Raw genomic sequence first — 115,343 nt, 5'->3', positions numbered from 1 at the left:
GGTAGAAACACCAAGGGTTCCGAGGGCGGAACTATTGTCGATCTCGGTCAACGTAGCGGTATCGGAATCGATACGAAAAGTTGCAACAGAGTTTGTGACCGCGTCGCCGGAAATCAGGAATAGTTCCGAGCCTGCCCGCAAAGTTTGCATGGTATCGGCTTCGCCGGTGATCAGGCCCGCAAGACTGAGAGACCCGTCGGAGTTCACGTAATATGTCCCGATATTGCCTGTGTCCTCATGCGCCACAGCAACGACATCCAAAGACCCGAACGACACCTGTACAATGGCCGAGATGTCCCCGCCGCCGTTAAGAGTGCCTGTTTCCTTCAAACTGCCGATCGTTCCGTCTGCATTCACGTCATAACCTACCAGCCCCATGGCAGTGTTTACGTCGAGCACAAGCTGTTCTGTTCCTGCCAGCGTTACTGGCGTGCCGCTGCGCCCCACCAGGAAGGTGATCGTCCCGCTGTAGTATTCAGTGTCAATCAACTGCGGTAACGCGCCATCGACCAGTCTCCAAACCGCGACACCGCCGCCCTGACCGGTCACAGTGTAGAGATACGTATTCCCGTTAAGCGTTTTTAAAGCCGTATCGCCGATACCTGAATCGAGCGCCGTGCTCCCCGTTGCCACTACACTTTCGAACTGAAGCATCACAGCCATCACCTCCTACGCCACCCCTGGCAATGACAACAAGATGACCAGATGCACAGACCGAAACCAGAGCGGAATTGTGGTGAAAACGAGAAGTTCGGTTTCAGTTTAATTCAATTTTTCGGGTCCGTTCGCATCGGCAACCAATGGGAGAAACAGATGAGCAAATCGTCAAAAAGCGCATCCAACCCCTTTGGCGCGATCGCGGACATTACATGTGAGGGCAAGATGACCAAAGCACCTGAGTCCAACAATCGTCTGGAAGCTGATCCATCGGACGCGAACCGCAAGTCTCAAGTTCATAAATGGATCAATGGAAAGCTTGGTCGCTGGGCGGGACGAGGGGCGGCCGGTGGTCTTATGTCTACATTGATGGCGTTGCCTGCGTTGTCGCAGGCAACTGTAGAAGAACTTTATGCATTCCAATTTGCAGAGACAATTCCAGGTGTGCGGTCCGTCAAACTGCTGAAAAACGGGGATGTCCTTCTTAAAATGTCTGACGGCCGCACAATGATCGTCGAGGCAGAAAACGTACAGATTTTGGACAGTGGAGCAATCATGATCGCTGAGGCGGCGGTTGCTGAAATCGCGCAGTTCAGCGCGGCAGAAGCCGGTGCAGCAGTTGGTGGCTTCAGTGGCGCCGGGGCTGCACTTGGCGGGCTGGGTCTGGCCGGTGCAGCCGCCGCTGCAGGTGGTGGAGGTGGCGGTGAGAATACTCCTGAACCAGTCGTAGCCCAACCCGAACCGAGCTACCCAAGCCTCAATCTGGCGGGGCTTCAAGCCACGGCATTGAACAGCGCCGGGACCAATTCTGCGGCACCCGAAGGAACTACGATCGTTGAGGTCTCTGTAGGCTCGCTTGTCAAAACCGTAACGCCCAACGCTGACGGCAGTTGGAGCCTTTCTCTTACTGCTGCCGAAGCAAGTGGACTGCCTCAGGGCGTGTCAACTGTAACGGTTAGACATCTGGACGGTTCAGGCACGGAACTGTCAACTCAATCCATTCAGTTCGATATTGATACAATTCCACCAACCCTATCGATTACCGGGTTTTCCGACGGGGCTGTTTTGAATTCGATTGAGCAAGCAACGGATTTGACAGTCACCGGGACAACGGATGCTGAAGACGGGCAAACCGTAACTATCTCGCTGAATGGACAAAGCTATTCGGGTACGGTTTCCGGCGGGCAATGGAACGTCATTGTTCCGGCAGCAGATCTGTCGACCCTGCCTGATGGCGCGACAATTACCGTCACCGCGGATGTAACTGATGCCGCGGGAAACTCTGCCTCACAAGACAGCGCAACCATTAATACTGATTTTACTTTACCAACCGTTTCTCTGGATCCGGTGGCTGGCGGCTCGATTGAACTGATCGACGTGGCCGGCGACCTGGCTTTGACCGGCTCCACAACGGCTGAAGATGGCCAAACTATCATCGTCACGTTTGATGGGCAGGTGTACACAGGCACTGCTTCAAGTGGAAGCTGGAGTGTTGCGATCCCCAATTCCGATCTGGGTAATCTTTCCACTGGGGTGCCGGCCTCAATTGTCGTTGCCGTGGAGGACGTGTCGGGCAATCCGGCCATGCCGATCCTTGTATCGGTTCCCGTGGACTTGACCGGTCCTTCAGTATCGATATCACCACTTCCTGTCGGTTCTGTTCTGAACGCAACCGAAGCCGGATCCGATCTGATCATCAAAGGGCTGACGGCCAACGTTGAGGATGGTCAACAGGTCACCGTAAACCTAGATGGCCAGACATACACCGGAACAGTAACCGGTGGGACATGGAACGTGACCGTCCCCACCGGAGATCTGGCATCCCTGGCGGATGGTGGCAATTTCTCTGTTACCGCCGACGTTAACGATGCCAGTGGCCTGGCGGCATCGCAGGCCGACGTAACACTTTCCAAGGATGTGACCGCACCAACGCTCAGCATCGACAGCTTCTCGGACGGAGCAGTCATGAACGCAGCCGAGCGAGCAACAGATCTGACCATTTCGGGCTCTACAACTGCCGAAGACGGGCAAACCGTGACCGTCAATTTGAACGGGCAATCTTATGTCGGAACAGTCTCCGGCGGCAGTTGGAGTACTATTGTACCAGCTATTGATCTGACGAATCTTTCCGATGCAGCGACTGTGATCGTCGCAGCGGATGTCTCAGACGCCGCCGGAAACCCGGCTTCTCAGGCGAGCAGCAGCTTTTCCACCGATTTCACTCCACCCAACTTGGGGATTACAAGCATATCGGACGGGACCGTTATGAATGCATCTGAACAAGGCACGGACCTGACTGTGTCGGGAACTTCAGATGCACTGGACGGAACAGTCGTGGCGGTCGAGATTGTGCGCTCAGATGGCACTACGGACGTCACTGGAACAGCAACAGTGTCCGGCGGTATCTGGACTTATGTTACAGCTGCGGCCGATCTATCCGGCCTGCAAGACGCCGAGACTTATGACATCAATGCGTCAATCTCTGACGCAGCTGGAAATAGCAATCAAACGACAACAAGCTTTGCCACTGATTTTTCGGCACCTTTGATTGCTATCGATACATTGCCGGTCGGATCCGTTCTGGACGTGACAGAGCAAGGTACGGATCTTGCAATCTCAGGCACGACAACCGGCGAAAATGGACAAACCGTCTCGGTAACGTTTGGCGGACAAACCTACACCGGAGTTGTATCGAATGGTGTTTGGGCGGCTACCGTGCCCACCAGTGATCTTACAGCTCTTTCTGATGGAACGAACTATCCCATTTCCGCAACCGTTGACGATCTTGCTGGCAACGCTTCTGCGGTCGCGAGCAGCTCGATCAATACTGATTTTCGCCCAATTCTGACATTGAACGATATCGGAGTGAACAACGCTGTCGCTCTTGGCGACGCTCAAACGTCCGGCATTACTCTGAACGGTTCATCCGCTGGGCTATCAAACGGACAGTCGGTGGATGTCATGCTAAACGGCAGCTCGGTCGGAGCCGCAACAGTATCGGCAGACGGGTCTTGGTCATTGACTGTCGCTGCATCCGATTTTTCGGCAACTTCCGCGGGTGACGACCTTATGTTTTCAGCGCAAGCGACGGTACCAGGTGGACCAGATCCCTTGCCGATCTCCGGTCAGGCCGTTGCCCACGAACCTGCCGCTTACGTGATATCAGAGGTCGGGCGCACGGGATCTACAATCACGTTCGCTATCCACGCCGACGCAGACAGAGATATATCGGCCGGCCTGGCCATGACGGCAGAGCTCGCATTTGACTCTTCAGTTGTCACATTCGACGCCGGATCAGTTTCGGAAAACAACGCCTTCGACTTATTTCTGGCCAGCCCAGGCAATGGCGACACGATGAATTTCGGCGGAGCCGCGACCACCTTTTCTGATCTATCTCAGCCACTTGTTGCGTTCACGATGACGATCCAGGACTTTGATCAACCAATCGAGCTGACAATCCGAACATCGGATGGTGGGCCTACGACTGTTGAAATCGGTACCGTTGGTGATGACACACTCGTCGCTGCGAACACGGATACCATCACGCGCGGCGGTGGTGGCGATGATACCATTGACGTTTCCGCAGCAGGGCGGGACATCGTAATCTTTGAGGCAGATTCCACCAGCAACGGTACAGATACTGTGACCGGCTTTACAATCGGCCCCGCAGCAGACGTTACGGATGCACTGATGTTCAATGGGTTGGGCGTCAATACACTTCGCGGAGATGGCACGGGCTTTGAATTACTCTCTGTTGGAGATTCCTTGGGTGCAAATACCGGCTTTGTTGGTCTCGATACGGTTCTCACCGACCTCAACGCCAGCACGATCGAAGCCGCCGTAGAGAGTTTTGCCGGAACCCTAGCTGGGGATGAGCTTTACGTGATGGCGACCGACGGAACGAACAGCGTTTTGGTCAAGGTAGACTTCTTGGCAAATGACGATGCCAGCATCGAAACCGTGGCCATTTTCCAAGACTTGAACGATCTGAGTGGCCTAAACACAGATAATATCCTGCACACCGACCCAACTGGCGCAACGGCTTAATCCAGCCCAGCGCACAAGCAGACGATTATCAACATCATGAGGCAGTTATGGCACAGAATGGCTTAACTCCGGTCACTCGTGTACGGCATGGGCATCGGTTCTGGAGGCGGTTTACGTCGTTTGATTTCGCACGGGGCATGACAGAATGCCCCGTGGTAGAAGCCGAAATTCTTCATGCGGCGTCGAGCCTTCCGATCACTTTCCGGAAATCTGAACACGGGTACTACCCAGTGGCTGTTTTGTCCATGCAACAGGACCAGCCGACACCACTTGTATCAGAACACGGCAGATGGCTGGCAACTTATGTACCGTCCGCATTGCGTTGCGCTCCGTTCCAAACCCAACTGATTGGACCTCAGAATGATAGTGATACCGAGCTGCTTGTCGACGAAACCTCAGGCCTGATCACAGACGACCCTGAAGACGAAGTGTTCTTTGATAAAACAGGCAAACTGGCACCTGAGTTGAAAAAAGTTTGGGCGTTCTTTCGCACCTTGAACAAGTCCGTGGGAAACACAACTCTTCTATGTCGTGTTCTTGCCGACATGGGACTGTTTCATCCGCTTGCTTCTTACCAGGGTGTTGAATTTCCTTGCGGACATTTTGGCGTCGACCAGAACGCTTTGCGAAAAATTCCCTCAGCGCACATGTCTCTGCTCGCCTCGAACAAAGGCCTACGATTGATACACGCCCATCAGATTTCATTGACCCATTGTGTGTGGCTGACGCAAGCTCAAATCCGCGCCCATCAAGTAACTGGTGGTTCTCCAACTCCTACGACTTCTGGCGTTTCGGGGTTTCTGGACGCATTGGTTACAGCGCAACAGAAAGAAAATACCATGGACCATTGCTGGCAGGAGGGTCACCATGCGCTCCTGTAAAGCAATAGTGTGTTGGGGCGCACTTGCACTGCTTGCTATACTGATGTCCGCTTGCACGCCCTCTCCTGATTTATCCTCTGTGGCTGTTTCCTTTGCACCCGGGACCGCCGGGGCCGGGGCAACAAAGCCATCGACAAAACTCAGTCAAAGCACCTTCGGACGACGGGTGCGCATGGCGATAGAGACGAGCCCAACTCTGGCGCAAAGTGATACCAGGATGGATATCGCATCGGCCAATCGAGACGCAGCTGAAGGCGCGTTCCTTCCGCAGATATCGTTGGGCATCAATGCTCGGTCTGAACGGGTTGAGTCAGATATTGCAGATGTTTCACCCTATCTGAGGGTCTCACAATTGGTCTACGACGGTGGGGCCGCTTCAGGTGATTTGACGGCTGCACAGGCACGCGTGCTGGAAAGCATGGGTAATCAACTTCAGACGGCATCGGCCACTGCGTTGGCTGCCATTGAGACCTATGTACTTGTCCTTGATCAACGTAAGATACTGGGCATTGCCGCCCACAATGTCTCGGTTCATGAAGAACTGGTGCGTCAGATTTCAGACCGCACAGCGGGTGGGGCTGGTTCGAATGCAGATGTTCTAACCGCTCAGTCACGAATGGCTGATGCGCGCACAAGGCTGGCTGATGCCCGAGCACGAACTGATCGGGCTGAAGCGCGGTTTCGTGAAGTGTTTGGGACTATGCCTGGCTCTTTGACTCCTCCTGTGCCCGCTCCGCCACTGGAAAGAAGTGACGCCCAAATTGTAATGAGTAGTCCTCAGGTCCGCAGGGCTGACGCAAGCTTGTTGGCGGCCAAAGCCGAATGGTCAGCGGCTCAAGCGCGACGCAAACCGGACATTCGGGTTGCTGCATTTGCTAACCAGGACGACAGCCGAGACGCAAATTTCGGCGTGGATCTTTCAGTTAACTACGAATTGGACAGCACAGGTCAACGCCGTGCCGCTATCGCGGCTGCGGATGCACAAGTTAGAGACGCCGAGTTTGCACGAGAGCAACTCGTTCGCGAGATCACACGCGAACTGGGCTTTATTCGATCTGATCAAAAAGCCGGAGCTGAACGGCTGCGTGCGGCCCGGGTTGCTGTTGGCGCCAATGCCGACAGTGTTGCTGCCTCCCGCGCGCAATTCTCTATTGGGCGTCGCAGCCTGATCGAAATACTGGACGCTCAGCGTGACTACGTGAATGCGCAAGAACGCTTAATCCTGGCTGAGCAAAGTTTCTTTCTGACCAATTACGCAGCCCTGAGCCTCACCGGCGACATTCTTGACCTTCTCGGGATATCGCTTGGGGAATGGAATAATGGGAAATGAACATGTCGAAAACAACTCAAGAACAACCGCTTTTGACATGCTTCGAAGCTTGCCTGATGAACATTGCTTCTACACTTGAGCGGCCTTTGACACTGGCAACAATACATGCGGCGCAAACCGGTTTAGACGGAGACCTGACTATTCGGGATGTAGTCGCCGTGGCGCAAAATGCAGGGTTGCAGGCGGGATATGGCGAGCGACGCATTGGGGAGTTGGACGAAAACCTGGCGCCGGCATTGCTACTGATGACCGGGAACAGGGCTGTCGTTTACCACGGTCGAGCGCGAAACGGTGCCATGTTGGTATTTGACCCGGACATTGGAGAAGGGATTGGAGAAGTTTCGGAAAAACAGTTGACCGACACTTACACAGGTTACGCAATCCTGTTCCGACGAAACCACAAAGACGAAGTATCCGCTGGTAACACACCCTACCCCGGTCATTGGTTTCGCGCGGCATTATCTGCCAACCGATGGACCTACGCCCAAGTCGCACTCGCAGCGGCTCTGGCAAACCTTCTGGGCTTGACGACGTCAGTTTTCATCATGGTTGTCTATGATCGTGTTTTGCCAAATGAGGCAACCGAGTCGCTGATCGCCCTGACGGCAGGTGTGGCTTTGGCGCTCTTGTTTGACTTCGCGCTTAAATTGCTGCGGGCAGGGTTTATCGACAAGGCAGGGCAAAAAGCCGACTTACTAATGGGTCGGCGTATTTTCGACCATCTGTTGAATATCCAAATGAAATCGCGTTCGGGTTCCACCGGCGCCATGACCAGCACCATTCGTGAGTTTGAAACCCTGCGCGAGTTCTTTACATCCGCGACGCTTGTTGCTGTCGTCGATCTGCCTTTCATCGGGTTGTTCATATTTGTGATTTACCTAGTCGGCGGACAACTGGCATTGGTGCCTGCTCTGGCCGTTCCTGTGGTTCTGCTGACAGGTTTAGCGGTACAGCCGATCCTGTCTCGCATGGCGGAAAAAAGCCTGTCTGACGGGCAATCCAAACAATCAGTACTCGTTGAAGCTGTTTCAGGCCTCGAAACAATAAAAACGACGGCTGCTGGCCGACAAATGCGTTCTCGGTGGGAACAAGCGATAGAACGGCAATCCTCTCATGGTGCTCAAAGCCGGGCTGTCACGCAATTCGCACTGAACCTGACCGGGTTTACGCAGCAAGCAGCTCAGGTACTTATCGTTTTTTATGGTGTTTTTCTGATCACAGATGGCCAAGCCAGCATGGGCGCATTGGTTGCTTCTGTGATGCTGACCGGACGGGCCTTGGCCCCTTTGGGCCAGTTGGCTCAGACGTTGACAAGACTCAACCAAGCCCGAAGCGCTTATCGAAACCTCAACATGTTGATGATGGCGGAAAGCGAGCGTCCGGAAGGCCGGTCATGGGTGAACCGGTCTGATTTCAAAGGAACGCTTGCCTTCAACAACGTATACTTTTCTTACCCCGAACAGAGTGAGGATACCCTGCAAGGCGTCTCCTTCATCATCAACCCCGGTGAAAAGGTTGCGATTCTGGGTCAAATCGGTTGCGGAAAGAGCACCATCGCGCGTTTGCTCTTGGGCTTGTACACGCCACGCGTCGGATCTGTAACATTCGACGGTCTGGATATACGCCAGATCGACCCTGGCGATCTGCGTCGTAACATCGGATCAGTCCTACAGGATGTATGGCTCTTTTCCGGATCTGTACGCGACAATATTGCTAGCGGAGCTATTCGGCCGCGAGATCAGGATATTGTTGAAGCAGGCCGCATCGCTGGTGTCGAGGATTTTGTGGCCAACCATCCGGGAGGTTATGATCTTCAGCTTGCGGAACGCGGCGAAGGTCTTTCCGGTGGGCAAAGGCAAGCCATTGCTCTGGCCAGGGCGCTTATCGGCCACCCACCGGTTTTTCTGCTCGATGAACCGACAAGCGCGATGGATGTCAAAACGGAAGCCCAGGTGATCCAGCGGCTAAAAAACGCAGCCTCGGATTCCACTATGGTTATCGTAACGCACAGAACCAGCTTGCTGGATCTCGTTGACAGAGTCATCATTCTTGAACACGGAAAAGTCGCGGCAGATGGCCCCAAAAGCCTGCTGACACAACATGTGCGTCGGTCGGGGAGGCATCTCAATGTCGCAGCATCCTGATTTGGCCGCGTTGGCACGTGAAATGCAGGGGGGCGCTCCCATTCGGGGCTCGTTACTCTTGCTCGTCATTCTGTCTTGCCTGATTGCTGCCGTGCTGTGGGCTTATCTGACGGAGCTGGACAATGTCACGCGCGTGGACGGCCGGATCGTCCCATCCGGTGACCTGCAGCTGATCGACGCCACCGAGCCCGGCGTGCTGCAGTCACTGCATGTTCGCGAAGGCCAGCTGGTCGACAAAGGGGCATTGTTGATGGAGCTCGACACTACTCAGATCGACAGCCAGCTCAGTCAGGAACAGCAGCGCGCATATGGCCTGATGACCCGCGCTCAACGTCTCAGGGCCGAAATAGACGGGGCTCAGCTGGAGTTCGATATGCAGCTGATCAAGGGCGCGCCAAGTGTCGTGCAATCTGAAACGGCGCTGTATCAGGGGCGGCAGGCCGAATTAGAGGTTGAGATCGCCATATTGGAACGTCAACGACAACAAAAACAGCGAGAACTTGAAGAAGGCCTAGTGGATCAGGTAACGGCCGAAGAAACGCTTAAAGTCCTTGCCGAGGAACGGGCGATCATGGCGCCGTTGGTTGAGCGTCAAATGGAGCCTGCAACAACATTGCTTGCATTGCGGAGGAGTGAAGCTGAATGGCGTGGCCGCAAAGTACGCGCGGAAACTACTACCAACAGGTTGCAGACAGGTCTGGGCGAAATCGATGATCGGATTCGGGCGGTTCGAAGCCGGTTTCGCAGCGCCGCACTGACCGATCTGGCGCTTGCCACCGCCGAGCTGGCGGCTCTGCAACCGGCCCTGCCCGCTTTGCGCGACCGGGCCTCAAGGGCGCAGGTTCGGTCTCCGGTTCGGGGGATCGTCAACCGCATTCATCGCTCAACCATTGGTGGCCTCGCTCGCAGTGGAGAGGACCTTGTTGAAATTGTACCCTTGGACGACACGTTGTTGGTCGAAGCCTATGTAAAGCCTGAGGACATTGCTTTTTTGCGCGCCGGGCAGCCAGTGAAAGTAAAGATCACAGCTTATGATTTTGCGCGATATGGGGCGTTGGATGGTGAAATCATCCGCATAGGTGCAGACACGATCACACGATCAGAGCGCAATGATGAAGAAGTCTTTGTGGTAGAAATTCGTACCAACAATACCATGCTCGATGGGAACGGTATTGCCGTCGAAATCATACCTGGCATGATCGCGGAAGTGGATATTCTTTCAGGTCGGAAATCTGTATTGGATTACATTCTGAAACCCGTTGTGAAGATCAAGGATCAGGCGCTGCGCGAATAGGCAAACGGACAATTCGCGTTAGGTGAGCGATTTCAGAAAAGGTCCAAACTATGTCAGCAGCTTCGGTGATTATTGTTCGAAGGAGCTTAACATGAGCCTGAAACAACGTACTTGACCAAGAATTGGACACTCTGGTCAGTGACTACTTCCAATCAACATCCCCCAAAAAAATGTACCCTGCCCCATAGATCGTCTTGATCAGCCGCGGGTTCTTGGGATCTTCTCCAAGTTTGGTGCGCAGCCTCGAAATTCGAACATCCATGGCTCGGTCAAAACTGTCACCTGCCGCTCCACCCAGAGATTCCTGCATTTGCCCCCTGCTGATCAGACGCTTGGGGCTTTCAAGAAACAGACGCAGGACTTCTCCTTCAGCATGGCTGAAAGGAGTTTCGGAACCTGATCCGTCCTCAAGAACATAACGGTCAAAATGCGCGGTCCAGCCATTGAACTCAGCCTTGTCCGAGTGTGGAGTCTGATTGCGCGGCGTCCTTAACCTGGCCCTGATCCGTGCAACGACTTCTGCGGGATCGAACGGTTTTGTAATATAATCGTCGGCGCCAAGTTCCAGTCCTGTAACACGATCCTGAACCTGCACCCGCCCAGATATAATGATCACCGCCGCGCCTTGCTCCAGAGCGAGGCGATGAACCAACGCCAACCCATCTGTATCTGGCAAAGACAAATCGACGAGACAGACATCCGGCGTCACTCGATTAAGCGCAGCTTCAAATTCCCGCGCCCGCGAAAAACTCTGTGTTCGAAAACCGGCATCTTCCAAAGCGTCCGTCAGAATACGTCGAATTTCGGGCTCGTCATCCAGTATCGTTACCAGCGGTTGCGTCATCAGGCGGCCTCGGTTTGGATCAGGGCTGACAATTGAGCCTGCGAAAAGGGTTTACGCAACACCGGCGCCAGCGCAAGAGCACGCTGATACAACGGATCTGAATTAGGGAGTGATGTCATAAGGATACATGACAATCCCGGCTTCACCTTTCGCAAAATGTCCAGACCGGTACCACTTCCTTCCAGACGGATATCGGACAGGACAAGCGAAATGTCTTCAACGCTTTTTATCAAAGCCTGCGCTTCATCGACAGAATTCGCTTCAATGACGGCAAAGCCCAACTCGACCAGCATATCCCGAAACTGACCGCGCAGGTCTTCGCTGTCCTCGACCAAAAGCACCAGGCCATTCTGCACGGGCGGGGCCGGGCGATAAGGCAACCGCAGAACAACCGACGCGCCAGACGGCGTATTTCTGAGATGCAGATCACCACCGGCGAGTTTCACCGTGTCATATACCATGGGCAGGCCCAGGCCGGATCCGTCACTTCCCTTAGTGGTAAAAAACGGATTCAGCGCCTTTTCCAGCGCCTCAGGCGTAAAGCCTGGCCCGGTGTCAGACACGGTGACTTCAACCCATATTTCACCGATAGTGTGTGCGCTGATGGTAATCTGACCCGAACTTCCACAGGCATCCCGCGCATTCAAAACCAGGTTCAGCAACGCGTCCTGTACCATTCCCGGATCCAGCATCAAGGCCCGGTCCGGAAGAGTGTTAACCACAGACAATCCCATCCCACGCGGCAAGGAAGGCGAGGCCAGTATCCTCAGGTCTTCCAACAATGCACGCATGTCCGTGGCCTGAGGGTGCGGCGTACGACTCCCGGTCATGTCGGCGATCCGGTTCAGCAACTGCCCACCCCGGCGTGCGGTCTGCTGGGTTGCCGCAACAAGTTCGTGCGCCTCATCCGTCAGGTTCATTTTGTCCAGTCTGGACTGCATCCCGAGGATGATCGTTAGCAAGTTGGAAAAGTCATGCGCCAATCCACTGGTCATCTGGGCGGCCATCGCCCGACGACGGGTTTGCTGCAAGACAACGCGTGCCTGCGTTTCTTCGGTGATGTCAACTGACATCACATACACGCCCCCTACCCCATCCGGCGTGAATGAAACGCGGACGCGGCGGGAATCCTGATCCTCGTTGAATTCAAAAACCGATGTCTCGCCGTCATATGCTTTTGCCAGCTGCGTTTCGACGCGCTGAAACGCAGCTGCGCCAAGCGCTTCAGAGATGTGAAGCCCAAGAATTTCGGACGGACGCCCCGGCATTACCTTGCTCAAACGCCGGTTGGAATAGTCATAGCGCCCAGCGCTGTCCAAATGCGCGATATGAGCCGGCATCATTTCGGTCATCATTCGCGTGCGGGCTTCAATCTCGGTCAACTCGCGCTTGGCCTCTTCCAATGCCGTAATCGAAGCTGCAAGCTTACGGTTGGTTGCAGACAACTCTTCAGCGTGGCTCAGCAACTGTTCTGACAATTCCTCCGATCTCGCCCTCAGCAGATTTTCCGCGCGCCGGGTCCCGGTAATGTCGGTGTAGACCGCAACCCATCCGCCCTGCGGCAGCGGAGCCCCTTCTATCGAGATAACCTGCCCATTGGGTCGCACGCGCTCCATATAATGAGGCTCAAATGCCAAGGCCTGCTCCACGCGCAGGTTGACCATCTCTTCCACGCTTTCTTCATCACCGTATTCGCCTCGGCTGGCGAGAAAAGTGATTGTGTCACGAAACAGGGCTCCACGTTCGACCAGTTCATCCGGCAGATCGAACATTTCCTTAAAGCGGCGATTGCTCAGCACAAGTTGAAGTTTACTGTCATAAATCGAAAGCGCCTGACCGATGAGGTTCAGCCCGGCAGTCGTCATCGCCTTTATGCGTTGTTCGGTAATGTCCAAGATCGTCCTCTCCACAGCCCATGCGTACCATCAGAACTTATGCACGGGTAGTGAAATTGAGATGCGGCGCGACGCGACGCGCGTTTGGATCGATGCGTCCAATATTGAGGCCGAAAGCAACGAATGCGGGATGAGAACTTAATACCTGGAACGGGACTTTACGCCTTCAGAAGTGATCGAGTGTAGCGACAAGGTGTGATCCATATTCCGCATCCGATGACGCAGCATCTGTCTGCTCAACCGAACAAGATCAGCCGCAAATTCGGGTTTGTCAGCGACATTCTCGAATTCTCCCTGGCCTTGATGATCAAACAGGATCGGCGGGAGGTCAGCTGCAAATTCGACCAGGGTGAATCGCTCATCCCGCAAAATCCCCAAGCACGAGTCACTGTTTCCTGTCCCCAATCTCTGCTGCCAGAGGGTCGGGCTTTCGGGTTCAGAGAAATCCAGTTCGCTGAAGGAATAGCCGCGCCAGTCATCGGGAAGATCACCACGCAACAATGGCAGCAAAGACCGACCATCCATAGCGTTTGGCGCAGCCTGACCAATCCAATCAAGGATCGTCGGCGTTACATCGACGGACTCGGTGGGAACGGTCACCCTTTCACCGGCTCTGGCCTCATTCCCCGGCAAGCGGATCATCAACGGTGTGTGATAGGCCGCATCGTAAACCGTCATTTTTCCCCAGCTGTGCCGATCCCCCAACATTTCGCCATGATCAGCAGTGATCACCAGCATAGTATCGTCGTATTGCCCACTGTCCTTGAGGTATTGAACAACGCGACCAATGTGATGATCGACCTCGGTCGCCAATCCCAGATAGACGGCGCGTAACGTGCGAACGTTTTCATCCGTCGGCTCGACCTCATCAAAGCCGTGAACGAATTCTTTTGCGGTATAGACATCCAGCTTAGGCCCGAAAAACGGATGCAGTTCTTTTTCAGCGGCTTCGCTCGGCAAGCGTTGCGGCAAAGGAATATCAGCCGGATCATACATGTCGTTGTAAGGGGCGGGTGCGACCAAAGGTGGATGCGGGCGGATGTAAGTCAGATGGGCGAACCAGCCCTGACCGCAATGGGGTGCGATCCCGTCCAGAAACGCATCGGTCAGAAAGGCAGTGTCGCTGTCTTCCGCCCGATATAAGGCCGGGTCATTCAGCCTGGGTGCCTGACCATCCGAAGAGACGGGTTTATAAACATCCCAATATGTATCGAATTCATACCCTTTTTTCATCAAGTGCGATTGCCAAGGGTAGGATTCTTCCAGGCGCATTTCGACAACTTCAAGGAACCCGGTCATCGATTGCTCATAAGATTTAAGCATGGGATCGTTGGGATCGTGAATGCGGGGGTCAGCAGAGGTATCTGTGTATCCAAACAGCATTGGCGCATAGCCGGCCTTGCGCATTTCTGTGGCAATGTTCGGGATATCATGACGTAGCGGAGTACCATTTCGCACAGAACGATGGTTCATTGCGTATTGGCCGGTCAAAATAGATGCGCGGGACGGGCCACAGGGGTTGGTGACCGAGAAATGGCGCGTGAACGTCACAGACTCATCCATGAAAGCCCGCAGGTTCGGAAGACTAATGTGCTCAGCCAGAGCACCGCTCAGGCAATCGGCCCGCAATTGGTCGATTATGATGAACAGGACGTTCTTGGCGTGATGCATACCGACTTCTCCGATTCAGCGCCTTGGGTTCCGCGGCGGAATGTGTCCCGCTTCCGATCTGCGCGCAACTAATTAGTCGAATGCATAAACGTTTAATTTACAAACCTGTTTCGAAACGCGAAAAACAACTCTCATTCCAAATCATAAGCAATCGGATGCAGGACCCAGCGTGACGCCAAGGCCATCCTGCAATGCAAAAACCGGACCAGACAGCACAAAGTCATTGCAGGCATTGAATGTTTTACTTCACATGGCACCATGACGCAGCCAACGATAACTTCAGAGCGCGACGCCAGCGGCGCCCAAGTGCGCATTTCTGGTGAGTTGCTGACACAATCCTTGCAAACCGTGGAAAGTGATTTTGCTGCAGTTCAACCTTCCGGGGACAATGTCATTTTTGATCTGTCCGGCGTTGAAGCACTGGATACCAGCGGCGCCTGGCTGATTGCTGATCTTGGCCGAAGGTTCACTTCAAACGGCGCAGCGCTGGAATTTCAAGGCGTGAAACCCGCGCATGCAACCCTGATTGATACTGTTACCCGTAACATCCCGGACAAACCCGGAAAGCTTGAAAAACTTGGCGGTTTTCTGGGCTGGGTCGCTCGTGTAGGTCAAGGTACGTTCGGAGCCTGGAAAGATACTCTTTCAATCCTCGAGTTTCTGGGCCTTACGTTGCACCGCTTGTTTCGGACCCTGATCATGCCCTGGCGTCTGCGCAAGGCGGCGTTGGTCACGCATATGGAGGAAACGGGGGTCAAAGCCCTTCCCATTGTGGCTCTCATGGGCTTTCTGATTGGCGTCGTGTTGGCCTTTCAGGGCGCGACTCAGCTGAAACAGTTCGGGGCCGAAATCTTTGTGGTCGAGCTGATCTCGATTTCGATTTTGCGAGAGCTGGGGATATTGCTGACGGCCATCATTGTTGCTGGCCGCTCGGGCTCGGCATTCACGGCCTCCATCGGTTCGATGAAAGTTCAGGAAGAAATCGACGCAATGCGGACACTGGGCCTTGACCCGATCGAGGTCCTGGTCATTCCACGGGTTCTGGCGTTGTTGATCATGTTGCCAATTCTTGGTTTTGTCGCAGATATGGCAGGCCTGTTTGGTGGAGCCTTGATGAGCTGGATCGACCTCGGTGTCAGCCCGGGCATGTTTGTCACCCGCTTGAAAGAAAACACCGACGTCTGGCAACTTGCAGTAGGTTTAATCAAGGCACCATTCTTCGCATTGGTCATAGGTGTTATCGCCTGCTGGCAAGCTATGCAGGTCAAAGGCTCTGCCCAGAGTGTCGGGCAGCGAACAACGGCATCGGTCGTGCAATCCATTTTCATGGTGATCGCAATTGACGCACTGTTTTCGATTTTCTTTTCAGAGATCGGAATCTGACATGAACGGTGATATGCAACAGACAACAGCATCCACCCAAACGCAGAGTGACGCTGTGATTCGTGTTCGCGGTCTCAGAAACCAGTTCGGAACACAGGTGGTTCATGACGATCTGAACCTTGATGTCTGGCGCGGCGAGGTTTTGGGTATCGTTGGTGGGTCCGGCACCGGCAAATCCGTCTTACTGCGTACAATTGTAGGACTGAACAAACCTGCAGCGGGAAGTATCGAAGTTTTGGGCGTCGATGTGCTGAACGGTCCCGAAGAAGATCGCCGCAGGATTGAACGGCACTGGGGCGTGGCCTTTCAGGACGGGGCGCTGTTTTCATCGCTGACCGTGTTGCAAAACGTGATGGCCCCGCTGCGAGAGCACACGGGCCTCAGCGAAAAACTGATGGAATCGCTGGGCGCATTAAAGATCAGCCTCGTGGGCTTGCCTCAACTGAGCTGCGGCAAGTTTCCATCGGAACTGTCGGGCGGTATGCGCAAGCGCGCTGCGCTGGCCCGGGCTCTGGCGCTCGATCCCGAGATTGTATTTCTGGACGAACCGACCGCCGGGTTGGACCCGATCGGTGCGGCTGCTTATGATGAGCTGATCGGCGAATTGCAGCAGGCGCTTGGGTTGACGGTCTTCATGGTCACCCATGATCTGGACAGCCTGTACGCCATCTGTGACCGAATTGCAGTGCTTGCAGAAAAACGCGTGCTGGTTGAAGGTCCGATTGAGGATATGACCAAGGTGGATCATCCTTGGGTGCAGGAATATTTCACTGGCCCCCGAGCCCGCGCGGCACAACAGAAGGGTCAGGACAGGTAAAGGCGATGGAAACCAGAGCAAATTACATCCTGATCGGCGCGTTTACCCTTGCGGGTATTCTGGGCGTATTTGGCTTCTTCCTGTGGTTGGCCAAATTCGAAGTGTCCCGCCAATACGCTTACTATGACGTGTTATTCGATAATGTCTCGGGCCTGTCGGCGGCAGGTGGAGTGAATTTCAACGGCCTGCCCGTCGGGCAAGTGATATCACTCAATCTGGACAACAAAGACCAGTCTAAGGTTCGGGTGAGGATTGAAGTGGATGCCGATATTCCGATTACCGAAGAAACGATCGCACAACTTCAATCGCTGGGTGTAACCGGCGTAGGCTATGTCGAACTTACGGGTGGGTCTCCGACAGCCAATCGATTGCCACAAGACAGCGTGATCAAAAGCAAGCGCAGCACCATCCAGTCTTTGTTTGAAGGCGCGCCAAAAGTGTTGGACGAGGCCGTTACACTTCTGGAAAGTCTGAACAAGGTCGTTGATGACAAGAACCGGGAAGCCGTAAGCAGCATTCTGGACAATCTTGCCTCCGCCACGGGTCGGCTGGACAAGACTTTGACAAGCTTCGAGTCCGTCGCCAGCGACATTGGCAGTGCAGCCCAGGACATAGGTGCGTTTTCAAAACGTCTGGACCCTTTGATCGAAACGGCAGAAACGACCCTCAAGACCGGTACAGATACACTCAATTCAGTTAAATCCGCGTCCGAGTCAGCCAAGACCGCGCTGGACGAAGCAAAAACGACGATCCAGACAGCAGATCGTATCCTGCAACAAGACATTCAACCTTTCATCGAACGCGGGTCGCAACTGGCAGAACGCCTGACACTTTTGTCGGATGACGGCAGCGTCACACTGGGTATCGTGAACGAAACCGTGCTGAACGCCAATACAACGCTAGGTTCGATAACATCTGCGATGGAGTCGGCCAAAGGGGCACTGTCTTCGGCAGAAACGGCCTTTGAATCAGCCAATCGCGTCATGGAAGAAGATGTAGCGCCTGTTGCGGAAGATATCCGAAAGGCAGCCAATCAGGTAACTGAAACAGTCTCGAGCATCACCGAAAAAATCGACCAGATCTCGGACGATGTTCTAAGTGCATCAAACTCTGCGTCCGAGCTGCTGGGAACAATTGACAGCATCGTGCAGAACAATCGCCGACAGGTGTCGGACTTCCTGCGCGTGGGCCTGCCCCAATTCGTTCGTTTCATCGAAGAATCCCAGCGTCTCGTGATCAGCCTCGACCGTCTGGTGGACAAGGTCGAACGTGATCCTGCACGCTTCCTTCTGGGCACCCAAGCATCGGAGTTCCGTCAATGATCAAGCCTGCATTTGCAATACTGATGGTTGCATTGATCGGCGGATGCGCCGGTCTGGGCACACTAAAGCAAGCGGCAAAACCCAACGATCTGTATCTGCTGACGCCAAAGAGCACATTCTCGTCTGCACTGCCCCGAATACAGAAACAGATCGTTGTCGAGGAACCATCTGCGACCGCCGCAGTGAACACGGATCAGATCGCCGTTCAGCCGACCCCGTTGCAGGTTCAGTATTTGCCGCGCGCCCGCTGGGTGGATCGCGCGCCTTTGATCGTTCAGACGCTGTTGGTCGAAAGCTATGAGAATTCTGGCAAAGTTGCTGCAGTCGGTCGGTCAACGGTTGGCCTGCGCGCCGATTATGTGATCGCACCGGACCTGCGCGAGTTTCAGGGCATTGTTGTCGCGGACCCCGAGAACGGAAACAAGGTCCGTATCGAAGTACGCATGAACATCAAGGTCATCGACGAATACGAAGACAAGATTATTGCCTCAAGCTCGTTCCAGGAAAACGTTGTGGCGAAGAGTGAGCAGACATCCGATCTTGTCGAAGCGTTTGATTTAGCCTTGGGACGCGCCATGCGCGATGCTGTTGAATGGAGTATTCGCAAGATCAACACGCATGTAGCCAGCAATCCGAGATCCAACCCCAGTTAAATGTAGCCTCATGTCACAGCGGCGGGAGTGCACGACGGCACACGCATTCCTTTCGTCAGCCAAGCATGTTGCATTCTGGACAATGTCTCAGAAGTGGGCCGCCGAAGCTCGATTCCAATCCGCTGCGAATTCCTCCGGGGTGTCATCCACCAGCAACGCACCATCCTCCAGATAGGTATAAAGCTCACCATAGGTACGTTCATGCTCGTCCGCAGTGCGGCGCAAAATGTCACGTGGATGCAGTTCGGAAACCTTTTCCTTGCCCATCGCACCCAAAAGTTCGCGGAAGCTTTCGAGCGTTGCGTCGTGATAGCGGTGAACGCGCTGGCGCTTTTGCGGGACGTTCACGGCGCGTCCACGAACTGGATCTTGGGTAGCCACCCCGGACGGGCAGCGATTTGTGTTGCAGTGCAAGGCCTGAATACAGCCGACCGCAAACATCATTGCGCGCGCCGCGTTGCACATATCTGCACCAAGCGCAAACTTCTCGACCATGTCGTATCCGGTCGCCACTTTGCCCGCACAGATTATCCGGATCTTGTCACGCAGCCCAACGCCCCGCAGACAGTTATTTGCAAAAATCAACGCCTCGTTCACGGGCATACCCAAACGGTTTGTAAACTCGACAGGGGCGGCACCTGTACCGCCTTCTGATCCGTCAATGGTGATGAAATCCGGCAATATTCCTGTTTCGAGCATCGCCTTGCAGATTGCCATAAACTCGGACGGATAACCAATACACAGCTTGAAACCGACGGGTTTACCGCCAGACATTTCACGTAGATGTTGAACGAAATGCATCAGACCTGTGGGCCCCTCAAAGGCACTATGAGTGGGGGGTGAGATCACATCCTGATGCTCGGGCACGCCGCGAATTTCAGCGATCTCGGCATCGACTTTGGCAGCGGGCAGAACGCCGCCATGAGCGGGCTTCGCACCCTGTGACAGCTTGATCTCAATCGCCTTCACCACATCCTTTGTCGCCTTTTCGGCAAACTTATCCTTGTCAAACCCACCTTCAGGGGTGCGGCATCCGAAATAGCCTGTCCCGATTTGCCAGATGATATCACCGCCTTCGGCCAGATGGTGCGGAGACAAGCCACCTTCTCCAGTGTTGTGGGCGAACGCCCCATCCTTGGCTCCGCCATTTAGCGCGCGGATGGCGTTTGCACTAAGCGCGCCGAAGCTCATGGCCGACACATTGAGGCGCGAGGCATTGTAGGGTTGTTCGCATTGTGGACCACCCAACGTCACGCGATCTTCGCTTTTGTCTACGTGTTTGGGCGCCAATGAGTGATTTGCACGGTGATAACCAACCTCGGTTATGTCGTATTGCGTCCCGAAGGCCTGCGTGTCCACCTGACCTTTCGCACGGGAATAAACCAGCCCGCGTATGATCCGGTTGTAAGGTCGGCCACTTTCATTGGTTTCCACGAAGTACTGCCGAATTTCCGGGCTGACAAATTCCAGCATGTACCGAAAATGTCCCAAAACCGGATAGTTGTTCAGCACATTGTGCTTTGAAGTCAGAATGTCATAGAGACCGATGACTGCGTAAGGCACCAAAACGACCAAAAGCCAATGCAGAGGGGGCCAAAAGAACCCCAAAAGCAAGACGAGTGGCAGGCAAACGCAGCTTAGAAAATAGTAAACCCTGCGTACAATCATGTTCCGGTCTCCTCATGTTTCTGCCCGGCTGATTTGCCTTGCCAATTGCGCCCAACGTGAAACAGATTGAATTTTGATTGCAAGCTTTTGAGAGAATTAATCCACTCAGGGACGAAAACGTGAAACCGTGTTACGGTCGCTCGCCGGTTGAACCGGGCACCGCCAGTGAGTATGCCACGCATACCAGAAAACGATAGGCCCACTCTTGGTAAAGACGCATTCCCAACCCCGGCGCGACCGAAAGAGCCTTATGTTTCTTGCCGTCTTTGTGGGCGGAGCTCTTGGGTCATTGTTGCGAGAAGCGTTATCGCTTGAAATTCCCGGTGTCGCCTTCCTCACCTCAACCTTCGGCATCAACGTGGCGGCCTGTTTTGTGCTCGGGTGGTTGTATTCAGTGCGTCACAAGGTGCACGCTCATGTGCTGCATCTGGGCGCAGTTGGGTTTTGTGGCGGGCTGTCGACCTTTTCGTCTTTTGTGGCTGATCTGGAACGTTTTGCCGAAAGCGATCTGTGGATCATCCCTCTTGCTGTCGGGTTGGAAATCACCTTTGGCCTTGGCGCGGCGCTGGTCGGAGAGAAGGTAGGGCACTTTTTTCATTCTGAAAGGTCATCGTCATGAATGACCTTTACCTTCATGCGATGTTCGGACTGGGTGGAGGTCTGGGGGCTGTTTTGCGGCACTGGCTGGCGTTGACAATCCGACATGACCTACCCTTATCAACCCTGATCGTGAACGTGTTGGGCAGCCTGCTACTTGGGCTCTGGATTGGATACCTAGGTGGTCCTGTAGACATACCCGAGGACCAAAGACGACTGGTGTTTGGTTTCTGCGGCGGGTTTACCACTTTCTCCAGCTTTGCCTATCAATCCCTTGAACTTCGACGCGAGCGCACTCTGGTTCTGGCGGCTGGCAATATCCTGATCAGCTTGGCCCTATGCTGGTTTGCTTTGTGGTTTGGTCTGACCCTGATGCGCTAGTGCACGTGGGCAGCAGTATGTGATCCGGGCTTCGGGGCGTGACAAAAGAAAAGCAATGGAATTGTTGCCAAGGCCAACAAACCCAGATTGTTGAAAACGGTCAGATAGGAAATCATCTCTGCTTGCCTCATGATTTCCTGCCCCAGAATTGCTGCACCCTCGGCGCTATCGGGCGCAAGGCCGAGTGGGCTCAGATATTCCTGCGCCGCGGGATTATATGGCGTTACATTTTGGCTGAGCACCGCCGTATTGGTCTGCAAGCCACGCACAACCCATGTACCAACCAGCGAGATTCCAACCGACGAACCCAGTTGCCGCGTCACGTTGAACAGGCCGGAGGCTTCGTCCTGCCGATCTTTGCTGATACTTTCGAACGCCAATATCGACATGGGCACAAACACCAGACCCATTCCCAGACCACTGATCGCGCCCGGCCACGCCAGCTCCCAAAAACCGGCGTTGAGATTGATGGCACCCATCATGAAATTCCCGATCGCTGTCAGCAACAGGCCGATACCCGCCAACAGACGCGGATCAAAGCGGTTGACCAGTACCGCACCGGTCAGGACCATGGACAATCCTGCGGTCAGACCACGCGGAATGAACAGATGGCCCGAGGCAATAACAGGAAAGTCCAAAAGGCTTTGGACTAGAGTCGGCAAAATCGCGATGCCGCCGAACAGAGAAACAGCAAAACCCGCAATGATCAGGTTGCAAAGGGCAAAGTTTCGATCGCCGAACAGGCGCAGGTCCACGACTGAGTTTCGAGAGGTCAGTGCGTGAAAGACAAACCCTAGTGCCCCCAGAACCGACGCGATCACAGACACCTGGATGGCGCGGGACGAAAGCCAATCCATGGTTTCGCCCTGATCCAGAACAAATTGCAGGCACCCGATCCCAAGAGCCAACAAAGCAAGACCTTTCCAATCGATCCGTACATCCTCGGTTTTGTCGTCCGGCAATTCTCCGGCCAGCAATAACAACGCCAGGGCAGCCACGGGAAGATTGACAAAGAAGACCATCCGCCAGGAAAAATACTCGGTCAGGATTGCGCCAACCGTTGGCCCCAGAACCGGAGCCACCACCACGCCCAAGCCAAAAATTGCCATTGCTTGCCCGCGTTTTTCCCGGGGGAAGGCATCAAACAGAATGGATTGCGATAATGGGATCAAAAAGGCCCCGAACATTCCCTGAGCCAGCCGAAAGGCAACGATTACTTCAAGGCTCCAGGACAGGCCGCACATCACAGACATGATGGTAAAACCTGTCACCGCAGTCAGGATTAACCGTCGGCGACCAACGCGCCGGGCGACAAACCCTGTCAACGGCATGATGACTACGGCCGAGACGATATAGCTGGTCAAAATCCATGTCGCCTGATCGGTCGTCGCGCCAAATGCGGCCTGAATATGCGGCAAAGCTACATTGACGATTGTACTGTCCAAGACTTCCAATATGGCGCTAAGAACCACGGCGATCACGATCACCGGATTCACATGGCTGGTCGCCGCAGAAGTCATCTGCCATCCGCCGGGCCTGTTGTATCCACCACCACTTTGCTGCTGCCTCCGACACGTAAGGGTGCATCGGTCGGATCAAGCTCGATCCTTACGGGAAATCGCCGGGTGACCTTGACCCAGTTCCCGCTGGCATTTTCCGATGGCAGTAAAGAAAACGTGTCTCCCGACCCTCGCCCGATCGAGGCCACCTTGCCGGTCAGAGTTGATCCCGGCAACATATCGACCAGAACAGTAACGGGTTGACCTGGGCGAATGCGCGCCAAAGCTGTTTCTTTGAAATTGGCGTCCACCCACCAATCAGACGACTCGACAATCGAGAACTGTGGGGCGTTAGCTGACATTGATGATCCAGGGCGAAGGGTCAGATTGGCAATCCATCCGTCCGCCGCAGCATAGATCTTGGTCCAGGCAAGGTTGGTTTTCGCAATTTCTAGCTGCGCCTTTGATGACAGGATATCGTCCTGTTTCGCCTCCAGCCCGCTTTGCAGTGCCAGCAGGCCGGATTGACTGGTCGTCAACCTCGCAGAAGCTTGCGCATACTCGGATGTCGTCTGATCCAGCGACACTTGTGCGACATCGCCTGCTGCAAACAATGCCTTGGCACGCTCGAGGTTTTTGTTCGCGGTATTATAAGCGGATTGTGCGCTTTCTACTGACGCTTCAGCTGCAGTAATCTGTGTGGAATACGACTTGGCCTGTTGAACGGCACTGTCCAAATTGGCATTGGCCTCGTCCACAGAGGCCTTGAATTGCCTATCATCAATTGTGAAAAGCAGGTCACCGTTTTTCACGGGCTGGTTTTCCATCACATGCACATCAGCCACCTGACCTGTTACCTGGGCCGCCACATAAATGATGTTCGCACCCACATATGCATCCTGAGTGGATGGATACCGCTCCTCATGTCGCCAGAACAGAACAAGCCCGACCGCTATAGCTGCAAGCATCATGGCCACCGCAGCGGTTTTGAGAGGTTTCATTCCCGCATTCCTTTCTGCCTGTAGCACCCGCACGTCACATCACGTGCATGTGCATTCGCATTGCCAAATTGCCCAACACCCAGATTGTGCCAAGGATCATGATCAACAGAACCATGGTGGAGAAAAGAACCAGATGCAGATCTTCGCGGCTGCTGCGTCGACGATCAATATGCAGAAAGTAAACGAGCTGCAAAACAAGCTGCGCCAGCCCAAGCAACCCGATTGTCAGGTAAACACCGGGCGTTTCGATCCCGAACAGATAAGCCACAGCAAACGTCGTCAGAGTCAGCAAAAGCGAACCACCGTATCCGATCACATAGCGGCGACGCTCGCGACGGTGCATTTCAGAGCGCTTATCCATAGGTCAGACCTCCGAAATAGACGATGGTGATGATCCCGATCCAGATCAGGTCGAGAAAATGCCAAAACAGTGCCAGCCGCACCACGCGTGAGATCACAACATCCGTCATCCCCTTCACGCGCAGTTGGATACCCAGAACGATCAACCACAGGCATCCGGCTGCGACGTGCAAACCATGCAGCGGGACCAGCCCAAAGAATGCCGACAAGAATCCACTGCGTTGCGGGATGCCGCCTTTTTCCGCCATCGCCATGAAGTCACGCACTTCAAGCACCAGAAAGCTGATCCCCAGTACAAGAGTGACGCCAAACCACAAGACAATGCGGCCGCGCGGCAGATTGTATTTCAGCGCCAGCATGGCAAGGCCGACCGTCAGGCTGCTGGTCAGAAGGATAAGTGTCTGTGCAAAGATGCTTTTCAGATCAAACAGCTCGTGCGGGCCAGGCCCCCCCGCTTGTGCATCGATCATCGTGATATAGATCGCGAACATCAGGCCGAAATAGACCAGATCGCTCATCAAAAAGACCCAGAAGCCGAATGTGACAACTTCGGCGGCCTTGTCCGCACTGGCGTGGCGTTCCCCCAGATTGATTCCGGGGTAACTGTGGGTCGGCGCGCGCTTCATGTGAACGCCTCCAAGTCAGGGCGGGCGAGGCCGCGATTTTCCGGTGACGTTTCGAAATCGCGATCCACAGCCGTTTCGCTGTGAACCAGTGCCAGCCAGGCTTCGTGATCCTTACGCACTTCCTCCGCCGGTATGGTAAGCTCAGTGCTGTCGTCGAAGGTCCAGACAATCACCGCCAGGATCATCAGAACGGTCATCACTGCAGCCAGCCACCAGATCCACCAGACAAGCGCGAACATCCAGACACCGCTCAATACACATAGGGCAAAGCCGATGCCGGTATTGCGCGGCAATTCAATATCTTCATAAGCGTCAGGCGTTGGATAGGCCGCCCCCTTTTCCTTTGCTTCTGCAAATTCATCCCGATCTGTAACCTGCGGGATAATCGCAAAGTTATAGGGCGGCGGCGGCGACGGGATCGACCATTCCAATGTACGCCCATCCCATGGATCCCCTACTGGAACGCGGCTTTGATCGCGGTCACGGATGCTAACCCACAGTTGGATCAGAACCGAGAACAAGGCGCAGGTAATCACCAGCGCTCCGATGATGGCCACTATCATGAACGGACGGAAGGATGGGTCATCATAGCTGAAGGAACGGCGCGGCATCCCCATGAGCCCGACGAAATAGAGTGGCATGAAGGTCAGCAGAAACCCTCCGGTCCAGAGGCATACAGAAACACGGCCCCAGAACTCGCTCAGGCGGAAGCCGAAAGCCTTGGGGAACCAATAGTTATAAGCCGCCAACAACCCAAAGAGCACGCCTGGCAACAGAACGTTGTGAAAATGTGCCACTAGAAAAAGCGTGTTGTGAACCTGATAATCCACGGTCGGATTGGCCAGGATCACACCGCTAAGCCCGCCGATCACAAACAGCATCAAGAAAGACAATCCATAGAGCATCGGCACCGAGAACCGGATGCGCCCCCGCCACAGGGTCGCCATCCAGTCATAGACCTTCACACCGGTCGGGATGGCAATCAACATCGTCGCGATGCCAAACACAGCGTTGATCAGTGCGCTCTGACCCATGGTGAAGAAGTGGTGCAGCCAGACCGTAAACGACAATACCGCAATCGACATCGTGGCTATGACAAGCGAGTTGTAACCGTAAAGACGTTTGGCCGAAAAGGTTGCGAACACCTCGGAATAGATACCGTAGGCAGGCAGAACCAACAGATAAACCTCGGGGTGACCGAACAGCCAGAACAGATTGGCATAATTCATCATGTTGCCGCCAAGGTCGTTGGTGAAGAAGTGGAAATCCAGATAGCGATCGGCTGCCAGCATAAGTGCAGCAACGCCTAACGGCGGCATGGCAAAGACGATCAGGATCGAACTGCAGATGATCGTCCAGCAATACATGGGCAGCCGCATGAACGTCATGCCCGGCGCACGCAACTTGTAAATTGTCACAGCGAAATTGATGCCGGTGAGCGTGGTTCCAATGCCTGAAACAACGATGGCCCAGATCCAGTAATCCGGCCCAACGCCCGGATTGAACGCGGCACCGGTATAAGGCGGATAGGCCGTCCAACCACCGGTCGAAAACCGCCCCACCACCAGCGACACCATCAGCATCATGCCAGCGGACACGGTCAGGCCCAGGCTGATCTGGTTCAGCCGGGGAAAGGCCACATCCCGTGCCCCGATCATCAGGGGCACAACATAGTTTGCGATACCAAAGACAAAGGGCACCGCCACGAAGAATATCATGATCGTGCCATGGGTGCTGAACAGCTCGGCGAAGTGTTCCGCCTCAAGGAAGCCATCGCCCGGTCCGGCGGCCTGCTGCGCACGCATCACAACGCCTTCCAACACGCCGCGCGCCAGCATCACGATCGCAAAGACGACATACATGATGCCGATCTTTTTGTGATCGACACTCGTCAACCAATCGCGCCATAACGGCGTCCACAAGCGGAACCAACTCAGCAAGCCGACCACGACAACAACGCCTACTATGACGACAGCAGCCGCGGTGTTGGCAACGATCTCATTTGCATTGGGGTTCTGGATCAGCCCTGTAATCGGCAATGCATCCAAATTGAGGCGACCGAAAAACCCTGTAGCGGAAGTCGTCATTTCTGCGCCTCCTGCCCGAAGGATGCCGTTCCCGGCTGTTGATCAACAGGCAGTGCTTCGCCGCCGTGATAGCGGTGCAGAATATCGCGAAAAAAATCTTCTTCCATCGTGAAGTACAGCGCATCATCCGGCATCTTCGCTGTGCCCAGCGCGGCTTGAACCTCATCCCTGTCTGTCCGCATAGCGAGGGTCTGATAGGTTGCCGGGTCCAGTTGAATGCCATTTTCACGCACTTTGTCGACCCATGCGTCGAATTCATCATTGTGCATGGCAACGGTACGGAACTTCTGTTTGGTAAATCCCCGCCCGTTGTATTGTGTATTTTCGCCCTGCATGACTTCCGGCACGTCAGCGACCAGATGCAGTTGGGTTGTCATACCGGGCATCGCATAAATCTGACCAGCCAAGGCAGGGATCATGAAAGATTGCATCACAGTATCGGTGGTCAGCGTCATCGCTACTTGTTGTTTGGTGGGAATACCGAACTCGCCCACGCTGGCAATGCCAAGATCGGGATAGATGAACAGCCATTTCCAATCCAGCCCAACCACCTGTACTTGCAAGGCGGGATCTTCGCCAAATGCCGCCGTATACGGATCAAGACGATGAGTCGTCTTCCAAAGGTAGAACGACAGAAGGGCCACAATCAAAACCGGCACACCCCACATGAGGAATTCCAGCTTTGCAGAGAAATCCCAATTCGGCTGATAAGCTGCACCACTGTTTTTGCGCCGACGATAACGGAACGCGATCAGAGGCACCAATATCAGAACAGGGATAACAGCCGCCATGATTAATGCAGTTGCCCGCAACAGATGGGTTTTCTGGATCGCGGCGATTGGCCCCTGGGGGTCCATGAAACTGTCGCTGGCCGCAACTGTCTGCGCCGTCGCCAACAACAGGATCAAAGCGACCATTAGCAGGGAAGTAGGGTTGGACGTTTTGACCTTTGCCATAACTGACTGTCCTCTCCTCATCTAATTCCCATCTGACTATCGGCAAGTGTGTGAATTTTCTCAAGAGTTTTTCCAAACCACAGATTGCTACGGCCAATCTTTTCTCAACTTCGAGTATAAGAAGTTCAAGGATGGGCAGTATCTTCCCGTTGACTCGCGATTCAAGTCGGGACAGACAAAACACTGATGCGTATATTGCTTATCTCCATCGGGTTAACCCTGATGTCGCAGGCCGCGCTGGCACAGGATCGCGTTGCCGTCGAACGCCAGTTCCAGTCATGGTTGCAGGAAACGATCTGGCCACGGGCAAAAGCCAAAGGCGTATCACCAGAAACGATGCAACAGGCGTTTTCCGGCGTCACCCTGAACTGGAAACTTCCGGATCTGGTGCCGCCTGGCAGCAAACGCAAAACTCCCAAAGCGCAGAAACAGGCCGAGTTTGGCTCACCCGGTCGGTATTTCAATTCGGGGTCGGTTCAAGGCGCAACGTCAGTTGGGCGCAAAATGGAACGGCGTCACTCCGTGTCTCTTGCGGCGGTTGAGGCTGAAACCGGCGTTCCCGCCCGCATTATCCTGGCGATCTGGGGAAGAGAAAGCGGGTACGGGCAAGTTCCTATCCGCCATAACGCGTTCAGGGTGCTGTCGACCAAGGCCTTTATGAGCACGCGTACAGATTATTTTACTGGCGAACTTATTGCCGCGCTGCAAATTGCCGAAGCAGGGCACCAACCGACCCGGCAAATGAAAAGCAGTTGGGCCGGTGCGTTGGGTCAACCGCAATTCATGCCTTCCAACTATCTGACGTATGCTGCAGACGGCAACGGCGACGGGAAGGCCGATATCTGGGGGTCACCTGAAGACACGATTGCTTCAATCGGTAACTACCTCATGCAACATGGCTGGGTTGCCGCACGGGACTGGGGATTCGAGGTTTCGGTGCCCGAAAGCGTGTCATGCGCTTTGGAAGGTCCCGATCAGGGACAATCCATTCAGGACTGGGTTGGGATTGGAGTGCGCCGGGTTTCGGGCAAACCCTTTCCGGCGCATGAACTGCGTGGTGAAGGGTACCTGATGATGCCTGCAGGGCGGCACGGTCCGGGTTTTCTGGTTACACCTAATTTTTATGTTCTCAAGGAATATAACAAAAGCGATCTTTATGCCCTGTTCGTCGGTCATGTCGGTGACCGAATTCAGTACGGCATTGGCAATTTTAGTGGGTCCTGGGGAAAAGTTGGCGGACTGTATCGATCTGACATCGCTACGATGCAGCAGGCTTTGCAAGACAAGGGGCACGATGTCGGTGGCGTCGACGGGCTGCCAGGTTTCAAAACACGCCGCTCGATAGGTCGCTGGCAAGAGGCCTCGGGGGTCGCACCGACCTGTTTTCCAGACGCGTCGATGAAAACAATCTTAGTTCCATGATACGAACCAGAGCGAGCTGTCGACTCTGGCACTCTACCCGCATGTCGATCCCTTGCACAAAAAATCAAGCGTTTGCAGCACCTATTCCCGGGATTACCCGCCAATTGTTGCTTATTCGAAAACAGAAAGTGAAGACGCAAATCGAAAACCCGGACGAGTTTGCGAGACCCGGCGACAGCCCTTTTTCCGGGATCATTACACTGTCCGAGAGCGTCCTTTGCCGCCATCTGCTCATCAGGGCAATGCTATCTAACAGCACCGGGCTTACGAAGCGTCGTACGGTCAGCATCTGTTCAAACCCAATAACCACATACAAAATAACGCGATACGTGAATCTGAAGCACTGTTGGATCACTCTCGGGAAAGCGAAAGTCCGGATAACATTGCAAGCTGGGCACAGCAGATGAACTTTCCGTGTTAGATAGGACTTGATCCCTGCCCTTCTGCAGGGTGCAATCCGCCGAAAAACCAAGCACCTGTTGCACAAGTTTCGTATACATATCGCATCAGACGTGGCTTTTGACTCCTTCCTGGCAAGGTGGCACGATTTGACTGATAGCCGCCTGACCCACCAGGCATCATTGATTGACAGGGTATTGCAGCCTATGAGGACACTCCGGACATTTCCTGCTCTTCTGGCAAAATAAATAAACTGAGAGGCACCATGACACGCAAAGTCACCAAAGCGATTTTTCCAGTAGCGGGCATGGGAACGCGATTTTTGCCAGCGACCAAATCCGTTCCGAAAGAAATCATGACACTGGTGGATCGTCCACTGGTCCAATACGCAATCGACGAAGCCCGTGCAGCCGGGATCAAGGAGTTCATTTTCGTAACATCGCGCGGAAAGTCCGCGCTTGAAGATTATTTCGATCACAACCTTGTGCTGGAGCAGGAGCTGAAGGCCAAGGGCAAGACCAAGCTTCTGGATATCCTGAACAAGACTAATATGGAAAGCGGCGCGATTGCCTATATCCGTCAGCACAAAGCTTTGGGTCTGGGACACGCTGTTTGGTGCGCCCGACGGTTGATAGGCGATGAACCTTTTGCCGTCATGCTGCCTGACGATGTCATCGCCGCCGACAAGCCTTGTTTGCAACAAATGATCGAAGCATACGAGGAAACCGGTGGAAACATGGTAGCAGCCATGGAAGTTCCGACAGAAAAGACAAGTTCATATGGCGTGCTTGATGTCGGCGACAACATCGGCTCTGTCGTCCCGACCAGAGGGATGGTTGAAAAACCCGAACCATCGGAAGCGCCATCCAATCTGGCCGTCATTGGGCGTTACGTGCTGCGGCCTTCTGTTTTGAGCAATCTCAATGCGAAGAAAACCGGAAGCGGTGGTGAAATCCAACTGACCGACGCCATCGCAGCGGATATCGCGGCCGGAGTGCCGGCCTTCGGCTATAAATTCAATGGCCAGCGCTTTGATTGCGGTTCAAAATCAGGCTTTCTGCAAGCCACCGTTGCCTTCGCGCTTGCCCGCGAAGATCTTCGTGATGATCTGAGCCAGTATCTGAACGACATTGTCGCCACGGGAAAAGCTGCTCAGTAGGCAAAGATTGTTTTCCTTGACTACAAATAAGGCAATATCGTCAGTCACCAGCAGTTCGAAGGCACGTGCATGACCAATACAGTCTACCCAGTCATTCTTTGCGGTGGATCGGGAACACGTTTGTGGCCCCTGTCACGCAAAAGCTATCCCAAACAATTCGTTTCCCTGGTCGGCGAAGCAAGCCTGTTGCAAACTTGCGCAGAACGGATGATGGGACCTTCTGGCGCGCCTTACGAAAAGCCACTGATTCTGACCAACGAGGCCTTTCGTTTTATTGTCCCGGAACAATTGACAGCAGTCGGGATCGACCCGGGTCCAATTCTGATTGAGCCCGAAGGGCGCAACACCGCCCCCGCTGTTCTTGCGGCAGCTTTGTTTCTGGCGGCACGCGACCCGGATGCCATCATGCTAGTGGCACCCTCGGATCATGTGATTCCGGACAATGTAGCCTTTCATCGTGCGGTCGCCGAAGGTGCACGGGCAATCAATGAACGAAACGATCTGGTAACGTTTGGTATTACGCCTACACACCCGGAAACCGGATACGGCTATCTTAAACTCCGCCATGTGCCGGATTCGACGCAAGCGGCTGTCCCATTGGACCGGTTCGTCGAAAAGCCTGATCTGGAATCGGCCAAGGCAATGTTGTCGGATGGCAGTTACCTTTGGAACTCGGGAATCTTCCTGTTTGCAGTACGCGACATCGTAGCAGCATTTGAACAGCACGCGCGCGATCTGATCGCGCCTGTCCAAAATGCCGTGGCAGAGGCAAAAGCCGATTTGGGTTTCCTGCGATTGGATCCTGCTGCCTGGTCTGGCGTGGATGACATTTCAATTGACTACGCGGTCATGGAAAAAGCCTCGAATCTCAGCGTAGTTCCTTATTCGGCTGGCTGGTCTGACGTCGGCAGCTGGACAGCGGTTCAAGAGCTGTCGAACCCTGATGAAGACAATGTTGCGACATGCGGAGAAGTGACTGCAATCGATTGCCGCAACGCATTGATACGATCCGAGTCACCGGCTCAGGAAGTAGTGGCAATGGGTCTTGAAAACGTAATCGCCATTGCGATGCCCGACGCGGTTCTGATCGCCAGTATGGGCAAGGCCCAGGATGTGAAGAAAGCCGTCACTGCGCTGAAGGCCAAAGGGGCCAAACAGGCAGAATCACTGCCGGTGGATCATCGTCCTTGGGGTTGGTTCGAAAGCCTAGTGATTGGCGACAGGTTTCAGGTCAAACGCATCCATGTTCACCCCGGAGCATCTCTCAGCCTGCAGTCTCACCATCATCGGTCCGAACATTGGATTGTGGTTGAAGGAACAGCCAAGGTCACTATCGACGATCACGAGCGATTGGTGACCGAAAACCAATCCGTCTATATCCCGCTGGGCGCCACTCACCGGATGGAGAACCCTGGGAAGGTACCCATGGTACTGATTGAGGTCCAAACCGGGACCTATCTGGGCGAAGACGACATCATTCGATACGAAGACATTTACGCCCGGGATTAATTTCGGACATTGCTGTCCGCGCCCCAAGGCAACGGCAGAATTCAGACTGAGGATCATAGATTAGCAAAACATTTCCTGGGCGGTCGGCCCGGTCAGACAGGATTGACGCGCTTCACGGCAGGGTAGCGCGCAACCGAAGCATCGGACCGACAGCCACAGGAGGACCCTCGTGTCACAAACATCAACCCGATTGAACCTGCCCTTTCTACAACCCTCGCAGGCGCAAAAACATGTCACCCACAACGAAGCCCTCAGACAGCTTGATCTGATCGTTCAACTGGCAGTTCGATCAACAGACGCAACCACCCCACCGGTTGTTCCCGAACAGGGCGAAATTCATGCACTTGGTGCTGCTCCTACCGGGGACTGGACAGGGCACGCCTGGGAACTGGCGGCATGGTTGGACAATGCCTGGCATTTTATGACCCCGGATATTGGTTGGCGCGCCTGGGATGTTACGACCGGAGTTCTGAAATTCTGGAACGGCACTACATGGGCGCCGCTGCCGGTCAGCACTCAGAACCTAGAGGGGGTCGGAGTGGCGACAACTTCTGACAGCACGAACCGCTTGTCCGTTCGCAGCCCAGCCACTTTGCTGAACCACGAAGGCGGCGGTCATCAATTGAAAATCAACAAAGCCAGCGCGAGCGATACCGCGTCGCTATTGTTTCAATCGAACTGGACCGGTCACGCCGAAATGGGGTTGTCTGGCAATACGGGATTTTCCATCAAGGTGTCGCCCGATGGTGGTAACTGGACCGAGGCACTGGCCTTCGATCCCGCGACAGGTGCAGCGACAGGTGCAGCTGTTCAGGCAGATTCAAATGACACGACCCCAGGCCGCCTGATGCGTGCCGATTATGGCTACGGGCCGGGTAACCTATTGGGGGCAGTGGCAGAAACCGCGGGCATACCGACCGGAGCGGTCATCGAACGTGGTAGTAATGCCAATGGTGACTATGTGCGGTTTGCCGACGGCACCCAAATCTGTACAGCCACACTGGCCGCGGTTGCCTGCACAACAACTGAAGGTGCCCTTTTCACAAGCGGTTCAACGACCTGGGATTTTCCAGCACAGTTTTCCGCGCCCCCAAACGTCAACGGCAGCGGAGGTGCAGCAACCCGCTTTACAGGGTTTGACACGCCTTCATCTTCCCAATCCACCTTCAAAGTCCTGTCGGCAATCTCGGACTCAGCGACATTTTCGCCAAACGTAACAGCCATAGGGCGCTGGTTCTGAATGTAAGAGCCGCCTGATCCCCGGTTCGGGCGGCAATACCGATCACCGGCCCTGATTGATGTGACCTATCCACCGGGTGTTGAACGAATGCCCGGGACGTTTGAGATCCTGCATCTCGCATCAGCTGCCAAAAACGATCGGAAAATGGTACGCCCTGACCTGCGATTCCGTTTACCAAAGCCGTCTTGATCACCTCTGTGAAAGAATTATACCGCCTGCGCTCCTATTGCCTCAAAATCAGCAAGAATCTATGGGATGCATCACACGACCCCTGTCAGCCATTGAAACAGGCGTCAGTTTCTTTGATTGTGCCCGCGCCGCCCGTGGTAATTGGTAAGAAGGATTTTAGCAGATGCGCATTGCAATGATTGGCACCGGTTATGTGGGCCTTGTATCCGGCGTATGTTTCTCGGACTTCGGTCATGACGTGATTTGCGTCGACAAGGCCGAGCAGAAGATAGACATGCTTAAGGCCGGCGAGGTGCCGATCTATGAACCGAGCCTGGACGTGCTAATGGCGAAAAACGTTGCTGCCGGGCGCCTGAGTTTCACAACCGATTTGGCGGCGGCCGTAGATGGTGCCGACGCGGTCTTCATTGCTGTCGGAACCCCCACCCGACGCGGCGACGGCCACGCCGACCTGACTTACGTGATGGCAGCAGCGGAAGAGATCGCACAGGCTGTTACCGGATACACGGTGATTATCACCAAATCGACGGTACCCGTGGGAACCAATAGAAATGTCCAGGAAGTCGTTGCTGCAGCCAACCCCAAAGCGGAATTTGACGTGGCTTCGAACCCGGAATTTCTGCGCGAAGGCGCGGCAATCGATGACTTCATGCGCCCGGACCGCGTGGTTGTTGGTGTAGAAAACGACCGCGCCGCCGAAGTGATGGCGGAAATTTACCGCCCGCTCTATCTGCGTGACTTCCCGATCCTGACCACCGATCTGGAAAGCGCCGAGATGATCAAATACGCCGCAAACGCGTTTCTGGCGACCAAGATCACCTTTATCAATGAAATTGCGGGCCTGTGCGAAAAGGTCGGCGCGGATGTCAAAGAAGTGTCTCGTGGCATCGGCCTGGACGGGCGGATCGGCAACAAGTTCCTGCATGCCGGGCCCGGCTATGGCGGCTCTTGTTTTCCTAAGGACACGGCCGCGCTTGCCCGGATCGGGCAGGATCATGCGCATCCGATGCAGATCACCGAAACCGTCATTCGCGTGAATGACGAAATCAAAAAGCGGATGATCGAGAAAATCCGCGAAGCTTGCGACGACCGATTCAATGGCAAGACCGTGGCGGTTCTGGGCGTCACATTCAAACCCAACACAGACGACATGCGCGACGCGCCATCACTGTCCATCGTTCCTGCTCTGATCGGCGGAGGGGCCAAAGTGCGCGTCGTCGATCCGCAGGGTAAATCGGAGGGCGACGCCCTTTTGCCGGGTGTCGAATGGTGTGACGATCCTTATGTGGCCGTACAGGGCGCTGATGTTGTGGTTTTGCTGACGGAATGGAATGAGTTTCGCGCTTTGAACCTGACCGAACTTGCCGGTTCCATGAACACGGCCCGAATGGTTGACCTGCGCAATATCTACTCAAAAACACAGGCCCTGAAATCCGGCTTTGACACCTATGTAGGCGTTGGACGCTAAAGACGTCAGTGCCGTACCCTTTCCAGCCCGCCTGATGGATCAAACACGCTTGCCGGGCCCGCTTGGACCCGGCGTGCCCCTGCTGCCGTTGACTACTCGGCGGCCCAGATCTTGCGGCGCTTTACCATTTCGTTGCCGTCTTCCGTGCCGTCGTGGAACGTGTTGAACCACTCGTCCCAAGGGGTTTCCCACGTACCGTAATTGCAGTCGAAGAAACGGTGATGGAGCTGGTGAAAGAAGTCCCCGACTTGAAATCTGGCCTTTTTCCCAAATTTCACATGTTCGAAACCGGCATGAGAAACCGGCGCGCCGATGCCGTGGTGAAACAGCAGGAAAATGGCGTGGATCGGGTGCGACGGTAGCAGGAAAAAGATCATCGTATCGAACATCAAAAAGAAGCTCTCGATCGGATGCATCGCCAATCCGGACCACGGGCCGGTGTTGATGTTTCGGTGATGCCATGCATGCACTCTGGTATACAGAACGCCCATGTGCAGCAGCCGATGCAGCCAGTAGAAATGGAACCCTGCCCAGATCGGCACAAAGACGATGACTGCCACGAACCAGATCGGGTTGCTATCTAATGTAATCATCGTGATCCAGCCATTGGCATAAGAATAGAGGATCAGACATTCCCAGAAGGTCCAGAAGGTCAGCGCCGGACCGAGGGTCCAGAACATGTTGTCCCAGACCTGGTTCTTGAAAGTGAATACCTTGGCGCCCTTCATCATCGGGCGCATGTCATAGCGGTATTCGTCCTGTTGCGTTCGGAACTTCCACAAGGCCAGATGCAAACCACCGGCGACCACCATCAGGATGCAGAAGTTATGGAACCAAATCTCGGCCACCCAGTCCCAGCTGAATGTTTCAATCCGCGACAGCGAAGGCGTCAGATACGTCCAGGTGAAGATTGCAAAAACCAGCAACAGGGCGCGCAGCGCAAGCGGGTTCCAGCTTTGCAACAGGTACCTCAACGTGGCCAAGGGTTTCATCGGCCAATCCCAATAAGGCGAAGTTTGAATCGGCAGCTGGGGCGTATAATTCCAGATCTTTCGCTTGGCGCGTGGCGGCAGGGCAGGGTGTGACATGGCAAGGCTCATTCCATCTGTTCACTGATCCCGAACCTACGGCAGAGGGGCAGTTTCTCAGACCATTTTGTCTTGCCGGTGAGGCTAAGTTTTGCTTAGCCTGTGGGATGAGCACCCGAGTCCCCTCCCTCAACTGGCTGCGCGTTTTCGAGGCCGCAGCCCGAACCGAAAGCTTCGCCCGCGCGGCCACGCAGCTGAACATGACACCGGCCGCAGTCAGTCAGCAGGTCAAAGCCCTGGAAACCCGATTAGGTACTCCATTGTTCCGTCGTCACGCACATGCTGTAACATTGACCGAAACAGGGCGCGCCTATCTGCCTTCGGTGCAGCAATCACTGCTCATGCTCGAAACCGCAACCAACGGCCTGTTCGGGGAAACCCGCGAGCAACGGCTTTACGTACAATCAGTTCTTCTCTTCGCACACGGAATCCTGGCCGGAGGCGTTCCGACATTTCAGGCGGCACATCCCAAAATCAACCTGTCACTCTCCACGGGCAACGTTATTTCGGATTTCACCAATCGGTTTACAGACCTGCAGATCGTATTTGGAAACCCCGCACTGTTTGAGGCAGAAAGCGATGAACTGATGCGCGAACTTCTTTATCCCGTCGCTCCCCCTGAAATCGCCTCACAGATCGGGTCACCACAGGACCTGTTTCAATTCACGTTGATCGAAGTTTCGACTCATCGTGCAAGCTGGCCGCATTGGTTCGAACACCAGCGGCTGTCAGGGGGACAGGCGCAATATTTTTTTGCTGATAACTCAGTGATGGCGGCAGAGCTCTGCGCCAGCGGCGGCGGCATTGCATTAGCGCGCGCCCCGGCGTCAGATCGAATTATGAAGCTGTCTGGTTTGATCCCCTGCCTGCCTGAAACCTCCTGCCCGGGTCAAGAGGCGTATCATCTGGTCTATCCTTCACGCACGGCCCTGCGCCCGGCGGCACGCACGTTTCGTGACTGGCTGATAAACTACAGCGCTGCGGTCCAGACACGGTAACGTCCCTGCCCTGTGACCTCTCGTACCAGACCACGCCGAGCGAAAAGGTCGAAATTGCGCTGAACCGCCGCGCGCGAGGCTTTGGTCAGATCTTCCGCCAAAGGGGCCGAAACCATCGGCCAAGCTGTCAGAGCGTCGATCAGACGCGGTGGGGTGCGCCCGCTCAGATCCTGCGTGGCGCCCTTTGCCTTGGCGTCCCAGGCACTGATCCGGTCCAGATGCAACAAGCCTGCAAGCGCTGCCTGACCGGCTCCGCTTATCCACGCGCTCAGTTTCTCGGTCGGCACCCCAGTTCCGCGCAAGGCACCGGGCCCGGACAACGCAAGCGGCATGAACAGTGCACCACCACGCCCCATTGACGCCGCATGCCGCGCCGCAATGACTGCCGCCTCGGTATCTTGTCCGATGCCTTGCGAAACCGCCCGCCAAGCATGAAATGCAATCGCCGACTGAGTCACAGGGTGCAACCCTTCTGCGTTCTGCATGACCTCTGCAAGGTCGACGATGGCCTCAGGAGCGGCGGCGGATCCCTGCGCCAGCCGATCAAGAAAAGCAGTCAGACCGCTTTCCCATCCACCCGCTGCGGGCGCCGCGCCCGAACTCAGGCGGCGTACGGCCCACCCCGCCCGAAACAAGGCCTGTACGTCGTCATGGGTCGCGCCAATACGCAAACCAGTCCATAAGGCCAGGCGATCCACGCTGATCCGGTCACCCGTCCACCACCCCAGATCGGATGTTTCCATCAATGCCAGACGGTGCGTCCACCCCTCGGGGCCTGACCGCAGACGTTCATCCAGCGCGCCAAAAGTCAGGGCCAGATCAGCAAGTTCGGCGGAAAGCTCGGACTGCGCCGCCCGCCAATCGCGCGGGTCGAATAGCAGACGCTGTTCAGGGCGCGGCCCAGGCAGAAAGAAATCTTCTGAAGAATCGTCTTCATCAGGCGGCAAGAACCACAGATCATCCTCTTCGGACGGATCGCCGTCATAGATGCTGGCGGGTCCAAGATCTTCGGCCTCATCATCCGGAAGGGGCATGGGTTTCTTCGACGTCATACCCCGCATTCTTCGGGCATTCCTGTTGGTTCACAAGGGGTTTTCCGTCAGCCTGCGAAAGTGCGGGTCAAAACGTCCAGCTCGCCTTTCAGATCGGTCTGAGGAGAGCTGCCCAAAAGCATGTATCCAAAGCCGTCCCGTGCCCATGTCGCAGTTGCCAAACCACTCAGCACTGCCTGCTTGACCTCGGCACTCGGAGCATTCGGCCCTTGCCGGATCACGCAAAACGCAAATGGTTGACCCTGTTCATCGGCGAAAACAACCTGAATCAAAGGCTTGCCTTTGAACGACAGAACCTGTGCCCGCTTCAACTCCAGCCCCGGCAGGGATTCCAGTGTTTCGCGGTCCAATGACCTGCCAAGTTCGGCCTCAGCCATTGCAAACTGCTTGTCCAGCGAAGCCTCGGAACTGTCCAGCGAAGCGATCGTCTCGGGCACATAAAGCGACTGGTAGATCGCCGCTTGCTGCGCCCAGCCCAGTTCTGCCGGGCGTGTCGCCCAGAATGTAAGGGCAACCGCCGCGACCCCCACACTCGCGGCCACCGCGACAACGCGAAGAAACCTGCCATTGGTGTTTTGTGCCACAGGTTCCGACAAACCGAACTTCGGCGCTTCGGCTGGAAGTTTCTCAAAAACGTCCTGAATTATGGGCGCGAACGGGTCCAGCCCCATCAAGCGGCGTTCAAACTCGGCGTCATCCTCAACCGCAGCCTCGATGGCGCGGCTTTGAGCCTCGTCCAGTGTGCCTTCCAGATACGCCAACAGCGTCTCGTCGGAAAACGTCATTTGCCACTCCGTCGCGCGTTGTCTGCCGCATCAAGCTGCATCACGGTTTTCAGTTTCTGCCGGGCATTCGATAACCGACTCATGATCGTACCGATGGGAACTTCCAGCAAGGCGGCGGCTTCGCGGTAGCTGTACCCTTCAACGAACACAAGCATGACCGTTTCCCGCTGCGCTTCCGGCAGCTGCATCACTTGAGTAAACACTTCAGTCGCGAAAATATTCGTTTCTGAGTCCGACACCGTTGCAATAAGTTCCGCTTCCGGCGTCACAGACAGCGCCTGTGCCCTTCGGACCGAGCGGGAACGCACCTCATTCAGCCAGATTGACCGGCAGATCGTCATCAGCCAACTATCCAGACGATCATGCGACGTCACCTGATGGTGTCGCTCAAGCGCGCGCAGGCATGTTGCCTGCACCAGATCGTCCGCCACATCCGATGCGCCCGACAAAGCCAGAGCAAACCGCCAGACGCGTTTTGAATGCGCCTGAACCGCCCCTCGGACGGCCTGTTCGGAAGTCATCTCAGCACTCATCGAATAAATTGCGACCTGTGTGTGTTTGTCAGTAACGGACCGGGCCCGCTGGGTCAGGACTGACATAAACCGCGGAGGAAAGAAATGAAACTTCTGTTGAAGGCTGTCACGTTTGCGTCGGCAATTGTTGCAACACCCATACTGGCGGCTGGCTGGACCCTGGATGCCGACCGCTCGCATCTGGCTTATGGATCGATCAAGAAGGACACAGTTGGCGAGGTCAACAGTTTCACCAACCTCAGCGGGCACGTGACCCAGAATGGCAAGGCTGAAATTGAAATCGACCTGTCTTCGGTCGAGACCAATATCGATATTCGCAATGAACGGATGATCGAGTTTGTCTTTCGCAAAGCAGGCACCGCATCCCTGACCGCCAATTTCGATATGGCAGAGGTTTCGGAACTGGCTGTCGGCGAAACGACAACGGTAGATGCTGCATCTGTGTTGTCCCTGGCTGGCACGGATGTTCAGTTTGACGCAGAATTGTTTGTCGCGCGCCTGTCCGAGACTTCTGTCCTTGTATCAACTTACGACATGGTGTTTCTCAGCACGGCAGACGCTGGTGTAAACGCTGGCGTGGACAAGCTTATGGAACTGGCGAGCCTGCCTGGCATCACCCGCACGGTACCGATCACGGCCCGGCTGATCTTTCACACTGATCAAGAGCAGGCAGCAACGCCAACAGAAGCAACGGCCGTTGTCGCCGCAGCAGCGATCCAGGGTGACGCAAAGGCCGGCAAAAAGGTTTTTCGCAAATGCAGTGCCTGCCACAAACTGAAAGAAGGCAGCCATGGTGTCGGTCCGTCCTTGCACGGCATTGTCGGCGCAACGGCCGGTCAGGCGGATGGCTTTAAATTCTCAGCCGCTCTGCACGGCTCTGATATCATCTGGACACAAGAGACACTGAGCGCGTTTCTGGCGGATCCCAAAGGGTATCTTCCGGGCAATCGCATGCAATTTCGTGGCCTGAAAAAAGACGCGGATATCATTAACCTTCTGGCGTACTTGCAGGATGAAGGATGACGGCAAATTGGTAAACCTGCCAATCCGGAAATCTTGGGTATTGACGCCAATTCCCAGGAATAGTGGCAGCTAAGCCAAATAGTGATTGCCAACAGCTGGGCTCGGGAAAGGTTGGAAACCATTCCTGCGCCCGCCTCGATTCTCTCATTCCAGACCGTTGAGAGACCGAAAACAGACCAAACAATATCCGGCCAAGCCACCCGTTGGCGGACTCTTGCCGGATTTGACGTTTTCTATTTGGCCAGAAAAACCGCTCTCAGGGGAGCATTTTATTGGCCCTGACGCGCCACCGTTCTTGTCCGCTCACAATAAGAGGGGCAAATCGCGATTTCCACCGCAGATTCGAACTCTTGCCCGAACCCCGCCCAACCACTATCTAGCGGGCTTACAGCTCAGACAATCGGGATGGGCCGCTCTGCCGCAGCATAGCATCTGTCCTTTAGGCCCGATAAAAAATAGGTTATCTGAGCGTGCGCACAGTTTCACGATTTGGAGAACGCAATGATAAAGCGCGCCTGGAACAAGTGGCGATCAGGCTATATGGGCCGCCTTGTAGGTGAAAGCTTTTACGCACAAGGCGGGCTGTACGGTGTTGCAGTCCTTGCAATGATCGCTGTGGCCGTCACCACAGCCGGTTCTGCATACATGATGGAATACATTGTCGATGCCATGACCAGCCCCGAGTTGCAGGGCTGGGCGCATATCATTGCGCTTGGGGTCGTGCTCCTGTTTCTGGTCAAGGCGGTCGCATCCTATATTCAGGCCATCTACCTTGCCCGCGCAGGCAACCGGATCGTGGCAGAGCAGCAGGACCGGGTTTACCGTAAATTGCTCAGACACGGCGTCTCGTTCTTTTCGGCCAATGAATCGTCTGACCTTCTGATGCGCACCACTCACGGCGCCCAGGCTGCCCGAACTCTGATTGATGTGCTGGTCACCGGATTTGTGCGCGACACCCTGACCTTGGTCGGGCTGGTTGCAGTCATGGTATATCAGCAGCCCGTTCTGTCCGTGTTATTCTTTGTGGTAGGTCCGATCGCACTTTTGGGCGTGCGCTATCTGCTAAAGAGTGTTCGCACAATCATGCAGGCCGAATTCAAATCGCTGGCGGAAATCATTCGGGTGCTGCAGGAAACCTCGGCCGGGATCAAGGTCATCAAGGTCTTCTCTCTCGAGGATCGCATGATCAACCGCATGGACACAGCAATTCGGAAAGTCGAACAACGCTCGAACGACATTGCCAAACTACAGTCCATTGCCAGCCCTCTGATGGAGTTTCTGGCGGGCCTTGCCGTGGCAGGTGTGCTTGTCGTCAGTGCAATGGGGATCGCGGGGACTGAACAGCCAACCGCAGGCCAGCTGATGTCCTTTATCACCGCTTTGTTGATGGCTTACGAACCGGCCAAACGTCTGTCAAAAATGCGTGTTCAGATCGAAGCCTGCATGGTCGGTGTCGGCATGTTGTTTGGCCTGCTAGATCAAGACGACACGATGGTGGAAAGCCCCGAAGCCCATGACCTAATCGAAGGTCCCGGCCAAGTCACTCTGCGCGATGTAACCTTTGGCTATCAGGGCGCGGTGTCGGTTATCGAGAACATGAATGTCACGTTCGAGGCCGGTAAGACCACGGCGCTTGTCGGCCAGTCCGGCGGCGGCAAATCCACATTGTTTGGACTGATCATGCGATTCTACGATCCCGATCAGGGCAGCGTCGAGATTGATGGTCAGGACCTGCGCGAGGTAAGCTTTTCCTCACTGCGGAAAAAAATATCATATGTCGGTCAGGATACGTTCCTGTTCTCGACATCGATCATGGACAACCTGCGTTGCTCGGCCCCTGACGCGACCGAAGAAGACGTTATTTCCGCAGCCAAGGCGGCTCATGCGCATGAGTTCATCATGCAACTGCCAGAGGGTTACGAAACACAAGTCGGCGAAAACGGAACCTTCCTGTCAGGTGGTCAGAAACAGCGAATTGCAATTGCGCGCGCTATTCTGAGAAAAGCAGAAATCCTGCTTTTGGATGAGGCCACAAGTGCGTTGGACGCTGAATCGGAATCATTTGTCAAAAAAGCGCTGGATGCGCTGACCCAAAATGTGACCGTCGTTGTCATTGCACACCGCCTGTCGACAGTTCTGGAAGCGGACAAGATTATCGTGGTTCAGGATGGTTCAATCGCGGAACAGGGCAATCTGGACGAGTTGATGAAAAAGAACGGAAGCTTCCGCAACCTGTTCGATCAGCAATTCAAAAAACACGAACCCGCCGCTGAAGTCGCAGAGTAATCCGCGACTTCGCTACCATGCTTAACTCCTTTCCCGGACATATATTGTCCGGGCTTAAGGCAGATCATCCAGCAACATCGGGTACAGCAAGTTTCCCGCCTGCGGCCCAGCCCCAAGGTAATCGACCCATTGATCGGTGGATTCATTGTATCGCCGATACCGTTCGATCTTGTCATAAAGCCCGTTGACGATGGTCTGCTGTTCCGAGATCGGAAGACGCACCCAGTCATCCTCGGTAATGGCCATGATCTGAGATTTATACGGCAGATCTGACAAGTATTCATCCAGCGCCACAGCTTCCGCGAGGCTTGGATCCGACTGTCGTGACACCTGATCAGGTCTTCGGCTCATGTCAGCTGCTACGCCCAGAACCTGCGCAAAAAACTGATCCGGGTTCACCACGTTACGCTCAGCCTGATCAACGATGATCCGCAGCGCCTCTTCCAGGTTACTCAGATCCGCCTTTGAAATCAGCAACCGGATGGACAGCGGTTTCAGCCCGGTGCGATCAAAGTCCCGGTCCGCCACATAGGCCTCGAACAGATCCGGAGCACGCGCGCCTTCTGTTTTGCCCAGGTACGCCAGTTGCATAGTCCGGCTGGCGGTATTCAGACCGGAAAACCGGTTGTCACCCTCATCGCTAATGGCGTCTTCATCCAGAATCTCATCCCCTCCGCTACGACGGTAGGACGATGTATGCTGGGCCACGATCCCACCCAACTTGCGGGCCGTTTCCTTATAGACCTCGGGGTCGCCGTTCTCGATCGGGAAATACAAGGGCGCCGAGTTCGGAAAATCGGTCAATTGCTTGTAAGCGGATTCCGCCGAAGGGTGGTCTTTGGCCCCACGATCGGTGCGCAGATGCATCACGGCCATCGCACCGCCGATGCGTTCGCGAATAATTCGGTTCAGGCTTTGCGCGCTCAATCCGGTGGACGAGTACTGATCGTCAAACTCACGCGGGCCCGCATCCGTTACCAACACAATGAACCGCCCGCCAAAGCCGCTCCAATCCATGTCTTCCAACGCGTGTTCGATGCCGCGATAGCTGTCTTCACGGAAGTTCTTGCTGCTGGACTCTGCCTCCTGCATCTGATCGATGCCGCTCAGGAAGTTTTCGACATTCAGACCCTGTTGAAGATCCACAAATGTCCGGACGTCATAGCCAAGGCCAGGCGCGGCCTCGAGGCTGTCGCGATATCCGACAAGCCCGAAACTGACCGCATCTGCTGCCGCTGAACCAGCCGCCTCACGATACACTTCCTGCAGAGCATCGCGCGTGGCCCGGATATACGGTTCCATCGATATCGTAGTGTCCACAACAAAGACCACGGCGGTCTTCAGATCACCCGGAGATTGGTTGTCCGACGGTTTCGGTGTGTTCGGCGCATTGGCGCTGGCCACGGCAACCTGCAACAGATTGACGAAGGGGCCAATATCGAAAACCGCCTCTTCCGTTGACAGGATCGGCATGACGTAAAGGTTCTGCCGCTGATCAATCGTCTCGCGCGGCCCAAGCGCGATCACGGTTTCCGAAGGCTCCCCACCTTGTTCAGCCGCCATGGCTTCATCTCTGGCATCCTTGGCCAAACCGGCGGGGTTTTCGCTTTCAATGATGTCATAGATCGGATCAATGTCGTTAAAGAACAGGACCCGCCCGACATTGTCGCTGCCTTCCAACGTCGCCACAATATTCTGGTTCCAGGGGATGGCCGCGCCTTCAGGGATCCACATCAGGTTTTCACCTTGATCCCCGGCACCGATCTGCATCCAGTCGCCATCTCGCTCGTAGACGAAGAACACCTGCAATGGAGAAAGTGCCGATGCCGCGCTCTCATTATCGGGTTCAGACCGGGCTTCGATCCGTTCGCGGATCAGCACCCTTTGGTACAGGCTGGTTTTACCTTCTATCGGAAGCGGAGATTTGGTCTGCGCCAGCGCCGGTATAGCCAAAGCAGCCAGAATGGCAGTCAGGGATAGTATCCGTTTCAACATCTTAACTGTCTCCTCACTCACCCAACCGATCCAAAGCGTCACGCGCCGGATCCGATCCCAAATCAACCGCGCGCTGATAATAACGCCGCGCGGCCGACGGGTCCGGGCGCGGGAAAGGCGACGTCACTGTGCTGTGGGTCTTTGGGTCATACATCTCGGCAATCAGGATATTGGCCGAGGCCCGATCCTGCTGCGGCACTTCCTGATCATTGCTGATCGCAATCAACGCCCCAAGCGCAGCATCCAGATTCTGGGCTCCACCTGCGGCCAGCAGATCCTGCGCGGCCGTGAGCGGATTGTCCGCGGCAACAGCTTCTTGCGCGATCCCAACAGATTCGTTGACCTTGGCCGACGATCCACCTGCGCCAGACAGAAAGTACCATGCTCCACCCGCAATCGCGATCAACCCGACAATACCCGCAGCGATCAGGGGGAGCTTGCTGCCACCGGGCGGCTCTGGTGCCGCTGCGGGCTTACGTGCCGCTGCAGGTGTCGGTGCAACTTCGGCCCCGTTCATCGCTGATCGGAACAGGCCAGGCAAGTCGCTGGGTCGATCCTTGGGGTCGGCTTTCAGCAATTGCTCCAGGACCGACTTCAAGCCGGGGGCAACCTTCGGGTCGGTGATCTTGACATCCACCTTGCGATCTTCAACGGCGGCAAACCCTTTCCCCTCGCCCGGCAGTTCCAACCCGGCAGTGCGCATCAGAACCAAACCCAATGCATAAGCATCGGTCGCGGCCGAGACGTTGTTTCCGAACAATCCCAGCTGTTCCGGCGCGCAATACCGCAGCTTGCCCGCAAAACTGTCGCCGATGATCGACTTGTCAGTCCCGACGCTGTCCGACGCCAGACCAAAGTCAATGAACTTGGCCTGATTGATGTCATCATGTGAAATCATCACGTTGTCAGGCGCGACGTCCCGGTGAACGATGCCCAGCTTGTGAATCGCCTCCAACCCCTGTGCCAATCGCAAACCCAGCTTCAGGACATCATCAGACGACAGCCGTGCCCCTTTCTTCAGGAAGTGCGCCAACGGATGGCCCGGCACAAATTCCATCACCAGAAACAGCCGTCCATCTTTGTCCAGCATTGAGGTTTCGAACCGCACCACAGCGTCACTGCGGACGGTGCGCAACAGGTTCGCCTCGCGCCGGAACAGCTCGACTGCCTTCTGGTTCTTGGCAAAGCTCGGCGTCATGACTTTTATCGCCACATCGTGCCCGCTGGCCCGGTTCAACCCGCGAAAGGTGGCCCCCATACCGCCTTCGCCCAGAAGCGACTTGATCTCGTATGTGTCTTGCAGGACGCTGCCGGGTCGAAGTCCAAGTACTGAATGTTCCATGACCTATATTACCTCCGGCTTTTCAGGCTGATGGCGCTGTGTTTGGTGAAGGTACGGATATCCATGATCTGAAAACAGATACCGGCAAATACCAGAGACGAGGTGATCCCGAACACCACTGTCAGAAAAGCTGCAATGATGGTGGTTGTATCCGGGCCCAGCGGAGACAGGCGCAACATCGTAATCGCCGTAAAACAGAAAAACACTATGGACAGCCCGGTCGTTATCCAGACCAGCACCTCAAGCGATTTGTTCAACACATCCCGCATTGTTCAACCTTTCCAATTCATTCTTTGACAAACGACAAGGCAAGGGCCTGAAAGTCGTCTGAAATCTGATCCAAATCCGAATAGCCCGCTACAGTACGCGCACCGATATGGTCCTGTACCATCGCCAGACAGGCCGCGCGCTCACGACCCCGCCCGGCTTCCGTCGGGTAGATGAAATCGATCTGCTTGCGCAGCAAAACCGGCGAGTATTGATCAACCAGCCCCTCAATCAGGTTGGCATATTCGACGATGTCGGCCTTGGCCTTGGCTTCCAGCTCGGCCAGTTTGGCGGCGGCATCCTCTTTGGCGGCCAGAACTTCATCCAGAAATGCCTGATCTCCGCTTTGCCGGGCTTCCGCTTCCAGCGCATCCAGCTCTGGCGCGATTGTCAGCGACGAAATCAGAGCATTCAGATACCGCCGGATGCCCTGTCCACAGACCAGAACACCTGATGTCAGGATCAGGCGGATCGACTGATCCCGCTGTGCGTTGCGTTCGACACGTCCTCGGTTCAGCGTGTCCTTGATGACCGCCAATTGGGTTTTGGTTCGGTCCGACAGCGTCTCGGCCGAAATTTCATCCAGCAGGTCCATTGCTTCCTGTTCGCTGGCCGCCACTGCCAAACCTTCATCCGGGCGGGCCAGTTGATCCAGCCCATCTTTCAGGGCCTGATCCTGATCGGCGGACGTAATCGCCAACCCCTGCAACACCAGACGTGTGCCAGTGAACCGATCCGCCGAAGCAGCGTTGGACAGAATATCAAACGGCGGCACCTCGAACCGGGTCGAAGAGGAGATATCTGCCAAAGGGGTACGGGCATCCCCGCCCCGTTTCACGAACCCCCCGGCCTGACCGTGCAAGCGCCCGTGGCGAACCAGTGCAAACGGATCACCCACAACTTCGGCCGCATTTCCCAGCATATCATGCAAGCCCAGCGGGTTGGGTCGTAACGACCCCACGACCTGCAACTTGCCGCCAGCCGAAGCCGTACCCCCATGCGCGATAAACTCATCCTGCGGCGTACCGTCGGGCACAGGCGGCAAGGGCGCCCGGAACAGCGCCTGATCGACTGCCAAGCCTCCGCGCGCGGAATATTCCCATTCCTCTTCGGTCGGCAGCCGCAGATAGGCACGCGTCTCGCCAACGCGTGGTAGTGAATCCGGCGCATTCTGCATCAGCCAAAGCGTGTAGGTCTCGGCAAAGTGTTGATAATCCAGTTTTGTCTGCCCAACCGCAGGAACAAAGGCGCGTCGGCGCGGCTCTTTGTCGGGACAGCCGTCCATGACCACATCCCACTGCGCCTGCGCCAGCTCGTACTTGGCCATGTAGAAATAGCCTTTGGCCACCCCGTCATCATCCGCAAACGCGCCTGAAACAAACGCTCGGCGTAGTCCATTCAGGTAAGGTTGCTCGCTGCCTTCCTGACCCAGCACAACAGAAACGTCACCGATGACCCCGTCTGTATTCGGTGTCGCCACTTTGCGGAACGTCATGGCACCGCCGCAGGGCATGGGCAAACTCAGGTCACCTTCGGCCGGTTGAGGGTTATAGTATTTCTCGCGCCACGTGATGTCTTGCGCCTGCGCTGTTGCGGACAGGCCGAGAAGGCCGATCAAAGGGACCAAGGTAAAGCGAGACAGATTAAGCATGGGTCAGAACCTCCTGTGGTTCGACATTGCGAACGGCAAAAACGGCCCAAACTGCTGCAGTCACAGCCGTTACAGCCCCAAGACCCAGCGTGGCCAGAATGTCACCGGGGTAAAGGCGCGCAATGGACTCTCCGGGCGCGGTTTCGAAGCTGGCATTGATCGCCAACAAGAAAGGCAGGATGATGATCAATGTCGCGACAACACCGCCCAGAACCAGAGTCAGGCTTTGCACCACAGGGATGACGCAACGCTGCCGGTCCGGCATGGTCAGCATTGAAAACAGGCTGAAGATAACCCGTTGCCGCTCGACCATGCCGCGCAGATTGGCCGACATTGCGGCCCAGAATCCGAACATCGCCAAAGCCGCAATTGCCGTGAACAATATGTTCAGGTTCCGCCGGAAGGACAGCAATAGCGCCGCGTTTTCTGCCCGGGGACGCGATTGCAAACCCTGTTCGGACAGATACGCAGACAAGGTTCCGATATCCTCAAGCGAGCGAGCGTAGAGGCGGTAACTGGCATAACTTTCGGGTTCTGCCACCGGGTCTGTCCAGTTCCCCGGGGTTGCGGACAGATCATCCCGGAACCGTTCGACCGCCAGCAGATCGGGCACGGACAGGAAGATCGCAGGGCGTGGCCATATCTCAGCCGGAAGCACACCAATGACCGTCATGTCACGCCGCGCATTCTCGCGTTGCCCATCTACTTCGCGCCCGATAATCATGTCCAGCGTATCACCTGCCGCGACCGCCAGATCCTGCGCCAACTTGTCTGAAACCCAGACCCGACCGGGCGCAACCGCTTCGCCCTCGACCAGAGGGTCTCCGGCCGCAGAAGGGATCAGCGGTACAGCCCGTTCCAGTTTGCGCTGCGCTTCGTTTCGTACCGCGTTCGCGGATGTGTTGATCGAACGTGTTGCGGGTACAATGAATCCGACATCCTGCCGCGCGCCCAAAGCGGCAAAAAAGGCCGCATCGTGTTGCCCCGCGCCTATGGCCAGAATTTCGCGGTTCGACGGATCCTCGATCAGGCGCCCGACCATGGTACCGATGATACCGTTCTTGAGCGCAAGAATGATTAGCAAAGGACCAAGCACTCCGGCCAGCGCGGCGACGAAACAAAGCGCCGATTGCCAGTCGTGGCGCAATTCCCGAAGGGCCAGTTTGGTCGGTATCTTCATCGTCACGCCACCCTTGCCGCCGCGCGGCCTGCTGTAGAGAAGATGGAATAGGACTGTCCCTGATGATCCAGCAGCCGGTGATCGGCCCGCGGCGTGTTCGCGAACTCTCCGGTCTGAGCCTGATGGCTGGCCAGAACAACGGCTGATCCGGCCTCGGCGGCCAGATGTACGATCAAACCTTCGACCTCGGCCACATTGGCTGGGTCTAGGGCCGATACAGGCTCATCCAGCAACAGCAAAGCAGGTTGCCCCAACAAGGCCCGCGCAACCGACACACGCTGCCGCTGGCCAACAGACAACTGGCCAGGTTTGCGCGCCTTGTAGTCGCCCAGCCCCATGGCCCGGATCAGATGATCCTGCCATTCCGCATCCGGTTCCTGACCCGCGACACGGACAGGCAGTTCGATGTTCTCTACAAGGCTCAGATATGGAACCAGAGTGTTTGTCTGAAGCACAAAGCCCAGCTTGTCCGGACCCGCAAAAGCGGCTCGCGGAGTTTCAGGCGTAACCGGAACACCGGCAATCGCGTGCCGTGTATCCGGCAGATCAACCAACGGTAACGCGCCGGCGATCAGGCCTAAAGCGGTGCTTTTGCCCGCGCCGCTAACCGCATCCAGAACAATGGTCTCGCTTGCTGCAAGGTCCAGTTCTTCAATCACAACAAAGAACCCCGGCGCCCGTTCGATGCCCAGGTTCCGGATGGACAGAACAGTTTCAGGGTCGCTTGAGGACAAGAGTGATCCCTCCCAGTTCAACCTTGGACCTGGTATTGATCTGCACCGGTTCATTTGGCTTGATACGCTGCCCATCGACTTTGGTGCCATTCGAAGACCCAAGGTCCGTCAGTATCATTTTGCGCCCTTGCAATGACAGGCTCGCATGGCGGCGGCTCAGGTTGCGGTCGGTGACTGTCAGTGTGTTTTCACTTGCCCGCCCTATGGTCACACCGGATTTAAGCTGCGCGGCGCTGAACCGTGCGGATTGTCCCCCCATGTCCACAGCCAGAATGGGCCGGCCACCGGCATTGGGCACTACTGTCCCGCGGTTGGGCTCCAGTTCGGCCTCGCCACGGCTGTGTGAAGCCACATAATAAATCCCGCCGATCACCACGGCACCGCCACCGCACAGGACCGCGAAGATGATCCACCAGCTGTTCTGAGTACCGCCGGCATCTACAAATACAGGGTTTTCAGGATCACACTCTTGCTGGTGCGCGGTGAACGGAATACCTGCGTCACGCAAAAACCCGGCGATGGGATTCGTCGAGGATGCCCAGAATGTATTGTTCGTCGGTGTCCGGCCATCCGAACTCCAGACTGAGATGACAGTGTTGATGCCTAACACCGAGCCGCAATAGTCGATCAGCGGCCCGCCGGAGTTACCCTTGTTGACTGATGCAGTGTGCTGAACGATCTCTAGCGTCCGGCCTGTTTCGTTGAAAGACCCGGGCGTGATCTTGCTGATCGCGCCTTGTGTCAGCGTCGTTTCGAAAAAGGGCAGCATATCACCCTGCCCGTTTATCTGGTCGGACGACCCCGGATATCCCAAGGCCGCAACCTGTTCCCCTTTGAGGGCATTCCCCTCTCTCAACGTCAGAAAACCAGGCCTGTGGCCGCCATTTTCCTGCGGTGTGATGCGCAACAATGCCAGGTCCAGTTCACGTGAACTGTGCAGTACCCTGGCGTCGTAATAGTGGACCTGGTTATTGTGTTTGAACCCGACCTGAATTTCGCTACCACCGTCAATGACGTGGTGATTGGTGATGTAGTAGTACCCGGTGCCCTCGGGAACTTCCGACAAGACAAACCCGGACCCGGACCCGCCCCGCCCCCAATCGATCAATGTGCGCCCCATGGCTTTGTCCGCCTGTGCGACAACATCAGAGTTAATCTGAGCCTGTGCACCGTAAGACCCTAGTGAAATCAGAAATATGATCGATACGATCAGTAGACGAAATTCAGACACAACACTCACATCAAAGTTCCATACGCAATTACAACCAGTGCAACGACCAGAATAACGACTAATACAAGGACAGACGCTTTGCGCCCTGCACTCCTCCCGCGTTTCCGTGGTGGTTTGCGGTTGTCGGATTTCCGAACTGGCCGTGGGTCCGGCTTTTCAGTTTTCTCGGCAGGGGCGCTTAGATCGATGCCAGCAATCCGGGCATAATCCCGTGCGGTCCGAATGCGATCACGGGGCAGCAGCTTACACCCTATGTCGATCGCATTGAGCAGGACATCGTCATACTGGGCCTGCACCCGGTTGCGGTTCAGGTTCTGGCGCACGGGAACATAAGGGTCGCGCCCGGTGGCCCGCTTGTCCCGCCACCGCTCTTCCGCATTGGGCGGCAAGCTTTGAGATACCATTTCATAGAGGATCACGGACAACGCGAACAGGTCGCTCCATGGTCCCTCGTGGACGCCACCGGCCAAACCCGTTTTTTCAGGTGGAAACTGTTCGATGGCCGCATATTTCCGTGTGAACATGGACGCCAGACCGCTGGATTTTCCCATCAGACGCGCCGCGCCAAAATCGATCAGAATGGGTTGGCCGTCCTTGCGGATCATGACATTCGCAGGCTTCATGTCGCGATGCACAACCCCGACCTTGTGAACCGCATCCAATGCACCAAGCATCGATTGCAGGAACGTTTTTACCAGGTCCTCCGGTACGGCCCCGCGCGCCTCGACCATCCGGGTCATCATCCGGTCAAGCGGATCGCCATGGATGTACTCCATCACGCAATAGGCAGTGCCGTGTTTGCGGAATGCCGCACGCACCCGCATCAGACCTCGCTGCTGTGGCAGGTCGCGCAACAGATTGGCCTCTTGCAGAAATGCTTCGAGCCCCATGTGAAACAGTTGCTGCCCTTCGCTGGTCGGGGTTACCGCATTTTTGGGCCCGCGGTCAGCGTAATCCGCCGGAAAATATTCCTTGATGGCGAACCGCTCACCTGTTTCCCGGTTGCGCGACTGATAGGTGATGCCAAACCCCCCTTGCCCCAGCACGTCCCCCAGGACATAGCCGGCAAAGGTTTCTCCTTTTGGCAAATGAACGGTCACGGGTGAAGCTACTCCTGATCTATTGAATCAGAGGTTGGTTGCTCATCCTGACGGGTCACATCGTCCGACGCCTGATCTTCAGGCTGTTCGGGCGCGTCAGTTGGCGGAACATCATCATCTCCGGAAGTGTCCGGTTCAGCCTCGGGGTCCTGAATGTCCGGTTCTTCGGTCGGGGCGATCTGTTCTTCATCTGGCGGCGTGTCCGGAGAGGCCGGATCGACAACGGATCGATCCCCGATGCTACGCTCTTCCTGGGACGTCGGGGTTGTCTCGGGCGCCGGGGCCGGATCAACCTCTGCGGTTTCCTTGCCGCTGTATGTCAACGCCCCGACAACGGCCCCAATCGCCAAAGCCCCAAGCCCAATAGCTGCATATTTCAGCGACTTTTTCTTGCCGTCAGCTTGGTGAAAGGCCCATTGGCTGCCCCGCAGCATGCTGCTCATGCCATCCTGCACATGGGCGTAAACCACAACCGTCGTATTGTCCTGTTTGGGCTTGCCCTTCGCTTCGACCGCATTCAACAGATCCGAGGCCACGCCGCGCATATCGCGGCTTTTGCCGCTTTGCAGAACGCTGGCGATTTCGGCCTGAGGCAACGTGTCCAGTCCATCGGAACACGCCAGGACCACATCGCCCGGCTTCAGAGTGATCGCATTGACATCCGTCAGTGAAATCCGGTCCCCCATCAGAGCCGACCGCAATGCATTCCTGCGCGGATTGTGATCAGCCTCTTCCTGAGTGATCTGACCCGCCGCCACCATTTGCAGCAACTCGCCATATAGGGAATGATCTGCGTTCAGTTTTTTCAATCGGCCATCGCGCAGCAGGAACAGGCTGCTGTCGCCTACTGACACCCAAACCAGCCGGTCGCCAAGCTTCAAGGCGGCAACAAGCGTGCAGCCCATTCCTTTGAGATCCGGTTGGCTGGAAATCTTCTGGCGCAGTGCGTCATTGGCCGCCGTCAGAGACTCCTGCAATCTTTCGCGCGGGCGGGGGGCGTCCGAGCCTTCGACAAAATGCGATTTGAAGACCGACAGCGCCAGATTTGACGCCACCTCGCCCCCGGCATGCCCGCCCATCCCGTCGGCAACAAGCATGAGGATATCGGATTTGGGATCGCGCTCGTTCTGAAAGACAATATCAAACGCGTCTTCCTGATTTTCGCGCTGGCCCAGGCTCTGTTTGCCGCTGATGATTGTCATCTGGATCAGTCGTCAGAGTTTTCGGCCAGTTCAGACCAGTCAAAATCCTCGTTACAGAAGGCGACAAACCGCACATGTGTCTGCTTGGACAGCTCGATCAGCGCATAGTTCTCAAGCGGCATCGTGGCGGCAACGATCTGACCATTGATCCGGCTGATGTTGCGACCCGTTCCGGGGGCAGCAAAAAACACGCGGTTGGAATCGTCGAAAATGATCCGCAGATGGTCTTTGCCGGAAATCAATTTGTCGCCGAAATCCAGCGATACACGCTCATCACCCTCCCGGCCCAGCGTGTTCATACCCGAGCCCAGATTGACCGATTGTCCCAGACCCGGCCCCTTGACCACAACCAGCCATCCGGTAATGGGGTCAACCATCGGGTCAAACTCGGCCTTTCCGGCAAAATCCTTGGACATGCCGCCGTGATAGATCTGCGTCTTTTCGGATTCGACATATTCAGTCGGAGCTTCACTGAAAGACGACCCGCCAATCGCGTGCGTCGGTTCATTGTCCGACGGAGAGATGCTTTCGGTGAATCCCTCATCCCCGCCAAAGTCCACGTCACTCAGCTCTTCTTCGTCCTTGTCGAACAGCCAGCTTGTCTTGTTGTCGTTACCCATGTTCTTCACCTTTCCTGTTCAGTTGGTTCCGCCGCTCAGGCGCGAACCAGTTTCAGGCGTACGGACCCAAGGCCCACAGTGTCACCCACATTGATCCTCTGCGCGCCCTTGATCTTGCGGTCATTGACGAGCGTGCCATTCAAACTGTCCAGATCGCTGACTGTGAATCGGCCATCCTGCGACCCGCTCAGTTCGGCATGAACACGCGACACACCGCCGTCTGGAATGACCACGGCGTTAGTGCTGCTTCGGCCCAGCGTTGAGCGTCCGGCCGGCACAGGGAACCGATGCCCGTTATCGACCCGCACCAGATAAGCAACTGGAGGCGGCATATGAGCAGCCGTCGGCGCGCTGTCTGCACCGGGCATTTCGGTGACATCCGGAATGTCGCCTGTCTCAAGATCCTCAAGCTCATCTTCTTCATCTGCGCCGCCACGGCGCAGCAAGAGAACCGCCAGCAACAAAGCCAGTAGCGCCAGAACACCGGCACCAATATAAACGTAAAGCGCCGGCATCCCGAAAATTTTGTCATCGACTTCGGGTTCTTCGGGTTCCTCCGGTTGCGTCGCGGCTACGGTAACCGGCTGGAACTCTGCCGAATAGCTTTTGGTTTGGGTCTGGCCGGGTTGGCCCACGACCGGTTCAATCATGTCAATCGTGATCCGCGCAGGAGCGGGATCGCCAACCGGCATGATCAGGCCAGAGCCTTTAACCGCATTCCCATACGACCGGATAAAGCTGGAAACCACCGTGTTTGCGTTCTGCTGATTTTGCAGGAACACTTCCTCCATCAACCCTTGTTGCGGATCGGTCAGACGTTTGAGAACGTCAATGCCGCGTGTGGTGCGCGCATTACCCTGCGCTCGCCAGAACATCCCCAGGGCAGAAACCGAAACACCGGCCTTTTCCGCCGCTTCGGAAATCTCTTCGACTGTCGCCAAACCCTCTTCGTCACCATCGGTAATCACGATCAGGTTTTTCAGCAGAACGTCGTCCTGCTGGCTCAGCAATTCAATCGCGCCGGTCGCGTTCGCCACGAGACGCGTGTTCTGCTCTTTGATCTCAAGAGAGTCGATCACGTCTTCCGCACGAGAGCGGCTGGTGGAAAACGGTGAGAGTTCGACGATATCGTTTCCAAAGCCATAGATCGCGACTTTTTCATCAGGCGGCAGATTGGCCACCACGCGTGCGATCAGGTCGCGCTCACGGCTCCAGCTGCGAACCCGGCCACTGCGGTCCCCCACTGAAAGATCAATCAGCACCATGGTCGCCGACAGGGTCAGATTGCCCGGAAGCTCGTCAACATCCTTGACGAATTCGAAATCGGCCTGCGCATCCCCAAGGGACCGAAAGCTCATGCCGCCCCGCTCATTGCCCGAAGGCACGCGGACCAGACAACTGTCTTCGGGCGCGGGCTTTACGGGTGCGCAATCCAGAATGGCAAGCCCGGTCGCCGGCGCACGTGTCTTACCATCCTGCGCCTGGGCTACGCCCGCAAAAACCAATGCGGCCGCAACCGCCAAAAATGTACGTGATATTCCGTAGGTCACGATCCCAAGACCCCCCTCAGGCAAGACGTCCCGGCCGTCGCATGTGTCGACAAGCGCCGACCTGACGTGTTTCTTATCAGATTGACAGCGCGCGATAAGCCGACTTGATCCTGCTCAGTTCGGATCGAACCACAGACGCGCTGGCCCCGCTGGATACATCCCGTTCAACTGCACTCAGTTGCTTGTCCAGGGCTTGCACCTGCTGCAACTTTACCGGATCCGAAGCTGACGCCGCACGGGCCTTGGCCCCTTGTGCTTTGACATCCGCAATCTGCTTGCGCAGCGCGTTGATTTCGCTTTGGTTGGCATCACGCTGTGCCGCCAGTTGGGCATTGCGCTGCTCGGCAGCTTTGTTCTGGGCCAAAATGGCATCTGCCTGCGCCTTGTTCTGCGCGATCTGGCGGTCGTATTCCCCGGAATTCAGGTTGTTGATATTGTCGAAAAGCGTCGCCGTAGTCGGGTCAGTGGATCCTGTACACCCTGCAACTGCGATCAGAGAAACCAACATTGCAGGTTTTGAGAAACGAAAAAAATCAGATGTCATTTTTCACACTTACTATTGGAAAACCCGCGCCTGACAACAGACGCAGGTCAAAGGAATTTAAAGAAGATTGATGGATGCACGTGTTCGCGCCAGCCGGTTCTTGTTGCTGACCGCCGCATTCGTCGCACCGCCCAGTCCGGGCTGACCTTTGCTTGAGGCCGTGCGCAGTTCGGAAATCGTGCCGTCCATGTTCTTTTCACTGCGCTTCAACTCATTCGATACGACCTGACGGTTCGATTTGATTGCATTGACGCGCTTATTGTATGCGGACTGGGACAACTGACCGCCTTCCACCTGACGGCGCAATGACTTCAGTTCGGCGTTTTGCGACGCCAGAACCGAACGCAAGTTGGCCTGAACCGAATTCAGCTGCTTGCTGACATTGGACAGGTTGGCCAGAACAGCCTTGCTGTTGACGATTTCAACGTTTTTGGCGGCCGCCTTCTTGCCGACCTGATTGCCGCCTACACCGCCAATCAAACCGCCTGCTGCTGCACCGGCCGCGCAATCACTGGCACCGCCCCCCAGCAACAAACCAATACCACAGCCAACGGCCGCACCAGCCAAGGCACCCTGTATCGTGTTGTTGACGATGATGTCCTTGGAAGCCTGATCCAGACTGCGCACCTGCTTTTCAAGTTGTTTTTCCTGCTGCGTCTTACCGGCAACCGTCGATGATGTGGCGGATTGTATTGTTTCTTCGGTACAGGCTGAAAGTAGTAGGGAAAAAGCTGCAAAAATAGAAATAGCGACTGAACGCATAAAGTTACTCCGTACACTTAACACTCAAAAGTTTTCTTCGTAGTTGATTATGGAATCACATACTTTTTATTTTCAATCAACGATTCGCGCAAAATCATGTGAACAAACAAACTGTTTCGTCGCATAGTCAGAACCACAAATGCCTTATTCACCAAGGTCGAGCTTTGAAATGAAATTACCCTTTCAAGTCAGGGACAAGCTGTCTCTCGCAAATGATATTTTTTCCTTTTTCGGACACATTGGCGCCGGAATTGGCGCATTGTTTGCATTTCTTGGAGTTACATCCAACTTAGCAAACAGTACGTCAAATGTCGTATTTAATGTTCAGGTTTCGTCACTCTCACTTCCAGTCCGACTTACACTTTTAATCTTAATCGCAGCGGCGTTGGGGTGGGGTATGGGTGCGCTTGTTCACAAGCTGAGCCGGTCAAAAAATGACTCGCTGAGTTTCGCGGCCTATGTCATTGCTTTGTTGTGGGGTGGCTTGATGGTCGGCGCTGCGGACTGGCTTGCAATTGCGCCCCGGCAGCAGGTTTTGTCTGAAACTTTGCTGTTCACCGTTGCCGGTACAGGACTGGCCTTGTGGGTTGCGGGCTTTCACTTTCAAAGCGCAAGCACAGGTGGAAAACGCGTCTTGCGGATACAATGCGACGCCTTGTTCCTGTTTTCAATCGGGTCGGCCCTGTTCATGGTTCTGACATTGCTGGGAGCGCGCGCATGAAACTCGGTGGCCCTCTCGACTCCAAAAACGCGGCGCGACTGCTAAGCGCAGCCGCGATTCTTGATTTCATGTTTCTTGGCTTTGTGCTTGCCACTCTTGAGCCCGTGTTGCGCCAGGAACTGGGACTGAGAAACACAGGTCTTGCCCTACCTGTCGGATTGTATCTGGTTCTGGTGCTCATCTACTGGCTGATCTGCGAAGGATTCCTTAGCGGACATAGTCTGGGTCGCTACGCTATGCGCCTGAATATGCGGGACAAACGCGGGAAACTAGTGTCTCCGATGCGACGATCCACCCGCGCCATCAAGAAAATCATGTCTCTGGGTTTGACTGGAATGAACCCCAATGCAGCGTCGCGGTATGACAAAGCAGCCGAGGTGTCATGGTACAGCCCGATGGCACCGCGCCCCCTGGGGTTTTGGCAACTGGTCGTGCTTGATGGTCCGGATCGTGGAAAATCCATCGAGTTTCGAAAGGTCGCAGACTTGTTGAGCACACATCAGATCAAGATAGGCCGCGATCCGAACTGGTCAGATCTTGCACTATCGCGCAGCGAAAAAACCTCGGGCCAGCATTGCGTTCTGCGCGTCGAAAAGAAAGGCGCTCTCTATATCCGTGATATGGGGTCTTCCAACGGAACCTGGACCGGCGGGCGGCGTGTTGGCCCTGAAAAATGGGTCCCACTGGCCGCAGATGGTCGGTTCCGCGTCGGCAATGCGCGCATTGCCGTGCTTCGGTGATCCGGGCGAAACGCCGGAAAGCCGAGAACAAGGCCGCGATCGAAAGCTCGAACTCGTATGTCGTGCGTCACGGTCTGCCGCCGGACACATATCGGCAATTCTGATGCCAAGTTACGACCTGTTCCCCAATCCGGCTGGTGACGGTTGTCTTGTGGATTTTCAAGCGATCTGCTGAATGGGCTGAACACACATGTTGTCGTGCCTTTGCTGCCCAAAGCAACGGCACCAGACCCCGCCATACGGCTCGATCCTATCTTCGAGATGAAAGGCCAAACCCATGTCATGGCGACACAGTTCATGGCGGCGGTCCCGGGCGGGGTTTTGAACGCCCCGATCAGCAATCTGGAGGACCATTTCACTCAGATCGCTGCGGCTACCGACAAGCTGATGCAGGGGTTTAGAGTTGCGTTCTGGCCATCGCGGAACCGATGGCCAGAAGCAGGTCTTCAAGGTCAGTCGTAAAGAACGGCCGAGATTTTCGGATCGTCTATGTTGGATGCGTCATAATAGTAGAAGCCGGTATCGATCAGGGCAGGCACCTCTTCCCCCTTCATCGCAGCCACCGCGGCTTTGACGGTTTCATACCCGATGCCCACCGGGTTCTGAGTGATCGCGCCAGCCATCAACCCACTTTTGATCGCATCTTTCTGGGCCTTGCCGCTGTCATATCCGATAATGACAAGACCTTCTGTGCCCAGCTCTTGCACACCGTTCACAACGCCGATGGCCGAACCTTCATTGGTGCCAAAGATACCGTTGAGATCAGGGTTCGCCGTCAGAATTGCCTTGGTCACTTCGGTCGACTTCAGATGATCGCCCTGACCATATTGAATGGTGACAACTTCGATATCCGGATATTTCTCGGCGATGCGATTGACGAAGCCGTCGCGGCGGTCAATGCCAGTGCGACTGGTCTGGTCATGGGCCACAACGGCCACTTTACCTGCGCCGCCGATCTTCTCAGCCATCTTGTCAGCAGCCAAGGCCGCCGCCGCAAGGTTATCGGTGGTCGCAGTTGAAACCGGAATGTCGCTGTCAACGCCACTGTCAAAAGCGATAATCGGAATGCCCTTTTCATTTGCCTGCTTCAGCAGCGGAATGGCTGCCTGGCTGTCCAGCGCGGCGAACCCGATGGCCTTGGGATTGTTCGCCAAAGCTGCCGCAAGCATATCAATCTGGCGATCCACCATTGTTTCGTTATCAGGGCCTTCAAACGTGATGGTGACACCGTATTCGTCAGCGGCCTGTTCGGCGCCGGATTTCACCGCCTGCCAGAATTGATGTTGGAACCCTTTGGACACCAGCGGGATATATACCTCTTCGGCTGATGACATGGATGCCGGAACGGCCAGGGTCGCCGCACTCAGCGCCCCCAGAATGAAACGACGTGTAAGCATGTTTTCTCCTCCAGTTGGTCTTAGTATTTGATTTACAAGTAATTTCAGCCCGACTTCCTGCGCCGGGCCATGTCGGCGTAAACCGCAAGGATGATGATCGCGCCGGTGACAACGGTCTGCCACTCCTGCGCGACGGACAGCACCCGCAAACCGTTGGTCAGCACCGCCATGATCAAGGCGCCTATCAATGTTCCCAGAATCGTGCCGCGGCCACCGGAAAGGGACGTTCCTCCGATGACGACAGCGGCAATCGCTTCAAGCTCGTACCCAAGCCCCAGAGCAGGCTGGGCGGAATTCAGACGTGACGCGATCAGGATCCCCCCGATACCGCATATCCCTCCAGCCAGAGCGTAAATGCGCATTTTCCAAAGATCGGTATTCACCCCCGAAAGGCGCACTGCCTCTTCATTCGACCCCAGCGCAAAGGTGTAGCGACCAAGAACCGTGCGCCCCAGAATGTAAGACGCCGCAATGGCTACAAGAAACAGGATCAACACGCCGTTTGGGATAGGTAGCGCGGGAAGCACATCCCCGATCAGCGAGCCGCGTGAAATCTGATCGAAACCCGGCGTGTCGTTAAAATAGATCGGCCTGGTTCCGGAAATCACCAGCGACAACCCCTTGAGGATCAGCATCATGCCCAACGTGGCGATGAAAGGGGGGATTTTCATCTTGGCAACAAACGTACCCGAACACAGTCCGCAGAGCGCACCCGCGCAAATCGCCGCCGCGACGCCCAGCAACAGTGGCAGTCCAAGATATGTCAGCGCAACACCGGCAATTACGGCGCAAAACGTCATCAGGGTTCCCACTGACAGGTCGATCCCGCCGGTAATGATGACAAGTGTCGCCGCAACGGCCAACACCCCATTGACCGATGTCGCCTGCAAAATGGCAATCATGTTCGACGTTTGCATGAAGTTCGGCGATGCAATCGAGAACCCGATCAGCAACGCAATCAGACTGGCGAAGGCCAGCAGCTTTTGATAGGCGCCGCTTTCAGACAGCCCCGCCAGCGGGCTTTTCTTTTCGATATCCGTTGCTGAAGTCATTGCACTGTCCCTGTAACCTTCATTGCCGCCGCCCGCTGAGTCGCCAGATGCATGATGTCTTCCTGAGTGGTGTCTTTTCCGCCAGGCAGAATGCCGGTCAGTTGGCCTTCGCACATCACGGCGATTCGGTGGCTAAGGCGCATGATCTCGGGCAATTCAGACGAAATCACGATGATCGTCTTGCCCTGCCCCGCCAGTTCTTCCAGCAGCTTGTAGATTTCCGATTTCGCACCGACATCGATGCCGCGCGTGGGTTCATCGAAAATCAGGATATCGCAATCCCGCAGCAACCATTTTGCGATGACAACCTTTTGCTGATTGCCACCGGACAGCAAACGTACTTCCTGTGTGTCCGAAGGCGTTCGGATGCCCAGTTGAGTGATGTAGTTTTTTGCAGTAGCCGCCATTTCACCGTCGTGCAGGGTGCCGCCTGTCCCGGTAAACATGTCCATTGAAGCCAGGGCGATGTTGTCCCGAACATTCATTCCGGTGGCCAGGCCAAAGTGTTTTCGATCTTCGGACAGGTACCCGATGCCTGCCTTTACCGCGTCTTTCGGTGACCTGATCGAAACGGCCCTACCATGCACCCGAACTTCGCCGCTGTCCTTTGGGTCGGCACCAAAGATGGCGCGGGCCACTTCGGTGCGCCCAGCGCCCATCAACCCGGCAAAACCCAGAATCTCGCCCCTGAGGACCGAAAAGCTGACATCGCGAATTTCATGCCCTCTGCTCAGACCTGTCACTTCCAGCGAAACCTCGGCAGCGCTCAGATCGGGCGGCACCAGCGGTTCTTCCTTGACTTCGCGGCCTACCATCATCGCGATGATCTGGCTGATCGGCGTATCGGCCGCGCCAACCGTGCCAACATATTCTCCGTCGCGCATCACTGTGACCCGGTCGGCTATCTGCTTCAGCTCATCCATTTTGTGGCTGATATAGACGACACCCACACCTTCGGCCTTCAGGCGGCGGATAATGACAAATAACTCGGCTATTTCTGCGTCATTCAACGCCGCGGTCGGTTCATCCATGATCAAAACCCTGGACCGGTAAGACAGGGCCTTGGCGATCTCGACCATCTGTTGTTTCGCGATGGTCAGGCTGCCGACCAGCGCCTTGGGGTCTAGGTTGAGGTTCATGGACGAAAAAATTTCGGCAGTCTGCGCATTCAACACAGTATCGTCCAAACGACCAAACCGTTTTCGGGGTTCGCGGCCGATAAAGATGTTCTGCGCCACTGTCAGATCGTTCATCAGGCTCAGTTCCTGATGGATGATACCGATACCCAGGTCCTGCGCCTCGCGCGGGGTCTTCGGACTGGCATCCCGTCCTTCGATTTGCAGTGTGCCGCCGTCGCGCTGATAGATCCCCGAGAGGATTTTCATCAGCGTGCTTTTACCCGCGCCATTCTCGCCCATAAGCGCGTGAACTTCTTCGGGCATCAAATCGAACTGCACCGACTTCAGCGCATGGACACCGGGGAAGTGTTTCTCGATCCCCATCATGTCGACCAGTTTCTTCATTTATCCTCCCAAGTGCCCCTCTCCCCTGGGGCGCGCGTGGATTACATCACTGCGCCAATCTGCCAGGGCACGAATTCGACCCCGCCAAAACCAAGCTCCTCGCTTTTTGTTTGCTCGCCCGATGCAACGCGGATCAGCATTTCGAACAGTTCTTCACCTTTTGCTCCGATGCTTACGCCGTCAGTGACGATGTCACCGCAGTTCAGATCCATGTCTTCCGACATCCGGGCATACATTTCGGAATTGGTGGCCAACTTTACGCAAGGCGTTGGCTGATACCCAGAAACCGAGCCCCGCCCGGTGGTAAATACGATCAGGTTTGCACCCGCGGCCACCTGCCCGGTGACCGAGCACGGGTCAAAGCCGGGGCTGTCCATGAACACAAAGCCGGTCCGGTCGATTTTTTCGCCGAACTTGTAAACACCACTCAGGGGAGCGGTGCCGCCCTTGGCGACCGCGCCCAGCGACTTCTCCAGAATGGTCGTCAACCCGCCGCGCTTGTTTCCGGGGCTGGGATTGTTGTTCATTTCGCCGCCATTGCGGCGGGTGTATTCCTCCCACCAGCGGATGCGTTCGATCAGTTTTTCTCCGACTTCAACGGACTCCGCCCGACGGGTCAAAAGGTGTTCTGCACCATAAATTTCTGACGTTTCCGACAGGATCGTTGTGCCGCCATGCCGCACCAGCAGATCCGAGGCATAGCCAAGGGCCGGATTGGCGGTGATCCCGGAGTACCCATCCGAACCACCGCATTGCATTCCAACCATTAGGGCACTGACCGGGGCAGGTTCGCGTTCGGCTTTATTCGCCAATTCTGCAATCCCGCGCAGCTCTTCCAGACCACGTTCAATTGTGCGACGCGTACCACCCTCATTCTGAATCGTCATATAGCGCAACGCACCGTCGGAACGGATTGGGCGCCCCCCAACCAGATCGGCCACCTGCATCACTTCGCATCCAAGACCGATCAAAAGAATGCCGGCAAAATTCGGATGTTGGGCATATCCGGCCAGCGTCCGAAACAACGTGGCATACCCCTCGTCCGTACCCGACATGCCGCACCCGGTGCCGTGAACGATCGGAACGATGCCGTCCACATTTGGGTATGCGTCTAACAAACCCTTCTTTTCGGCAGCTTCAGCTATGAACCGCGCCACCGAACCGGAACAATTCACCGTGGTCAGAATACCGATGTAGTTGCGCGTACCGACCTTGCCGTCGGCACGGTGGAAACCCTGGAAAACGCGACCCCCGGAAAGCTCGGGCAACGGTCTGTTCGCGCTTGCATGCGCATAGTCCTGATGATGGGCACCCATACCCAGATTGTGAACATGCACATGCTCGCCCATCGCAATATCTGCCTTGGCCTGACCGATGATCTGGCCATACCGAATGACGTTTTCACCCGCTGCAATCTGTGCGGTCGCGATCTTGTGGCCCCGCGTGATGTCAGAGGAAAGCGACCCGGACAATTCGTCAGGCTGCGCACCGGAAAGAAGGTCACGCAAAGCGATGATCACATTGTCGTCCGGGCTCAGGCGGATCGTATCACGTGCCGCGCCGTCGGTGCCCTTGATATCTGAAACTGGGTGCATGGATTCCCCGCTTGGTCCGCCACAGAGCTACGAGGATAAACTGCACTTGTCAACTAACATGTTAGTATGATAGTTCAGAACCATGAACCGCCCACACGACATTGACGCCATCCGTCTTCCAGAAATTTCGACCTTCGAGGGATCACTTGCGCAACGGGTGTACCAATCCATCAAGCACGCAATCCTGGCACTGGACTTTCCGCCGGGGGCCAACCTCAAAAAAGCGCCAATCTGCGAACGCCTGGGCGTTTCGCGGGCACCGGTGTCGGACGCAATCACGAGGCTTGCTGCCGAAGGGTTGGTGGATGTGGTGCCGCAATCAGGTACACGAGTGTCCTATTTCTCGATGAATGAAATCCGTGAAGGCGCGTTTCTTCGAGAAGCTCTGGAACTGGCGACAGTGGCCAAAGTTGCACGCGACCTGACCGAAGATCAGCGCAAGAAGCTGAGCCGCAACATGCGCCTGCAAGACCTTCTGATCGAAGACGATGACGTCTCCGGTTTTTATCAGGCAGATGAGGAATTCCATGCCCTATTGATGGCGTTCACCGGAATGTTGCGCCTACCGGATGTGGCGCAGACCGTGTCGCTGCAAGTCAGCCGCGCGCGCATGCTTTTGTTGCCGACGCCGGGCCGGATCGCCGAAACACTCGCGGAACATCGTGCGATATTCGATGCCATCAGCATCCATGACGAGCGTGCTGCACAAGACGCCATGCGCCATCATCTGGGACAACTGATGCCTCGGATCGAACGGCTGCAGCAGGAAAAACCGCATCTGTTCAACTTAACCCCCAAAAGAATCCGAGAGGCAGGATGACCGTTTCATACACCACTCTTCTGAACAGTCGAACATCCCGACCCGTTCCGCTGACCCGAATGGGATTCGGCGGTGCGCCTTTGGGCAATCTGTACCGCAAAGTCTCGGACGCAGATGCGCAGGCTGCATTGCAGGCCGCATATGATGCGGGCATCCGCTTTTTCGACACCGCCCCACAATACGGGTTGGGCCGGTCAGAATATCGCTTTGGTGAAGCCATCAGGCGGTTCGGGCGCGAGAATATCCAGCTGTCGACTAAAATCGGTCGCTTGTTGCTGGAATGCGAGCCGCATGAAGTGACACCCGAGGCATTTGTGGACGTTCCGCAAAAGCGTATCGTGTTCGATTATACCTATGATGGTGTCATGCGATCCTACGAAGCCAGTCGGGACCGGATCGGTGTCGCCAATGCAGACATTCTTCTGGTGCATGATGTCTGCGTTTTCAGCCAGGGCAGTCAGGAAATGTCCGACGCCAAAGTCCGTGAACTGTTCGACCGCGGCGGGTTCAGAGCCCTGACAGAACTGCGCGCCGCAGGCGAGGTCGCAGCGATCGGCGCAGGTGTAAACGAGTGGCAGGTCTGCGAGAAACTTCTGGGCCTTGGCGATTTCGACGGGTTTCTGCTGGCCGGGCGCTACACCCTGTTGGAACAGGAAGCGTTGGACAGCTTCCTGCCGCTTTGCGAAAAACGTGACGTTGGCATCATTCTGGGCGGTCCCTACAATTCCGGCATTCTAGCCACCGGCCCGGTGCCCGGCGCAAAATACAATTACGCCGATGCCTCACCCGAGATCCTCGAACGTGTTCGCAAGATCGAAGCTGTTTGCGCAGCCCATGATACGCCATTGATCGCAGCGGCCCTGCAGTTCGTTCTGGGGCATCCTGCTGTCAAAACAGTGATCCCCGGCGCGGTCAGTTCCGCGGAAGTTCAATCCAACGTTGCCTTGCTGGAACACGAAATCCCGGCACAGCTTTGGTCAGACCTGCGCAGCGAAGGCCTGATCCGGCCAGATGCGCCCTTACCCAAGGACACCGCCGATGCTGCGTAATCTCGACCCGCTGCTGTCTCCTGAAATGCTGTATACCTTACGGGCCATGGGCCATGGCGATGAAATCGTGATCGCGGATGCCAATTTCCCAGGTTCCAGCTTTGGCCCCGACTGCATCCGTGCAGATGGCTCATCGGCAAGCGAATTGCTGAGCGCCGTATTGTCCGTCATGCCAATGGATACTTTTGTGCCCGATCCTGCCCTGACCATGCAGGTTGTCGGCGACCCGGCAGCCATACCCGAAGCCGTTGCTGATTTTCAAGGGATCATTGATGCTGAGGCCGACAACCCCGCCCAAATACAAGGCCTGGACCGGTTCACCTTTTACCAGCGCGCGGCCACCGCCTTTGCCATCATTCAGACCGGAGAACGCAGGCTGTATGGCAATATCATCCTGAAAAAAGGCGTGATTGCATGAAGATCGACGCCCATCAGCATTTTTGGGCTTTGGAACGTGGCGATTATGGATGGCTGACACCGGATCTGTCGCAGATCTACAGGGACTTCCGACCTGAAGATCTTGCCCCCTTGCTGCGAACACAGGGGATCGACGGGACCGTATTGGTTCAGGCCGCACCTACAATTGCCGAAACTGAATATATGTTGTCGCTGGCTGACCGGACGCCCTTCGTTAAGGGCGTGGTAGGCTGGGTCGATTTCGAAGCGCCGGATGCATCTGCGCAAATTTCAGCGCTTGCAGCACATCCCGTATTGGTCGGCCTGCGCCCGATGATCCAGGACATCGCCGATCCGAACTGGATGCTCGGCGACGCGCTGAGTCCAGCCTTTGACGCGCTTTTGTCAAACGACCTGACTTTTGATGCTCTCACCCTGCCCCGGCACCTTGGTCAGCTGCGCCAACTACTGGCACGACACCCGGAAATGCGGGTTGTAATCGATCATGGCTCCAAACCTCTGATCCGCGATGGCGTGATCGAGGGTTGGGCCGAAGACATGGCCGCACTGGCACGGGACACCTCCGCGTTTTGCAAATTGTCCGGCCTCGTCACCGAAGCCGCCCCTGATTGGACGGCCGATGCCCTGCGCCCCTATGTGCTGCACTTGCTGGATACATTCGGCCCATCACGCCTGATCTGGGGCAGCGACTGGCCGGTTTGCACACTTGCCAACAGCTATGAATACTGGGTTGAAACAACTGAAGATTTGCTGAGCATGCTGTCTCTGGATGATCGTGCCGCCATCTTGGGAGGGAACGCAGCGAAAGCCTATCATCTCAGGACGTGACATGGCTGCATCCAACCTCGACCCCCTGTTCGCCGTATTGAGAAATTAGCAATTCCACCTTCGAGGCGAATGGAAGGGAACTCCTTTCCAGAACATCGCCAGATCTGCTTGCCAGTAAGAATATGAGGACCAGAATGACATCGTTTCAACCTTCTGACCGATTGAAAGGCAAAACCGCATTCATCAGTGCGGCCGGCCAGGGCATTGGTCGCGCCACTGCCGAATTGTTTGCCGCCGAAGGAGCCCGCGTTTTTGCCAGCGACATAAACCAAGCCGCTTTAGCGGAGCTTTCAGAGATTGGCGGCGTTTCTCCAATTTACCTCGATGTGACAGACGCACACGCCGTGAAGCGTGTCGCAGCTGAGTTGCCGCCGCTGGATATCCTGTTCAACTGCGCTGGCCATGTAGCGAGCGGCTCAATCCTGGATTGCGAAGAAGAGGACTGGAACTTCAGCTTCGACCTGAATGTAAAGGCCATGTATCGCCTGATCCGTTTGACCCTGCCTGCTATGCTGGAACACGGCGGCGGATCTATCATCAACATGTCTTCGGTTGCGTCTTCGATGAAAGGCGTGCCGAACCGGTTTGCCTATTGCGCCTCAAAGGCGGCAGTAATCGGGCTGACCAAGTCGATAGCCGCCGATTTCGTCACGCAAGGCATTCGATGCAACGCCATATGCCCCGGAACTGTCGACAGCCCCAGCCTGCACGAGCGCCTGAAATCGACAGGCGATTATGAAAAGGCAATGACGAATTTTATCGCTCGCCAACCGATGGGGCGCATTGGTACGGCGAAAGAAGTTGCCGAGCTCGCGCTTTATCTTGCAAGCGACAGCAGCACATACACGACGGGTCAGCCCTTTGCCATTGATGGCGGCTGGACGACATAAGCTGAAAAGGATCACATCATGAAACTGTTACGCTTTGGTGCGTTGGGTGCGGAAAAGCCCGGTCTGCTGCACGAAGATGGCTCAATTCGCGACCTGTCGGGCATCATAGACGATATCTCCGGCGACGTCCTCAGTGATGAAGGACTGGCGCGGCTTCGTGCGTTGGACCCGACGGGCTTACCGGTGGTCGACGACAACGCCCGCCTCGGAGCATGCGTCGGCCATGTGGGCAAGTTTGTCTGCATCGGCCTGAACTATGCCGATCACGCCGCGGAAAGCGGTTTGGAATTGCCACAGGAGCCTGTGATTTTTTTCAAAGCCACATCGGCCATCAACGGCCCGAATGAAACGGTTGAAATCCCGCGAGGCTCAGTCAAAACAGATTGGGAAGTCGAATTGGGCGTAGTGATCGGCAAAGAGACAAAATACGTGACTGAAGCCGAAGCGATGGATCACATCGCAGGCTATTGCGTGGTCAACGACCTGTCAGAACGAGATTTTCAGCTGCACCGTTCAGGTCAGTGGGTCAAAGGCAAATCCGCCGACACGTTCGGACCCATCGGCCCTTGGTTGGTGACACGGGACGAGATAACTGACCCGCAGGACTTGCCGATGTATCTTGAAGTCAACGGCCATCGCTATCAGGACGGCTCGACTCAAACGATGCATTTCGGTGTGGCAACCGTGATCTCGCACCTGTCGCAATTCATGTCGCTGCAACCGGGTGATGTGATCTCGACCGGCACACCGCCGGGCGTTGGCATGGGGCAAAATCCACAGGTCTATCTGAAACCGGGTGACACGATGGAATTGGGTATCGAAGGCCTGGGCGTTCAAAAACAGAAGGTGATCGCAGGATAAGCAGGCGAAAGCAAATGCAGGCCCCAGAAAAAAGCAAATCAGGCGAGGTTTCCCTCGCCTGATTTTTTCATGACTTAGGCAACCAGATCGAACCGGTCGTTGTTCATGATCTTGGTCCAGGCCGCCACGAAATCGCGCACAAACTTCCCGGCATTGTCGTCCTGAGCATAGACTTCGGCATAGCCTCGCAGGATCGAGTTCGAGCCGAAGACCAGATCCGCGCTGGTTGCCGTGAACTTGACCTCACCCAAAGCGCGGTCACGCAGCTCGTAGGTGCCGCCATCTACCGGATGCCAGCTCAGCGACATATCCGTCAGATTGACGAAGAAGTCGGTGGTCAGCTGACCCACACGATCAGTGAAGACACCATGAGCCGATCCACCATGGTTGGCCCCCAGTACACGCAGGCCACCGACCAGAACGGTCATTTCGGCGGCGGTCAGACCTAGCAGCTGTGCGCGGTCCAGCATCATCGCTTCGGGCGATACGGCGTATTCCTTCAGTTGCCAGTTGCGGAACCCGTCGGCCAGTGGTTCTAGCACCGAGAAGCTGTCGGCGTCTGTCTGCTCGTCTGTCGCGTCACCACGACCGGCCGAGAACGGAACCGCCACGTCAAAGCCTGCGGCCTTGATCGACTGTTCCAGACCAACATTGCCTGCCAATACGATCACGTCAGCAATCGATGCACCGGTTTCAGCTGCGATCGGCTCCAGCACACCCAGCACTTTTGCCAGACGTTCGGGTTCGTTCCCCGCCCAGTCCTTCTGCGGCGCCAGACGGATGCGCGCGCCATTGGCGCCACCGCGTTTGTCCGAGCCACGGAAAGTGCGCGCGCTGTCCCATGCCGTGTTGATCATCTCGACTGCGGTCAGACCGCTGTCCGCGATCTTCGCCTTGACGGCACCGACGTCATAGCCGGTCGAACCTGCGGGGATCGGATCCTGCCAGACCAGCTCTTCCGAGGGAACATCTGGGCCATAGTAGTTAACGCGCGGACCCATGTCGCGGTGGGTCAGCTTGAACCATGCGCGCGCAAAGGTATCGGCGAAATAGTCCGGGTCGGCCATGAATTTCTGACAGATCGCATTATAGGTCGGGTCGATTTTCATCGCCATATCCGCATCGGTCATGACCGGCATACGGCGAACGGACGGATCGGTCGGGTCGGCAGGCTTTTCGTCTTCCGGCATGTCGATGGGTTGCCACTGTTGCGCACCTGCGGGCGATTTACCCAACTCCCATTCGTAGCCGAATAGGTAGTCGAAAAAGCCCATGTCAAACTGGGTCGGGTTTTTCGTCCATGCACCCTCGACGCCCGACGTAAAGGCGTTGGTCGCCTTGCCATTCTGGTCGGGGTTGTCCCATCCCAGACCCTGACCGGACACCGGGCAGGCTTCGGGCTCGGCGCCGATATGATCGCCTGCCATCGCACCGTGAGCTTTGCCGACCGTGTGACCACCGCAGGTCAGTGCCGCGGTCTCTTCGTCATCCATCGCCATACGGGCGAATGTTTCACGGATATGTAGCGCGGTTCTTGCCGGGTCCGGGTTACCGTTCACGCCTTCGGGGTTCACATAGATCAGGCCCATGTGAACCGCGCCCAACGGGTTTTCCAACGTTCCCGGTGTTTCCAGATCACCATAGCGGTTCTCGGACGGGGCCAGCCACTGGTTTTCCGAACCCCAGTAAACGTCTTTCTCCGGGCCCCAGATATCTTCGCGGCCGAAACCAAAGCCAAAGGTCTTCAGACCCATGGATTCATACGCAATGGTTCCCGACAAAACGATCAGGTCCGCCCAGGACAGCGCGTTGCCATATTTCTTTTTCGCAGGCCACAGCAACCGGCGGGCTTTGTCCAGGCTGGCATTGTCAGGCCAGGAATTTACCGGAGCAAAACGGATATTGCCCGAGCCAGCACCACCGCGCCCATCGCCCAAACGGTACGACCCGGCCGAGTGCCACGCCAGACGGATCATCAGCCCGCCATAGTGACCCCAGTCAGCCGGCCACCAATCCTGGCTGTCGGTCAGCAACGCCTCGACGTCAGCACGAACCGCTTTGAAATCCAGACCTTTGACCGCATCACGGTGGTTGTAATCCGCATCCATCGGATTGGTGCGCGTGTCGTGCTGGCTCAGAATGTCTAGGTTCAGCGCATCCGGCCACCATTTGGTGACTGAATTGCCCGTGCCCGTGTTCCCGCCATGCATGACAGGGCAACCGCCGGATTGATGATTGTGGGGGGTGCCGTCCATTGTAAATCTCCTGAGTATTTACCTAGGGGTTCAGATGACTTGACTCGTACCCTACCGCTTCGATAATTGGAAATTTGTAATTACTATCATTGTGATAAATTTTTCCTATGAAAGCACTGACCCTCAAACACCTGCGCTATTTCGAAGCCCTCGCCACCCACGGTCACTTTGGCAAGGCCGCGGCTGCAAGTGCGATATCACAGCCCGCGCTTTCCATACAAATCAAAGAGCTGGAAGCGATCATGGGTGGGCCGCTCGTCGAACGCGCGGCTCGTGAAACCCGCCTGACAGCGCTTGGCGAAGACGTGCTGAAACGTGGCCGAGAAATCCTGACACGGGTAGAAGATCTGGGGAATTTGGTGCAATCCCCCTCGGGCCCCTTGTCCGGTCGCATTAGAATCGGGGTCATACCCACAGTCGCACCTTATTTGCTGCCCTCGATCATCAAAGCGCTGTCGCGGCGATTCCCGCAACTTACCATCGAACCCAAAGAGACGATCACCCAGACCTTGATCGGCGAAATTTTGGACTCACGGTTGGATTTTGGGGTCGTCGCCCTGCCGGTCTCGGAACCCAGCCTTCGGGAATTCTCGCTGTTCAACGAAGATTTTCTACTTGTCCGTCCGGTGCAGGATGCCGACCTGCCAACGCCAAGTTCGTCACAACTCAGAACCATGCGCCTGCTGCTGTTGGAAGAGGGGCATTGTTTCAGGGATCAGGCCTTGTCTTTCTGCTCAATCCGCAACATCGAACCACAACACATCATGGAAGGCAGTTCACTTTCCACACTGGTGCAGATGGTCGGGGCGGGCATTGGCGTGACGCTGATACCTGAAATGGCGGTTGGGCTGGAAACCCGATCCGCCGACGTCTCCATTGCCCGGTTTCAGGACACCCCGCCTACCCGCACAATTGGTCTGATCTGGCGAAAGACCAACCCGCTCGGCGAAAACCTTCTGAAAATAGGCGCAATTATCCGCAAAACCGCTGAGGAAAACATATCGGGTACAGATCAGTTCGAGCAGGAAGAAAACGCATGACCCACCGCATCCGACCTTTTGCGTTGCGCTCCGACCAAAGGCCAGGACTCAATCTTCCCCGGTATAAAACCCGATCACATCGTTTTCAGTCGTTGCACCCAACCCGTTCAGTAACCGATTAGAATAGTTGAAATAGGCGCAAACCTGATTGACTTCCAGGATCTCTACGTCCTCGCAGCCTGCAATCTTGAGCGCTTCGAAATCCGACTTCACCATCTTGCCGACATCGGTCGTCAGCTTACCGGCATATCTCAACAGCGCCAGTTCTTTGCCATTGAATTCATCCTCGGGCCGATGCGCCTTGAGCGCGACAAAAATCCGGTTACTGCGCGGCTGGTCCTTCAGTAGGTTGCGCACGTTCATGAAATGATGGGTCAGTGAATAAGTGCGGTCGTTCAGGATCGACGTATAGCTGGCCACAACCCCAAGAAACCAGAACGGCAACTGGTTGTCATCCGAATGCAGGACCAAACGGTACAGCGTCACATGCCCGTTCATCGTCTCGGGTCGCAATGAATGGACACGCATGACCGTATCTACGGTGCCATGAGGGGTGCGGGATTTATCAAGCAGCTCTTTCAGGCGGCCATCGGCCTTGTCGTCCGAGATCATCCCGATCCAAGCACTCATAGCAACGTCTCCTGTCCTGTTTGGGCTCAGCTTATGAACAAAGCCCACCATCATGTCAGTTAACTTTTTTCGTATGGTGAAACTTTTACTGGATCACAGAAACGTGAAAAAGGTAAAATACCCAGGCGGGGGTTTATAAGGATCAGCCAAAATGCACAGTCCAGAGCTTATGGCGGGCGCTGAAAACCTGTTGGTCAGGTGCGGCGGCCTGACGGCGGGCGGCCAGTTGCTTGTGATCTGCGAGGATGCAGCGAACGGCTACTATGATGCTGAAATCACAGGGGCTATCATCGACTGTGCTCGGCAAAACCGGATCAACACCGCTGTTCAAACCGTTCCTTTCGATCCCATGGGCCCATTGGTGCCAGAGGATCTGAAAACGGCGATGAAAACAGCCGACCGCACCCTGTTTCTATCGCGCACCGGTGATCAAATTCGATTCGACGCGGGCATGACGGACGTACGCCCCATCATGTCTTACGCGCTGGATGCCGGAATGCTGTCTTCAGGCTTTGGACGGGCAAATTATTCAGGGTTTGTTAAACTGAAGAACGCGGTCAACGCGCTGCTGGCCAACGCCGGACGCATCCACGTGACCTGCCCACTGGGCACCGACTTCAGCGGCCCGGGCGCTGCCTTCCCCCGCACAGGCGCCGCAGATGTCAGCGTCACGCGTTTTCCGATGTCGGTCTTTGCGCCGGTTCCAGCGCAAGGATTTTCCGGCGTTCTGGTTCAGGACGGGTTTCTTGTTGGCACCGGATCGAAGTTCTATGACCCATACGGCTGTGATCTGCGCGAGCCACTGGCCATCCGGTTCGAAGACAACCTCCTGACCGGCTTCAACGGCCATCCCATGGACGTACATTGCGCACAGATGCATTATGAAAAAGTGGGCCAGATGTTCGACCTTGATCCCCTGACCATGCACTCTTGGCACGCAGGCATCCACCCGGGCTGCGCCTATACCACCCCTGCCCAAAGCAACTTTGAACGTTGGAGCGGATCAGCCTTTGGCAACCCGCGCCTGCTGCATTTTCACACTTGCGGGCATTATGCGCCGGGCGAGATTTCGCTGAATGTGCTTGATCCGACGATCCGGGTGGACGGAGTTGCGATCTGGGATGCAGGCGTGCTCCGAGCCGATCTGTTGCCCAGCGGGGCTGAGATCCTCGACCAGTATCCCTGTATCAAATCGGTGTTCGACTCCCCTGCCCAACAGGTGGGCCAAAGCGCGAACGGGCGCTTGTCAGCCAGTTGATCAACCGGCCTCTTGCGCTATCCGTTTTGCGACCCGCGCCCGAAACCGCATCGCGCCCGCGTCCAGCCCAAGGTTGAAATACCCGGTCTTGCGCCGGGCCATGCCGGTCTGGACGTATTCCAAAACCTCTTTATCCTCGTTGAAGGCTATGACCGCGCCCTCGAACATGCGCTGCGACATAGCCGCGTCATCTGCATGCATGTTGCGGTGCTGGAACCAGAAATACCGCGAAGTTTCCGCATCGACCGGCGTGATGAAATTGTATGAAATGTTGACGAACGCATTGGGCGACATCGGCCGATCCGCCCCACCCTCGCCCGTCGGAGTGTATACAGACATGTTGATCGCAGTGGACGGCAGACGGCATTCGTAATGCTGCTTGCGGTCGCAGCTTGGACCAAACGGCAGGATCGGCGCGTAATAGGGCGGCGCGGGCTCATCAGCGATCCAACGCGAAACGATGACACCGCCTTCCGATTCCTCAAGATCGAGCGGACGGTTATCCGTCCCTGCCCCGGCGAATGAGGTCAGATGCACCCTGGCGACGTGGCTTGGATCCAGCAGATTGTCGATGATGTAGAGGTAATGGCACGCCATCTCCATCGCGCTGGTCCGGGTCTTGCCCCATGTCGGGTTGTCGAAAATTGGGGATATCTATGATACCGTCCGTGCTTGCTTGTTCCGGATCCCCCATCCAGAGCCACAGATACCCCCAGCGATCCTCGGCCGGGTAGGCATGCACAGCAGCGGGGCGCGGCGGATTGTCCAACTGCGTCGGCGCGCTGACGCATTGGCCGCCGCAGTCAAAGGTCAGACCATGATATCCGCACCACATGGTCGCCTTCGATTGTGCCCCGTGACAGCGGCAGTTTGCGGTGCGGACAGGCGTCCTCCAAAGCAATCGCCTTACCCGAGGTGTCGCGATAGATCACGATCTCTTCGTCCAGCATCCGCACGGCGCTCAGGCTGCGGCCAAAATCCTCTGACCGTCCGGCGACATACCAGCAGTTTCGAATAAAACCGTCAGCTCCGGCCAGATCAGGACGCATGGCTGTTACTCCGAAAACACATCATAAGCCTTGAGCGCCTTGGCGCTGTACGCATAAGACGGCCCGCCGCCCATGTAAGTTGCCATGGCCAACGCTTCGCACATCTCTTCGCGGGTGGCGCCCAAGCGAACCAAAGAGCGTACGTGAAACCCGATGCAACTGTCGCAGCGGGTTGCGATGGCAATGCCAAGCGCCATGAACTCCTTGGTTTTCTCGCTCAGCACGCCATCGGTCTTGGCCGCCTTGCCCATGATACCAAAGCCGCGCACCGTTTCGGGCACTTCCTTCGAGAAGGTTCCTATATTGGCCTCGGTTTCGGCCATGAAATCTTTCCAATCCATTTCTTAACTCCTTATCCGCGCTCGTCCGCGCCCATGCGACGCTCCAGCCAGCGCACCCCTGCTGATATGATCAAAACCAGGATCAGGTATTCGAAAATCAGCAGGGTGTAGATTTCCAGCGGCCGGTATTCCGTCACCACCAGTTCATTCGCGCGCCGGGTCAGTTCCTGCATCCCGATGACGCTGGCAAAGGCGCTCATTTTGACGATGTAGATGAACTGGTTCGCCAAAGGCGGCAGAATGCGCCGGATTGCTTGCGGCAGAATTACATAGCGCATGGTTTGCACATAGTTCAGCCCGATGGTTTGCGCCGCCTCACGTTGCCCACGTGCGATGGATTGAATGCCAGCCCGATAAATCTCGGCAGTGAATGCACTGTCGGAAACCGCCAGAGTAATGATCGCGCCCCAGAACGGATCAATTGGGACGTTCATACCCATCGACTGAAAGACGATGGGCAGGCCGTAAAAGACCCAAAATAGCATCGGCAGCAAAGGGATGGCGCGAACGAACTCCACATAGATCCGGTTGAGCAACCGCCAACCACGTTTCTCGGACAAGCCCGGCAGGGCCACCAGCAACCCAATGACGATCGACATCACGGCAGCGATCAGAGAGATCTGGATCGTCGCGCCCATCCCCGAAATCAGGAACTTCACGTTGGTCCAACCCGACGCCTTGGTCGGGTCGATCACATACCAGCCCCAAGTCTGAGACGACGAACAGCCTGCCAGCAATAGCAGGGGCGTTATCATAAGAAGTTTTTTCATGGACCCCTCTCAGTGCTGCAGTATCTGGGACAGGAATTGGCGACACCGGTCGGATTGGGGTGCGGTGAAGAAATGTTCGGGATTGCCTTCTTCGACAATTTCGCCCGCGTCCATGAAGATCATTTTATCCGCTACCTTGCGAGCAAACCCCATCTCATGCGTTACAACCACCATGGTCATGCCTTCATCCGCCAGTTCGACCATCACGTCCAACACCTCCGAGATCATTTCGGGGTCCAGCGCCGAAGTCGGTTCGTCAAACAGCAGCACGCGCGGTTCCATACACAGCGACCGCGCAATGGCCACGCGTTGCTGCTGACCGCCCGACAACTGAACAGGCTTTTTGTCCGCCTGATCGGGAATATGCACCCGGTCCAGATAATGACGCGCTTTTTCCTCTGCCTCTTTCCGGCTCAAGCCTCGCGCCTTGATCGGCCCCAAAGTCAGGTTCTCTAGCACGGTCAGATGCGGGAAAAGATTGAATTGCTGGAACACCATGCCAACCTCGGACCGGATGGTGGCCACGGACTTGGCATCATCCGTCAGCTCGATCCCGTCCACGCGAATGGTGCCTTTCTGGTGCTTTTCCAACTGGTTGATACATCGCACAACAGTGGACTTGCCCGACCCAGAAGGTCCGCAGATCACTACTTTTTCGCCGCTTTTCACTGTCAGATTGATATCCTTGAGAACGTGAAACGTGTCGAACCACTTGTTCACGCCCACAAGTTCGATTGCGGCGTCTTGCATAAGCTGAACTGCCCCTGTTTTAGTCACAGTATAATATTTTCTTGAGGTTATCTTTCCCTTTGGGCTTAAATCAATGATGAATACGACAACAAGGTCGAAACGCCACCAACGGGAGAAACCTATGAACACTTTTTGGAAAGCTGCGGCCGCTGCCGCGCTTGGACTTGTATTGTCAGGCGCAGCGCACGCGCAATCTGCACTAAACGAGGTGCTGGACTCCGGCGTGCTCAAGGTTGGGACCACCGGCGACTGGAACCCCATGTCTCTGCGCGACCCTGCAACCAACAGCTACAAAGGGTACGACATCGACATCATGAACGAACTGGCCGCCGATCTGGGGGTTGAGGTCGAGTATGTGCCAACCGACTGGAAAACACTGGTCAACGGTGTGGTAGCCGGCAAGTATCATCTGACCGGCTCAGCATCGATTTCACCGCCGCGCATGAAGGTCGCGGGCTTTTCCGACAGCTACATCGCGGTCGAACTTTTCCCCTATACCACCAAAGAAAAGGCCGACAAGTTCGACGGTTATGACTCGATCAACCAGCCCGGCGTAAAGGTCGCGACCACCCTGGGCACCACATTCGAAAAACGTGTCCGCGAATGGTTCCCGAACGCTGATATCAAGGTGGTCGAAGCCCCGGCGCGCGGTTTTCAGGAAGTGATCGCAGGACGTGCCGATGTGTTCATCACGTCGAACATCGAAGGGTCGACCCTTGAGGCGAAATTCCCGGTGGAACGTGTGAAGAACGCAGGCCCCCGTTCGCCATCGCCCATCGCGATGATCCTGCCGCAGGGCGACCAGGTCTGGATCAACTACGTGAACAACTGGATCGAAGTGAAAAAGGCCCAGGGCTTCTTCGAAGCAAATCGCGAGAGATGGGGTCTCTGAAACCCCTCAAATTGGTTGATTTCCTAAACGCCCGGCCCAGCAACCGGGCGTTTTTAATTGTCCCCTGACACGGCTTTGGCGACCACGGTGACAAAGCTGACCCTGTCTGTTTTCAATTCCATCGGCCCATGAGTGGCATTTGAATCAAAACTCAGGCTGTCACCGGAGCGCATATGATAAGCGGCTTCACCGCAGCCATAGACCATCTCACCATCTGTTACATGGATGAATTCGACCCCCTGGTGTTGATAAAGCGGGCGTTTGTCCAAAGGGCCTTCCAATGTGACGTTGAAACTCTCGAAGCTGACATGTTTCGCCTCGGCCCGACCGATCAGCTTGTAACTGTGCCCGAAACCGCTGCCCAACCGCTGAACAGTCACGCCTTCGCCCGCAGCCACAAATGACACATCCGTGCGCTCGACAGTGCCGGCGAAAAAGTTGATCAGGGGAACTCCGATTCCACCCGCCAGGGCCTCCAGAGTTGCCAGCGAAGCAGACACCTGTCCGCGTTCGATCTTGGATATCATCGCCGTGGACACACCGGACCGCTGTGACAGTTCGGCCAGCGTCAATCCAGCCAGCGTCCGATGCGCTTTCACGGCGGACCCAACCACTTGATCCAGAGGCGGTTTTTCAGCGGCAAGAACAGGTGAAACTTCCATTTGCGAAGACTATCGACACGCGTGAAAAAGGCAACGGAATTGTCCGCGCATTTGCAGAGCAAACTCAAAAGGAAATCCCTTAGCGCTTTTCAGAATATCATCGGCCCGGTCGTTCAGTTTTGCAAACCTTTCAGCAAATGATCTTCGGGCAGGACCAAGCTGAACACTTTTGAGACAATGGGCAGCGTTTCCTGAGTTGCGCTCTTCGGGTTGCCAAAAACAGCATTCAGTCGACCGTATCGACGCGAATTGTTCTGATACTGGGATCAACACGGCTATAGGCCGCCAGCAATCGAGCAGTCCATTTTTGCGCAATGTAATCCGCCATGAAACGCGATGGCGCAACAAGGGTGACACGCCCCCCCGCCCTTTCAGCTTCGGATAGATGTTGAAACCAACTTGCCCACAGTTCGGGATCTCGCCCATGCAGAATCGTTTGCACCTGAGACCACACGTCTGCGTCCGCGACGCCTGCTCCCGCAGGCTTTGTTGTGAATGGTACGATATTTGTTTCGGGTTCGGGCTCCTCACTCATTCGAGCCTCGAAATCGGATCCGATGACGGACCATACCTCCTGGGTATCGATCATGATCTGTTTGAGGTCGATTTCGTAGACGGCTACGCGGCCCCTCGCAGCAGGACGTTTGACCGTTACCCACCCTAATGCGCGAAATTTGGCCATTTCGCGCTTTACGGTTCTTTCGTTCACTGTCCAAAGGCGCGAAATTTCTTCACGCCCTATCGATAATTCGTTGTTTCTCCAGTTATAACGGGTCGTAATCAGCGCGATAATACGCAGCATGCTACGTTGTCGATGCTTGTCACCAGACAAGGCATGAACGCTTAGTGCAGATAGTATATCGTATTTTAAGGCCGCCGCATTTCGCCCGACCGGTTTAGCAATCTGCATTCCCGTTCTCACCGCTCTGTGTGCCTCAGACGGGTGTGTCCCGCCAATCTTGCGCTGTTTGCCAACGCTTTTCGTCATCTTGAGCTAATTAGCGTCCAAAGCTTCGATTCTGTCAAGCAGAGTCTGAAACGGGTTGGAATTTTGCACCAATCGACCTCATCAAATAAATAAGATTTTGGTGAAGTATTGGTGAGGGGGGACGCGTTGAATGACCCCTTATTGGGGTGTTATGTCCCCCAATATGTGGCCTTTAAAGGTGATCTGCCCCCCTAAATGCAGCGGTATGCCGATACGAATCACAGCGCTTGTTCCCTCAGGCCGACGAATCGCTCATAGCCTTGCAGGGCCTTGTTTTCTTACCCACGGGTAAGATTGCAGTCTTATCATATTTTCTTTTGCGTAATGTGCAAATCGGGCGTAAATAAGAAACGAGCAGAATTTTACGTTCCAAACTAAGAGACATGAGGCATGTACACGCACGAAGACCTGAATGCATTGCGCAATCAATCCCTCAAGCTGCAAGGATGGATTCGCCAGCAGACCTTTAGCCCGGAGATGGAGAAGACGCTCCGCCGGTTTTCCAGTTGGGAGGTGTCTGAGCTGATCTTCCGGGTCAACCAGTCGACCTTTCGTGGAAAACTGGCCGCTGATCCCTCGCTGCCGGGCGGCGAGGTTGAACCGGAAGGGCGGCAGCGCTGGTTCAGCCTGGAGGAAGTGAATGAACTGCGGCGACGACTCAAGGTGAACCGCAAGTCCCTTATGCCTCCGCGTCCCGAGGGCAAGCGCGCAATTCGCGCGGCTGTTGCGAACTTCAAAGGTGGCGCTGGTAAATCCACTGTGGCTTTGCATCTGGCTCATGCGGCCGCGCTTGATGGCTATCGGGTTCTCGTGGTCGATTTCGACCCTCAGGCCACGTTGAGCCATTCGATGGGTCTGACCGACGTTGCCGAGGATTATACCGTCTGGGGGATCATGGCGCGTGACCTGATCCGCGAAACGGAACGTATGAACAACCGACCTGCTGCCGCTGAATCAGGTACCGCCCTGCCCCGCCGGGAGTTACCACCCACGATCACGGATATGGGGCTTGGTGATCTGAGGATCGGCGATTTCATCAGGAAGACCTCTTGGTCAACTATCGATGCGGTACCGTCATGTGCGAACGCAGCCTTCGTCGAGTTCGCCTCGGCGCAGTATCGCCATCTGAATCCAGAGTGGTCTTTCTTTGCAGCTGTATCTCGTTACCTTGATCAGATTCCAGATGATGCCTACGATCTGATCCTGTTTGATTGTCCTCCGGCCATTGGGTATCAGTCCATGAACGCAGTGTTTGCCGCGGACATGCTGTATATCCCCTCGGGCCCCGGATATTGGGAGTACGATTCCACGACATCGTTTATCGGTCAGCTGGCCGAGGCTCTGGAGGATCTGGCATACGGGTTCGACAAAACCTTACCCACGGGTAAGATTGGCCTTCCTAAAACTTTCTGCGAGTTGAGGTTTCTTCTGACACGATATGAGCCAGGCAACGCACTGCATCTGGCAATGTTCGACGCATTTCAGAAAGTTTTTGGCGAACACGTCGCCGAACACCCGGTCGAGATGACGCGCGCCGTCGAACAATCGGGCCGATTCCTCAGTTCAGTGTACGAGATGGACTATCGCGAAATGACCCGGGAAACTTGGCGTCGAGCGCGTTCCACCTTTGACAATGTCTATGGAGAATTCCGGGGCGTGATGCTGTCGGCGTGGGACAAGCTGGAGGATGATGTATGAGCCGGAAACGCAGAATGTTCGATATCGATTTGCCGCCAGTGGATGACATTCCTGTCGGAAAAGTTCCAGGCAAGGTTCTTGAAAAACGGCGCGGCCCAATGGCAACTGCTATTTCTGAAAACGCGGACGCCTTGCGGGACCAGCAATCCACAGAAGAAACCATCCGGGCCGAAAATGATCGTCTTGCGCATGAGTTGGTTCGTTTGCGAGCCGAGGGGTTAGTGACGGAGCACGTTGCTTTAGCAGAGGTCGTCACCGAGAAATTGACGCGGGACCGCAAACCGGGACCGGATCCGGAACTGGACGAGCTGAAAGATTCGATCCGCGAAGTTGGTTTGTCAAACCCGATCCGCCTTGAACGTCGATCAGATGGGTTGTTTGAGCTGATCCAAGGAATGCGCCGATTGTCGGCATACCGGGCATTGTTCGAGGAAACCGGTGAAGAGAGATATGCCCGTATACCGGCAGGTATCTCGGAAGCCAGTGATCTCGACAGCAGTTATCGCCGTATGGTTGACGAAAACCTAATCCGTAAGGATATCTCATTTGCTGAAATGGGTGCTCTCGCGAGGGCATATTCCGAAGATCCTGAAAATGACTGTCCCGACGTAGACAAGGCGGTATCCACACTTTTTAAATCTGCCAGTTATACAAAACGGAGTTACATCCGGTCGTTCGCCAGCCTGTTGATGATGCTGGACAAGGTCCTGATGCATCCGAATGACATTCCGCGAAACGTGGGTGTGGAACTAAAGCGCAAGCTTGATGCAACACCGGGGTTGGTGCGCCAGGTGAGCGACGCAGTGATGAGCGAACCGGATCGGGATGGCGCGCGGGAAGTATCTATTCTCAGGTCTTTTCTTGAAAGTAAAGAAATCTACACGCCAAAGGTTGCTGCAGTTGAAAACACCGGCAAGCCGCGGCGTGCCAAGACGACATTTCAGGTTTCGGGAAGGGCAGGGATCGCCAAATGCTCCGCATCAAGTGGGCGAATTGAACTAAGATACGATCTTGATTTTACACGTGTAGACCGCAGCAAATTGGAAGAGGCAATTGCAAATTTGATTGACGCGCTTCCTGAGGAGGATGATCTTACCCACGGGTAAGGTTCAAGATTGCGGGTTCGCTGAAGGGTGCCGGAAGAGTCCGGCGCCCTTTTTTCCTAGTCTATTTTCTAAGAGTTAGTCGGACTTTTTCGGCTGAGAAGCCACGACCTCGATCCAATGAACGAGGGCCTGAGTTTCGAGGCCCTTGAAAACCATGTACTGCGCTTCTCCTTCTGTTGTGGTTTTGATTTCCTGCAGGGATAGTCAGAGGCCACAGATCAGTTGAACTCTTTCAACGAAGAACCCGCGCGCATCATCCGATGATCCCGGCCATTACAACGAGACTCGCGACAGCTGGCCAGCAAAGGCTCCGGACGCGGGGGAGGCGGCCGGGAGGTCTGGGGCAAGGACTACATGGCTCGCATCCCGCATCGTATTTGCGAGGGGAACAGATACCTTTGATAAGGGATACTTATCAGGTATAATTGGGATTTGATAGTACGACAAATGTAACGATCAAAAATAACAAATAATGCGTGTAAGGCGGGAAGTGGGTTGCAACGGAGCCAAAAACTAAGAGTCACGATCTGAGTTGATTTTTCGAATTTTCGGCTTTGCTGCGGCCATATCGAAACTACAAATTGAATTTGTGCGTTAAGGAGTGTTTTCGGCTATTTCAGAAACAAAATGTTAGAGCCGCTGAAACCAAAGCAATTTGACACGACGAGATGGCAATGCTGGAAATACGACAAGCCGTGAGGGCTGATGCGACCGAGATGAGCCGAATCCTTATCGATATTCTCAACAGGTGGCACAGCTCCAGGCCCGGTTCGGCGGAACACGTCCGTAGCTTCTACATAGACCATCCTGATATCACTAAGTGCTCTGTTGCATCTGATGAACAGAGCGGGGTGGTTGGATTTCAGTCACTGAAAATTACGCGATCTGGCAATCGCTATAAGGTGCCCGCCGGGTGGGGGGTCATCGGAACATACGTCAGTAGCACCGCATTGCGTCGAGGCGTTGGGTCTGCGCTGTTCCGCAGCACCCTTAACGCCGCTGCGGATGCCGGCATCCATTCGATAGACGCAATGATTGGCGCGCAGCATGCGGATGCACTTGGCTACTATGAAGCGATGGGTTTTCGAACCTATCGCAGTATCGAGGGCGCGGTGGGCATGCGGTTTGATTTACCGTAGGTAGGTTGTGGTCCTGGGCGCTGCCCATTTCGCCAATTTGCGAAACTGGCTTCTAAACTGCCGGTCCGGTGTGATCTCCTCGTTCAGTGAAAAACTTCGCAACAAAGCCCATTGCCAATCCTCATGTCACAGCAGGTTTCTTTCACTTATGTCTCTATCAAGTTCAGCGTGAGTTGTGCACGGTCGTCATCGAACGTGAACGGTGCTTTAACACTGCCGCATCGCCAGGTGGCAGTGTTGCTGACTGCAAACGCTGCAAAATCTCATCCGGCATCGGTGCGGCATGGGGGCTTGGTTTTTGCTTGACGTGAAGCTCCATGAACTCGCCGACTGCTGTCAGATCACCGTCGTTCAGCATCTGCAAATGCAAATGGAAGCGCTTTTCATCACAATTCAGAATTCGCGTTTCAATTCGAAGATGGTCAGCTACTTTGACTTCCCGCAGATAATACTTGTGGTCCTCAAGCAGATAGATCGTACACCCGGTGCGCGCGCGATACTCAGCATCGAATCCGACCTCATCCTGCATCGCATCAACGGCGTAGCTGAACACCAGACCGTAATAGGCGTCTTGCATATGGCCGTTATAGTCGATCCACTCAGGCTTCACCATGGTTTCAAAGGTGAACATCATTCCCAGTGTACCTAAAGATCATAAAAGCGCGCAGCGGTTTCGCTGAACACCGCTGAATGCGCCTCAGTGGGAACCAAATCACGGTATGCCTGCGCCAGGGTGGCGTAACTTCCATAGAGTTTGTCGACCGGGAAATTTGAGCCAAACATGACCTTCTCAGGTCCAAATTGTTCAAGGCATTCATCAATGATCGGTCGAATGCTATCAAGGGTCCAGTGGTGATCGAACATTCCCAATCCGGAGAGTTTGCACGAGACATTGGGCAGATTGGACAGCGCCCGCAAATTTTGAGCCCATTCCTTCAGGCCCGAAGGGCTGCGGTCATGTGGCGATCCGGCATGGCAAAGGGCGATACGAATATCCGGTACCAGTTTCAGGACGCGGGCGGTCTTTTCCATCAGCTGGGGAATGAGTTGCAGATCAAAACTGAGATTGCGTTTTTCGGCTTCTCTTAGACCTCTTAGAAAACCGGGATCATCGAGTAACGTATTGGTGCCCGTCTGTGCATCCTCTCCCGGAGCGCGTCCAACGATTTGCCTGACACCTCGCACGGTTGGCAGGGTCTGAAAATTATCAAGTTGGGCAGGCAAGCCCGACGTAGTCAAATCGCAAAAGACAACCTGCGCGATCGGCCAGCTCGGGTTTGCATCGGCGATAGACTGAATCCACCTGGCCTCGTCCAAAGCGTTTTCCGCCCCAACCTGGATATGAACCGAAGCTCGAACGCCGCAAGGCACAGCCTCTGACTGGAATTCACGTAACAAGTAGTCCCGCTGAATGGGTGTTGGGTCGCCGAAGAACCGTTCTACCCCACGCGCCATAAGCCAAGGATACTGTACGGCGTTCAGATCCCATAGGTGGTGATGTGCGTCGATCCAACCAGTCATGTTCGCGGCACCTCTGCCATTCGGGCCAGAATATCGATACCTTGTTGCTTCCAAAAGTGCAGGAGGTCGATAAAGATCCAGTTTTCGGCCAGTTTGCCCCCAGAACGCCGGTAGATATCGATCACCCTGAACTCACCTGTTTTTTCGGTGGCGGGCATGCCCATGAATCCGCCTGTGGGACGCGCGGTGAAGTTCGGCCACCCAAAGAAACCACCATAGTGACCTTCGGCCATGCGGCAGATATGTTTGGTTTTTGAACGGTCGGTAAACGAGGCCCGGAACGGCCCCGCATGTTGTTTTGCATAGCGCTCGATTGTGTAAGTCGCCCCTATGCCAGAGGGCCCCCACCAGATCATATCTTCACACCAGGTCCGGCGCAGCTCGTCCTCAAGGCTCAGGCCGCTGTCCCAACGGCCAAGATCTGCGATCATCGCGTTGATCGCGGCCAAGGTACGGTCACCCTCTTCAGCGGGTTGTGTGTCAAACATCAGGCCATCATGGGTCATCGGTCCGGGTTGCACCAGCTGCGCGGCCGTCTGGGGCGGGAAGGGCTGCAGACCGGCCTGCATCATGAGGTGCGGGATGTCGAAATACATCGCGGTCTCGGTAATTTTGCCGTTCTCGACCCTGCTGAACTCACAATATCGCAGAAAGGCCATCTTGCCTGTTGGGGCGATGCCCAGCCATGCATTGTCGAATAGGCCCATGAGATGTCCCATCGAAACAACCCAGACCGAGTTGAACCCGTCGATCTCGTTCTTTCCGGCCATGAATACGTCCATGCGGCGCTGCATCTTCGACAGGCTGCTTCTCAACGGAAGCCAAAATTCTTTCGCAACTTCTGTGGCGCCACGAAGTTCGTCAAACGGATGGAAGCCGCGCCACAGAAAGTCCTCGGCACAATAGTTTAAGATCGTATCAGGGATGGCTGATTCTTCTGTTTTGCACAGCGCATCATAATAATCCAGGACAACGCTTTTCTCAGATTCATAAGACATGTTGTTTACTTTCAGTGCTTTAACAGAAGGAAAGCAGCAGCCGCCGCCATTTTTGCATTCGCTTGCAAAAAATACTTGCCATACAGGCTGACGGATGTCTATGCTTTTGCAATCGTATGCACGGTTTGTGCGGCAGGGAGGACAGAATGGCCGAAATTCAACTTAGCAACGTTGGAAAACGTTGGGGATCGTTTGTTGGGGTCAACAATTTCGATCTGACCATCGCTGACAAGGAATTTCTGGTACTTCTCGGCCCATCAGGCTGCGGGAAGACGACAACCATGCGCATGATTGCCGGTCTGGAAGATGCGTCCGAAGGTGACATCCTGATCGACGGGCAACGCGTGAACGACATGGAGCCTAAGGACCGGGACGTAGCGATGGTTTTCCAGTCCTATGCGCTCTATCCGAATATGAATGTCTATGAGAACATCCGATTTCCGCTGAAGGTTCGCGGCATCGATCCCTCGACTCACGACGAGAAAGTGCGCCGTGCCTCGGCCATGGTTGAACTGGATGACTTCCTGCACCGCAAACCGGCGGAATTGTCTGGCGGTCAGCGTCAGAGGGTTGCCTTGGCCCGTGCCATTGTGCGCGAACCGAACGTGTTCCTGATGGATGAGCCTTTGTCGAACCTTGATGCCAAGCTGCGTGTTTCGACGCGCGCGCAGATCAAAAACCTCAGCCACGAGCTTGCGGTCACCACTATCTACGTGACCCATGACCAGATCGAGGCGATGACCCTGGCAGATCGCGTGGTGATCATGAAACAGGGTGTGGTTCAGCAGGTTGGCTCTCCGACCGATATTTATGACGAACCTGCAAATACATTTGTGGCCAGCTTTATTGGCAACCCAGCGATGAACCTTGTCGATGGCGAAGTTCAGGGTGGTGTGTTCCGCGCCCAAAGCACAGAGGTGCACGGGCTGAACGTACAGGACGGTCCCTTCACGCTGGGATTTCGCGCCGAGGACGCGAATGTTGTGGAAAGCGGTGGCGAGATCAACGCACCGATCTACACGCAAGAGCTGTTGGGCGACAGCACCATGGTCTCGGTTCGGATCGGTGGTGCACTGGTCTCGGTCAAAGCCGACAAGACCTATAGGGCCGAAATCGACGATCAGGTTTCGATCCATATCCATACAGATCACTGCCACTTGTTTGATGCACAAACCGGGGCGCGCCTGAACGGCTAAAGAGTGAAATTCAAACCCGTATAAACGGGTCTAACCCGGGTGCAGGCTTCGAAGATGCACCCATCCACCTAGGGAGGAATACCCATGTTTCTGAAGAAAGTAGCATTGGCCGGGTCGATGGCCGCCTTTGCCGCAAGTGCAGGCTATGCCTGTGAAATTGGCGGCCGGGTCAATATCGTTGGCAACGAATTTGCGGCCATTCAGGCCGTCGCGGCTGGCGCGAAGGAATGCACTGGGGCCTCGGTCGAATCCAACCTGACATCCGAGCACCAGACCATCAACGTAGCTGGTCTTTCTGGCAATCCGTCGGAATACACAAGTGCCATCATCGCCAACAGCTCGCTTGTGGCGCTGATGAACGAAGACGTTATTCGCCCGCTCAATGATCTGGTGGAACAGCATGGCCAGGACCTGCAACCGGGGCAGCTGATCAAGATTGGCGACAACATCATGGCGATCGCTTTCATGGCGAACGCACAGCACCTGATGTACCGCAAGGACATCCTTGAGCAAGCCGGTGTGGAAGCCCCGACCACCTATGAGGAACTGCTCGAGGTGGCCAAAGCTATTCGCGAGCAGGGCATTATGCAAAACCCCGTTGGTGGCGCATATCAGGCAGGTTGGAACCTGGCCCAGGAATTCAACAACATGTTCCTTGGCTATGGTGGCACCCACTTCAAACCCGGCACCGCTGAACCCAACATCAACACCGAGGCCGGTGTCAACGCTCTCAACATGATGAAGGCCTTGTCGGAATACATGAACCCCGACTTCCTGACCCATGACTCCAATGCCACCAATGCCGAATACCGTGCAGGAAACGTTGCAATCATGAATATGTGGGGGTCGCGCGCATCGCAGCAGACCACGACCGAAGGCGTGCTGCAGGAGGTGATCGACGGTCACGCCATCGCAGCACCAATGACCGTTGGTGGCGGCTCTATTCCGGCCACTACTTTGTGGTGGGACGGCTGGACTGTCGGCAAGAATATTTCGGATGAAGAAGCAGAGGCTACTTTCATCGCTATGAAAAATGGTATCCGCCCGGACATGCTGAACGACGAAACCACGCCACTGGCCGTCTGGCTGATCGAAGGCTACGAACCCTCTGAGGATGCGCAAGGTGTGTTTGCCGCAGCCAAGATGGGCACTCCTCCTTATCCGATGTTGCCCTACATGGGTCTAATGCATAGCGCACTCGGCAACGAATTGGCTGATTTCATGCAAGGCAAGGAGAGTGCTGAACAAGCACTGGCCGATGTCGAGGCAGCATATCGTGCCGCCGCCATTGAACAAGGCTTCCTTAAATAAGATGCCATTGTGCGGTTGGGCTTTGCCGCCGACCGCACACTCACTTCATGCGGGGACTTCGCTATGCGCCACAAGACATTCCTCTGGTTTTTCCTGCCCACTGGTCTGGCGATGTTGCTATTCATCGCAATGCCAATCGTGTCTGTGGTGACCCAATCGATATTTGCACCGCACCCGGCTGTATTGATAGAAGTGGAGAGCTGCACGCCCCTCGTCGGATGTACAACCGAAACTACCGTCGATCAGGAAGCGACGGCCACACTGCGTGCCGAGAATCCAATGGGCCGCTTCGTGGGATTGGGCATCTACTTTGACCGGGGTCATCTGGCGGTTCAGGAAATTGGTCAAATCTGGGCATCAAATGAGTCCTGGGGCGGCTTTTTTTCTGAGCTTGGTAATCTGCCCTTCTACCGGGCGATGGCTTTCACGCTGACCTTCACATTTATTGTCACGCCGCTCACGATCCTATTGGGACTGGTGATTGCTCTGGCTGTCAATTCCCTGCATCGACACCTCAAGGGGTTGATGATTTTCTTCTCGCTCTTGCCCATGATCGTGACGCCGCTGATCGGCTCGCTCATCCTGTTCTGGATGATCGACAGTCGCGGTGTCATCGGCAATGCCCTCGTAAACCTGGCTGGAGATCCTGATTTCAGCCTCAAGGCTTCAACCGGGCTGATGTGGGTGGCCTTGATGGTCTATGGTGTCTGGAGCTCGGCACCTTTTGCATTTGTCGTGTTCTACGCCGGATTGCAAACTCTGCCGAAAGACCAGATTGAAGCCGCTCAGATTGATGGGGCTACCCGCTGGCAACAGGTTAAGTTCGTAGTTGTTCCTCATCTGATGCCACTTGTTACATTTGTTGCTCTGATCCAGTTGATGGACAATTTCAAAGTGTTCGAACCAATCATCGGGTTCAGCGCGGGGGCACACGCGCAATCGCTCAGTACGTTCATCTTCAACGACCTCGGTGGGGAAACCCGGCAGCTATCTTCAGCGGCTGCAACCTCTGTGATCACGATAATCGGGATCGCCATTCTTCTGTCGCCCGTGCTTGTCCGCACATGGCGCGACTTCAAAGGAGCAAGATAACATGGCCAGCCGCGCACAAAGAATGCCCACAAGCCTTCGGATCGCCTCATCCCTGTTCGTGCTCCTTTGGTTTATCCTGGCCGCTTTTCCATTCCTGTGGACAGTGTGGGGGTCGTTCAAGGTCGAGCTTGATTTCTTTTCGATTGCTGACTGGACCAACGCCCTGACCGGTGCCCGAACCGAGGCGGTCTATGGCTCACCATTCACCACCACTGGCTATGAAGGCGCGTGGATCCAAGAAGAGTTCTGGCGCAATGTTCTGAACACCGGCATCGTTTGTTTCTTTGTGGTCACCATCTCACTGACCATCGGAACGCTAGGTGGTTATGCCCTGTCACGGTCGACATATAACTACACCTTTTGGCTGTTGATCACGGCGCTGATCTTCCGCGCAATGCCGCCGATCACCTTGGTCTCCGGTTATCTGCTGCCGTTCTTTGAATGGAATATCTGGGGTATCCTTCCAACCACGATCATCGTGCTTGTCGCAATCAATCAGCCGTTCACTTTGTGGATGTTGCATTCATTCTTCAAGAACATCCCCAGCGAGTTGGACGAAAGCGCAAAGGTCGACGGGTGCAACCAGTTCCAGGCTTTCCGCCGTGTGATCATTCCGGTGATGTGGCCGGGTGTAATCACAACAGGGCTGTTCTCGTTCCTTCTGGCCTATAACGATTTTGCTGTCGGGGCGATGCTGTTGTCAGAAAGCAACCGCACCATGGTGCCCGCCATTGCCGCGTTCCTCGGTACAACGCAAACCGAGGGCAACGTGATGTTCGCCGTTGCAGCCGTGGTTTCGGCCACAGTTCCACTGTTCATTCTGGTGATGTTCTTCCAGCGGCAGATTGTGGGCGGCCTGACCGCCGGAGCTGTGAAAGGCTGACACGAATGGGACGTACGCATCCTCAGTCCGTATCTGCCCATGCGCACGCAGCCAGCCTGAGCTTGGCTGCGTGCCGGACCCGGCGGCCGGGACGAATTCCATTTGCTTTGATGCGCGCGAGACCTCGTGCTCGCACAGCATCAAAGCAAATTGGAATCCGTTTGATAAGGACAGAGCCATGAACACCCGCGCAAACCGTCCTGCCATGGGTATCGCCACCGAAACCACGTTTGATAACAAGCGGCTCTACCGCCAGTTTCTAAACAGCTTCAACCAGGATTGCGGCTCCGCTACAGAACAAGCCGCAGCGGCGATCTTCGCCTCGGACGCCAAGGCCGAAGCCAGCCACCCGATCAATGCCGCCCGCAGCGGTGATGGTTACATGCGCGACATCATCGCGCCCATTGCAGAGGCCTTTGAAGGCTGCACCCGCCATGATTACGTCGTGACCGGTGGTGAATACCTTGGCACCGAATGGGTCACCTCGACCGGCTATTTCCACGGCCACTTCACTCGGCCCCTCTGCGGCATCCCGCCCAGCGGCAAGCTGGCTTTTCTGCGCTACGGTGAATTCCACCGGATGGAAGGTGGAAAGTTTGTCGAAACTTACGTCTTCCTCGGCTTTGCAGAGCTGATCATCGCGCTCGGCCTCTGGCCGCTGGAGTTGCAGGGCTATGAGGGCACCGTTCCCGGTCCCGCAACCCATGACGGCAATGTCATCGGCCCCTCGGACCAGGAACAATCGCGCTTCACCGCCGATCTGGTCGAAGACATGCTGAAACAGCTGGCCACCAAGGATCAGAACTGGCGCCCCTACTGGGACGAGCGCATGGTCTGGTACGGCCCTGGCGGGCTGGGATCCTATGCCACAGTTGATGCCTTTGCGGAATTCCAATCCCCCTTCGAAGACACTTTCGATGGCTGGGGCGACGGCCAGCGCGAAGGCATCACCGGTGTCGGATCCAACTGCAAGGCGGGTGATGGCAGTTATGCCTTCCTGTGTGGCTGGCCGCAGATCACCGGCGTGCATGTGAAACCCTTCCTGGGGCTGGAGCCTACTGGCAAACGCGTCTTCATGCGCGACTGCGACTGGTGGCGCTGTGCAGACGGGAAGATCATCGAGAATTGGTGCATGCTCGATATCCCGCATGTGCTAATGCAGCTGGGTTACGACCTTTTTGCCGAAATCGCTGTGCAAGCCGCATGAGCTGTTCAGCCAGACATAACGCCGTTGCGCGCCACCCGGCGCTCAACCGGATGCCAAGGGATTTTCTGACGGCCGACTAGCTGTCCCCACCCACACAGATACCCCTTTGGCAACCACAAAAGGAAGAGACACATGAAGGGCTCCCGCCCAGAACAGGCCGTGCTGACACGCGACACGGACATGAGCAAAACAGAAGACACGCGCCGCGTGATCGAGACGATGGTGGATGGTCTGAACGACCATCGCATTGATGATATCGGAGAATTTTTCGCCCAGGGATTCCGCTGGATGGGCAATCAAGGTTGCGGCACCAAGACCGGCTTGCAGGAATTTCAGGAAAATTGGCAGCGCCCGTTCCAGGCCGCATTTTCGGACAAGACCTGCATCGACGAGGCCCGGCTTTACATGGGCGAATGGGCTGCGGCCTTTGGCCGGCAGGAGGCAACCCATTCCGGCGAATTCCTTGGCATTGCTCCAACCGGAAAGCGCGTCGAAATCCGCTATATGGATTTCTGGAAAGTCGTTGACGGCAAGATCGTAGACAATTGGGTGAATGTCGATTTCGCCCATGTTGCTGCTCAGCTTGGCGTTGACCTGTTCGACGGACAGGGCTGGGAAACATACGACCGGGGGGAACAGATTCCGCCCCGGCCCGAAAACTGAGGATTAGGACAATGGCAATTGAATATCTTAAACGCGGCAAACCAGAGGCTGACCGGGCTGAAGACGATGCCCAGACCCGCGCTGTTGTCGAAGCGACGCTCAAGGACATCGAGACCCGAGGGGATGCAGCTGTGCGCGAATTGTCGGAGAAGTTCGACAATTACTCGCCGCCAAGTTTCCGCCTGAGCCAGAAACAGATCGACGACCTGATCGCCTCGCTGTCCGACCGCGAACTGGCCGACATCAAATTCGCCCAGAAGCAGGTGATGAATTTTGCCCAGGCGCAGCGGGATTCGATGCTGGATATCGAGATTGAAACCCTGCCCGGTGTGATCCTGGGGCATAAGAACATCCCGGTGCAATCGGTTGGCTGTTACGTGCCGGGTGGCAAATTTCCGATGGTGGCCTCGGCGCATATGTCGGTGGCAACCGCCACGGTGGCCGGTGTGCCGCGCATCATCGCCTGCACCCCACCTTTCAACGGCGAACCCAACGCGGCGGTGATCGCGGCCATGCATCTGGGCGGCGCCCATGAGATCTATGTCATGGGTGGCATCCAGGCGATTGGCGCCATGGCCATTGGCACCGAGACCATCGACCCGGTTCACATGCTGGTGGGGCCAGGCAACGCCTTTGTGGCCGAAGCAAAGCGGCAATTGTTCGGTCGCGTCGGTATCGACCTCTTCGCCGGACCAACCGAGACAATGGTGATCGCGGATGAAACCGCAGCCGATGCCGAGCTTTGCGCCACCGACCTGCTGGGTCAGGCCGAGCATGGCTATAACAGCCCCTGTGTGCTGCTGACCAACTCGCTTAAACTGGCCGAAGAAACGCAGGCCGAGATCGACCGTATCCTTGACATCCTGCCCACTGCCGGCACCGCCAAGGTCAGCTGGGAAGTATATGGCGAGGTCATCGTCTGCGACAGCTATGACGAGATGTTGCAGGTCGCCGATGAGATTGCCTCGGAACATGTTCAGGTTATGACCGACCGGGATGACTGGTTCCTGGACAACATGACCTGCTATGGCGCGCTGTTCCTCGGTCCCCGTACCAACGTGGCCAATGGCGACAAGGTGATTGGCACAAACCACACGCTGCCAACCAAGAAAGCCGGTCGCTACACCGGTGGTCTCTGGGTCGGCAAGTTCATGAAAACCCACAGCTATCAGAAGGTCGTCACCGATGAGGCCGCGACGATGATCGGCGAATACGGCTCGCGCCTTTGTATGCTGGAGGGCTTTGTTGGCCATGCTGAGCAATGCAATATCCGCGTCCGGCGATACGGGGGCAACAACGTGCCCTATGGCGAGGGTGCGCCCTATCGCGAGACAGAGGAACTGTCCTCGTAGCAGGGCAGGGCCAACCACCAAGACACTGTCGCCCGGGTTCGTCCGGGCGACCCAGAGAAAGAAAGACCTTGTCGGAGCTATGCGAGAATTCGCAATGGATGCACATTCTGCCCACAAAGCCCTGATCGCACCCCTACGCGCGGCGATGTATGATTTTGACGCGGCCTCAGTGCGCGCCGCGTTGCGGGCAGTGATTGCCCCTGACGCTGTCATCCACATGGCGCATCCGTTTGGTGATCTGAGCGGGCCGCAACAGCTATATGACACCTGCTACGCGCCACTCCTTAAGGCGATGCCTGATCTCGAGCGCCGGGACTGGATCGTTATGGGTGGCCGAACCGAACATGGCGACGATTGGGTCGGGTGCGGAGGACATTACTATGGGACCTTTGTTTCGCCGTGGCTGGGTATACCACCGACCGGCCATCTGACCCACATGCGGTTTCACGAATTTTATCGGATTGCCGATGGTCAGGTGGTTGAGGTTCAGGCGATCTGGGACATTCCCGAAATCATGATGCAGGCCAAGGCCTGGCCGATGGCCCCGTCTTTGGGGCTGGAATTTTGTGTGCCCGGACCAGCAACCCAGGACGGCATCGTGCCGGGTCCGTGGGACGGGGCGCGCTCAAAAGCATCGTGCGATCACATCCTCAATATGCTTGAGTACCTCACAAAACACCCCAGCCAGGGAGGACCCGAAGTGATGGAGATGCACCGCTTTTGGCATCCTCGCATGAACTGGTACGGCCCTTCCGGGATAGGCACCGGGCGCGGCATCGCGGGCTTTCGCAACTGGCACCAGATCCCGTTCCTGAACGGCATGCCCGACCGCGGCAAGAACGTCGAAAATATCACCTATCACTTCTTTGGCGACGCCGAATATGCCGCCGTCACCGGATGGCCGAACATGATCCAGACCGTGACCAATGACGGCTGGATGGGGATTGCACCCTCGGGCAAGAAGATCACCATGCGCAGCCTTGATTTCTGGCGGCTCGAAGATGGGTTGATCCGTGAAAACTGGGTCATGGTCGATCTGCTGGACGCCTACCGACAACTGGGCGTAGATGTCTTCGCCCGCCTGCGCGAGTTCAACAAGGCGCGTGTTTCGGGCACAATTCCGTTCCCGATCGGCGAGGTCTGATATGCCCCAATTCCCCAGCACCCCCAGCTTTGACCTGAGCGGCAAGCACGCGCTCGTTGCCGGAGCGTCGTCCGGCATCGGCATGGCCTGCGCTGTGGCACTGGCGGAACATGGTGCTGAGGTCACTTTGGCGGCGCGCCGCGCTGGCGCGCTGCAAGACATCGCACAGGATATGTCGGCACAAGGGTGGTCTGCCAATGTCCTGGAACTGGATGTTTCGGATGTGGGGGCAACCACTGAAGCCGTGGCGCAGAACGGGCCGTTCGATATTCTGCTGAACTCGGCCGGACTTGCCCGTCACAGTAAGGCGGTGGACACACGGCCAGATGACTTCGATGCAGTGATGGGCGTCAATGTCAAAGGCGCCTATTTCCTGACCCAAGCCGTTGCCAAGGGCCTGCTTGACGCTGGTCGTCCCGGTTCGCTGATTAACATCTCCAGTCAGATGGGCCATGTCGGCGGTCGTGAGCGCGCGCTTTATTGCGCGTCGAAATTCGCGGTTGAAGGGTTCTCTAAGGCGATGGCACTGGAATTTGGAACTGCGAAGATCCGAGTCAACACCATCTGCCCCACCTTCATCCTGACGGATCTGACAAAGTCAACTTTTGAAGACCCGGACAAACGAGCCTGGATTCTGGACAAGATAAAACTGGGTCGCCCGGGAGAGATTGAAGACATAATGGGGGCCGTCGTTTATCTGGCCTCGGATGCGTCGGCATTGGTGACGGGCAGCGCGCTGATGATTGATGGAGGTTGGACCGCGGATTAATGGCGACACAAAAAGTTACATCCTTGGAAGTCGCCCGCCTCGCAGGGGTCAGCCAATCTGCAGTCAGTCGGGTTTTTACCCCTGGCGCATCGGCTTCCCCTAAGACCGTTGAAAAAGTTCGCAATGCGGCTGAGGCATTGGGATACCGTCCCAACGTGCTGGCCCGCGCGATGGTATCAGGCAAAAGCCGAATTATCGGCTTGGTTGTGGCCTATCTTGAAAACCAGTTCTACCCAGAAGCGCTTGAGAAACTGTCGAATGAGTTGCAGCAGCGCGGCTATCACGTCTTGATTTTTATGGCCGAGCAGACCGCTGGAAATATCGATACGGTGGTTGAAGAAATCCTAGATTATCAAGTTGATGGAATTATCGCGGCTTCGGTCGCCATGTCCTCGAACCTTTCCGAACGTTGCCGCAATGCGGGAGTCCCCATGGTGTTGTTCAACCGAAGCCAGGACGATCCTAACATGTCCGCCGTGACGTCAAACAATTATGCGGGCGGGCGCAAGATCGCAGAGTTTCTGTTAGCCGCCGGCCATCGCAAGATCGGGCATATCGCGGGATGGGAAGGTGCCTCAACTCAACGAGACCGTGAAGCAGGTTTCATTTCTGCATTGGCCGAGGCAGGCGTTGCTCTGCATTTGCGTGCCCGAGGTGAATTCACCATGGAAAAGGCCGCCGAAGCCACCCGCACCATGTTTGCGTCCGATCCACCCGAAGCTGTATTCGTTGCCAACGACCACATGGCCATCGCCGTTATGGACACGCTGCGGTTCGAATTGGGTCTAAAAGTGCCCGAAGACGTATCGGTTGTTGGCTTTGATGACGTGCCTGCCGCCGGATGGCCCGCCTATAACCTTACCACAGTGCGCCAACCGGCCAATCGCATGGTGGCCAATACGGTCGAAGTCCTACTCGACCAGATCGAAAACAATAGCAACGAGCCACGCCGTATAGCTATTGACGGACCGCTTATTGTTCGCGGCTCGGCCCGCATACCTGAAGGATGGAAGACATGAAGGGATTTGATCCCAAATTCAAAGATTTCCCCGATTACATCATTGGGATCACCAAAGAGATTTGGGAGGATCGCGGCATTGCCACTTTGCACCACTATTATGCGCCGGATATCGTGGTACGTTCGCCCGGTTCAGTTGTGGTTGGCAATCAGGGGGTTATCGCCGCCACGATGGCGACCCTTGCCGAGTTTCCGGATCGTACATTGCTTGGCGAAGATGTGATCTGGTCGGGCACTCCCGAAGAGGGCATGCTCTCGTCGCACCGCCTACTATCCACGGCTACGCATTTGGGCGACGGCGTTTATGGCAAAGCGACCGGCAAAAAGCTGGTTTATCGCATCCTGGCCGACTGCCACGCAATCAATAACCAGATCAACGACGAATGGTTGATCCGCGACCAGAGTGCGATTGTCCAGCAGATGGGCTGGGATCCCAAGGAATATACCCGTGACCTGATCGCGCGCGAGGGTGGACCTGACGCCAGCGTTCAGCCCTACACGCCTGCGAACGATCAGCCTGGTCCATATAAAGGTCGTGGTAATGACAATGAATGGGGCCAGAAATACGCTGATATCCTGGACCGGATCATGAATGCCGATATGGGCGTGATCGAGGCTGAATATGACCGCGCTGTTTTGTCGGAATATCCCGGCGGCACCACCGGCCATAGCTGGGGGCCGGTGGATCGGTTCTGGATGGGCCTGCGCGCTTCTTTCCCCAATGCAGAATTCAAGATCCACCACCAGATTGGCCGCGACGATCCGATGATGCCACCTCGCGCCGCGATCCGCTGGACGCTACACGGCAAGCACGACGGCTGGGGTGTCTTCGGTCTGCCGACCGGGGCCGAGGTTTTTGTGCTGGGCATCAGCCAGGCCGAGTTCGGACCCTGGGGACTGCGCAAGGAATACACCCTGTTTGACGAAACCTCGATCTGGAAACAGATTCTGCTGAAAGCCGGCGATCTCTAGAATGCTGCACCGTATCTCAAATCTGGATGCAGGGCGGGCGTTGCGGCGGTACCACGCCCATCGCGCCAGTCTTCGCGCCCGGCGGCTGAACAACCGCCCGCCGGGTTTTGGGGTTGCGAACGCGAAACCCCAAACAGAAGGAAGACAGACATGAGTACAATCCAAAGCCGCATCGTCCGCTATGGCGAGTTGCAACCCTGCAAGACCGCGTTCATTGACGCGCATACACCGGGCTCGGACCAGAAAGAGAACTTTACCATCATCGGCGGTGGCGTCAGCGAAAGCCCCGATCAGCACGTCCACATCGCCGACAAGATCGGGTTCAATATCGGCGCGGCGGGGCAACCGCCGAAATGCCGCAACTCGCTGCACAGCCACACCACCGCCGAGGTGTTCTTTGTCGCCAAAGGCCGTTGGCGCTTCTTCTGGGGTCGTTACGGTACGGCGGGTGAGTTCATTGCCGAAGAAGGCGATATCTTCAACATTCCAACCGGCATCTTCCGCGGGTTTGAGAACGTGGGCCAGGACTACGGCATGATCATGTCGATCCTTGGCGGTGACGACGCTGGCGGCGGTGTGACATGGGCCCCGCAGGTCATTGAGGACGCGCAGGCGCATGGTCTGATGCTGGGCAATAACGGCGTCCTGTACGACAGCAAGAAGGGCGAGGAACTGCCGCACAATGTGCAGCCCATGCCGTTGCTGACCGAGCATGAGCTGAGAGCCTATCCCGAGGTTCCCGTTGATGCGGTGATCGGTAAATATGTCGCCCGCTACTGGGACCTGATGGCGCTGGCGGCAGACAAGCCGGCAACTGTGATCGGTGAAAATGGCATGATCAAGGACAAGCCCGGTTTCAAGATCGATTTCCTGACACGTGGTTCGGCCGTGGCCGAACAGGTCATGGCGGAAAAACCCGTGGTTCTGATGCCGGCCAGCGGCCATTGGCGCATCACGATCAATGAGGTCGAGACCACCCTTTCCAACGGCGATACCGCACTGGTTATGCCGCATGAAGCCTATAGCGTTGAACCATCGATGACCGGTTTCGCCGGACTCTATAGGATCACAGCCACTGATGACCCGGCAGGAGCAACCTGGACAGGATGAACGCGGACCCCAAAGATACCCATGCTGTCTATGAACGGCAGGCCACAGAGTATGACAAGCGCCGTTCAAAGGCTCTGTTCGAAGCGCGTTGGCTGGCGCGCTTCACCGCGTGCCTCAAGCCCGGCGAGCATGTATTGGATCTGGGGTGCGGCACTGGCGACCCCATAGCGCGCTGGTTCATGGCCGAAGGCTTTGACGTGACGGGTGTCGATTTTTCAAAGGCGATGTTGGCCATCGCCCGGGATCGCTGGCCTGATGGTGACTGGCGGCATGCCGATATGCGGGAATTCGATTTGGGCCACACCTTCGATGGCATCATTGCCTGGAACAGTTTTTTCCATCTCACTGCCGAAGAGCAAAGTGGATGTATCGCGCGCATGGCTCGACATTTGCGATCTGGCGGAATGCTGATGCTGACAGTCGGACCACGTGCTGGCGAAATTAGCGGCACAGTGGGGACAGAACCGGTCTATCATGCTTCGCTTTCACCTGCGGAATATGCCCTGTGCTTGGAAGAAAACGGGCTGCGAATGACCGGCTTTCTGGCCGAAGACCCCGAGACAAATAGCCATACAGTCTTGATGGCGCGCAAAACCTGAGGAGATACCGATGAACATAAAAACCACACATGTTGGATCTCTGCCCCGGACGCAGAAGGTCGTGGATTTCCTCTTCGACCGAGAAAACGGTGAACCCTGTGACAAGGCAGCATTCGATGCCTGCATGACTGCTGCCGTGTCCGAGACCGTGCGCAAACAAGCCGAGGCCGGGGTTGATATCGTCTCGGACGGCGAGACCTCAAAAATCTCCTATGCCACCTATGTGAAGGACCGCTACACCGGCTTTGCCGGTGACAGCCCGCGCAACGCGCCGGCGGACTTGAAGATGTTTCCGGGTTTTCTGGAACGTTTGGCGAATGACGGCGGAACGCCGCAATATGCGCGACCCATGTGCGTGGGCGAGGTGCGTTCGAGAGGGCAGGGCGAATTGCACAAGGACATAGACAATCTCAAGACCGCGATGGTCGAACACGGGGTCGAGCGCGGTTTTATGAATGCCGCCAGCCCCGGGGTGATCTCTCTGTTCCTGCAAAATGATTTCTACCCCACGCGCGAGGCCTATCTGTCCGCGCTGGCAGATGCGATGAAAGAAGAGTACGAGACCATCGTATCGGCTGGTCTGGATTTGCAACTGGATTGCCCGGATCTCGCCTTGTCGCGCCATATGCTGTTCACGGATCTTTCCGACGATGAGTTCGTGAAAATCGCGGACGTGCATGTCGAGGCACTGAACCACGCGCTGCAAAACGTCCCGTCTGACAAAGTACGTGTCCATATTTGCTGGGGCAATTACGAGGGCCCGCATTGCTGCGACATCGGCATGGACAAGGTGTTTTCGACGCTGATGTCCACCAAATCTCGCTATGTACTGTTCGAAACTTCGAACCCGCGACACGCGCATGAATGGACGGTGTTCCGCGACCGCAAGGAAGAAATTCCGGATGACAAGGTTCTGGTACCCGGCGTGGTCGACACCACGACGAACTTTGTTGAACACCCGGAACTGATCGCGCAGCGCACCGAGCGGTTTGCGAACATCGTAGGCGCCGAACGTGTGATTGCCGGATCGGATTGCGGCTTTGGCACCTTTGCAGGCTTTGGCGCGGTCGACCCGGATATCGCCTATGCCAAGCTGGGCGCGCTTGCCGAAGGGGCTGCATTGGTCAAATGACGCCTCTTATCATTCTGCCCGGCATGATGTGCGATGCGCGGCTGTTCACGCCGCAGATCGACGCTCTGTCAGGCAAATACCCGATCCTGTCTGCGCCCATCGGTGGACAGGACACAATGCAGGCGTTGGCTGCCGATGCGTTGGCTTATGCTCCCGATCGTTTTGCTATGGCGGGGCTCTCGATGGGTGGAATCGTTGCGATGGAAATCCTGCGGCAGGCCCCAGACCGTGTGGCCGGGTTGGCATTGATGGACACCAATCCACTGGCAGAGCTGGACGAGGTCAAGGCCAGACGCGGCCCTCAGATCGATGCGGTCGAACGCGGCAACCTACGCAATGTTATGGCCGAAGAAATGAAACCGAATTACCTGACGGACGGTCCTCGCCGCGCCGCCATTCTGGAATTGTGCATGGATATGGCCATGGATCTTGGGCAGGACGTTTTTATCAACCAATCCAAAGCTCTGCGTGATCGCCCAGATCAGAGCGACACCCTACGCGACTGGACCGGCCCGGCACTGGTTCTCTGTGGGCGCGACGATGCCCTGTGTCCTGTCTCAAGACATGGGTTAATGCACGAGCTGATGCCGCAGAGCCGATTGGAAATTATCGAAAACGCTGGTCATCTGCCGACTCTGGAACAACCGCAACAAACCACGGCGGCTCTGATCCGCTGGCTGGAGATGATATGAACCAATCCCTACTGGACCTGTTGAAAAAGGTCGACACTCCGACTGTTTGCAACGCCATCGAAGTGGCTCAGGGCAAGCGGGGATTCAATGATATTACCCGGGGCACAATGTTATGTTCCGATCCCGATGCGGGCGCGATGGTGGGTTATGCCCGTACCGCGATGATTGCCGCTGTTAATCCGCCGACCGAGGCACCAGAGGTGATCCGCAAGCGCCGTATGGACTATTACCGGCACATGGCTACCGGGATCGGCCCGGCAGTCACCGTGGTTGAGGATCTAGATTATCCCGATTGCATCGGCGCCTATTGGGGCGAGATTAATACGACTGTCCATAAGGGGTTCGGCATCTGTGGTGCGCTTACCAACGGAGTGATGCGCGATCTGGGCGATCTGCCCGATAACTTCCCAGTCGTCGCCGGATCAATCGGGCCCAGCCACGGGTTCGTACATGTGCGCGAAATCGGCACCCCGGTCTCGATCTTTGGCCTGGCGATTCAGAACGGCGATCTTGTGCATGCCGACCGGCATGGCGCTCTGGTGATCCCGCCCGAGGTGGTGGACGAGCTTGAACAGGCGATCATCAAGCTGCTTGAAACCGAAAGACTGATCCTGGATCCTGCTCGCGCATCAGGGTTCGATTTCGACGCCTTCGAAAAAGCATGGGCGGCGTTCGAAGCCTCGCGGACTTAAACTTGGGATCGGCTCTGGCGCTAAACCTTGCAAGAAGACAACTTATCCGTTCGACAGTTGTTGTCGCATTTGCGGCTGTGGTCATTCTGGTCACTATTGTTCTGCCCGTCGAATAGGGGGATTGACCAGAGCCAGGTCGGCCGGGCTCTGGAGTGAATGAGATCAATATATGTTTGCAAACCCGGACAAACTCCCAATTGTAAAATCAAGTGTAACTTCCGCAGCAACCGCTTGTCTCCGATGCGGAATCCGACTGACATTGGTCATTGCCATGAGCTGCCGAAGCCGTTTCTTCCTTCAAGGAGGTGAACCTACGATGGCGGGTAAGGCGTCTGATTTATAACACGAAAGGACTTCCATGGATTGTCAGGAACAAGCGTTGGCTGCAGCTAAGCAAACGGTATTGTCGCACCATCGTCTACTAGATAACGCTTCAAGCGTCGCGCTGGCCGAAGCACTTTCGATCGAAACAAGTTCGCAATGCAGGTTTCAATTCACGGCTCCGTTTAGAGAAGCCATCGGTGCTGAAGATGCAGTCACGAATTTCTGGAGCCAGCTTCGCAAGTCTTTTTCGCCGCTTCAACGCAGGCCGGATATCTTCTTTGCAGGCTGCAACCATATAGACGACGAGCCGGGTGTCTGGGTCGCCTCGATGGGGCACCTACTGGGCTTGTTCGATCAGCCGTTCCTTGGAATGCTTCCGACCCGGCAATCGACGATGCTGAGATACGCAGAGTTCAATCATGTGGTGGACGGCAAAATTACTGAATCCACGATATTTTTGGACGTATTGAACCTCATGGCGCAGGTCCGCGCCGAAGCTCTCCCGTCGTCGACCGCCGCGACGATTGTTACGCCCGGACCTCGTACACATGATGGTTTGCTCTACGCTGGCCAGCCCGCAAGTGAAGGTCAAAAGACCCTGAAACTGTTTCTCAGGATGATTGATCGGCTGCTGGCCGAAGATGTCCACACAACAAACACAGATTTATCGCTGGATTGGACCGATGACATGATTTGGTGGGGGCCGGGCGGCATCGGTGCGCCCTACACGCAAGGCCGCTACCTCGAACATCATTGCGTGCCTTTCGAGGAGGGTTTGAAGTGGGGAGACTTTTTTGGTCACCGAACAGAGTTTGCCGAAGGCCACTACGGCGGTTTCTTTGGTTGGCCGACCTTCGATGTCACGTCGCTTGGTGGATATATCGGGCTTGCCCCGAAATCCGAGAAGAAGGCGACGATGCGCGTTGTCGACCTCTACCGGCGGGAGGGTGATAAAATTGCCGAAAACTGGAACTTCATTGATCATCTGCACTTTCTTGAACAATTAGGTGTCGATCTTATTGCGCGACAACGCCTGCTTACCGGATTGGATTGAGGTTTTGATATTTTAGGAGAATCAAGTATAGTCGACATCGCATACGTATGCGATGTCGAGCAACCAAACTGCTCGTATCTGCTTCTAAGCTGACTCAACGAGGTCAAATCCAGGGAGAAAAAAATGTTTATCATCACTCGTCTGGCAGTTGCTTCAACTGCGCTTGGAATGACGGTCGGAGCTGCATTGGCTGATTGTCCGGTTACCAGCGGAAGCGTCAGAATTCTGGCCAATGACTTTCCGGCGCTGCATGCGGTTGTCGATAACGCCGAAGCGTGCATCGGAGAGGGGGCGGAATTCTCGAAGAACCACTCGACCAAACATAATGAAATTCAGGTTGCCGCGCTTACGGCCAATCCAGCCGAGTATACGACTAAGATCGTAGCAAATTCGTCCATCGTTCCTTTGTTGAATGACGGACTGATACGCCCGCTGGATGACCTGGTCGCCAAGCACGGTCAGAATTTGCAACCTAACCAGTTGATCAGAATTGACGGCAAGATCATGGCGATTGCCTTCATGGCCAATGCACAGCATCTGATCGTGCGTCAGGACATCCTCGACCAGGTTGGTAAAGAGACGCCGACTTCTTATGAAGAAGTGCTTGATGCCGCCGAAGCAATCCGTGCGGCTGGCATCATGGAATACCCTTTCGCGATGCTGACAAAGTCGGATTGGAACCTCGGTGAAGAAGTTGTGAATATGTATCTCGGCCACGGCGGAGAGTTCTTCAAGCCTGGTACGGCAGAGGTTTCGATTAACAACGAACAGGGTGTTGCAACTCTGAACATGCTGAAATCGTTGATGGAGTATTCCAATCCCGATTTCCTGACCTACAACACCGGAGCCGTGACACCGCTTTGGGAATCCGGTGAATTGGCCATGGCCGTATTGTGGGGAAGCTCTGTGGGTGGCCTCATCGACGACGAAGGTTCTACCCCGGAAATCGTGGCGGCAACCAAACCGACAGGAGCAATGACTGTGGCTGGCGGCGCGACGCCCGCGTCTTCCCTATGGTGGGATGGTTTCACCATTGCTTCAAACATCAGTGACGAGGATGCCGAGGCAACCTTTATAGCGATGGTTAATGGCATCTCGGATGACATGGTCATGGCCAACAACGACAAGGCAGTCTGGCTGATGGACAGCTACAAGCCCGGACTGGCGGCCGAAGGCGTTGCTGCTGCGGCGTCAGCCGGTGCAGATCCCTATCCCATGCTGCCATATATGGGGCTTCTGCATTCGGCATTCTTCCAAGAGGTGCCAGACTTCCTGCAGGGCAACGAAAGCGCTGAGCAAACTCTAGCTGACATCGAGGCGGCTTATACCGCTGCTGCGAAGGAACAAGGGTTCCTCAAGTAAACACTCAATTGGTGCGCGGCGCTCTTTCAGCGCCGCGCACAACTTTGTCGAGTTTTCGCTATGCCGCACGGAACTTTTGCACGATTTATCTGGCCGTCATTCCTGGCAATGATCCTGTTCATTGCCCTGCCGATCGTGTCGGTAGCGATGCAGTCGTTCTTTGTTGAACATGAACAGGTCATGCGCGAGGTCGAGAATTGCGGGCCCTTCACGTGTACCACGGTTCTACAGGTCGATGTGGAAGCAACCGAAGCGTTGAAGGCCGATGCACCTCTCGGGCGCTATAACGGATTGGGAACCTACACAAACCGTGGGCATCTGGCCTTTGACGAAGTGAGCGAGATCTGGGCAGCATCTGAATCTTTCGGGGGATTCATCGCGGGGGTTTACAACCTGCCGTTCTACAAGGCGCTTTTCTTCACGCTTGCCTATACCTTCGTCGTCACACCGTTGGTGATCGTCCTTGGTCTATTGATTGCCTTGGGCGTGAACCGCCTTCCAAAAGTCACCAAGGGGCCGACAATCTTTGCCTCGCTCTTGCCTATGATCGTGACGCCTCTGATCGGGGGCTTGATCCTTTTTTGGATGGTAGACGCAGACGGCATCATCGGGGCTACGCTGCAGATCATCTTTGACGATCCTGATCTGAGCCTGAAAGCTTCGGCACCGCTCACCTGGATCATGCTGATGGTCTACGGCGTCTGGCATTCAACGCCCTTTGCCTTCGTTGTGTTCTACGCGGGGTTACAAACGGTACCCACGGACACTCTCGAAGCTGCGAAGATCGACGGGGCAAGCCGGTTTCAACAGGTCCGCTATGTCATCGTCCCCTACATGATGCCGCTTCTGGTCTTCATCACCTTGATGCAGCTGATGGACAATTTCCGCGTCCTTGAACCCATCGTGTCCTTCTCGGCCGAAGCCAAGGCCAGATCGCTCAGTTGGATCATCTACAACGACCTTTCGGGGCAGGATAAACTCTTCGGCTCGGCCGCAGCGACATCGATGCTGACAATCTTCGGCGTTGCCATCCTGCTGACACCAGTGCTGATCAAGACCTGGCGCGACTTTAATCGGAGGGCCGTCTAATGGCATCGACGGCAAGTAAATCACCACGTCTGCTCACCTGGTTCACAACCTCCATGATCATCTTCTGGCTGATGATTGCGATCGGGCCGTTTGTCTGGACGGTCTGGGGATCTTTCAAGGTTCAGGGCGATTTCTTTTCCAAAGCCGATTGGCGGAACGCCATTTATGGGTTCTATACCCTGTCCGAAACCGGAGGCAGCTTCACCGGCAACGGATATTACGGCGCCTGGATTCAGGAAGAGTTCTGGCGGAACGTGCTGAACACCACGATTGTCGTTGTTTGCACCGTCATTATTTCTTTAACCCTTGGAACCTTGGGCGGATACGCGTTGGCGCGTTCCGGATATCGTTACGCTTTCTGGCTTCTGATCGCAGCACTCGTGTTTCGGGCCATGCCGCATATCACGCTGGTCTCAGGCTACCTTCTGCCATTTTTCGAATGGAACATTTGGGGAAGACTCTCGACCACAATTGTCGTTCTGGTGGCAATTAATCAGCCGTTCACGCTTTGGATGTTGCACTCGTTCTTTCTGAATATCCCCAAGGATATGGACGAAAGCGCTATGGTCGATGGCTGCACCCGGTTCCAGGCGTTCTGGCATGTGATAATTCCGGTTATGTGGCCGGGCGTCATTACCACCGGGCTATTTTCTTTCCTCCTAGCCTATAATGATTTTGCAATTACCTCGATGCTTCTGAGTTCGGAAAACCAGACGATGGTACCCAAGATCGCAAGTTTCCTGACCCAGATACGCGAACAGGGCAACGTGATGTTTGCCGTTTCGGCGGTGGTGAGTGCCATGGTGCCTCTGTTCTTCCTGGTTTTGTTCTTCCAACGCCAGATCGTTAGCGGGCTAACTGCGGGCGCGGTGAAAGGGTGACGCGATGGAACGTCTGACACTCGCCCCCGCTCCGCTGATTTTCACATGGTATCTGGGAGATCGTCTTCAAACCTAGGGTGTGTCGCGCCGTTAACGCAACGCCGCAACCCAATCGTCACCTCTAGATCAAGGAAGATCCATGTCAGTAGACCTGCAATCCGCCAAGTCGCTTGTTCAAGCGTACTCCACCGCCCGTGACAAAGGCGCCCCCGGGGCCGAAACCGCTGCTGCTTGCGCAGAGTACCTGTCCCCTGCGCACACCTACCGCGGTATGCGCCCGTTTTACGAGGTCGAAGGGCCTGAAACACTGGCCGACACCGTCTGGACACCGCTGAAGAATGCCATGTCCGCCATCCAGCGGCGTCCCGATATCTTTTTCGCAAGTCACGCCGATCTTGACCCGGGTGCGGGAACCTGGGTTGTTGAAATGGGCAATTTCCTGTGCGATTTCACGGACGACTGGCTGGGCATATCCGCCACCGGAAAAACCACCTATCTGCCCTACGCGACGATGTCTCGGGTCCAGGACGGAGCCATTGTCGAAACGGTCGAGTTTCTGGATATTCTCGCCGTCTTGAGCCAGGCAGGCCGGAACCCGCTGGCGAAACACCAGACCGGGGGCATGATGATGTCGCCGGGACCAATGACCCACAACGGGCTTCTGTATGACCCCCAGCCCCGGGACCTGACCCAGAGCACCTATGATTTAACCCACGCCATGCTGACCGATCTGGCGCTGAGCTATACGTCGCCCGGCGATCATCTGGTCCGGTTCTGGAACGCGGACATGAACTGGTTCGGCCCGGCCGGCATCGGAGCCAGCCTCTCTATTCCCGGCTACCAACGCGGACACACCCTGCCTTTCGAAGCAAAGCAAGACGTGGTGAAGATCCACGATTGGGAACTTGCACTGGCCGAAGGCAACATTGCCGCCGTCATGTGGTGGCCTTGCCTGACCCTTCGCAACACCGGCGATTACCTCGGCGCGCCTGCCAATGACGTGGCTGCCGAAATGCGCGTCGTGGACCTCTACCGCCGCGACGACGACAAGCTTGCCGAGAACTGGATATTCATCGACATCCTGCATTTCCTTGCCGAACAGGGCGTCGATCTTCTGGCCAATACTGGAGAGACCGTATGACCCAATTCATGCCTGATCGCTCGAAATCGCATCATCCGGCCGCCGCCCTGTCGCGGGGTCACATGCCCACGTTGTTCGACATATCTCTAAAGAACTACACCAAGGGCGGGGCGCACCGCATCCCGCCCTATCTCGGGCCGTCGCAATCGCTTGCCGGGTTCGATCCCGAGTACCGCAACATCGTCGACTATATCGTCCGCATCACCTATCGCATCTGGGAAACCGAGGCCCGTGAAGTCGAATATATCGAAGCCTGTTATTCCGACGATAGCCTTGTCTATGACGACTATGGTCTGCAGCACGGCAACGCCAAGATTGTCGGCGACACGCACCACACGACCGGCGCAATCCCCGACATTATCCTTATCGCGGAAGAGGTGATCTGGGCTGGCGATGACACTATCGGATTTCACACTTCACACCTGACGCGCATCAAGGGCAAGAACACCGGGCCGAGCAAATACGGCGACCCGACCGGAGCTGAGGTCGACGTCATGGTCATTGCCAACTGTGTGGCACTTGGCAACGACATTTTCCTGGAGCACGTGCTTTACAACACATCCGCCATGCTCAAGCAGTTGGGCCTTGATCTTTGGGAAGAGGCGGACAGGCTGGCCGCCGATCCTTTCCCCGGCTGGCCGCGCAGCGCCGAAACTTGGGCCGATTTGCGGTCCGGCGTGCGCCCTGAGCGCCCGTTGAGCGTTGGCGAACCTGTTGAGGGGTTCGACCCCGATGCTTTTGCCAGAGCCGTCCATGACGGCCTTTGGAATGGCGATGGGGCGGCACTGGATGAATGCTATGCCGCCGATGTGTCATTCGAAGGGACAACCGATCGCAAGTTTTTCGGGCGGGACGCTTATCGCGCCTACATCGCCGAACTGCGTGAAGCCTTCCCTGACATGAAACACCATGTCGACGAGGTCTACTGGATGGGCAACGATGACGACGGTTATCTGATTTCGACCCGTTGGAGCGCCGATGCCACCCATACCGGCGGCATTCTCTACCGAGACCCCACGGGGCAGAAATGCCAGATCTGGGGCATCACGCAACAGCGCGTCAAGAATGGCGTGGTTCAGCAGGAATGGCAGCTTTTCAACGAGTTGGACCTGATGATCCAGATCGCCATGGCCCGCCGCGATGGCTGATAATCAGGACGCCAAGGCGCTTGTCCGCTCCGCCAATGCGGCTATTGATGCGGCAGGCACGGAAAGTGTTTCCGCGGCGATGACACCTCATTTCGCCGCCAATCTTGCGTGGCGCGGCATGTACCCGTTTCATGAGCAGATCGGTCCGGAACGCGTTGCTGACGTCTTCTGGCGGCCGTTGAAACAGGCCATGGGGCCATTGCAACGGCGGCCGGACATTTTCTTTGCCGGACGGAACGAACTTGACGGGTTTTCCTCGGTCTGGGTTGTCGAAATGGGGCATCTGATGGGCACATGGGATCAGTCCTGGATCGGGCTCGCTCCCTCCCACAAGCTTTCCTTTCTGCGCTATTGCGAGTTTCACCGCATTGAGAAGGAAAAGATCGTCGAAACCGCCTGCTACGTCGATATCCTGAACCTTTTGGCGCAATCGGGACGTCATCCAAGCGCGGGCACAACCGGGTCGGTCCTGTTGACGCCTGGACCTGCGACGCATGATGGCCTTTTGTACGATGCGCATTCGGAAACCGAAGGCCGGGCGAGTGTCGGTCTGATCTCTGACATGGTCACCGACTTGCGCGCGAACAAAGTTGGCTCGCCCGAAGACCACATGACCCGTTTCTGGACGCCCAATATGTGCTGGTTCGGCCCCGGCGGCATCGGCGCCAGCGCATTCTTCGATGGTTATCGGCGCGGCCACTCAGGACCGTTCGAGGAGGGTCTGGAATACGTTCGCCACACCGAACATGTCGCGCGTTTGGGCGAGGGCAACTACGGCGGGTTCTTCGGCTATCCCAGCCTATCCCTACGGTCGAAGGGTGGGTTTCTTGGTCTACCGCCTGGCGAAGTCGAAGCCGACATGCGGATCGTGGATCTCTACCGCCGCGATGGCGAAAAACTGGCCGAGAACTGGATCTTCATCGACATCCCACATTTCATGGCCATGCAAGGAGTGGACATTCTGGCAGAGCTTGGGCGCGAAAGCTGATCAGGTTCTGTTTGCCACGGTGCCGCGCTCGACCAGTTCTGGCACGATGCTCACGTTACCGGCTGTGTCGTTTCCGGCTATCGCAGCTAGCATCAGCGAGACGGATTGGTCGATCATCCGGTTGATCGGCTGACGCAATGTCGTCAGATCATACTCAGGCAATGCCGCCATTGGAATGTCGTCAAAGCCGACAATCGACACGTCTTGCGGCACCGTGAGTTTCAACTCGCTGCGAATTACTCCGAGTGCTTCGATCGCCATGTAGTCGTTGGCGATGAAGATCGCATCTGGCCGCTTTGACGCTGGTCTGTCCAAAAGTTTGAGGGCAGCAGAGCGCGTCGCGGCCAGATCAAAATGCCCGGCAGCATGATCAAACAGGCTGTGTCCCTGGTCCGACAGCTCTTGCTCAAATCCCAATTGGCGGTCGCGCCCGGTCGAAGACTCCGCCCAACCGGACAGCAACGCAATCTTCTGGTGTCCAGTTTCAATGAGATAGCGCGCTGCCAAGCGTCCACCCAGGACATTGTCTGACGACACGCAAGACACACCTTCCTCAGCCTTTATCCGGTTGAACATAACGACTGAGATACCTTGATCCTGGCAATGCTTGCAAAGCGACGAAGACAGTTCGACCGATGCGGTGATGATCCCGTCAACCTTGTATTCCAGCAATTCGGACACCGTCTCTTCGACCCCGACTGCGGTTTCCGGCATCATGAAAACCATCGCGTGATAGCCGTTCTTCTGCAATTCGATACAGAGCTTTTCCAGTGCCAGCGCATAGAATTGATTGTCCAGATAGCTGAACAGCAAGGCGATGATCTTCGAGCGCCCAGTGATCATCGACCGGGCAAGAGCGTTTGGCCAATAGCCCAGTTCCTTGGCCGCATCGAAGATTCTCTTCTTCGCTTCCGCCGACACGCCAGACTGAGTGGGTACACGAGAGAAGGCGCGGCTCACGGCGGATTGCGACACGCCCGCCCGTTTGGCGACGTCGACCGAAGTTACTGAATTCTTCCTGGCCATGTTCCAGATGCCCCGAATTTTTTGTTCCATTTGCCCCGTAATCAACGGAGAATCCGAGGATATTTTCTGCGTGGGCCGGAAGACTTTCCACGATCCTATCTCTACCGAATGACCCAGGTCAATTGACGGATAGGTAGTATGTTTTGAAGCCTTCAACCCGTCTCGACGTCCGCTCATTTCAGTCGTTCTAAGCGGCAGAGGTTTCGTTTCGTCTTGGCGCTGCACATCCTCAAACCATTGGGTGTCCTGCAGGGTTTTGTTGCAAAGATTTGAGTCCGTTCAGTTGTTTCAACAATCGCTTGTGACTCAGATGGCGAGCTCAGCGAACTGCTGAAATGGGCAGAGTCCGGGCGTGAGTTGCCCTTTACGGATCATGTGCGACACTTCGATTCCGTCGAGCGTTGCCGCCGCTGAAGCAAAGGCCTTGAACCCCAGCATTGGCCTTGTGCGCCGCTTGATGAAACGGTGGTCCTGTTCCACGATATTGTTCAAGTATTTCCGCCTCACCATCTCAATTGGGATCGGGCAGCCAAAGCCTTTGAGCATTTTGTTGATAGCCTTGATGCCGGCGGTGTTGGCACCGCTCTTGTCGATCACAATCTTCCTCGGCAATCCATTGATCTCCAACATCCTGGCGAAGAACTTGGTGGCGGCTGGTTTGTTTCGACGTCGTGAAAGCATGAAATCAAGGGTCTTGCCGTGCTTGTCGACAGCTCGATAGAGGTAAACCCACGCGCCTTTAACTTTGACGTAAGTTTCGTCCATTCTCCACGAACGATTACATGGCCCTTTGCGGCGACGTGCTGCCTCAGCGATTGCACCAGAATACCGTGTTACCCATCGGTTTAGCGTGGTGTGGTCCACTGAAACACCGCGCTCGGCCATGATTTCTTCCAGATCCCGATATGACACACCGTATCGGACGTAGAAAAACACCGCGAACAGGATCACATCCTTCGGATATTGCGCGCCTTTGAAGGAAATCATGAACTGACTTTCGACTGACTATACCGAAAGTCATTCGCCCGTAGCATCTGACCTCGTCAACAGCCAAATCTTTGCAACAGATCCCATTGCAAAACAGCGCTGACGTTAATTCAGGCACCGCAAAAACCATTGTACTTATTAAGGCGGCCCCGGTTACCGGGCAGAAGCACGGCGAAACTGTATGTTGTGCCGGTATAGACATATACGGCAAATGGCATCGAATGTATCCGGTTTCCTTTCGTCTCTTGGAGGATGCTAAACGCTTCGGCCGTTGGGACATTGTTACATACAACTGGCGAAGGCCCACCGATGATGACCGCATAGAAAGTCGTCACGTTAACAGTCAATCGCTCGAAATCTCTGGTTGTATGAAAAAAGCTGAGCGGGCTAACTTCTTAGACAACCATATCGTTACAAGTCTCAACGCCGAGGCCGAGGCCGGCCGCTCACTTGCGTTGCTACGTCCATCGATAAAAGAGTTTGTGATAAGCCCTAAGTCTCAAAGCGAAGTTGCGGCGGAACAACGTAAGATCGACAATTATCACGCTCAAAGCGATATGTTTGCTCCACAGCCAGGCGTGCCCCGTGTCGCATGTCCCTACGACTTTAAGTACAAGTACAGTACAGACGATGGCGACCGAACTGGAACGTGCCAAGACTGGGAAACCGAGGCCACGTTTTACAAATGGCGCAATGAGTATGGGGAGCAAGGTGCGCTAACCCATATGCAAGAGGCATACGGTCACACGTTGCCACAAAGAGGTTTGTATTTCGCGATGGGTACGCATTCTCGCCACCGCGATACTTGGCTTGTCAATGGCCTCGTGCAGCTTAGAGCCACAAAGCAACCATCACTTTTCTAACGCCTCAATTTGCTGATTTGCATTTCCAATGCGAATACCCAATGCCCAATTGTCAACTGGAATGTCCGGTTTTGCATGATCCATTCAAGGCATCGCGCCTGCAGCGAATGACCGGTTTCCGCCCACTCTGTCAGCATCAACCATCTGAGGACTGCTCCAAATTCAACCAATATCGCGTGTAGCGACGCTCCCCGGTTCGGGACAAGGCACCTCTTTCGACCAGTTCCTGTAGATCCCGGGTTGCAGTCGCTCTCGAGGTTCTGGTGATCGCCAGGTAATTTTCAGCGCTCAAACCACCTTTGAAACCGTCGGGCCCTTCTCGAAATATCCGCTCGATAACTTTGGCTTGCCGGTCATTTAACTGCGCGCGATGGCGATCATAGAAATGCGCCTTTGCAATAAAGAAACCGACACGTTCCAACGTCACCTGTTGCGCAGACAACACCGTTTCAGCGAACCACTCGAGCCAAGTCGTGACATCCAATGTCTTCTGATGGCGTTCTAGTTGATCGTAGTAAAGCTTCCTCTCCCGCTCAATAGTGAAAGCGAGTGCAATCAGGCTTGGCTGCCCGATGTTCTGTGCCAGCGACTTCTCGGCCAAGGCTCGACCAAGACGGCCGTTTCCATCCTCAAAGGGATGTATGCTTTCAAAGTAGAGGTGGCTGAGGCCAGCGCGCGTCAATCCCGGAAGTGGGTGTTCGGAGTCGGGAGATGTCATGTTGAACCAGTCAACAAAGCGGTCCATCTCACCTTGAATGCGCACAGACGGTGGCGCTTCGAAATGTACCGTTGGACGATCATAGCTGCCTGAAACGATCTGCATCGCATCCTCATGCCGCCGGTAAGCGCCAATTGATTCCAGATTTCGATCATGGGACAGCAACATACTATGCCATCGGAATAGGGTCTCGTCCGTCAACACTTCTGCATAATTTGAATACACATCGACCATCATCTCAGCGACGCCGTGTTCCCGTGGCTTTGCCGGATAGATGTCGGTTGACAATCCAAGCTGACGACGAAGTGAGGACTGGACGCTGCGCCGGTCCAGCATTTCGCCTTCAATGGCACTGGTTTTCATGGCCTCATCGCTGAGCAAGTCGATGCGGAGTTGCTCCCGCTCAGAGGGACTGACATGAAGCACAGCACCAAGAATCTCACCGGAAGAGAGCAAGAACTTCTCCTCAAGGGGTGCGATCTTTGACGCGTCATACCGGAATTCCGGCCATTCAGGTATCTGCCAGTTCCAAGGCATGAGGCATAGAAACCTTTTCTATAACTCGAGTATTAAGACATTGTGAGTTATAGAAGTCAATTCTATGGCTCACACTCGTTGGATTGATGGAGTGAGCTAATAGAAATTCCCCGGTGGCGGTCAACAATCCCCCCCTGCCCTTCATAACAAGGTTTGGTTGCGACGGGTGTCCCAAGTTTTGTCCAAGCTATCTTTGGTATTCAAACGCGTCTGGTTCGAGCTCTTCCCAAAACGCGAAGATCGCGGATGAATTCAAACCCGACCTCCACCCATGCGCACGAAAGTGTTCGCGATCCAGATCGTCAGTCAGACCGGATAGAAATAGCCTTTTGTCGGCGTCGCGCTGCGTTGGGTTTCGCCGCGAAACCAGCTCTTCGACGACGGCCAGTTTCCGCGCCCGTTCAGAGCGCTCTGCCGCACGGGCTTCATATGCCTGATCTTCGCGCGCCTGGGTCTCTTCCCGTTTCCGGACCGCTTCAAGTGTTTCGGGGCTGGGTTCAGCGGGTTCGGGTTTGTCTGGCATCCTGTAGTCTTCGCGCAATGCAGCAGACAGATATCCGACTGTCGATTTAACATCCCGCTGCCGTTCACTCATATAGTCGAGCTTTTCCTGTACATAGTCCTCACCATGTTCGGCAATCCACTGGCGCGCCAGACGATCCGCGACGCCCTGCTTTCGCATTGTCTTGTAAACTGGCAGATTGCGCGGCTTTGTCGCATTCTTTTCGGAAGTATGAATGCTCGTAAGAAATTGCTGTGTTTAGACTGCGAGTTCTGCGAATTGCCGAAACGGACAGAGTCCGGGCGTGAACTGACCTTTGCGGATCATGTTCGCGACTTCGACTCCGTCCAGAGTTGCAGAAGCGGATTCAAACTATTTGAACCCGAGCATTGGGCGGATCCGGCGTTTGATAAATCGATGGTCTTGTTCAATGATGTTGTTGAGATACTTCCGCCTGAC

The 115,343-nt window shown here is 55.7% G+C and carries 108 protein-coding genes and 1 pseudogene (1 of these 109 running past the window's edge); 59 read left to right on the top strand and 50 right to left on the bottom strand.

Going from position 1 to position 115,343, the window contains the following annotated elements; translation table 11 throughout:
- A protein-coding gene (locus tag Q0816_RS07255) for a dockerin type I domain-containing protein (protein WP_298849075.1) crosses the window boundary here: on the bottom strand, positions 1 to 663 show its start. The gene continues 1,395 nt to the left of window position 1, outside the view; only the first 663 of its 2,058 coding nucleotides appear in the window; it begins with the start codon at positions 661 to 663; its stop codon lies beyond the left edge, outside the window.
- 150 nt (positions 664 to 813) lie between these two features.
- On the opposite strand from Q0816_RS07255, the gene Q0816_RS07250 reads away from it, so the two are divergent.
- From Q0816_RS07250 to Q0816_RS07230, 5 genes are all read left to right on the top strand, one after another.
- Complete coding sequence (locus Q0816_RS07250) at positions 814 to 4,704, top strand: Ig-like domain-containing protein (protein WP_298849074.1); 3,891 nt, start codon at positions 814 to 816, stop codon at positions 4,702 to 4,704.
- 47 nt (positions 4,705 to 4,751) lie between these two features.
- Entirely contained in the window at positions 4,752 to 5,585 is an 834-nt protein-coding gene (locus Q0816_RS07245) for a SapC family protein (protein WP_298849073.1), read from the top strand.
- 172 nt (positions 5,586 to 5,757) lie between these two features.
- The gene (locus Q0816_RS07240; protein WP_298849072.1) at positions 5,758 to 6,915 is read left to right on the top strand and encodes a TolC family protein; all 1,158 of its coding nucleotides are present in this window, start codon (positions 5,758 to 5,760) and stop codon (positions 6,913 to 6,915) included.
- On the top strand, positions 6,912 to 9,059 hold the full coding sequence (locus tag Q0816_RS07235; protein ID WP_367180473.1) for a type I secretion system permease/ATPase: 2,148 nt from the start codon (positions 6,912 to 6,914) through the stop codon (positions 9,057 to 9,059). The genes Q0816_RS07240 and Q0816_RS07235 overlap by 4 nt, the downstream gene beginning before the upstream one ends.
- A complete protein-coding gene (locus Q0816_RS07230; protein ID WP_298849070.1) occupies positions 9,043 to 10,353 on the top strand; it encodes an HlyD family type I secretion periplasmic adaptor subunit in 1,311 nt (436 codons plus the stop codon). The genes Q0816_RS07235 and Q0816_RS07230 overlap by 17 nt, the downstream gene beginning before the upstream one ends.
- 142 nt (positions 10,354 to 10,495) lie before the next feature.
- Here Q0816_RS07230 and Q0816_RS07225 read toward each other — a convergent pair whose 3' ends face one another.
- From Q0816_RS07225 to Q0816_RS07215, 3 genes are all read right to left on the bottom strand, one after another.
- Complete coding sequence (locus Q0816_RS07225; protein WP_298849069.1) at positions 10,496 to 11,197, bottom strand: response regulator transcription factor; 702 nt, start codon at positions 11,195 to 11,197, stop codon at positions 10,496 to 10,498.
- A complete protein-coding gene (locus Q0816_RS07220; RefSeq protein WP_298849068.1) occupies positions 11,197 to 13,092 on the bottom strand; it encodes a PAS-domain containing protein in 1,896 nt (631 codons plus the stop codon). The genes Q0816_RS07225 and Q0816_RS07220 overlap by 1 nt, the downstream gene beginning before the upstream one ends.
- Positions 13,093 to 13,230: 138 nt before the next feature.
- On the bottom strand, positions 13,231 to 14,763 hold the full coding sequence (locus tag Q0816_RS07215) for an alkaline phosphatase family protein (RefSeq protein WP_298849067.1): 1,533 nt from the start codon (positions 14,761 to 14,763) through the stop codon (positions 13,231 to 13,233).
- A 258-nt stretch (positions 14,764 to 15,021) separates the two neighbouring features.
- Between Q0816_RS07215 and Q0816_RS07210 the strand changes: the two genes are divergently transcribed.
- The 4 genes from Q0816_RS07210 to Q0816_RS07195 are packed head-to-tail and all read left to right on the top strand — an operon-like array spanning position 15,022 to position 18,938.
- On the top strand, positions 15,022 to 16,146 hold the full coding sequence (locus tag Q0816_RS07210) for an MlaE family lipid ABC transporter permease subunit (RefSeq protein ID WP_298849066.1): 1,125 nt from the start codon (positions 15,022 to 15,024) through the stop codon (positions 16,144 to 16,146).
- Between the two features lie 13 nt (positions 16,147 to 16,159).
- Positions 16,160 to 16,963 carry an ABC transporter ATP-binding protein gene (locus tag Q0816_RS07205; protein WP_298849065.1) on the top strand — a complete coding sequence of 268 codons (804 nt, stop codon included), beginning with the start codon at positions 16,160 to 16,162 and terminating at the stop codon, positions 16,961 to 16,963.
- Between the two features lie 5 nt (positions 16,964 to 16,968).
- Entirely contained in the window at positions 16,969 to 18,285 is a 1,317-nt protein-coding gene (locus Q0816_RS07200; protein ID WP_298849064.1) for an MlaD family protein, read from the top strand.
- Positions 18,282 to 18,938, top strand: a complete 657-nt coding sequence (locus Q0816_RS07195) for an ABC-type transport auxiliary lipoprotein family protein (RefSeq protein ID WP_298849063.1) — start codon at positions 18,282 to 18,284, stop codon at positions 18,936 to 18,938. Before Q0816_RS07200 ends, Q0816_RS07195 begins: the two co-directional genes overlap by 4 nt.
- Before the next feature lie 87 nt (positions 18,939 to 19,025).
- On the opposite strand, the gene Q0816_RS07190 is transcribed toward Q0816_RS07195, so the two are convergent.
- Complete coding sequence (locus tag Q0816_RS07190; protein ID WP_298849062.1) at positions 19,026 to 20,606, bottom strand: FMN-binding glutamate synthase family protein; 1,581 nt, start codon at positions 20,604 to 20,606, stop codon at positions 19,026 to 19,028.
- A gap of 250 nt (positions 20,607 to 20,856) precedes the next feature.
- Here Q0816_RS07190 and Q0816_RS07185 point away from each other — a divergent pair, with 250 nt between their 5' ends.
- Positions 20,857 to 21,225, top strand: coding sequence for a CrcB family protein (locus tag Q0816_RS07185; protein ID WP_298849061.1), 369 nt, complete (start codon positions 20,857 to 20,859; stop codon positions 21,223 to 21,225).
- On the top strand, positions 21,222 to 21,584 hold the full coding sequence (gene crcB / locus Q0816_RS07180) for a fluoride efflux transporter CrcB (RefSeq protein ID WP_298849060.1): 363 nt from the start codon (positions 21,222 to 21,224) through the stop codon (positions 21,582 to 21,584). Before Q0816_RS07185 ends, crcB begins: the two co-directional genes overlap by 4 nt.
- Here the strand turns inward: crcB and Q0816_RS07175 are convergent.
- From Q0816_RS07175 to Q0816_RS07150, 6 genes are read right to left on the bottom strand one after another with little or no spacing between them, the layout of a single operon-like run.
- Positions 21,581 to 23,104, bottom strand: a complete 1,524-nt coding sequence (locus tag Q0816_RS07175) for a DHA2 family efflux MFS transporter permease subunit (RefSeq protein ID WP_298849058.1) — start codon at positions 23,102 to 23,104, stop codon at positions 21,581 to 21,583. The genes crcB and Q0816_RS07175 overlap by 4 nt on opposite strands.
- Positions 23,101 to 24,084 carry an HlyD family secretion protein gene (locus Q0816_RS07170; RefSeq protein ID WP_298849056.1) on the bottom strand — a complete coding sequence of 328 codons (984 nt, stop codon included), beginning with the start codon at positions 24,082 to 24,084 and terminating at the stop codon, positions 23,101 to 23,103. Before Q0816_RS07170 ends, Q0816_RS07175 begins: the two co-directional genes overlap by 4 nt.
- A gap of 34 nt (positions 24,085 to 24,118) precedes the next feature.
- Entirely contained in the window at positions 24,119 to 24,445 is a 327-nt protein-coding gene (locus Q0816_RS07165) for a cytochrome C oxidase subunit IV family protein (protein ID WP_298849054.1), read from the bottom strand.
- The gene (locus tag Q0816_RS07160; RefSeq protein ID WP_298849052.1) at positions 24,438 to 25,070 is read right to left on the bottom strand and encodes a cytochrome c oxidase subunit 3; all 633 of its coding nucleotides are present in this window, start codon (positions 25,068 to 25,070) and stop codon (positions 24,438 to 24,440) included. Before Q0816_RS07160 ends, Q0816_RS07165 begins: the two co-directional genes overlap by 8 nt.
- Positions 25,067 to 27,157, bottom strand: a complete 2,091-nt coding sequence (locus Q0816_RS07155) for a cbb3-type cytochrome c oxidase subunit I (protein WP_298849050.1) — start codon at positions 27,155 to 27,157, stop codon at positions 25,067 to 25,069. The genes Q0816_RS07160 and Q0816_RS07155 overlap by 4 nt, the downstream gene beginning before the upstream one ends.
- Complete coding sequence (locus Q0816_RS07150; RefSeq protein WP_298849048.1) at positions 27,154 to 28,113, bottom strand: cytochrome ubiquinol oxidase subunit II; 960 nt, start codon at positions 28,111 to 28,113, stop codon at positions 27,154 to 27,156. Before Q0816_RS07150 ends, Q0816_RS07155 begins: the two co-directional genes overlap by 4 nt.
- A 186-nt stretch (positions 28,114 to 28,299) precedes the next feature.
- On the opposite strand from Q0816_RS07150, the gene Q0816_RS07145 reads away from it, so the two are divergent.
- From Q0816_RS07145 to Q0816_RS07125, 5 genes are all read left to right on the top strand, one after another.
- A complete protein-coding gene (locus Q0816_RS07145) occupies positions 28,300 to 29,535 on the top strand; it encodes a lytic murein transglycosylase (protein WP_298849046.1) in 1,236 nt (411 codons plus the stop codon).
- 664 nt (positions 29,536 to 30,199) lie between these two features.
- Positions 30,200 to 31,093, top strand: coding sequence for a UTP--glucose-1-phosphate uridylyltransferase GalU (gene galU, locus Q0816_RS07140; protein WP_298849044.1), 894 nt, complete (start codon positions 30,200 to 30,202; stop codon positions 31,091 to 31,093).
- Between the two features lie 69 nt (positions 31,094 to 31,162).
- Positions 31,163 to 32,602, top strand: coding sequence for a mannose-1-phosphate guanylyltransferase/mannose-6-phosphate isomerase (locus Q0816_RS07135; RefSeq protein WP_298849042.1), 1,440 nt, complete (start codon positions 31,163 to 31,165; stop codon positions 32,600 to 32,602).
- 169 nt (positions 32,603 to 32,771) lie between these two features.
- On the top strand, positions 32,772 to 33,842 hold the full coding sequence (locus Q0816_RS07130) for a DUF2793 domain-containing protein (RefSeq protein WP_298849040.1): 1,071 nt from the start codon (positions 32,772 to 32,774) through the stop codon (positions 33,840 to 33,842).
- A 352-nt stretch (positions 33,843 to 34,194) separates the two neighbouring features.
- On the top strand, positions 34,195 to 35,499 hold the full coding sequence (locus tag Q0816_RS07125) for a UDP-glucose/GDP-mannose dehydrogenase family protein (RefSeq protein WP_298849039.1): 1,305 nt from the start codon (positions 34,195 to 34,197) through the stop codon (positions 35,497 to 35,499).
- Positions 35,500 to 35,591: 92 nt separating this feature from the next.
- Here Q0816_RS07125 and Q0816_RS07120 read toward each other — a convergent pair whose 3' ends face one another.
- Entirely contained in the window at positions 35,592 to 36,587 is a 996-nt protein-coding gene (locus Q0816_RS07120) for a sterol desaturase family protein (protein WP_298849037.1), read from the bottom strand.
- 107 nt (positions 36,588 to 36,694) lie between these two features.
- On the opposite strand from Q0816_RS07120, the gene Q0816_RS07115 reads away from it, so the two are divergent.
- Positions 36,695 to 37,585 (top strand): LysR substrate-binding domain-containing protein, encoded by an 891-nt coding sequence (locus Q0816_RS07115; protein ID WP_298849035.1) that lies wholly within the window; start codon positions 36,695 to 36,697, stop codon positions 37,583 to 37,585.
- Here Q0816_RS07115 and Q0816_RS07110 read toward each other — a convergent pair.
- Genes Q0816_RS07110 through Q0816_RS07100 form a run of 3 tightly spaced genes read right to left on the bottom strand, consistent with a single transcriptional unit; the run spans position 37,558 to position 39,943 of the window.
- On the bottom strand, positions 37,558 to 38,637 hold the full coding sequence (locus tag Q0816_RS07110; protein WP_298849034.1) for a helix-turn-helix domain-containing protein: 1,080 nt from the start codon (positions 38,635 to 38,637) through the stop codon (positions 37,558 to 37,560). The genes Q0816_RS07115 and Q0816_RS07110 overlap by 28 nt on opposite strands.
- Positions 38,638 to 38,684: 47 nt before the next feature.
- On the bottom strand, positions 38,685 to 39,422 hold the full coding sequence (locus tag Q0816_RS07105) for a hypothetical protein (RefSeq protein ID WP_298849032.1): 738 nt from the start codon (positions 39,420 to 39,422) through the stop codon (positions 38,685 to 38,687).
- Entirely contained in the window at positions 39,419 to 39,943 is a 525-nt protein-coding gene (locus tag Q0816_RS07100) for an RNA polymerase sigma factor (RefSeq protein WP_298849030.1), read from the bottom strand. Before Q0816_RS07100 ends, Q0816_RS07105 begins: the two co-directional genes overlap by 4 nt.
- Positions 39,944 to 40,039: 96 nt before the next feature.
- Between Q0816_RS07100 and Q0816_RS07095 the strand changes: the two genes are divergently transcribed.
- Positions 40,040 to 40,978 (top strand): cytochrome c family protein, encoded by a 939-nt coding sequence (locus tag Q0816_RS07095; RefSeq protein WP_298849028.1) that lies wholly within the window; start codon positions 40,040 to 40,042, stop codon positions 40,976 to 40,978.
- A 501-nt stretch (positions 40,979 to 41,479) separates the two neighbouring features.
- Positions 41,480 to 43,264: an ABC transporter ATP-binding protein gene (locus tag Q0816_RS07090; protein ID WP_298849026.1), complete on the top strand. Its 1,785-nt coding sequence runs from the start codon at positions 41,480 to 41,482 to the stop codon at positions 43,262 to 43,264.
- A 54-nt stretch (positions 43,265 to 43,318) separates the two neighbouring features.
- Here Q0816_RS07090 and Q0816_RS07085 read toward each other — a convergent pair whose 3' ends face one another.
- The 13 genes from Q0816_RS07085 to Q0816_RS07025 all read right to left on the bottom strand — a co-directional run bounded on the left by Q0816_RS07085 (position 43,319) and on the right by Q0816_RS07025 (position 57,442).
- On the bottom strand, positions 43,319 to 45,259 hold the full coding sequence (locus tag Q0816_RS07085; RefSeq protein ID WP_298849024.1) for a vWA domain-containing protein: 1,941 nt from the start codon (positions 45,257 to 45,259) through the stop codon (positions 43,319 to 43,321).
- A gap of 13 nt (positions 45,260 to 45,272) precedes the next feature.
- Positions 45,273 to 46,601: a serine/threonine-protein kinase gene (locus Q0816_RS07080; RefSeq protein WP_298849022.1), complete on the bottom strand. Its 1,329-nt coding sequence runs from the start codon at positions 46,599 to 46,601 to the stop codon at positions 45,273 to 45,275.
- A gap of 8 nt (positions 46,602 to 46,609) precedes the next feature.
- Complete coding sequence (locus Q0816_RS07075; protein ID WP_298849020.1) at positions 46,610 to 46,870, bottom strand: hypothetical protein; 261 nt, start codon at positions 46,868 to 46,870, stop codon at positions 46,610 to 46,612.
- 17 nt (positions 46,871 to 46,887) lie between these two features.
- Positions 46,888 to 48,519: an SUMF1/EgtB/PvdO family nonheme iron enzyme gene (locus Q0816_RS07070; protein WP_298849019.1), complete on the bottom strand. Its 1,632-nt coding sequence runs from the start codon at positions 48,517 to 48,519 to the stop codon at positions 46,888 to 46,890.
- Positions 48,512 to 49,699, bottom strand: coding sequence for an ABC transporter (locus Q0816_RS07065; RefSeq protein ID WP_298849018.1), 1,188 nt, complete (start codon positions 49,697 to 49,699; stop codon positions 48,512 to 48,514). Before Q0816_RS07065 ends, Q0816_RS07070 begins: the two co-directional genes overlap by 8 nt.
- A gap of 2 nt (positions 49,700 to 49,701) precedes the next feature.
- Complete coding sequence (locus Q0816_RS07060) at positions 49,702 to 50,433, bottom strand: ATP-binding cassette domain-containing protein (RefSeq protein ID WP_298849017.1); 732 nt, start codon at positions 50,431 to 50,433, stop codon at positions 49,702 to 49,704.
- Positions 50,414 to 51,664 (bottom strand): trypsin-like peptidase domain-containing protein, encoded by a 1,251-nt coding sequence (locus Q0816_RS07055; protein WP_298849016.1) that lies wholly within the window; start codon positions 51,662 to 51,664, stop codon positions 50,414 to 50,416. The genes Q0816_RS07060 and Q0816_RS07055 overlap by 20 nt, the downstream gene beginning before the upstream one ends.
- 5 nt (positions 51,665 to 51,669) lie before the next feature.
- A complete protein-coding gene (locus tag Q0816_RS07050; RefSeq protein ID WP_298849014.1) occupies positions 51,670 to 52,764 on the bottom strand; it encodes a serine/threonine-protein kinase in 1,095 nt (364 codons plus the stop codon).
- Between the two features lie 8 nt (positions 52,765 to 52,772).
- Entirely contained in the window at positions 52,773 to 53,966 is a 1,194-nt protein-coding gene (locus tag Q0816_RS07045; RefSeq protein ID WP_298849012.1) for a protein phosphatase 2C domain-containing protein, read from the bottom strand.
- Between the two features lie 5 nt (positions 53,967 to 53,971).
- Entirely contained in the window at positions 53,972 to 54,586 is a 615-nt protein-coding gene (locus Q0816_RS07040) for an FHA domain-containing protein (RefSeq protein ID WP_298849010.1), read from the bottom strand.
- Between the two features lie 35 nt (positions 54,587 to 54,621).
- Positions 54,622 to 56,136 carry an FHA domain-containing protein gene (locus Q0816_RS07035; protein ID WP_298849009.1) on the bottom strand — a complete coding sequence of 505 codons (1,515 nt, stop codon included), beginning with the start codon at positions 56,134 to 56,136 and terminating at the stop codon, positions 54,622 to 54,624.
- 76 nt (positions 56,137 to 56,212) lie between these two features.
- Positions 56,213 to 56,680: a hypothetical protein gene (locus tag Q0816_RS07030; protein ID WP_298849007.1), complete on the bottom strand. Its 468-nt coding sequence runs from the start codon at positions 56,678 to 56,680 to the stop codon at positions 56,213 to 56,215.
- Positions 56,681 to 56,737: 57 nt separating this feature from the next.
- On the bottom strand, positions 56,738 to 57,442 hold the full coding sequence (locus Q0816_RS07025) for a hypothetical protein (RefSeq protein WP_298849005.1): 705 nt from the start codon (positions 57,440 to 57,442) through the stop codon (positions 56,738 to 56,740).
- 397 nt (positions 57,443 to 57,839) lie between these two features.
- Between Q0816_RS07025 and Q0816_RS07020 the strand changes: the two genes are divergently transcribed.
- The 4 genes from Q0816_RS07020 to Q0816_RS07005 are packed head-to-tail and all read left to right on the top strand — an operon-like array spanning position 57,840 to position 59,365.
- Positions 57,840 to 58,163, top strand: a complete 324-nt coding sequence (locus Q0816_RS07020; protein ID WP_298849004.1) for a hypothetical protein — start codon at positions 57,840 to 57,842, stop codon at positions 58,161 to 58,163.
- A complete protein-coding gene (locus Q0816_RS07015) occupies positions 58,160 to 58,903 on the top strand; it encodes an FHA domain-containing protein (RefSeq protein ID WP_298849003.1) in 744 nt (247 codons plus the stop codon). The genes Q0816_RS07020 and Q0816_RS07015 overlap by 4 nt, the downstream gene beginning before the upstream one ends.
- Entirely contained in the window at positions 58,837 to 59,007 is a 171-nt protein-coding gene (locus Q0816_RS26000; RefSeq protein ID WP_367180472.1) for a type II toxin-antitoxin system CcdA family antitoxin, read from the top strand. The genes Q0816_RS07015 and Q0816_RS26000 overlap by 67 nt, the downstream gene beginning before the upstream one ends.
- A gap of 40 nt (positions 59,008 to 59,047) precedes the next feature.
- Entirely contained in the window at positions 59,048 to 59,365 is a 318-nt protein-coding gene (locus Q0816_RS07005; RefSeq protein ID WP_298848999.1) for a CcdB family protein, read from the top strand.
- Here Q0816_RS07005 and Q0816_RS07000 read toward each other — a convergent pair.
- The 4 genes from Q0816_RS07000 to Q0816_RS06985 are packed head-to-tail and all read right to left on the bottom strand — an operon-like array spanning position 59,356 to position 64,470.
- Positions 59,356 to 60,300, bottom strand: a complete 945-nt coding sequence (locus tag Q0816_RS07000; protein ID WP_298848997.1) for an ABC transporter substrate-binding protein — start codon at positions 60,298 to 60,300, stop codon at positions 59,356 to 59,358. The genes Q0816_RS07005 and Q0816_RS07000 overlap by 10 nt on opposite strands.
- 44 nt (positions 60,301 to 60,344) lie before the next feature.
- Positions 60,345 to 61,352, bottom strand: a complete 1,008-nt coding sequence (locus Q0816_RS06995) for an ABC transporter permease (protein ID WP_298848995.1) — start codon at positions 61,350 to 61,352, stop codon at positions 60,345 to 60,347.
- Complete coding sequence (locus Q0816_RS06990) at positions 61,349 to 62,875, bottom strand: sugar ABC transporter ATP-binding protein (protein ID WP_298848993.1); 1,527 nt, start codon at positions 62,873 to 62,875, stop codon at positions 61,349 to 61,351. Before Q0816_RS06990 ends, Q0816_RS06995 begins: the two co-directional genes overlap by 4 nt.
- Positions 62,876 to 62,916: 41 nt before the next feature.
- Positions 62,917 to 64,470 carry a UxaA family hydrolase gene (locus Q0816_RS06985; RefSeq protein ID WP_298848991.1) on the bottom strand — a complete coding sequence of 518 codons (1,554 nt, stop codon included), beginning with the start codon at positions 64,468 to 64,470 and terminating at the stop codon, positions 62,917 to 62,919.
- Positions 64,471 to 64,552: 82 nt separating this feature from the next.
- Between Q0816_RS06985 and Q0816_RS06980 the strand changes: the two genes are divergently transcribed.
- The 6 genes from Q0816_RS06980 (at position 64,553) to Q0816_RS06955 (ending at position 69,335) form a co-directional block, all read left to right on the top strand.
- Positions 64,553 to 65,290 (top strand): GntR family transcriptional regulator, encoded by a 738-nt coding sequence (locus Q0816_RS06980; RefSeq protein ID WP_298848988.1) that lies wholly within the window; start codon positions 64,553 to 64,555, stop codon positions 65,288 to 65,290.
- Positions 65,287 to 66,339, top strand: a complete 1,053-nt coding sequence (locus tag Q0816_RS06975; protein ID WP_298848986.1) for an aldo/keto reductase — start codon at positions 65,287 to 65,289, stop codon at positions 66,337 to 66,339. Before Q0816_RS06980 ends, Q0816_RS06975 begins: the two co-directional genes overlap by 4 nt.
- Positions 66,329 to 66,757, top strand: coding sequence for an RbsD/FucU domain-containing protein (locus Q0816_RS06970; protein WP_298848984.1), 429 nt, complete (start codon positions 66,329 to 66,331; stop codon positions 66,755 to 66,757). Before Q0816_RS06975 ends, Q0816_RS06970 begins: the two co-directional genes overlap by 11 nt.
- Complete coding sequence (locus tag Q0816_RS06965) at positions 66,754 to 67,584, top strand: amidohydrolase (protein ID WP_298848982.1); 831 nt, start codon at positions 66,754 to 66,756, stop codon at positions 67,582 to 67,584. Before Q0816_RS06970 ends, Q0816_RS06965 begins: the two co-directional genes overlap by 4 nt.
- Positions 67,585 to 67,718: 134 nt before the next feature.
- On the top strand, positions 67,719 to 68,474 hold the full coding sequence (locus Q0816_RS06960) for an SDR family oxidoreductase (protein ID WP_298848980.1): 756 nt from the start codon (positions 67,719 to 67,721) through the stop codon (positions 68,472 to 68,474).
- An 18-nt stretch (positions 68,475 to 68,492) separates the two neighbouring features.
- Positions 68,493 to 69,335, top strand: a complete 843-nt coding sequence (locus Q0816_RS06955; protein ID WP_298848979.1) for a fumarylacetoacetate hydrolase family protein — start codon at positions 68,493 to 68,495, stop codon at positions 69,333 to 69,335.
- A 74-nt stretch (positions 69,336 to 69,409) separates the two neighbouring features.
- Here the strand turns inward: Q0816_RS06955 and katG are convergent, their stop codons facing one another.
- A complete protein-coding gene (gene katG / locus Q0816_RS06950) occupies positions 69,410 to 71,590 on the bottom strand; it encodes a catalase/peroxidase HPI (RefSeq protein WP_298848977.1) in 2,181 nt (726 codons plus the stop codon).
- Positions 71,591 to 71,697: 107 nt separating this feature from the next.
- On the opposite strand from katG, the gene Q0816_RS06945 reads away from it, so the two are divergent.
- Positions 71,698 to 72,630: a hydrogen peroxide-inducible genes activator gene (locus Q0816_RS06945; RefSeq protein ID WP_298848976.1), complete on the top strand. Its 933-nt coding sequence runs from the start codon at positions 71,698 to 71,700 to the stop codon at positions 72,628 to 72,630.
- Between the two features lie 48 nt (positions 72,631 to 72,678).
- On the opposite strand, the gene Q0816_RS06940 is transcribed toward Q0816_RS06945, so the two are convergent.
- The gene (locus tag Q0816_RS06940) at positions 72,679 to 73,260 is read right to left on the bottom strand and encodes an alkylhydroperoxidase (RefSeq protein ID WP_298848975.1); all 582 of its coding nucleotides are present in this window, start codon (positions 73,258 to 73,260) and stop codon (positions 72,679 to 72,681) included.
- 151 nt (positions 73,261 to 73,411) lie between these two features.
- On the opposite strand from Q0816_RS06940, the gene Q0816_RS06935 reads away from it, so the two are divergent.
- Positions 73,412 to 74,518, top strand: coding sequence for a hypothetical protein (locus Q0816_RS06935; protein ID WP_298848974.1), 1,107 nt, complete (start codon positions 73,412 to 73,414; stop codon positions 74,516 to 74,518).
- On the opposite strand, the gene Q0816_RS06930 is transcribed toward Q0816_RS06935, so the two are convergent.
- The 5 genes from Q0816_RS06930 to Q0816_RS06910 all read right to left on the bottom strand — a co-directional run bounded on the left by Q0816_RS06930 (position 74,519) and on the right by Q0816_RS06910 (position 77,428).
- Positions 74,519 to 75,121, bottom strand: coding sequence for an RHO alpha subunit C-terminal catalytic domain-containing protein (locus Q0816_RS06930; protein ID WP_298848973.1), 603 nt, complete (start codon positions 75,119 to 75,121; stop codon positions 74,519 to 74,521).
- Between the two features lie 200 nt (positions 75,122 to 75,321).
- Positions 75,322 to 75,567: a Rieske 2Fe-2S domain-containing protein gene (locus Q0816_RS06925; protein ID WP_298848972.1), complete on the bottom strand. Its 246-nt coding sequence runs from the start codon at positions 75,565 to 75,567 to the stop codon at positions 75,322 to 75,324.
- 5 nt (positions 75,568 to 75,572) lie between these two features.
- On the bottom strand, positions 75,573 to 75,908 hold the full coding sequence (locus Q0816_RS06920; RefSeq protein WP_298848971.1) for a carboxymuconolactone decarboxylase family protein: 336 nt from the start codon (positions 75,906 to 75,908) through the stop codon (positions 75,573 to 75,575).
- Positions 75,909 to 75,919: 11 nt separating this feature from the next.
- Complete coding sequence (locus tag Q0816_RS06915; protein ID WP_298848968.1) at positions 75,920 to 76,678, bottom strand: amino acid ABC transporter permease; 759 nt, start codon at positions 76,676 to 76,678, stop codon at positions 75,920 to 75,922.
- A gap of 9 nt (positions 76,679 to 76,687) precedes the next feature.
- Complete coding sequence (locus Q0816_RS06910; protein ID WP_298848967.1) at positions 76,688 to 77,428, bottom strand: amino acid ABC transporter ATP-binding protein; 741 nt, start codon at positions 77,426 to 77,428, stop codon at positions 76,688 to 76,690.
- Positions 77,429 to 77,549: 121 nt separating this feature from the next.
- On the opposite strand from Q0816_RS06910, the gene Q0816_RS06905 reads away from it, so the two are divergent.
- Entirely contained in the window at positions 77,550 to 78,320 is a 771-nt protein-coding gene (locus Q0816_RS06905) for a transporter substrate-binding domain-containing protein (protein ID WP_298848966.1), read from the top strand.
- Positions 78,321 to 78,373: 53 nt separating this feature from the next.
- Here Q0816_RS06905 and Q0816_RS06900 read toward each other — a convergent pair whose 3' ends face one another.
- Complete coding sequence (locus Q0816_RS06900; protein ID WP_298848965.1) at positions 78,374 to 78,982, bottom strand: XRE family transcriptional regulator; 609 nt, start codon at positions 78,980 to 78,982, stop codon at positions 78,374 to 78,376.
- A 226-nt stretch (positions 78,983 to 79,208) separates the two neighbouring features.
- Positions 79,209 to 79,892, bottom strand: a complete 684-nt coding sequence (locus Q0816_RS06895) for a DnaA N-terminal domain-containing protein (RefSeq protein ID WP_298848964.1) — start codon at positions 79,890 to 79,892, stop codon at positions 79,209 to 79,211.
- 468 nt (positions 79,893 to 80,360) lie between these two features.
- On the opposite strand from Q0816_RS06895, the gene Q0816_RS06890 reads away from it, so the two are divergent.
- The 3 genes from Q0816_RS06890 to Q0816_RS06880 all read left to right on the top strand — a co-directional run bounded on the left by Q0816_RS06890 (position 80,361) and on the right by Q0816_RS06880 (position 83,913).
- Positions 80,361 to 81,668, top strand: coding sequence for an AAA family ATPase (locus Q0816_RS06890; protein WP_298848963.1), 1,308 nt, complete (start codon positions 80,361 to 80,363; stop codon positions 81,666 to 81,668).
- A 14-nt stretch (positions 81,669 to 81,682) separates the two neighbouring features.
- Entirely contained in the window at positions 81,683 to 82,774 is a 1,092-nt protein-coding gene (locus tag Q0816_RS06885; protein ID WP_367180471.1) for a ParB/RepB/Spo0J family partition protein, read from the top strand.
- A gap of 674 nt (positions 82,775 to 83,448) precedes the next feature.
- Complete coding sequence (locus tag Q0816_RS06880) at positions 83,449 to 83,913, top strand: GNAT family N-acetyltransferase (protein WP_298848961.1); 465 nt, start codon at positions 83,449 to 83,451, stop codon at positions 83,911 to 83,913.
- 163 nt (positions 83,914 to 84,076) lie between these two features.
- Here Q0816_RS06880 and Q0816_RS06875 read toward each other — a convergent pair whose 3' ends face one another.
- Genes Q0816_RS06875 through Q0816_RS06865 form a run of 3 tightly spaced genes read right to left on the bottom strand, consistent with a single transcriptional unit; the run spans position 84,077 to position 86,432 of the window.
- Positions 84,077 to 84,547, bottom strand: coding sequence for a thioesterase family protein (locus Q0816_RS06875; RefSeq protein WP_298848960.1), 471 nt, complete (start codon positions 84,545 to 84,547; stop codon positions 84,077 to 84,079).
- Between the two features lie 11 nt (positions 84,548 to 84,558).
- On the bottom strand, positions 84,559 to 85,434 hold the full coding sequence (locus Q0816_RS06870; protein ID WP_298848959.1) for an amidohydrolase: 876 nt from the start codon (positions 85,432 to 85,434) through the stop codon (positions 84,559 to 84,561).
- Entirely contained in the window at positions 85,431 to 86,432 is a 1,002-nt protein-coding gene (locus tag Q0816_RS06865; protein WP_298848957.1) for an ester cyclase, read from the bottom strand. The genes Q0816_RS06870 and Q0816_RS06865 overlap by 4 nt, the downstream gene beginning before the upstream one ends.
- 146 nt (positions 86,433 to 86,578) lie before the next feature.
- Here Q0816_RS06865 and Q0816_RS06860 point away from each other — a divergent pair, with 146 nt between their 5' ends.
- The 11 genes from Q0816_RS06860 to Q0816_RS06810 all read left to right on the top strand — a co-directional run bounded on the left by Q0816_RS06860 (position 86,579) and on the right by Q0816_RS06810 (position 98,039).
- Positions 86,579 to 87,628, top strand: a complete 1,050-nt coding sequence (locus tag Q0816_RS06860) for an ABC transporter ATP-binding protein (RefSeq protein ID WP_298848956.1) — start codon at positions 86,579 to 86,581, stop codon at positions 87,626 to 87,628.
- Positions 87,629 to 87,712: 84 nt separating this feature from the next.
- A complete protein-coding gene (locus tag Q0816_RS06855; protein ID WP_298848954.1) occupies positions 87,713 to 88,939 on the top strand; it encodes an extracellular solute-binding protein in 1,227 nt (408 codons plus the stop codon).
- A 63-nt stretch (positions 88,940 to 89,002) separates the two neighbouring features.
- Positions 89,003 to 90,031: a carbohydrate ABC transporter permease gene (locus tag Q0816_RS06850; RefSeq protein ID WP_298848952.1), complete on the top strand. Its 1,029-nt coding sequence runs from the start codon at positions 89,003 to 89,005 to the stop codon at positions 90,029 to 90,031.
- A 1-nt stretch (position 90,032) separates the two neighbouring features.
- On the top strand, positions 90,033 to 90,914 hold the full coding sequence (locus tag Q0816_RS06845; protein ID WP_074738993.1) for a carbohydrate ABC transporter permease: 882 nt from the start codon (positions 90,033 to 90,035) through the stop codon (positions 90,912 to 90,914).
- Positions 90,915 to 91,092: 178 nt separating this feature from the next.
- Positions 91,093 to 92,121 carry an ester cyclase gene (locus Q0816_RS06840; RefSeq protein WP_298848946.1) on the top strand — a complete coding sequence of 343 codons (1,029 nt, stop codon included), beginning with the start codon at positions 91,093 to 91,095 and terminating at the stop codon, positions 92,119 to 92,121.
- A 132-nt stretch (positions 92,122 to 92,253) separates the two neighbouring features.
- Entirely contained in the window at positions 92,254 to 92,784 is a 531-nt protein-coding gene (locus Q0816_RS06835) for an ester cyclase (RefSeq protein ID WP_298848943.1), read from the top strand.
- 11 nt (positions 92,785 to 92,795) lie between these two features.
- Entirely contained in the window at positions 92,796 to 94,136 is a 1,341-nt protein-coding gene (gene hisD / locus Q0816_RS06830; protein WP_298848941.1) for a histidinol dehydrogenase, read from the top strand.
- A gap of 94 nt (positions 94,137 to 94,230) precedes the next feature.
- Positions 94,231 to 95,280 carry an ester cyclase gene (locus Q0816_RS06825; RefSeq protein ID WP_298848939.1) on the top strand — a complete coding sequence of 350 codons (1,050 nt, stop codon included), beginning with the start codon at positions 94,231 to 94,233 and terminating at the stop codon, positions 95,278 to 95,280.
- 1 nt (position 95,281) lies between these two features.
- On the top strand, positions 95,282 to 96,049 hold the full coding sequence (locus Q0816_RS06820) for an SDR family oxidoreductase (RefSeq protein ID WP_298848937.1): 768 nt from the start codon (positions 95,282 to 95,284) through the stop codon (positions 96,047 to 96,049).
- The gene (locus Q0816_RS06815) at positions 96,049 to 97,068 is read left to right on the top strand and encodes a LacI family DNA-binding transcriptional regulator (RefSeq protein WP_298848936.1); all 1,020 of its coding nucleotides are present in this window, start codon (positions 96,049 to 96,051) and stop codon (positions 97,066 to 97,068) included. Before Q0816_RS06820 ends, Q0816_RS06815 begins: the two co-directional genes overlap by 1 nt.
- Positions 97,065 to 98,039 carry an ester cyclase gene (locus Q0816_RS06810; RefSeq protein ID WP_298848934.1) on the top strand — a complete coding sequence of 325 codons (975 nt, stop codon included), beginning with the start codon at positions 97,065 to 97,067 and terminating at the stop codon, positions 98,037 to 98,039. Before Q0816_RS06815 ends, Q0816_RS06810 begins: the two co-directional genes overlap by 4 nt.
- On the opposite strand, the gene Q0816_RS06805 is transcribed toward Q0816_RS06810, so the two are convergent.
- Positions 98,036 to 98,191, bottom strand: coding sequence for a hypothetical protein (locus Q0816_RS06805; protein ID WP_298848931.1), 156 nt, complete (start codon positions 98,189 to 98,191; stop codon positions 98,036 to 98,038). The genes Q0816_RS06810 and Q0816_RS06805 overlap by 4 nt on opposite strands.
- On the opposite strand from Q0816_RS06805, the gene Q0816_RS06800 reads away from it, so the two are divergent.
- The 12 genes from Q0816_RS06800 (at position 98,190) to Q0816_RS06745 (ending at position 110,251) form a co-directional block, all read left to right on the top strand.
- On the top strand, positions 98,190 to 99,149 hold the full coding sequence (locus Q0816_RS06800) for a cupin (RefSeq protein WP_298848929.1): 960 nt from the start codon (positions 98,190 to 98,192) through the stop codon (positions 99,147 to 99,149). The two genes, Q0816_RS06805 and Q0816_RS06800, sit on opposite strands and share 2 nt — an antisense overlap.
- Positions 99,146 to 99,748, top strand: coding sequence for a trans-aconitate 2-methyltransferase (locus Q0816_RS06795; RefSeq protein WP_298848927.1), 603 nt, complete (start codon positions 99,146 to 99,148; stop codon positions 99,746 to 99,748). Before Q0816_RS06800 ends, Q0816_RS06795 begins: the two co-directional genes overlap by 4 nt.
- Before the next feature lie 10 nt (positions 99,749 to 99,758).
- Positions 99,759 to 100,880, top strand: a complete 1,122-nt coding sequence (locus Q0816_RS06790) for a cobalamin-independent methionine synthase II family protein (RefSeq protein WP_298848925.1) — start codon at positions 99,759 to 99,761, stop codon at positions 100,878 to 100,880.
- Positions 100,877 to 101,572, top strand: a complete 696-nt coding sequence (locus Q0816_RS06785; RefSeq protein WP_298848922.1) for an alpha/beta fold hydrolase — start codon at positions 100,877 to 100,879, stop codon at positions 101,570 to 101,572. Before Q0816_RS06790 ends, Q0816_RS06785 begins: the two co-directional genes overlap by 4 nt.
- Positions 101,569 to 102,264, top strand: a complete 696-nt coding sequence (locus Q0816_RS06780; RefSeq protein ID WP_298848919.1) for an RraA family protein — start codon at positions 101,569 to 101,571, stop codon at positions 102,262 to 102,264. Before Q0816_RS06785 ends, Q0816_RS06780 begins: the two co-directional genes overlap by 4 nt.
- A gap of 358 nt (positions 102,265 to 102,622) precedes the next feature.
- Positions 102,623 to 103,642 (top strand): ester cyclase, encoded by a 1,020-nt coding sequence (locus tag Q0816_RS06775; protein WP_298848917.1) that lies wholly within the window; start codon positions 102,623 to 102,625, stop codon positions 103,640 to 103,642.
- A 123-nt stretch (positions 103,643 to 103,765) separates the two neighbouring features.
- Positions 103,766 to 105,004 (top strand): extracellular solute-binding protein, encoded by a 1,239-nt coding sequence (locus Q0816_RS06770; protein WP_298848915.1) that lies wholly within the window; start codon positions 103,766 to 103,768, stop codon positions 105,002 to 105,004.
- Between the two features lie 60 nt (positions 105,005 to 105,064).
- Positions 105,065 to 106,093: a carbohydrate ABC transporter permease gene (locus Q0816_RS06765; protein ID WP_298848913.1), complete on the top strand. Its 1,029-nt coding sequence runs from the start codon at positions 105,065 to 105,067 to the stop codon at positions 106,091 to 106,093.
- Positions 106,093 to 106,974, top strand: a complete 882-nt coding sequence (locus Q0816_RS06760; protein WP_170766292.1) for a carbohydrate ABC transporter permease — start codon at positions 106,093 to 106,095, stop codon at positions 106,972 to 106,974. The genes Q0816_RS06765 and Q0816_RS06760 overlap by 1 nt, the downstream gene beginning before the upstream one ends.
- A 139-nt stretch (positions 106,975 to 107,113) precedes the next feature.
- Entirely contained in the window at positions 107,114 to 108,115 is a 1,002-nt protein-coding gene (locus tag Q0816_RS06755; RefSeq protein ID WP_298848909.1) for a nuclear transport factor 2 family protein, read from the top strand.
- Positions 108,112 to 109,263 carry an ester cyclase gene (locus Q0816_RS06750; protein ID WP_298848907.1) on the top strand — a complete coding sequence of 384 codons (1,152 nt, stop codon included), beginning with the start codon at positions 108,112 to 108,114 and terminating at the stop codon, positions 109,261 to 109,263. The genes Q0816_RS06755 and Q0816_RS06750 overlap by 4 nt, the downstream gene beginning before the upstream one ends.
- Entirely contained in the window at positions 109,256 to 110,251 is a 996-nt protein-coding gene (locus Q0816_RS06745) for a nuclear transport factor 2 family protein (protein ID WP_298848905.1), read from the top strand. Before Q0816_RS06750 ends, Q0816_RS06745 begins: the two co-directional genes overlap by 8 nt.
- Here the strand turns inward: Q0816_RS06745 and Q0816_RS06740 are convergent, their stop codons facing one another.
- Together Q0816_RS06740 and Q0816_RS06735 are read right to left on the bottom strand one after the other, a co-directional pair.
- Positions 110,252 to 111,307, bottom strand: coding sequence for a LacI family DNA-binding transcriptional regulator (locus Q0816_RS06740; RefSeq protein WP_298848903.1), 1,056 nt, complete (start codon positions 111,305 to 111,307; stop codon positions 110,252 to 110,254). It abuts the gene before it with no gap.
- Between the two features lie 276 nt (positions 111,308 to 111,583).
- On the bottom strand, positions 111,584 to 112,264 hold the full coding sequence (locus Q0816_RS06735) for an IS6 family transposase (protein WP_298848901.1): 681 nt from the start codon (positions 112,262 to 112,264) through the stop codon (positions 111,584 to 111,586).
- A 71-nt stretch (positions 112,265 to 112,335) separates the two neighbouring features.
- Between Q0816_RS06735 and Q0816_RS06730 the strand changes: the two genes are divergently transcribed.
- Entirely contained in the window at positions 112,336 to 113,127 is a 792-nt protein-coding gene (locus Q0816_RS06730; protein WP_298848899.1) for a hypothetical protein, read from the top strand.
- Positions 113,128 to 113,263: 136 nt separating this feature from the next.
- Here the strand turns inward: Q0816_RS06730 and Q0816_RS06725 are convergent, their stop codons facing one another.
- From Q0816_RS06725 to Q0816_RS06715, 3 genes and pseudogenes are all read right to left on the bottom strand, one after another.
- Positions 113,264 to 114,382, bottom strand: coding sequence for a Fic family protein (locus Q0816_RS06725; RefSeq protein WP_298848897.1), 1,119 nt, complete (start codon positions 114,380 to 114,382; stop codon positions 113,264 to 113,266).
- 187 nt (positions 114,383 to 114,569) lie between these two features.
- Positions 114,570 to 115,064, bottom strand: coding sequence for a hypothetical protein (locus Q0816_RS06720; protein ID WP_367180470.1), 495 nt, complete (start codon positions 115,062 to 115,064; stop codon positions 114,570 to 114,572).
- Between the two features lie 78 nt (positions 115,065 to 115,142).
- Positions 115,143 to 115,343: pseudogene (locus tag Q0816_RS06715) on the bottom strand (DDE-type integrase/transposase/recombinase); the annotation flags it as partial.

Source organism: uncultured Ruegeria sp. (assembly GCF_947497005.1).
Classification (GTDB): domain Bacteria; phylum Pseudomonadota; class Alphaproteobacteria; order Rhodobacterales; family Rhodobacteraceae; genus Ruegeria.
The sequence above is the reverse complement of the archived record's forward strand: the minus strand, read 5'-3'. Positions and strand labels throughout refer to the sequence as shown.

Excerpts from the sequence above, each read along its gene's own strand:
- Q0816_RS07230 (WP_298849070.1), top strand. The coding sequence starts at position 9,043 with ATGTCGCAGCATCCTGATTTGGCCGCGTTGGCACGTGAAATGCAGGGG.
- Q0816_RS06770 (WP_298848915.1), top strand. The coding sequence starts at position 103,766 with ATGTTTATCATCACTCGTCTGGCAGTTGCTTCAACTGCGCTTGGAATG.
- Q0816_RS07000 (WP_298848997.1), bottom strand. The coding sequence starts at position 60,300 with ATGCTTACACGTCGTTTCATTCTGGGGGCGCTGAGTGCGGCGACCCTG.
- Q0816_RS06885 (WP_367180471.1), top strand. The coding sequence starts at position 81,683 with ATGTTCGATATCGATTTGCCGCCAGTGGATGACATTCCTGTCGGAAAA.
- Q0816_RS06780 (WP_298848919.1), top strand. The coding sequence starts at position 101,569 with ATGAACCAATCCCTACTGGACCTGTTGAAAAAGGTCGACACTCCGACT.
- Q0816_RS07105 (WP_298849032.1), bottom strand. The coding sequence starts at position 39,422 with ATGACGTTTTCCGACGAGACGCTGTTGGCGTATCTGGAAGGCACACTG.
- Q0816_RS06895 (WP_298848964.1), bottom strand. The coding sequence starts at position 79,892 with ATGCAGATTGCTAAACCGGTCGGGCGAAATGCGGCGGCCTTAAAATAC.
- Q0816_RS07250 (WP_298849074.1), top strand. The coding sequence starts at position 814 with ATGAGCAAATCGTCAAAAAGCGCATCCAACCCCTTTGGCGCGATCGCG.
- Q0816_RS06810 (WP_298848934.1), top strand. The coding sequence starts at position 97,065 with ATGAAGGGATTTGATCCCAAATTCAAAGATTTCCCCGATTACATCATT.
- Q0816_RS06835 (WP_298848943.1), top strand. The coding sequence starts at position 92,254 with ATGAAGGGCTCCCGCCCAGAACAGGCCGTGCTGACACGCGACACGGAC.
- Q0816_RS07015 (WP_298849003.1), top strand. The coding sequence starts at position 58,160 with ATGAAACTCGGTGGCCCTCTCGACTCCAAAAACGCGGCGCGACTGCTA.
- Q0816_RS06825 (WP_298848939.1), top strand. The coding sequence starts at position 94,231 with ATGGATGCACATTCTGCCCACAAAGCCCTGATCGCACCCCTACGCGCG.
- Q0816_RS07205 (WP_298849065.1), top strand. The coding sequence starts at position 16,160 with ATGCAACAGACAACAGCATCCACCCAAACGCAGAGTGACGCTGTGATT.
- Q0816_RS06875 (WP_298848960.1), bottom strand. The coding sequence starts at position 84,547 with ATGATGTTCACCTTTGAAACCATGGTGAAGCCTGAGTGGATCGACTAT.
- Q0816_RS07090 (WP_298849026.1), top strand. The coding sequence starts at position 41,480 with ATGATAAAGCGCGCCTGGAACAAGTGGCGATCAGGCTATATGGGCCGC.
- Q0816_RS07020 (WP_298849004.1), top strand. The coding sequence starts at position 57,840 with ATGGGTGCGCTTGTTCACAAGCTGAGCCGGTCAAAAAATGACTCGCTG.
- Q0816_RS06840 (WP_298848946.1), top strand. The coding sequence starts at position 91,093 with ATGAACACCCGCGCAAACCGTCCTGCCATGGGTATCGCCACCGAAACC.
- Q0816_RS06940 (WP_298848975.1), bottom strand. The coding sequence starts at position 73,260 with ATGAGTGCTTGGATCGGGATGATCTCGGACGACAAGGCCGATGGCCGC.
- Q0816_RS07165 (WP_298849054.1), bottom strand. The coding sequence starts at position 24,445 with ATGGATAAGCGCTCTGAAATGCACCGTCGCGAGCGTCGCCGCTATGTG.
- katG (WP_298848977.1), bottom strand. The coding sequence starts at position 71,590 with ATGGACGGCACCCCCCACAATCATCAATCCGGCGGTTGCCCTGTCATG.
- Q0816_RS07185 (WP_298849061.1), top strand. The coding sequence starts at position 20,857 with ATGTTTCTTGCCGTCTTTGTGGGCGGAGCTCTTGGGTCATTGTTGCGA.
- Q0816_RS07075 (WP_298849020.1), bottom strand. The coding sequence starts at position 46,870 with ATGCGGGATGTGTTGAACAAATCGCTTGAGGTGCTGGTCTGGATAACG.
- Q0816_RS06960 (WP_298848980.1), top strand. The coding sequence starts at position 67,719 with ATGACATCGTTTCAACCTTCTGACCGATTGAAAGGCAAAACCGCATTC.
- Q0816_RS07150 (WP_298849048.1), bottom strand. The coding sequence starts at position 28,113 with ATGGCAAAGGTCAAAACGTCCAACCCTACTTCCCTGCTAATGGTCGCT.
- galU (WP_298849044.1), top strand. The coding sequence starts at position 30,200 with ATGACACGCAAAGTCACCAAAGCGATTTTTCCAGTAGCGGGCATGGGA.
- Q0816_RS06860 (WP_298848956.1), top strand. The coding sequence starts at position 86,579 with ATGGCCGAAATTCAACTTAGCAACGTTGGAAAACGTTGGGGATCGTTT.
- Q0816_RS07200 (WP_298849064.1), top strand. The coding sequence starts at position 16,969 with ATGGAAACCAGAGCAAATTACATCCTGATCGGCGCGTTTACCCTTGCG.
- Q0816_RS07195 (WP_298849063.1), top strand. The coding sequence starts at position 18,282 with ATGATCAAGCCTGCATTTGCAATACTGATGGTTGCATTGATCGGCGGA.
- Q0816_RS07190 (WP_298849062.1), bottom strand. The coding sequence starts at position 20,606 with ATGATTGTACGCAGGGTTTACTATTTTCTAAGCTGCGTTTGCCTGCCA.
- Q0816_RS06945 (WP_298848976.1), top strand. The coding sequence starts at position 71,698 with ATGAAAGCACTGACCCTCAAACACCTGCGCTATTTCGAAGCCCTCGCC.
- crcB (WP_298849060.1), top strand. The coding sequence starts at position 21,222 with ATGAATGACCTTTACCTTCATGCGATGTTCGGACTGGGTGGAGGTCTG.
- Q0816_RS06790 (WP_298848925.1), top strand. The coding sequence starts at position 99,759 with ATGAACATAAAAACCACACATGTTGGATCTCTGCCCCGGACGCAGAAG.
- Q0816_RS06955 (WP_298848979.1), top strand. The coding sequence starts at position 68,493 with ATGAAACTGTTACGCTTTGGTGCGTTGGGTGCGGAAAAGCCCGGTCTG.
- Q0816_RS07245 (WP_298849073.1), top strand. The coding sequence starts at position 4,752 with ATGGCACAGAATGGCTTAACTCCGGTCACTCGTGTACGGCATGGGCAT.
- Q0816_RS06990 (WP_298848993.1), bottom strand. The coding sequence starts at position 62,875 with ATGAAGAAACTGGTCGACATGATGGGGATCGAGAAACACTTCCCCGGT.
- Q0816_RS06785 (WP_298848922.1), top strand. The coding sequence starts at position 100,877 with ATGACGCCTCTTATCATTCTGCCCGGCATGATGTGCGATGCGCGGCTG.
- Q0816_RS06985 (WP_298848991.1), bottom strand. The coding sequence starts at position 64,470 with ATGCACCCAGTTTCAGATATCAAGGGCACCGACGGCGCGGCACGTGAT.
- Q0816_RS07025 (WP_298849005.1), bottom strand. The coding sequence starts at position 57,442 with ATGCGTTCAGTCGCTATTTCTATTTTTGCAGCTTTTTCCCTACTACTT.
- Q0816_RS06865 (WP_298848957.1), bottom strand. The coding sequence starts at position 86,432 with ATGTCTTATGAATCTGAGAAAAGCGTTGTCCTGGATTATTATGATGCG.
- Q0816_RS06935 (WP_298848974.1), top strand. The coding sequence starts at position 73,412 with ATGCACAGTCCAGAGCTTATGGCGGGCGCTGAAAACCTGTTGGTCAGG.
- Q0816_RS07085 (WP_298849024.1), bottom strand. The coding sequence starts at position 45,259 with ATGTTGAAACGGATACTATCCCTGACTGCCATTCTGGCTGCTTTGGCT.
- Q0816_RS06740 (WP_298848903.1), bottom strand. The coding sequence starts at position 111,307 with ATGGAACAAAAAATTCGGGGCATCTGGAACATGGCCAGGAAGAATTCA.
- Q0816_RS06735 (WP_298848901.1), bottom strand. The coding sequence starts at position 112,264 with ATGATTTCCTTCAAAGGCGCGCAATATCCGAAGGATGTGATCCTGTTC.
- Q0816_RS07100 (WP_298849030.1), bottom strand. The coding sequence starts at position 39,943 with ATGACTTCCGAACAGGCCGTCCGAGGGGCGGTTCAGGCGCATTCAAAA.
- Q0816_RS06980 (WP_298848988.1), top strand. The coding sequence starts at position 64,553 with ATGAACCGCCCACACGACATTGACGCCATCCGTCTTCCAGAAATTTCG.
- Q0816_RS07210 (WP_298849066.1), top strand. The coding sequence starts at position 15,022 with ATGACGCAGCCAACGATAACTTCAGAGCGCGACGCCAGCGGCGCCCAA.
- Q0816_RS06880 (WP_298848961.1), top strand. The coding sequence starts at position 83,449 with ATGCTGGAAATACGACAAGCCGTGAGGGCTGATGCGACCGAGATGAGC.
- Q0816_RS07125 (WP_298849039.1), top strand. The coding sequence starts at position 34,195 with ATGCGCATTGCAATGATTGGCACCGGTTATGTGGGCCTTGTATCCGGC.
- Q0816_RS06745 (WP_298848905.1), top strand. The coding sequence starts at position 109,256 with ATGGCTGATAATCAGGACGCCAAGGCGCTTGTCCGCTCCGCCAATGCG.
- Q0816_RS06910 (WP_298848967.1), bottom strand. The coding sequence starts at position 77,428 with ATGCAAGACGCCGCAATCGAACTTGTGGGCGTGAACAAGTGGTTCGAC.
- Q0816_RS07110 (WP_298849034.1), bottom strand. The coding sequence starts at position 38,637 with ATGACGTCGAAGAAACCCATGCCCCTTCCGGATGATGAGGCCGAAGAT.
- Q0816_RS06920 (WP_298848971.1), bottom strand. The coding sequence starts at position 75,908 with ATGGATTGGAAAGATTTCATGGCCGAAACCGAGGCCAATATAGGAACC.
- Q0816_RS07115 (WP_298849035.1), top strand. The coding sequence starts at position 36,695 with ATGAGCACCCGAGTCCCCTCCCTCAACTGGCTGCGCGTTTTCGAGGCC.
- Q0816_RS07065 (WP_298849018.1), bottom strand. The coding sequence starts at position 49,699 with ATGAAGATACCGACCAAACTGGCCCTTCGGGAATTGCGCCACGACTGG.
- Q0816_RS06800 (WP_298848929.1), top strand. The coding sequence starts at position 98,190 with ATGAGTACAATCCAAAGCCGCATCGTCCGCTATGGCGAGTTGCAACCC.
- Q0816_RS07120 (WP_298849037.1), bottom strand. The coding sequence starts at position 36,587 with ATGTCACACCCTGCCCTGCCGCCACGCGCCAAGCGAAAGATCTGGAAT.
- Q0816_RS06970 (WP_298848984.1), top strand. The coding sequence starts at position 66,329 with ATGCTGCGTAATCTCGACCCGCTGCTGTCTCCTGAAATGCTGTATACC.
- Q0816_RS07215 (WP_298849067.1), bottom strand. The coding sequence starts at position 14,763 with ATGCATCACGCCAAGAACGTCCTGTTCATCATAATCGACCAATTGCGG.
- Q0816_RS07030 (WP_298849007.1), bottom strand. The coding sequence starts at position 56,680 with ATGACATCTGATTTTTTTCGTTTCTCAAAACCTGCAATGTTGGTTTCT.
- Q0816_RS06930 (WP_298848973.1), bottom strand. The coding sequence starts at position 75,121 with ATGGAGATGGCGTGCCATTACCTCTACATCATCGACAATCTGCTGGAT.
- Q0816_RS06975 (WP_298848986.1), top strand. The coding sequence starts at position 65,287 with ATGACCGTTTCATACACCACTCTTCTGAACAGTCGAACATCCCGACCC.
- Q0816_RS06870 (WP_298848959.1), bottom strand. The coding sequence starts at position 85,434 with ATGACTGGTTGGATCGACGCACATCACCACCTATGGGATCTGAACGCC.
- Q0816_RS06900 (WP_298848965.1), bottom strand. The coding sequence starts at position 78,982 with ATGGAAGTTTCACCTGTTCTTGCCGCTGAAAAACCGCCTCTGGATCAA.
- Q0816_RS06750 (WP_298848907.1), top strand. The coding sequence starts at position 108,112 with ATGACCCAATTCATGCCTGATCGCTCGAAATCGCATCATCCGGCCGCC.
- Q0816_RS07045 (WP_298849012.1), bottom strand. The coding sequence starts at position 53,966 with ATGACAATCATCAGCGGCAAACAGAGCCTGGGCCAGCGCGAAAATCAG.
- Q0816_RS06765 (WP_298848913.1), top strand. The coding sequence starts at position 105,065 with ATGCCGCACGGAACTTTTGCACGATTTATCTGGCCGTCATTCCTGGCA.
- hisD (WP_298848941.1), top strand. The coding sequence starts at position 92,796 with ATGGCAATTGAATATCTTAAACGCGGCAAACCAGAGGCTGACCGGGCT.
- Q0816_RS06995 (WP_298848995.1), bottom strand. The coding sequence starts at position 61,352 with ATGACTTCAGCAACGGATATCGAAAAGAAAAGCCCGCTGGCGGGGCTG.
- Q0816_RS07135 (WP_298849042.1), top strand. The coding sequence starts at position 31,163 with ATGACCAATACAGTCTACCCAGTCATTCTTTGCGGTGGATCGGGAACA.
- Q0816_RS06845 (WP_074738993.1), top strand. The coding sequence starts at position 90,033 with ATGGCCAGCCGCGCACAAAGAATGCCCACAAGCCTTCGGATCGCCTCA.
- Q0816_RS07225 (WP_298849069.1), bottom strand. The coding sequence starts at position 11,197 with ATGACGCAACCGCTGGTAACGATACTGGATGACGAGCCCGAAATTCGA.
- Q0816_RS06795 (WP_298848927.1), top strand. The coding sequence starts at position 99,146 with ATGAACGCGGACCCCAAAGATACCCATGCTGTCTATGAACGGCAGGCC.
- Q0816_RS06855 (WP_298848954.1), top strand. The coding sequence starts at position 87,713 with ATGTTTCTGAAGAAAGTAGCATTGGCCGGGTCGATGGCCGCCTTTGCC.
- Q0816_RS07160 (WP_298849052.1), bottom strand. The coding sequence starts at position 25,070 with ATGAAGCGCGCGCCGACCCACAGTTACCCCGGAATCAATCTGGGGGAA.
- Q0816_RS06755 (WP_298848909.1), top strand. The coding sequence starts at position 107,114 with ATGTCAGTAGACCTGCAATCCGCCAAGTCGCTTGTTCAAGCGTACTCC.
- Q0816_RS07070 (WP_298849019.1), bottom strand. The coding sequence starts at position 48,519 with ATGCTTAATCTGTCTCGCTTTACCTTGGTCCCTTTGATCGGCCTTCTC.
- Q0816_RS07170 (WP_298849056.1), bottom strand. The coding sequence starts at position 24,084 with ATGAAACCTCTCAAAACCGCTGCGGTGGCCATGATGCTTGCAGCTATA.
- Q0816_RS07240 (WP_298849072.1), top strand. The coding sequence starts at position 5,758 with ATGGCGATAGAGACGAGCCCAACTCTGGCGCAAAGTGATACCAGGATG.
- Q0816_RS07040 (WP_298849010.1), bottom strand. The coding sequence starts at position 54,586 with ATGGGTAACGACAACAAGACAAGCTGGCTGTTCGACAAGGACGAAGAA.
- Q0816_RS06720 (WP_367180470.1), bottom strand. The coding sequence starts at position 115,064 with ATGCGAAAGCAGGGCGTCGCGGATCGTCTGGCGCGCCAGTGGATTGCC.
- Q0816_RS06815 (WP_298848936.1), top strand. The coding sequence starts at position 96,049 with ATGGCGACACAAAAAGTTACATCCTTGGAAGTCGCCCGCCTCGCAGGG.
- Q0816_RS06820 (WP_298848937.1), top strand. The coding sequence starts at position 95,282 with ATGCCCCAATTCCCCAGCACCCCCAGCTTTGACCTGAGCGGCAAGCAC.
- Q0816_RS07155 (WP_298849050.1), bottom strand. The coding sequence starts at position 27,157 with ATGACGACTTCCGCTACAGGGTTTTTCGGTCGCCTCAATTTGGATGCA.
- Q0816_RS07235 (WP_367180473.1), top strand. The coding sequence starts at position 6,912 with ATGAACATGTCGAAAACAACTCAAGAACAACCGCTTTTGACATGCTTC.
- Q0816_RS06850 (WP_298848952.1), top strand. The coding sequence starts at position 89,003 with ATGCGCCACAAGACATTCCTCTGGTTTTTCCTGCCCACTGGTCTGGCG.
- Q0816_RS07145 (WP_298849046.1), top strand. The coding sequence starts at position 28,300 with ATGCGTATATTGCTTATCTCCATCGGGTTAACCCTGATGTCGCAGGCC.
- Q0816_RS26000 (WP_367180472.1), top strand. The coding sequence starts at position 58,837 with ATGGGTCCCACTGGCCGCAGATGGTCGGTTCCGCGTCGGCAATGCGCG.
- Q0816_RS06905 (WP_298848966.1), top strand. The coding sequence starts at position 77,550 with ATGAACACTTTTTGGAAAGCTGCGGCCGCTGCCGCGCTTGGACTTGTA.
- Q0816_RS07175 (WP_298849058.1), bottom strand. The coding sequence starts at position 23,104 with ATGACTTCTGCGGCGACCAGCCATGTGAATCCGGTGATCGTGATCGCC.
- Q0816_RS06925 (WP_298848972.1), bottom strand. The coding sequence starts at position 75,567 with ATGCGTCCTGATCTGGCCGGAGCTGACGGTTTTATTCGAAACTGCTGG.
- Q0816_RS06760 (WP_170766292.1), top strand. The coding sequence starts at position 106,093 with ATGGCATCGACGGCAAGTAAATCACCACGTCTGCTCACCTGGTTCACA.
- Q0816_RS06915 (WP_298848968.1), bottom strand. The coding sequence starts at position 76,678 with ATGAAAAAACTTCTTATGATAACGCCCCTGCTATTGCTGGCAGGCTGT.
- Q0816_RS07095 (WP_298849028.1), top strand. The coding sequence starts at position 40,040 with ATGAAACTTCTGTTGAAGGCTGTCACGTTTGCGTCGGCAATTGTTGCA.
- Q0816_RS07080 (WP_298849022.1), bottom strand. The coding sequence starts at position 46,601 with ATGGAACATTCAGTACTTGGACTTCGACCCGGCAGCGTCCTGCAAGAC.
- Q0816_RS06805 (WP_298848931.1), bottom strand. The coding sequence starts at position 98,191 with ATGTCTGTCTTCCTTCTGTTTGGGGTTTCGCGTTCGCAACCCCAAAAC.
- Q0816_RS06725 (WP_298848897.1), bottom strand. The coding sequence starts at position 114,382 with ATGCCTTGGAACTGGCAGATACCTGAATGGCCGGAATTCCGGTATGAC.
- Q0816_RS06965 (WP_298848982.1), top strand. The coding sequence starts at position 66,754 with ATGAAGATCGACGCCCATCAGCATTTTTGGGCTTTGGAACGTGGCGAT.
- Q0816_RS06775 (WP_298848917.1), top strand. The coding sequence starts at position 102,623 with ATGGATTGTCAGGAACAAGCGTTGGCTGCAGCTAAGCAAACGGTATTG.
- Q0816_RS06890 (WP_298848963.1), top strand. The coding sequence starts at position 80,361 with ATGTACACGCACGAAGACCTGAATGCATTGCGCAATCAATCCCTCAAG.